General features: G+C 62.9%; 92 protein-coding genes (1 of these 92 running past the window's edge). 50 read left to right on the top strand and 42 right to left on the bottom strand.

The genetic code is table 11. From position 1 onward, the window contains the following. Positions 1-53 precede the first annotated feature (53 nt). Together ACHAC9_RS05905 and ACHAC9_RS05900 are read right to left on the bottom strand one after the other, a co-directional pair. Entirely contained in the window at positions 54-296 is a 243-nt protein-coding gene (locus ACHAC9_RS05905; protein ID WP_435758075.1) for a hypothetical protein, read from the bottom strand. A 47-nt stretch (positions 297-343) separates the two neighbouring features. Next, positions 344-1,066: a S24 family peptidase gene (locus ACHAC9_RS05900; protein ID WP_435758073.1), complete on the bottom strand. Its 723-nt coding sequence runs from the start codon at positions 1,064-1,066 to the stop codon at positions 344-346. A gap of 117 nt (positions 1,067-1,183) precedes the next feature. On the opposite strand from ACHAC9_RS05900, the gene ACHAC9_RS05895 reads away from it, so the two are divergent. The 3 genes from ACHAC9_RS05895 (at position 1,184) to ACHAC9_RS05885 (ending at position 3,082) form a co-directional block, all read left to right on the top strand. Next, positions 1,184-1,414, top strand: coding sequence for a hypothetical protein (locus ACHAC9_RS05895; protein ID WP_435758071.1), 231 nt, complete (start codon positions 1,184-1,186; stop codon positions 1,412-1,414). A 73-nt stretch (positions 1,415-1,487) separates the two neighbouring features. Next, complete coding sequence (locus ACHAC9_RS05890; protein WP_435758068.1) at positions 1,488-2,417, top strand: aldo/keto reductase; 930 nt, start codon at positions 1,488-1,490, stop codon at positions 2,415-2,417. Then, a complete protein-coding gene (locus ACHAC9_RS05885; protein ID WP_435758066.1) occupies positions 2,414-3,082 on the top strand; it encodes a DUF6064 family protein in 669 nt (222 codons plus the stop codon). Before ACHAC9_RS05890 ends, ACHAC9_RS05885 begins: the two co-directional genes overlap by 4 nt. 3 nt (positions 3,083-3,085) lie before the next feature. Here ACHAC9_RS05885 and ACHAC9_RS05880 read toward each other — a convergent pair whose 3' ends face one another. Then, positions 3,086-4,204, bottom strand: coding sequence for a succinylglutamate desuccinylase/aspartoacylase family protein (locus ACHAC9_RS05880; RefSeq protein ID WP_435758064.1), 1,119 nt, complete (start codon positions 4,202-4,204; stop codon positions 3,086-3,088). 196 nt (positions 4,205-4,400) lie between these two features. Between ACHAC9_RS05880 and trmB the strand changes: the two genes are divergently transcribed. Then, complete coding sequence (gene trmB, locus ACHAC9_RS05875) at positions 4,401-5,081, top strand: tRNA (guanosine(46)-N7)-methyltransferase TrmB (RefSeq protein ID WP_435758109.1); 681 nt, start codon at positions 4,401-4,403, stop codon at positions 5,079-5,081. A gap of 4 nt (positions 5,082-5,085) precedes the next feature. Here the strand turns inward: trmB and ACHAC9_RS05870 are convergent, their stop codons facing one another. The 3 genes from ACHAC9_RS05870 to ACHAC9_RS05860 all read right to left on the bottom strand — a co-directional run bounded on the left by ACHAC9_RS05870 (position 5,086) and on the right by ACHAC9_RS05860 (position 8,260). Further along, positions 5,086-5,379 (bottom strand): hypothetical protein, encoded by a 294-nt coding sequence (locus ACHAC9_RS05870; RefSeq protein ID WP_435758062.1) that lies wholly within the window; start codon positions 5,377-5,379, stop codon positions 5,086-5,088. Positions 5,380-5,565: 186 nt separating this feature from the next. Then, positions 5,566-7,386: a DNA helicase RecQ gene (gene recQ / locus ACHAC9_RS05865; protein ID WP_435758060.1), complete on the bottom strand. Its 1,821-nt coding sequence runs from the start codon at positions 7,384-7,386 to the stop codon at positions 5,566-5,568. Positions 7,387-7,414: 28 nt separating this feature from the next. Further along, positions 7,415-8,260: an undecaprenyl-diphosphate phosphatase gene (locus ACHAC9_RS05860; RefSeq protein ID WP_435758058.1), complete on the bottom strand. Its 846-nt coding sequence runs from the start codon at positions 8,258-8,260 to the stop codon at positions 7,415-7,417. Between the two features lie 245 nt (positions 8,261-8,505). Here ACHAC9_RS05860 and ACHAC9_RS05855 point away from each other — a divergent pair, with 245 nt between their 5' ends. Continuing rightward, positions 8,506-8,910, top strand: coding sequence for a hypothetical protein (locus ACHAC9_RS05855; protein ID WP_435758056.1), 405 nt, complete (start codon positions 8,506-8,508; stop codon positions 8,908-8,910). 8 nt (positions 8,911-8,918) lie between these two features. Here ACHAC9_RS05855 and ACHAC9_RS05850 read toward each other — a convergent pair whose 3' ends face one another. Further along, positions 8,919-9,176, bottom strand: coding sequence for a YkgJ family cysteine cluster protein (locus tag ACHAC9_RS05850; RefSeq protein ID WP_435758054.1), 258 nt, complete (start codon positions 9,174-9,176; stop codon positions 8,919-8,921). Positions 9,177-9,321: 145 nt separating this feature from the next. Here ACHAC9_RS05850 and ACHAC9_RS05845 point away from each other — a divergent pair, with 145 nt between their 5' ends. From ACHAC9_RS05845 to ACHAC9_RS05830, 4 genes are all read left to right on the top strand, one after another. Next, a complete protein-coding gene (locus ACHAC9_RS05845) occupies positions 9,322-9,984 on the top strand; it encodes a TetR/AcrR family transcriptional regulator (protein WP_435758052.1) in 663 nt (220 codons plus the stop codon). A 160-nt stretch (positions 9,985-10,144) separates the two neighbouring features. Next, positions 10,145-10,798: a protein-L-isoaspartate O-methyltransferase family protein gene (locus tag ACHAC9_RS05840; protein WP_435758050.1), complete on the top strand. Its 654-nt coding sequence runs from the start codon at positions 10,145-10,147 to the stop codon at positions 10,796-10,798. 11 nt (positions 10,799-10,809) lie between these two features. After that, positions 10,810-11,133, top strand: coding sequence for a rhodanese-like domain-containing protein (locus ACHAC9_RS05835; RefSeq protein WP_435758048.1), 324 nt, complete (start codon positions 10,810-10,812; stop codon positions 11,131-11,133). Between the two features lie 45 nt (positions 11,134-11,178). Further along, positions 11,179-12,510, top strand: a complete 1,332-nt coding sequence (locus ACHAC9_RS05830) for a TolC family outer membrane protein (RefSeq protein WP_435758046.1) — start codon at positions 11,179-11,181, stop codon at positions 12,508-12,510. A gap of 97 nt (positions 12,511-12,607) precedes the next feature. Here ACHAC9_RS05830 and gloA read toward each other — a convergent pair whose 3' ends face one another. The 3 genes from gloA to ACHAC9_RS05815 all read right to left on the bottom strand — a co-directional run bounded on the left by gloA (position 12,608) and on the right by ACHAC9_RS05815 (position 13,882). Next, positions 12,608-13,021, bottom strand: coding sequence for a lactoylglutathione lyase (gene gloA, locus ACHAC9_RS05825; protein ID WP_435758044.1), 414 nt, complete (start codon positions 13,019-13,021; stop codon positions 12,608-12,610). Between the two features lie 103 nt (positions 13,022-13,124). Then, positions 13,125-13,556: an OsmC family protein gene (locus ACHAC9_RS05820; RefSeq protein ID WP_435758042.1), complete on the bottom strand. Its 432-nt coding sequence runs from the start codon at positions 13,554-13,556 to the stop codon at positions 13,125-13,127. A gap of 14 nt (positions 13,557-13,570) precedes the next feature. Beyond that, positions 13,571-13,882, bottom strand: a complete 312-nt coding sequence (locus ACHAC9_RS05815) for a hypothetical protein (protein WP_435758040.1) — start codon at positions 13,880-13,882, stop codon at positions 13,571-13,573. 150 nt (positions 13,883-14,032) lie between these two features. Between ACHAC9_RS05815 and ACHAC9_RS05810 the strand changes: the two genes are divergently transcribed. The 10 genes from ACHAC9_RS05810 to ACHAC9_RS05765 all read left to right on the top strand — a co-directional run bounded on the left by ACHAC9_RS05810 (position 14,033) and on the right by ACHAC9_RS05765 (position 25,395). After that, entirely contained in the window at positions 14,033-14,911 is an 879-nt protein-coding gene (locus ACHAC9_RS05810; RefSeq protein WP_435758038.1) for a DUF3667 domain-containing protein, read from the top strand. A 128-nt stretch (positions 14,912-15,039) separates the two neighbouring features. Beyond that, entirely contained in the window at positions 15,040-15,942 is a 903-nt protein-coding gene (locus ACHAC9_RS05805; protein WP_435758036.1) for an NAD kinase, read from the top strand. 29 nt (positions 15,943-15,971) lie between these two features. Then, positions 15,972-17,636, top strand: coding sequence for a DNA repair protein RecN (recN, locus tag ACHAC9_RS05800; RefSeq protein ID WP_435758034.1), 1,665 nt, complete (start codon positions 15,972-15,974; stop codon positions 17,634-17,636). Between the two features lie 516 nt (positions 17,637-18,152). Next, positions 18,153-18,581: an organic hydroperoxide resistance protein gene (locus ACHAC9_RS05795; RefSeq protein ID WP_435758032.1), complete on the top strand. Its 429-nt coding sequence runs from the start codon at positions 18,153-18,155 to the stop codon at positions 18,579-18,581. A 182-nt stretch (positions 18,582-18,763) separates the two neighbouring features. Then, positions 18,764-19,867 (top strand): ferrochelatase, encoded by a 1,104-nt coding sequence (gene hemH / locus ACHAC9_RS05790; RefSeq protein ID WP_435758030.1) that lies wholly within the window; start codon positions 18,764-18,766, stop codon positions 19,865-19,867. A 450-nt stretch (positions 19,868-20,317) separates the two neighbouring features. Further along, positions 20,318-20,869, top strand: coding sequence for a nucleotide exchange factor GrpE (grpE, locus tag ACHAC9_RS05785; RefSeq protein ID WP_435758028.1), 552 nt, complete (start codon positions 20,318-20,320; stop codon positions 20,867-20,869). A gap of 115 nt (positions 20,870-20,984) precedes the next feature. Beyond that, entirely contained in the window at positions 20,985-22,928 is a 1,944-nt protein-coding gene (gene dnaK, locus ACHAC9_RS05780; protein WP_435758026.1) for a molecular chaperone DnaK, read from the top strand. A gap of 117 nt (positions 22,929-23,045) precedes the next feature. Further along, entirely contained in the window at positions 23,046-24,185 is a 1,140-nt protein-coding gene (gene dnaJ, locus ACHAC9_RS05775; RefSeq protein ID WP_435758024.1) for a molecular chaperone DnaJ, read from the top strand. A gap of 146 nt (positions 24,186-24,331) precedes the next feature. Continuing rightward, positions 24,332-25,009, top strand: a complete 678-nt coding sequence (can, locus tag ACHAC9_RS05770) for a carbonate dehydratase (protein WP_435758022.1) — start codon at positions 24,332-24,334, stop codon at positions 25,007-25,009. After that, positions 25,006-25,395 (top strand): nucleotide pyrophosphohydrolase, encoded by a 390-nt coding sequence (locus ACHAC9_RS05765; RefSeq protein WP_435758020.1) that lies wholly within the window; start codon positions 25,006-25,008, stop codon positions 25,393-25,395. Before can ends, ACHAC9_RS05765 begins: the two co-directional genes overlap by 4 nt. 61 nt (positions 25,396-25,456) lie before the next feature. Here the strand turns inward: ACHAC9_RS05765 and ACHAC9_RS05760 are convergent, their stop codons facing one another. From ACHAC9_RS05760 to ACHAC9_RS05740, 5 genes are all read right to left on the bottom strand, one after another. Continuing rightward, positions 25,457-27,145 (bottom strand): carboxylesterase/lipase family protein, encoded by a 1,689-nt coding sequence (locus ACHAC9_RS05760; RefSeq protein WP_435758018.1) that lies wholly within the window; start codon positions 27,143-27,145, stop codon positions 25,457-25,459. 164 nt (positions 27,146-27,309) lie between these two features. Continuing rightward, positions 27,310-27,621, bottom strand: a complete 312-nt coding sequence (locus tag ACHAC9_RS05755) for a DUF4844 domain-containing protein (RefSeq protein ID WP_435758016.1) — start codon at positions 27,619-27,621, stop codon at positions 27,310-27,312. A gap of 15 nt (positions 27,622-27,636) precedes the next feature. Further along, a complete protein-coding gene (gabD, locus tag ACHAC9_RS05750; protein WP_435758014.1) occupies positions 27,637-29,091 on the bottom strand; it encodes an NADP-dependent succinate-semialdehyde dehydrogenase in 1,455 nt (484 codons plus the stop codon). 62 nt (positions 29,092-29,153) lie between these two features. Further along, a complete protein-coding gene (gene uraH / locus ACHAC9_RS05745; protein WP_435758012.1) occupies positions 29,154-29,564 on the bottom strand; it encodes a hydroxyisourate hydrolase in 411 nt (136 codons plus the stop codon). Positions 29,565-29,588: 24 nt separating this feature from the next. Continuing rightward, positions 29,589-30,083, bottom strand: a complete 495-nt coding sequence (locus ACHAC9_RS05740; protein ID WP_435758010.1) for a GlcG/HbpS family heme-binding protein — start codon at positions 30,081-30,083, stop codon at positions 29,589-29,591. A 118-nt stretch (positions 30,084-30,201) separates the two neighbouring features. Between ACHAC9_RS05740 and ACHAC9_RS05735 the strand changes: the two genes are divergently transcribed. From ACHAC9_RS05735 to ACHAC9_RS05715, 5 genes are all read left to right on the top strand, one after another. Continuing rightward, a complete protein-coding gene (locus ACHAC9_RS05735; protein ID WP_435758008.1) occupies positions 30,202-30,894 on the top strand; it encodes a heavy metal response regulator transcription factor in 693 nt (230 codons plus the stop codon). Beyond that, positions 30,891-32,276 (top strand): heavy metal sensor histidine kinase, encoded by a 1,386-nt coding sequence (locus ACHAC9_RS05730; protein WP_435758006.1) that lies wholly within the window; start codon positions 30,891-30,893, stop codon positions 32,274-32,276. Before ACHAC9_RS05735 ends, ACHAC9_RS05730 begins: the two co-directional genes overlap by 4 nt. Before the next feature lie 198 nt (positions 32,277-32,474). Continuing rightward, positions 32,475-33,236, top strand: coding sequence for a gamma-glutamyl-gamma-aminobutyrate hydrolase family protein (locus ACHAC9_RS05725; protein WP_435758004.1), 762 nt, complete (start codon positions 32,475-32,477; stop codon positions 33,234-33,236). Between the two features lie 128 nt (positions 33,237-33,364). Continuing rightward, entirely contained in the window at positions 33,365-34,735 is a 1,371-nt protein-coding gene (locus ACHAC9_RS05720) for a glutamine synthetase family protein (protein ID WP_435758107.1), read from the top strand. Positions 34,736-34,806: 71 nt separating this feature from the next. Further along, the gene (locus ACHAC9_RS05715) at positions 34,807-36,219 is read left to right on the top strand and encodes an aspartate aminotransferase family protein (RefSeq protein WP_435758105.1); all 1,413 of its coding nucleotides are present in this window, start codon (positions 34,807-34,809) and stop codon (positions 36,217-36,219) included. Between the two features lie 4 nt (positions 36,220-36,223). Here ACHAC9_RS05715 and ACHAC9_RS05710 read toward each other — a convergent pair whose 3' ends face one another. After that, positions 36,224-37,684 (bottom strand): sodium:solute symporter family protein, encoded by a 1,461-nt coding sequence (locus ACHAC9_RS05710; protein WP_435758002.1) that lies wholly within the window; start codon positions 37,682-37,684, stop codon positions 36,224-36,226. A gap of 234 nt (positions 37,685-37,918) precedes the next feature. On the opposite strand from ACHAC9_RS05710, the gene ACHAC9_RS05705 reads away from it, so the two are divergent. Then, positions 37,919-39,406: an aldehyde dehydrogenase gene (locus ACHAC9_RS05705; RefSeq protein WP_435758000.1), complete on the top strand. Its 1,488-nt coding sequence runs from the start codon at positions 37,919-37,921 to the stop codon at positions 39,404-39,406. A gap of 126 nt (positions 39,407-39,532) precedes the next feature. Here ACHAC9_RS05705 and ACHAC9_RS05700 read toward each other — a convergent pair whose 3' ends face one another. The 7 genes from ACHAC9_RS05700 to hda form a co-directional block, all read right to left on the bottom strand. Further along, a complete protein-coding gene (locus ACHAC9_RS05700; protein WP_435757998.1) occupies positions 39,533-39,772 on the bottom strand; it encodes a hypothetical protein in 240 nt (79 codons plus the stop codon). 28 nt (positions 39,773-39,800) lie between these two features. Then, positions 39,801-40,313, bottom strand: a complete 513-nt coding sequence (thpR, locus tag ACHAC9_RS05695) for an RNA 2',3'-cyclic phosphodiesterase (RefSeq protein ID WP_435757996.1) — start codon at positions 40,311-40,313, stop codon at positions 39,801-39,803. Positions 40,314-40,316: 3 nt separating this feature from the next. After that, positions 40,317-41,174, bottom strand: coding sequence for a 3-methyl-2-oxobutanoate hydroxymethyltransferase (gene panB / locus ACHAC9_RS05690; RefSeq protein ID WP_435757994.1), 858 nt, complete (start codon positions 41,172-41,174; stop codon positions 40,317-40,319). Positions 41,175-41,310: 136 nt separating this feature from the next. Further along, positions 41,311-41,784, bottom strand: a complete 474-nt coding sequence (folK, locus tag ACHAC9_RS05685) for a 2-amino-4-hydroxy-6-hydroxymethyldihydropteridine diphosphokinase (protein ID WP_435757992.1) — start codon at positions 41,782-41,784, stop codon at positions 41,311-41,313. Further along, positions 41,781-43,172: a polynucleotide adenylyltransferase PcnB gene (gene pcnB / locus ACHAC9_RS05680; protein ID WP_435757990.1), complete on the bottom strand. Its 1,392-nt coding sequence runs from the start codon at positions 43,170-43,172 to the stop codon at positions 41,781-41,783. The genes folK and pcnB overlap by 4 nt, the downstream gene beginning before the upstream one ends. After that, positions 43,165-43,839, bottom strand: coding sequence for an HAD family hydrolase (locus tag ACHAC9_RS05675; protein ID WP_435757988.1), 675 nt, complete (start codon positions 43,837-43,839; stop codon positions 43,165-43,167). Before ACHAC9_RS05675 ends, pcnB begins: the two co-directional genes overlap by 8 nt. Beyond that, entirely contained in the window at positions 43,836-44,531 is a 696-nt protein-coding gene (gene hda, locus ACHAC9_RS05670; protein ID WP_435757986.1) for a DnaA regulatory inactivator Hda, read from the bottom strand. Before hda ends, ACHAC9_RS05675 begins: the two co-directional genes overlap by 4 nt. Positions 44,532-44,792: 261 nt before the next feature. Here hda and purM point away from each other — a divergent pair, with 261 nt between their 5' ends. Then, positions 44,793-45,836 (top strand): phosphoribosylformylglycinamidine cyclo-ligase, encoded by a 1,044-nt coding sequence (gene purM / locus ACHAC9_RS05665; protein ID WP_435757984.1) that lies wholly within the window; start codon positions 44,793-44,795, stop codon positions 45,834-45,836. A gap of 378 nt (positions 45,837-46,214) precedes the next feature. On the opposite strand, the gene ACHAC9_RS05660 is transcribed toward purM, so the two are convergent. The 8 genes from ACHAC9_RS05660 to ACHAC9_RS05625 form a co-directional block, all read right to left on the bottom strand. Beyond that, positions 46,215-48,242 (bottom strand): alpha/beta fold hydrolase, encoded by a 2,028-nt coding sequence (locus ACHAC9_RS05660; RefSeq protein ID WP_435757982.1) that lies wholly within the window; start codon positions 48,240-48,242, stop codon positions 46,215-46,217. Positions 48,243-48,331: 89 nt separating this feature from the next. Next, positions 48,332-48,682 carry an alpha/beta hydrolase family protein gene (locus ACHAC9_RS05655; RefSeq protein WP_435757980.1) on the bottom strand — a complete coding sequence of 117 codons (351 nt, stop codon included), beginning with the start codon at positions 48,680-48,682 and terminating at the stop codon, positions 48,332-48,334. Then, the gene (locus tag ACHAC9_RS05650; protein ID WP_435757978.1) at positions 48,637-48,924 is read right to left on the bottom strand and encodes an alpha/beta hydrolase family protein; all 288 of its coding nucleotides are present in this window, start codon (positions 48,922-48,924) and stop codon (positions 48,637-48,639) included. Before ACHAC9_RS05650 ends, ACHAC9_RS05655 begins: the two co-directional genes overlap by 46 nt. A 16-nt stretch (positions 48,925-48,940) precedes the next feature. Continuing rightward, complete coding sequence (locus ACHAC9_RS05645; RefSeq protein WP_435757976.1) at positions 48,941-50,164, bottom strand: 6-phosphofructokinase; 1,224 nt, start codon at positions 50,162-50,164, stop codon at positions 48,941-48,943. Positions 50,165-50,246: 82 nt separating this feature from the next. Next, positions 50,247-52,295 (bottom strand): sodium:solute symporter family protein, encoded by a 2,049-nt coding sequence (locus ACHAC9_RS05640; RefSeq protein WP_435757974.1) that lies wholly within the window; start codon positions 52,293-52,295, stop codon positions 50,247-50,249. Further along, on the bottom strand, positions 52,292-52,627 hold the full coding sequence (locus ACHAC9_RS05635) for a DUF4212 domain-containing protein (RefSeq protein WP_435757972.1): 336 nt from the start codon (positions 52,625-52,627) through the stop codon (positions 52,292-52,294). The genes ACHAC9_RS05640 and ACHAC9_RS05635 overlap by 4 nt, the downstream gene beginning before the upstream one ends. Beyond that, the gene (locus ACHAC9_RS05630) at positions 52,617-54,176 is read right to left on the bottom strand and encodes a sensor histidine kinase N-terminal domain-containing protein (protein WP_435757970.1); all 1,560 of its coding nucleotides are present in this window, start codon (positions 54,174-54,176) and stop codon (positions 52,617-52,619) included. Before ACHAC9_RS05630 ends, ACHAC9_RS05635 begins: the two co-directional genes overlap by 11 nt. Continuing rightward, positions 54,173-54,883 (bottom strand): response regulator transcription factor, encoded by a 711-nt coding sequence (locus ACHAC9_RS05625; protein WP_435757968.1) that lies wholly within the window; start codon positions 54,881-54,883, stop codon positions 54,173-54,175. Before ACHAC9_RS05625 ends, ACHAC9_RS05630 begins: the two co-directional genes overlap by 4 nt. A gap of 190 nt (positions 54,884-55,073) precedes the next feature. Between ACHAC9_RS05625 and recA the strand changes: the two genes are divergently transcribed. The 7 genes from recA to ACHAC9_RS05590 all read left to right on the top strand — a co-directional run bounded on the left by recA (position 55,074) and on the right by ACHAC9_RS05590 (position 60,962). Then, the gene (gene recA, locus ACHAC9_RS05620; RefSeq protein ID WP_435757967.1) at positions 55,074-56,156 is read left to right on the top strand and encodes a recombinase RecA; all 1,083 of its coding nucleotides are present in this window, start codon (positions 55,074-55,076) and stop codon (positions 56,154-56,156) included. A 45-nt stretch (positions 56,157-56,201) separates the two neighbouring features. Further along, entirely contained in the window at positions 56,202-56,660 is a 459-nt protein-coding gene (recX, locus tag ACHAC9_RS05615; RefSeq protein ID WP_435757965.1) for a recombination regulator RecX, read from the top strand. A gap of 297 nt (positions 56,661-56,957) precedes the next feature. Further along, on the top strand, positions 56,958-57,521 hold the full coding sequence (locus tag ACHAC9_RS05610) for a DUF2889 domain-containing protein (protein WP_435757963.1): 564 nt from the start codon (positions 56,958-56,960) through the stop codon (positions 57,519-57,521). A gap of 61 nt (positions 57,522-57,582) precedes the next feature. After that, complete coding sequence (sucC, locus tag ACHAC9_RS05605) at positions 57,583-58,752, top strand: ADP-forming succinate--CoA ligase subunit beta (protein WP_435757961.1); 1,170 nt, start codon at positions 57,583-57,585, stop codon at positions 58,750-58,752. Positions 58,753-58,769: 17 nt separating this feature from the next. After that, a complete protein-coding gene (gene sucD / locus ACHAC9_RS05600; RefSeq protein WP_435757959.1) occupies positions 58,770-59,651 on the top strand; it encodes a succinate--CoA ligase subunit alpha in 882 nt (293 codons plus the stop codon). Positions 59,652-59,954: 303 nt separating this feature from the next. Next, positions 59,955-60,383, top strand: a complete 429-nt coding sequence (locus ACHAC9_RS05595; RefSeq protein WP_435758103.1) for a pilin — start codon at positions 59,955-59,957, stop codon at positions 60,381-60,383. A gap of 126 nt (positions 60,384-60,509) precedes the next feature. After that, on the top strand, positions 60,510-60,962 hold the full coding sequence (locus tag ACHAC9_RS05590; protein WP_435757958.1) for a pilin: 453 nt from the start codon (positions 60,510-60,512) through the stop codon (positions 60,960-60,962). A gap of 75 nt (positions 60,963-61,037) precedes the next feature. Here the strand turns inward: ACHAC9_RS05590 and ACHAC9_RS05585 are convergent, their stop codons facing one another. Next, positions 61,038-63,089, bottom strand: coding sequence for a prolyl oligopeptidase family serine peptidase (locus ACHAC9_RS05585; RefSeq protein WP_435757956.1), 2,052 nt, complete (start codon positions 63,087-63,089; stop codon positions 61,038-61,040). 242 nt (positions 63,090-63,331) lie between these two features. Here ACHAC9_RS05585 and ACHAC9_RS05580 point away from each other — a divergent pair, with 242 nt between their 5' ends. From ACHAC9_RS05580 to ACHAC9_RS05565, 4 genes are all read left to right on the top strand, one after another. Then, positions 63,332-63,676 (top strand): hypothetical protein, encoded by a 345-nt coding sequence (locus ACHAC9_RS05580; RefSeq protein ID WP_435757954.1) that lies wholly within the window; start codon positions 63,332-63,334, stop codon positions 63,674-63,676. 183 nt (positions 63,677-63,859) lie between these two features. Then, positions 63,860-65,704 carry a hypothetical protein gene (locus tag ACHAC9_RS05575; RefSeq protein ID WP_435757952.1) on the top strand — a complete coding sequence of 615 codons (1,845 nt, stop codon included), beginning with the start codon at positions 63,860-63,862 and terminating at the stop codon, positions 65,702-65,704. Positions 65,705-65,875: 171 nt separating this feature from the next. After that, entirely contained in the window at positions 65,876-66,211 is a 336-nt protein-coding gene (locus tag ACHAC9_RS05570) for a hypothetical protein (RefSeq protein ID WP_435757950.1), read from the top strand. A 195-nt stretch (positions 66,212-66,406) separates the two neighbouring features. Next, on the top strand, positions 66,407-66,835 hold the full coding sequence (locus ACHAC9_RS05565) for a hypothetical protein (RefSeq protein WP_435757948.1): 429 nt from the start codon (positions 66,407-66,409) through the stop codon (positions 66,833-66,835). Positions 66,836-66,849: 14 nt separating this feature from the next. Here the strand turns inward: ACHAC9_RS05565 and moaC are convergent, their stop codons facing one another. Next, complete coding sequence (moaC, locus tag ACHAC9_RS05560) at positions 66,850-67,356, bottom strand: cyclic pyranopterin monophosphate synthase MoaC (protein ID WP_435757946.1); 507 nt, start codon at positions 67,354-67,356, stop codon at positions 66,850-66,852. 77 nt (positions 67,357-67,433) lie between these two features. Here moaC and ACHAC9_RS05555 point away from each other — a divergent pair, with 77 nt between their 5' ends. Next, a complete protein-coding gene (locus tag ACHAC9_RS05555) occupies positions 67,434-69,026 on the top strand; it encodes a M48 family metalloprotease (RefSeq protein WP_435757944.1) in 1,593 nt (530 codons plus the stop codon). 5 nt (positions 69,027-69,031) lie between these two features. Further along, complete coding sequence (locus ACHAC9_RS05550; RefSeq protein ID WP_435757942.1) at positions 69,032-69,811, top strand: alpha/beta fold hydrolase; 780 nt, start codon at positions 69,032-69,034, stop codon at positions 69,809-69,811. Between the two features lie 4 nt (positions 69,812-69,815). Here the strand turns inward: ACHAC9_RS05550 and ACHAC9_RS05545 are convergent, their stop codons facing one another. Genes ACHAC9_RS05545 through ACHAC9_RS05535 form a run of 3 tightly spaced genes read right to left on the bottom strand, consistent with a single transcriptional unit; the run spans position 69,816 to position 71,599 of the window. Next, positions 69,816-70,409, bottom strand: a complete 594-nt coding sequence (locus tag ACHAC9_RS05545; protein WP_435757940.1) for a DUF2946 family protein — start codon at positions 70,407-70,409, stop codon at positions 69,816-69,818. Beyond that, complete coding sequence (locus ACHAC9_RS05540) at positions 70,402-71,481, bottom strand: YheT family hydrolase (RefSeq protein ID WP_435757938.1); 1,080 nt, start codon at positions 71,479-71,481, stop codon at positions 70,402-70,404. Before ACHAC9_RS05540 ends, ACHAC9_RS05545 begins: the two co-directional genes overlap by 8 nt. Next, the gene (locus tag ACHAC9_RS05535) at positions 71,405-71,599 is read right to left on the bottom strand and encodes a zinc-finger domain-containing protein (protein WP_435757936.1); all 195 of its coding nucleotides are present in this window, start codon (positions 71,597-71,599) and stop codon (positions 71,405-71,407) included. Before ACHAC9_RS05535 ends, ACHAC9_RS05540 begins: the two co-directional genes overlap by 77 nt. Positions 71,600-71,772: 173 nt before the next feature. On the opposite strand from ACHAC9_RS05535, the gene ACHAC9_RS05530 reads away from it, so the two are divergent. The 10 genes from ACHAC9_RS05530 to ACHAC9_RS05485 all read left to right on the top strand — a co-directional run bounded on the left by ACHAC9_RS05530 (position 71,773) and on the right by ACHAC9_RS05485 (position 82,123). Next, positions 71,773-72,522, top strand: coding sequence for an AzlC family ABC transporter permease (locus ACHAC9_RS05530; RefSeq protein WP_435757934.1), 750 nt, complete (start codon positions 71,773-71,775; stop codon positions 72,520-72,522). Continuing rightward, a complete protein-coding gene (locus ACHAC9_RS05525) occupies positions 72,515-72,859 on the top strand; it encodes an AzlD domain-containing protein (protein WP_435757932.1) in 345 nt (114 codons plus the stop codon). Before ACHAC9_RS05530 ends, ACHAC9_RS05525 begins: the two co-directional genes overlap by 8 nt. A 49-nt stretch (positions 72,860-72,908) precedes the next feature. Then, a complete protein-coding gene (locus ACHAC9_RS05520; protein ID WP_435757931.1) occupies positions 72,909-74,114 on the top strand; it encodes a phosphoglycerate kinase in 1,206 nt (401 codons plus the stop codon). A 62-nt stretch (positions 74,115-74,176) separates the two neighbouring features. Continuing rightward, positions 74,177-75,634 carry a pyruvate kinase gene (pyk, locus tag ACHAC9_RS05515; protein WP_435757929.1) on the top strand — a complete coding sequence of 486 codons (1,458 nt, stop codon included), beginning with the start codon at positions 74,177-74,179 and terminating at the stop codon, positions 75,632-75,634. Positions 75,635-75,730: 96 nt separating this feature from the next. Further along, positions 75,731-76,795, top strand: a complete 1,065-nt coding sequence (fba, locus tag ACHAC9_RS05510; protein ID WP_435757927.1) for a class II fructose-bisphosphate aldolase — start codon at positions 75,731-75,733, stop codon at positions 76,793-76,795. Positions 76,796-76,902: 107 nt separating this feature from the next. Then, a complete protein-coding gene (locus ACHAC9_RS05505) occupies positions 76,903-77,799 on the top strand; it encodes a phosphoribosylaminoimidazolesuccinocarboxamide synthase (RefSeq protein ID WP_435757925.1) in 897 nt (298 codons plus the stop codon). A 1-nt stretch (position 77,800) separates the two neighbouring features. After that, positions 77,801-78,310, top strand: a complete 510-nt coding sequence (purE, locus tag ACHAC9_RS05500; RefSeq protein WP_435757923.1) for a 5-(carboxyamino)imidazole ribonucleotide mutase — start codon at positions 77,801-77,803, stop codon at positions 78,308-78,310. 19 nt (positions 78,311-78,329) lie between these two features. Further along, positions 78,330-79,529 (top strand): 5-(carboxyamino)imidazole ribonucleotide synthase, encoded by a 1,200-nt coding sequence (locus ACHAC9_RS05495; protein WP_435757921.1) that lies wholly within the window; start codon positions 78,330-78,332, stop codon positions 79,527-79,529. Continuing rightward, positions 79,526-80,557, top strand: a complete 1,032-nt coding sequence (locus ACHAC9_RS05490) for an L-threonylcarbamoyladenylate synthase (RefSeq protein WP_435757919.1) — start codon at positions 79,526-79,528, stop codon at positions 80,555-80,557. Before ACHAC9_RS05495 ends, ACHAC9_RS05490 begins: the two co-directional genes overlap by 4 nt. 258 nt (positions 80,558-80,815) lie before the next feature. Further along, on the top strand, positions 80,816-82,123 hold the full coding sequence (locus tag ACHAC9_RS05485) for an ATP-binding protein (RefSeq protein WP_435757917.1): 1,308 nt from the start codon (positions 80,816-80,818) through the stop codon (positions 82,121-82,123). Positions 82,124-82,131: 8 nt separating this feature from the next. On the opposite strand, the gene ACHAC9_RS05480 is transcribed toward ACHAC9_RS05485, so the two are convergent. From ACHAC9_RS05480 to ACHAC9_RS05455, 6 genes are read right to left on the bottom strand one after another with little or no spacing between them, the layout of a single operon-like run. Continuing rightward, positions 82,132-82,650 carry a response regulator gene (locus ACHAC9_RS05480; RefSeq protein WP_435757916.1) on the bottom strand — a complete coding sequence of 173 codons (519 nt, stop codon included), beginning with the start codon at positions 82,648-82,650 and terminating at the stop codon, positions 82,132-82,134. Further along, positions 82,647-83,978 carry an HD domain-containing phosphohydrolase gene (locus ACHAC9_RS05475; protein WP_435757914.1) on the bottom strand — a complete coding sequence of 444 codons (1,332 nt, stop codon included), beginning with the start codon at positions 83,976-83,978 and terminating at the stop codon, positions 82,647-82,649. The genes ACHAC9_RS05480 and ACHAC9_RS05475 overlap by 4 nt, the downstream gene beginning before the upstream one ends. Then, positions 83,975-85,432 (bottom strand): ATP-binding protein, encoded by a 1,458-nt coding sequence (locus tag ACHAC9_RS05470; protein ID WP_435757912.1) that lies wholly within the window; start codon positions 85,430-85,432, stop codon positions 83,975-83,977. Before ACHAC9_RS05470 ends, ACHAC9_RS05475 begins: the two co-directional genes overlap by 4 nt. Continuing rightward, entirely contained in the window at positions 85,429-86,274 is an 846-nt protein-coding gene (locus ACHAC9_RS05465) for an HDOD domain-containing protein (protein WP_435757910.1), read from the bottom strand. The genes ACHAC9_RS05470 and ACHAC9_RS05465 overlap by 4 nt, the downstream gene beginning before the upstream one ends. Continuing rightward, the gene (locus tag ACHAC9_RS05460; protein WP_435757908.1) at positions 86,271-86,594 is read right to left on the bottom strand and encodes a hypothetical protein; all 324 of its coding nucleotides are present in this window, start codon (positions 86,592-86,594) and stop codon (positions 86,271-86,273) included. The genes ACHAC9_RS05465 and ACHAC9_RS05460 overlap by 4 nt, the downstream gene beginning before the upstream one ends. Then, positions 86,591-88,216: an EAL domain-containing protein gene (locus ACHAC9_RS05455; RefSeq protein ID WP_435758101.1), complete on the bottom strand. Its 1,626-nt coding sequence runs from the start codon at positions 88,214-88,216 to the stop codon at positions 86,591-86,593. The genes ACHAC9_RS05460 and ACHAC9_RS05455 overlap by 4 nt, the downstream gene beginning before the upstream one ends. A 461-nt stretch (positions 88,217-88,677) precedes the next feature. On the opposite strand from ACHAC9_RS05455, the gene ACHAC9_RS05450 reads away from it, so the two are divergent. After that, a protein-coding gene (locus tag ACHAC9_RS05450; RefSeq protein ID WP_435757906.1) for an SGNH/GDSL hydrolase family protein crosses the window boundary here: on the top strand, positions 88,678-88,679 show a 2-nt sliver of it. It continues 1,354 nt past the right edge of the window; only 2 of the gene's 1,356 nt are visible here; its start codon straddles the right edge of the window (only 2 of its three bases are visible, at positions 88,678-88,679); its stop codon lies beyond the right edge, outside the window.

Here is an 88,679-nt window from a genome sequence, read left to right as displayed (position 1 = left end):
AGCTTCCCAAGCTTACGACGAGGGTTCGATTCCCTTCACCCGCTCCACTCCCCCTAAAACGGCAGCGGCTCGTCGCTTTCCGGCGCAGGCAGCGAGATGTCGATTTCCTGAAACTCCAGCGTCTCAAGCTGCAGCAATGCCAGCAACTCTGCCGTCTGGAAGGGCGCATAGGCGCGAAAGCCGTTCGGCTCGATCGACACCAGCATGATCGGCAGGGCAGGAAAATGCTCCGCGACTTTCTTCAATACCGGCTCCGCGGCACCCTTCACGGTCAGCCTTGAATCGACGATCGCCACGACGATGGGCGAACGGTGTGGGGCGAATTGGGTGACGTGTATCCGCATCAGATCCGGTCGCTTTCCTTGCGCACGACGCGGCCGATGACCAGGCAGCTGTCCCCTTCGCAGGCACGACGGTAATAGGTGCGTTGATCCGGATTGTCGGACGCCAGCCACCAGCGGCCACCGTCCTTCTGCATGCGCTTCACGACAGGCTCGCCGTTGAAGTTCACGGCAAATACTTCGCCGACCGCCGGCTTCCTGTCGGCGGTATTGATGACAACGATATCGTCTTCGTACAGCGTCGGCTCCATGCTCTCGCCCTTGACGAGGATCGCAATCAGGCTGGCCGGATTGAGCCGCTTGCGCTCGATCCAGTCGCGGCGCATGCCGACCGTGCCGCCATCGTGATGCTCCGGCTCGGTCTGGAAACCGGTGACCCCCGCGGACAGGCGCAGCTTGACCATCGGCACCTGCACAAAGGTGTCGTCATTGGTATCGGACACGACCACGCGCATGGCGCCGGGGAAGAGCACCACCGGATCCGATCCGCGCAAGCCGTCGATGATGGCGGGAGGCAGGCTCTTGCCGGTGACTTTGGCGATCGCGAGCAATTGCTGCAGGTTTGGGCTGTGTTTTTCAGTCTCCCAATGGGAAATATTCGCCTTGGTATGGCCGCGCGCCGTGCCGAGCTCGAAGGCGAGCTTCGTCCCAAGGGCTTCGCCCGACAGGCCGGCATCGCGCCGCGCCTCTTTGATCCAGTTGGCAATCATTGTCTTAGCTTCCATCGTGAAATTGTATAGGAAATCTACACGCGCAAGTATAGAAATTCTCAACCAAAAAGTATAGTATAACTATACCGACGTTGATTTATCTCAATGACACGATGACGATGGAGACAAGCAATGAAATTCAATATCCTGGAAATCTCGAGCATGGTGGGGGCGTTCGCATCGATCGGCACTGCCATCACGCTCGAACGGGTTGGTGTCGCGTTCGGCATCGTCACCGGTCTGACGACGTGCGCCCTGAACGTGTTTTATATGCTCAGGAAGGATGCGCGCGAACAGCGGCAGGCCGAGCTTGCCATTCGCGAGACCGAGGCGCGGCTGGCAGCGCTGGAAACGGCGGAGTGAGTATCTATTGAATCTTCAGCGGAACTGTGATGACATGGCGTGTCAGGTCAGCAGCCTTTTGGCGGAGCGCACAATGCAGGTATTTTCAGACGAACGCAGAACGCTGTTACGCGCCATGCTCGCAGGTGGTGGCTATGCCGCCATGGGGGGCGCGCTCGCAGCGGCGCCGGGCGCGCTCGTCACGCGCCCGATCCCATCCTCCGGCGAATTGCTGCCCGTCGTCGGCCTCGGCAGCTGGATCACCTTCAATGTCGGCAACGACCCGGCCGCGCGCGCCAATTGCACGAACGTCGTACGCGCTTTCCTCGATGGTGGCGGGCGCCTGATCGACTCCTCTCCGATGTATGGCTCGGCCCAGGCCGTCATCGGCAATGCACTCGCGCAATTGAAACAGCCGAAGACGGTGTTTTCGGCCGACAAGGTGTGGATCGGCTCCGGCACGAAAGGCCCAGCCCAGATCGAATCCTCCCGCGCGCTCTGGAGCGTGCCGCGTTTCGATTTGCTCCAGGTACATAATTTACTTGCCTGGGAAGACCACCTGCGCACGTTGCAGAGCATGAAAGCGGCCGGGCGCCTGCGCTATGTCGGCATCACCACGTCCGAAGGCCGGCGCCACGGCGAGCTCATCAAGATCATGGAAACCCAGCCGCTCGACTTCGTGCAGGTCAGCTACAACGTGCTGGACCGCGAAGTCGAAGCGCGGATCCTGCCGCTGGCACGCGAGCGGCGCATCGCCGTCATCGTCAACCGGCCGTTTCGCCAGGGAGACCTGACGCAGTCGCTGGCCGGAAAGCCATTGCCTGGCTGGGCGCGTGATATCGGCTGCACCAGCTGGGCCCAGGCCTTGTTGAAATTCATCGTGTCCGAGCCGGGCGTCACCTGCGCCATCCCCGCCACCTCGAAGCCGGCGCATGCGCTTGACAACATGCTGGCCGCGCGCGGGGCCATGCCGGACGGCGCGCTACGACGGCGCATCGCCGCCGACGTGATGCGGTTCACATGAGCGAGTGGTGGACGTATACGCTGGCGGACCTGCTGATGTTTTCAAAGGCGACGTATTTTCGCCTGTTCGAGTTGCACAACATGGCGCTGTGGCCAATCCAGTTGCTGGCGCTGGCCATCGGGATCGCGTTGTTCGTGTGCCTGTGGCATGGCGGTGCGAAAGCGGGGCGTGTGGCTGCGGCTATGCTGGCGCTGGCCTGGCTGCATGTGGCGTGGAGCTATTTCGCGCAGCGCTACGCGACCATCAACACCGGCGCGCCGTACTTTGCCATCGGCTATGCGCTGCAGGCCGTGCTGTTGCTCTGGCTCGCCTGCCGCAGACTTGCGCCGCGCCTGACGGAACCGGTCGGGTCGCTGGGCAAGCTGGCGCTCGGCATCGCGCTCGTGGCATTGATCGGGTATCCGCTGCTGGCGCCGCTAGGCGGGCGTCCCCTGATCGGGGGCGAGCTGTTCGGCATGGCCCCCGATCCGACGGTGGCCTTGACCTTCGGCGCCTTGCTGCTGTGGCGTGCGCGCTGGCCGCTGTGGGTAGTGCCGCTACTGTGGTGCGCGATCGGCAGCGCGACGCTGATGGAATTGGGTTCAAGCCAGGCTTGGGTGCTGCCGATCCTGGCTTTGCTGGCGGTCGGCGCGCGCCTGCTGTCCGCCAGGCGCGCCCGACGCTGAGGCTTACGAGCCCAGCAGATCGCCGGCGCGAAAAGCGGTCGCCCCCGCGATCTTGCACACGTGCATGCCGCGCAGCAGGTGGCGGTGCGCCGTGCTCGCGAAAAACACGCCCCCGTGTGTCGGGCGGACCGGCGTGACCTGGCCCGTCACCGGATTGACGATCTCGGCCACGGCTTCGTCGGCCTCGACCTTGTCGCCCAATTTTTTCAGGAACACCAGCACGCCGGAGTGGGGCGCGAACAGCGGCTCGACCGCCTCCAATGGTGTCGGCGCGCACAGCGGTGCGGGCAATGGGGTCAGCGGCATGTCGATGACGCCATTTCTCGCCAGGTATTGCAGCAGGGCCGCGGCGTCCGGCTGGGCGAGCTCGTAGCGCACGTCGCTCTCGCCGCGCAGCTCGACCGTGATGGCGACGCCAGCCGGCGGAATCGCCACTTCCGGGCCGAAATGCTCGGCCAGGTCCCACCACAGGCGGCTGCACGCTTCGTCGAAGGGCTCGCCGCCCGACTCGCGCGCCAGCAGCACCGCATGCGCGCCCATCAGGGCGGCCAGCGGCTGCACGGCCTCGGCCAGTGGTTCGCCCGCATACATGTGCAGCACCGATTCGTTATCGCAATGCAGGTCGAGCATGATGTCGGCGTCGATCGCCATCGACAGCAGGATTTTCTTGAGCAGCCCGCCGCTGGTGGGCGGCGTCCATTCGTCGAGTGACTTGCGCGCGTGCTCGCGGATCAGGGCGACGTTCGCATCGGCGTCCTTGCCAAGCTTTCCCTCGAGCGACTTCTTGAGGTCCGTGGCGACGTGTTTATAGGCGCGATTGAAATTCACGCCGGTCGACAGGTCGTAGCGTCCGAACGGCGTGCCGTGGATCGTCTGCGACAGGCCGATCGGATTGGCTGCCGGCACCAGGATGATCTCGCCTTTGATGCGTCCCTCGGCATCGAGCCGGTCCAGTTCCTGGCGCAGGAAATGGGCGACCAGCATCGCCGGCACCTCGTCGGCGTGCAGCGAGGCCTGGATATACACCTTCTTGCCCACGCCGGGGCTGCCGTAGTGGAAAGAAGTGAGCTGAAAAGTGGCGACGTTGTCTTCGATCGCGATCGGGTGTTTGGTCGAATGCACGGCAGGCCTCGGCAGGAGTGGCACGAAAGAATCGATTATGGCGCATATTGCCTTCTTGACACCACACCCGTGCGGCGACGCCACCAGCTCCTGTCAGTGAATCCGGTGTGCACCGTAGGCTATAATGTCCGCCGTTCTTTCCTCACTCTCATTTCCCATGTCCGCAGACACTCCCGACAACGGCCCGGCCCGTACGATGCTTTACGACCCCCTTGACCACCGCATCCGCAGTTTCGTCACCCGCGCCGGCCGCCTGTCGACGGGGCAGGCGCGCGGGCTCGAGGAATTCGGGCCGCAATTCCTGGTCCCCTACCAAAAAGAGATGCTCGATTACGCCGCTGCCTTCGGGCGCCAGGCGCCGACCATCCTCGAGATCGGTTTCGGCATGGGCGACACCACGGCCCACATCGCGCGCCAGATGCCGGAGAAAGACTTTATCGGTGTCGAGGTGCACACGCCAGGCGTGGGCAGCCTGCTCAAGCAGATCGGCGAGCAGGGCATCACCAATCTGCGCCTGATCCAGCACGATGCTTTCGAGGTGCTGCACCACATGATTCCGGACGGCTCGCTGGCCGGCGTGCATGTCTATTTCCCGGACCCATGGCACAAGGCGCGCCACAACAAGCGCCGCCTGATCCAGCCGGCGTTCGTGACACTGCTGTGCGAGAAGTTGGCGACTGGCGGCTATATCCACCTGGCGACCGACTGGGAAGATTACGCGGTGCAGATGCTCGAGGTGCTGGGCGCCGAGCCGGCATTGGCGAATACCGCCGAGGGCTATGCGCCGCAGCCGGCGTACCGGCCGCTGACCAAGTTCGAGAACCGTGGCCTGAAACTGGGCCACGGGGTGTGGGATCTGGTGTTTACGAAGAAGTAAGTATTTACGCCGCGCGTGGCCGCCGTGCAAACAATCCGAAGCACAGGATCACGGCATAGCACAGCGCCGGTACGATCAAGGCCAGCTTCAAGCCCACGGCATCGGCTGCGTGCCCCGTCAGCAGGGGCACGATGGCGCCACCGACGATGGCCATGCAGATCAGGCCCGAGCCTTCGGCTGCACGTTCGCCCAGTCCTTCGCAGGCCAGCGAGAAAATGGTCGGGAACATGATCGAATTGAACAGGCCGACTGCCAGCAGCGACCAGCCCGACAGCATGCCTGTCGTATTCGCCGACACCAGGTGAATAAATCCTTCAGCTTCGGGATGATGACGTCGTTCAGGCTGGTGATGCCGCCAAAAATGAAGAACAGGGCGAAGACGAAGGTTTGCAGGCTGGCGGCATTCGCCGGCACGCCCTGGGTGGCCGCGGCCGGTGGCGAATCGATATGCATGATGACGATAAAAACGTGCCGCGGCGGGGCGCTACAGCATCTCGTTAATGATACCGACGATGTCCTCGCCATACGACACCAGCTTCTTCTCGCCCACGCCCGTTACGCCGCGTAATTGATCGAGCGACGTCGGTTTCACTTTGGCGATTTCGCGCAGCGTCGCATCCTGGAACACGACGTACGCAGGCACGCCGTGCTCGCGCGCGCTGCCCATGCGCCAGGAGCGCAGGCGGTCGAAAATCGCCTGTTCGGATGTCGACAGTTCGGTTTCCTCGTAACCCTTCGAGGGGGTGAACGCGCGCTTCGGCTTGACCGGTTTCTGGTACTGGCGCAACTGCACCTTCTGTCCACCCTTCAGGACCGGACGCGCGGCATCGGTCAGCTTCAGCGAGCTATACGATTCGTGATCGACCGTGATCAGGCCGAGCGCAATGGTCTGGCGCACGATCGCGCGCCACTCCTGCTCGCTGCGGTCGTTGCCGACGCCGAACACGGACAGCGCATCGTGGCGCCACTGGCCGATGCGGTCGGTTTGCACGCCGCGCAGTACGTCGATCACGTGGCCGGCAGCGAAGCGCTGGTCGACCCGGTAGATGGTCGACAACAGCTTTTGCACCGGCACAGTCGCATCAAAACTGATTGGCGGAATCAAACACGTATCGCAATTGCCGCACGGACCGGACGGCTCGCCGAAATAGTCGAGCAGGCGCATGCGCCGGCAGCTGAGCGTTTCGCACAGCCCCAGCATGGCGTCGAGTTTTACGGACAGCACGCGTTTGAATGTTTCGTCGGCTTCGGACTCGTCGATCATCCGGCGCTGCAACACCACGTCCTGCAAGCCATACGCCATCCAGGCGCTGGCCGGTCCGCCGTCGCGTCCGGCGCGGCCTGTTTCCTGGTAATAGCCTTCGATACTTTTCGGCAGATCCAGGTGGCAGACGAAACGCACATCCGGCTTGTCGATGCCCATGCCGAATGCGATCGTCGCCACCATCACGATGTTTTCTTCGCGCAAAAAGCGCGCCTGGTGATCGGCACGCTTGGCGTACTCCATACCGGCGTGATAGGGCAGGGAACGGACGCCGTTTTCGTTCAGGAACTCGGCGGTCTCCTCGACTTTTTTACGCGACAGGCAGTAGACGATGCCGGATTCGCCCGCATGCTCGGTGGTAATAAAATCGAGCAACTGCTTGCGGCCGGTGGTCTTTTCGACGATCGAATAGCGGATGTTCGGACGGTCGAACGAGGAGACGAACTTGCGCGCGTCGTCCAGTTGCAGCCGGTGCGCGATCTCGTCGCGCGTCTGCTGGTCGGCGGTGGCGGTGAGGGCTATGCGCGGCACGTCGGGGAATTGCTCGTGCAGGATCGACAGGCGGATGTATTCGGGGCGGAAATCGTGACCCCATTGCGAGACGCAGTGCGCCTCGTCGATCGCGAACAGCGAGATGCGCGAATCGTGGAACAGGTCGAGGCAGCGCTGCGTCATCAGGCGCTCGGGCGCGACATAGACGAGGTCGATTTCGCCGGTGCGCACCAGGCGCTCAATGCGCAGCGTTTCCTCGAAGGTCTGGGTCGAATTCATGAAGGCGGCGCGCACGCCGACTTCCTCCAACGCGTCGACCTGGTCCTGCATCAGCGCGATCAGCGGCGAGACGACCACGCCCACTCCCTCGCGCAGCAGCGCAGGGATCTGGTAGCACAGCGACTTGCCGCCGCCGGTCGGCATCAGGACCAGGGCGTCGCCGCCGCTGGCGACGTGATTGACGATGTCGGCCTGCTGCCCGCGGAAGGCGGGATAACCGAAGACGGTCTCCAGCAGGTGAAGCGCGCGCGCTTCGAGTTCGGTGGTCATGGTAGTGGTTTCGGTGTTGCTCGCAGTCTCATTCCGCCCAGTGGACCAGGTCGTAATGCGCGGTGACGAGCACGATAATGCCGAACACAATACGGTACCAGGCGAAGATCGTGAAGTCGTGCGAACTGATGTAGCGCAGGAGCCAGCGCACGCACAGGAAAGCCGAGATGAAGGCGGACAGGCCGCCGAGGCCGAACATCGGCAGGTCGGCGATCGACAGCAGGGCGCGTTCCTTGTAGACCGAATAGACGGTTGCCCCGAGCAGGGTCGGAATGGCCAGGAAGAACGAGAACTCGGTGGCCGCCTTGCGCGACAAGCCGAACAGCATGCCGCCGATGATGGTGGCACCCGAGCGGCTGGTGCCCGGGATCAGGGCAAAGGCCTGGGCGCAGCCGATTTTCAGCGCGTCGAGCACGGTCATTTCATCGACCGTTTCGATGCGCGAAGCGTGCGGCAAGCCTTTGGGTACGCCCTTCGGCTTACGCTCGACCCACAGGATCACCAGCCCGCCGATGATAAAGGCGAGCGCGACCGGTACCGGTTTGAACAGTTCGGCCTGGATCGCATTCGCGAACGCCAGGCCGAGCATGGCGGCCGGCAGGAAGGCGACCACCAGGTTGGCGACGAACTTCTGCTGGCGCCGTTCGGTAAACAAGCCCGCCAGCACGCGTGCGATGCGTTCGCGGTATTCCCAGATCACGGCCAGCATGGCGCCGGCCTGGATCGCGATCTCGAAGACTTTGACTTTTTCGCCAGTGAAATTGAGCAGGCTGCCCGCCAGGATCAGGTGACCGGTGGAAGAGATCGGCAGGAACTCGGTAAAGCCCTCGACCAGGCCCATGATGATCGCTTTGACGGCGAGAAGAATGTCCATGAATCGCTTTATCTGTGAATAGTGGGAGTGCGGTGCGGCAGAATTGCGCGGGGTCGAAGCTTACCACGAGCAAGCCCTCAACCGCTGAGTCGGGCATCGTTGCCCGCCCAATTTTATGGCAGAAAGACTGCCGTCTTCCCGAGTGAGGGCGGCATTCCCGGGAACCCGCAGAATATCGCGCACACGTGCGCCACGGCACGGAGTGCGTGCTAGACTAAAGTCATGATTCACTCTGCCGTTCAACGATGAGTATTGTTGCAATCCTGGTCTTGCTGGCGGTTGCATGGTCCGCCCTTGCCGTAGGACAGATCCCCAATCCCTTCCGTGCACGACCTTCCCAGGCCCGCCTGTGGCGCCGCGCCTTTCCCTCGGCGTCCAAACGCCAGATCGGCGAATTCCTTGCCCTGTTCGCCGACGCATTTTCCTTGCGCGCTGCCGAAACCCAGAAGTTCCGTCCCGACGACCAGTTGCTGGGCGTGTATCGCACCATGCACCCGGCCAAGTGGATTCCGGAATCGAAGGAAGTCGAGCGCCTTGCCAAACAATTGCGCAGCCGCTACGGCGTGGCGCTGGCGGACATTTGGGACGAACGCATGACGCTGGGCGCGCTGTTTGCCCATGTGCAGCAAAAAAAGCGCAGCGCCCGCTAGATAAGCGCTCAGCCCGGCGCGGTAGCCCGTTCCAGTTCATCGAGCCAGGCAATCGCCTGCGCCCGATTCTCCCCGCACATCTCGATTGACGGCTGCAGGCCGCCGCAAAACGCGGGCCGCTCCGGCTTGCCGAACACGCGGCAACGGTTGTCGTCGTCCAGCTGCACGCAGCGCACGCCAGCCGGCTTGCCGTTGGGCATGCCAGGGAGCGGGCTGGTAATCGAGGGGGCGGTGCAGCAGGCACCACAGTGGTCGCGGCAGTTCATCGGGGGACGAGAAGAGAGGGACCGCGCAGTATAACGCCGGCGCCGCTTCGCTACCAGCCGGCCCGGACGCATCGATGCCTGCGGTGCTTGACTGCCCCTGAGCCCGGGTCTATATTCGACGACTACCAAGTTGTCGGATAGAAGCATGGAATGCCCCTTTGACACCAAGCCGCGCTGGGAGCGTCGCAAGGATGCTCGTCCGCAAGAGCTGCTGGCGGCCGCGATCGACCTCTTCGTCGAGCGCGGCTTTGCTGCGACCCGGCTCGAAGACGTCGCGCGTCGCGCCGGCGTCTCGAAAGGCACGCTGTACCTGTATTTCGAGAACAAGGAAGAGCTGTTCAAGGCCGTCGTGCGCAACAGCATCGTGCCGGTCATCGGCGAGGCCGAATCCTCGGTCGCCGAATTCGAGGGCCACAGCGCCGACCTGATGCACAAGGTGATGATGGCCTGGTGGGAACGGATCGGCGCCAACAAGGTGTCGGGCATCGTCAAACTCGTCACTGCCGAGGCGGATAATTTTCCCGAGCTGGCCAAGTTCTATCAGGACGAAGTCATCAACCGCGGCACGCGCATGATTTCCAGCATGCTCGAACGCGGCATCGCGCGCGGCGAGTTCCGCCCGGTCAATATCACCCAGATGACGCAAGTCCTGATCGCGCCGATGCTCATGCTCGTCACCTGGAAGCATTCGATTGGTCCCTGCGAACGGTGCGACCTCGAGCCCCAGGCTTTCCTGTCTACCTTCCTCGACATGGCCCTGCACGGCCTGCTGCCACGGGCCACGGCGGCTGCGTCGGCGGCGGCGTAACGGATGACATCGCTACGGCGCCGGATTCCCGGTGTTCACTCCCTTTAAACTGCAGACTGTCGCAATTTCACGCGATCTGGATGCCATCCCGATAAGATGTGCTTCCCGAGGCAGTTCAACGATAAAATATCGGATTATTTCTTTTCCACCGAGTATCAAGATGAATATCGAACAAGCCCGCTTTAACATGATCGAACAGCAGATCCGCCCCTGGAACGTGCTGGACCAGGACGTGCTCGACTTGCTGCATGTGGTCAAGCGCGAACAGTTCGTGCCGCAGGCCTACGAGAACCTGGCTTTTGCCGATGTGGAAATTCCGCTGCCCGGCGGCGAAACGATGTTCAATCCGAAAATCGAAGCGCGCATCCTGCAGGAAGTCAATATCAAGAGCCACGAGAATGTGCTGGAAATCGGCGCCGGCTCGGGCTACATGGCAGCCCTGATGGCGCACAAGGCGCGCCACGTGACCACCGTTGAAATTTCGCCGGAAATCAAGGCGCTGGCCGAGCAGAATATCGGACGCGCCGGTATCGGCAACGTCACCGTGGTCGAGGGTAACGGCACCAATGGTTGGGAAAAGGATGCTCCTTACGACGTGATCGTCATCTCGGGCGGCATGGAGAACATGCCGGAAACCTTCCTGCAACAGTTAAAGGTCGGTGGCCGCATCGCCGCCATCGTCGGCCAGTCGCCGGCAATGCAGTGTGTCGTCGTCACCCGCGTGTCCGAGGCAGCGTATGACACGATCACGGTGTTCGAGACCAACGTCAAGATGCTGTCGGGTGCGCCGGCCGTGTCGCGCTTCACGTTCTGACGGACAGAATCATGCAGCACATGACCGCGCCCGAGCTGGCCGAACGCCTGGCTGATCCAAGCGTTGCGCGTCCGCTCTTGCTCGACGTGCGCGAGAACTGGGAATTCGAGACCTGCCAGATCGGCGGCTCGACCCAGATCCCGATGCACCTGATCCCGATCCGCGCCGGCGAATTGCCGGACGATCAAGAAATTGTGTGCATCTGCCACCACGGTGTGCGCAGCATGCAGGTAGCCGCTTTCCTCGAACGTAACGGGTTCGAGAACGTAACGAATTTGACAGGCGGAATTCACGCCTGGGCCGTGCAGGTCGATCCGGCCATGCCGAAGTATTGACAGCATTTACAACTCACACTTTTGATGACTCCGACGGAGACCGCAATGCAGAAACCCCTCATCGCCGTGCTGCTGGCCAGCGCCTTCGTGTCGCTCAATGCGCACGCGATCGACCTGATCCAGGTGTACCAGCAGGCCCTGGCCAACGACGCCACCTTTGCCAGCGCACGCGCTTCGCTTGCGGCCGGGCGGGAGCGCGTACCCCAGGGGCGGGCAGGGTTGCTGCCGCAGGTAGGCCTGTCGGGCTCGTACGGCAAGAGCGATCAGGATTCTTCGCAGTTCAACCCGGGCCAGGGTGTCTTCGTCGGCGGCGGTTCGAACCAGCGCAGTAATCAATACACGCTGGCGCTGAGCCAGCCGCTGTTCCGCTGGGACCGCTGGCAGACGTATGAGCAGAGCAAACTGGCCCAGGCCATTGCCGAAGCCCAGTTCGCGCAGGCCCAGCAAGACCTGATCACGCGCGTTGCGCAAGCCTATTTCGACGTGTTGTCGGCCCAGGACACCCTGGAATCGACCCGCGCGCAAAAGAGCGCCGTGACCGAGCAGCTCGCCTCGGCCAAGCGCAATTTCGAGGTTGGTACCCAGACCATTACCGATACCCACGAGGCGCAGGCTGCCTATGACCTGGTGGTGGCGCAGGAGTTTGCCGCGGTCAACGAACTCGAAAACCGCCGCACGATGCTGCAGATGATTGTCGGCACCGATCCGGGCACGCTGGCACCGCTGCAAACGGGCGTCACGTTGGCGCCGCCGCAGCCGGCCAATGTCGACCCATGGGTGTCGTCGGCCGAGAACCAGAACTACGGCGTGACGGTGGCGCAGTTGACGGTCGAGTCTGCCAAGCGCGAAATCTCGAAGAGCCGCGCCGGCCACCTGCCGACGCTGGACCTGGTCGCCAGCTCCTCGCGCACCGACATCAGCGGCCGCAGCGCCGGTTCGGGCGACTCGCGCAGCAACGCCATCGGCGTGCAATGGACGGTGCCGATCTTCAGCGGCTTCGGTGTGACGAGCCGTGTGCGCGAGACGATCGCTTTGGAGGACCGCGCCCGCAACGAACTCGAGACGACGCGCCGCACCGCCGCCCTCCAGGCGCGCCAGGCATTTACCGGCGTGAACAGCGGCCTGGCCCAAGTCAAGGCGCTGCAGGCGGCGGAAGTGTCGAGCCAGTCGGCGCTGGAGTCGAACAAGCTCGGTTACCAGGTGGGCGTGCGCATCAATATCGACGTTCTGAATGCCCAGCGCCAGTTGTACTCGACCCGCACCGACCTGGCGCGCGCCCGCTACAACACGATCCTGAGCGGCCTGCGCCTGAAAGCAGCGTCAGGCTCGCTGCGCGAAGCCGATCTGTTGCCTGTGAATAATCTGCTGCAGAAATAACTGTGCACATAAAATTTGCCTTCTGACGCCGGGATGCAAATAAAAAACGGCGCCTGTTGATATCGAACAGGCGCCGTTTTTTTGTTACAACAGGGGCTTAGCTGCTGAGTCCGCCTGGAACGCCATCATCCTTGCGCTGGATGAACTCGATCTTGTAGCCATCCGGATCGGTCACGAAAGCAATGATGGTCGAACCGCCCTTGACCGGGCCCGGTTCGCGCGTGATGTTGCCGCCAGCGGCGCGCACGGCGTCGCAGGTGGCGTAGATGTCTTCGGCCGAGATCGCGATGTGGCCATAGGCGGTGCCCATGTCGTAGCTGTCGGTGCCGTAGTTATAGGTCAGCTCGAGTTCGGCGTGGTCGGGGTTGCTGCCATAGCCGAGGAAGGCGAGCTTGTATTTGTATTCGGGATTGTCGCTGGTGCGCAGCAGTTTCATGCCGAGCACGGTGGTGTAGAAGTCGATCGAGCGCTGCAGGTCGCCGACGCGGAGCATGGTGTGCAGGAAGCGCATAAGTGTGGTCTTTCTGGTGAAATCGGAAACGGCAATTTTATGCGCTCAAACGATTTCTTGCCGGACCCGGCCATGTTGGCCAGATCCGGCATGCAGCCTGGAATTAATTTTCCAGGCGCGAACTCAGCGTGATCTCGGCATTGAGCAGCTTCGACACCGGGCAGTTTTCCTTGGCGGTAGTGGCTGCCTTGTCGAATGCTTCCTGGCTGGCGCCCGGGATCTTCGCGACCAGATCCAGGTGGACCGCCGTGATCGAAAAGCCGCCTTCGACCTTTTCCATCGATACGGTCGCGGTGGTGCGCAGCTCCTGCGCCGTCAAGCCGGCCTGGCCCAGCTGGCCGGACAGGGCCATCGTGAAGCAGCCCGCGTGGGCGGCGCCGATCAGTTCTTCCGGGTTGGTGCCGGGGCCGTCTTCAAAACGGGTATTGAAGCCGTACTGCGAATCCTTCAGCACGCCGCTGGCGGTCGAGACCGCGCCCTTGCCGTCTTTTAGCCCGCCGCTCCAGACGGCGCTGCCGTTGCGTTTGATCGTCATGATTAGAATCCTTGTTAGTTGGTTTTGCGCGGAACAGGCCGGACCACATCATGATCGCGCATCGATTCATGGCGGTCCGGTTGCGGGTTGGCCTGGCCGGTGGCGCCGGGTGCCGGTTCGACGGCTTCGCTGATGCCGGGCGAGTTGCGGGCGTCGGTATCGACCAGACCTTGCGCCAGGTCTTCGGCTGCCTGCTTCATGATGCCGCGCGGCTCGGTATCCTGGCCGTCGGGCGACTCGTCGCGCTCGTGCGGCTGGCGCTTGACGCCGTCGTTTTCAATCTTCGCATCGGTGTTGACGAAGCGATCTTTGGTTTCGATAACCATGGGGGGTTTCTCCTCTGCTGACTCTTGCATGAATCCTAACGTGTCGTTCGCATGACAGTCGCGCAATTGGATGATGCTTTTTTGCAATTAAATCGTTACCATGTGATTTCGTCATCTTTGTCGGGAATCGCCGTGAAAAATGCGCTTCAGTTGGACCACCTTATCCAATGTCCGAACTGTGCCACTTCGATTGCCGGCAATTTCTGCCATGGATGCGGCCAGGCGGCGCACTTGCACGTGCCGAGCGCCCGCGAGTTCCTGCACGAATTCATCGCCCATTATGTCGCGCTGGAAGGAAAACTGTGGAAGTCGGTGGCGTTGCTGCTGTTTCGCCCCGGGCGCCTAACGCGCGATTACATCGAGGGAAAACGCGCACGCTATGTCGAGCCGCTGCGCCTGTACCTGACGTTCAGCATCATCTTCTTTGCGATTTTTAAACTTGGCGGCGTCAGCTTTGGCGACGGCGCGCCGGATGCACCCCCAGCACAGGTGCAAGCGGTGAAGGACGAGGTTCCCGACAAAGAGGTCAACTTCACCCTGATGGAACTCGAGGACGGCGACGGCGACCGGGCGCAAAAGTTCGCGGCGTCGATTCACCCGCTGCTGGGCAAGAAAGTCGGTCAGTTCACGGCATTGCCGAAAAAAGACCGCAACAACGCGCTGCTGCGCGCCCTGTCGAGTTATTCGCCTTACGCCATTTTCGCGCTGATGCCGGTCTTCGCAGCCCTGCTCAAGCTGCTCTACCTGGGCTCGGGACGGCGCTACGGGGAACACCTGCTGTTCGCGCTGCACACGAATGCGTTTGCCTTCCTGATGCTGGGTGTGCTGCTGATCCTGCCAAACGGACTCCCCCTGGTCGGGCCGGTGCTCATGCTGTGGCTGGTGTTCTACCTGCCGACCGCGATGCGCAAGGTGTATGGGGGCGCTCGCCTGGTGACCGCGCTGCGCTGGCTGGTCCTGTTGGCCATGCACCTCCTCTGTATCGTATTTGCGATTGCAGCCGCCGCCGCACTGGCCGTGATCGCCTGATCTTGCGGTTGGAGGCCCACCGCATCTATACTGTGCTTTTGTACAGTATTTGATGCGCGGCCGGGTGGCAGCGGCCGGGATTATCGGTTAATCTCAGCGTGTTCGCCCATCCATCGCCGAGAGACCTTATGCCCGCTACACCCGAATCGCAATCCATCATCGCGCTGGTGGTGCGGCAGAACACGGCCGGCATCGAAGAACCGGTCGCCAGCATCGTCGCCTTCCTGCAGGAAACCGGGCACCGCGTCGTGTTCGAGCTCGATACCGCCGCCCACCTCGGCATGCCGGACGTCGAGACGATGACGGTCGCCGAGATCGGCGCGCAGGTGCCGCTGGTCATCGTCATGGGCGGCGACGGCACGATGCTCGGCATCGCGCGCCAGCTCGCGAAATATGATATCGCGCTGATCGGCATTAACCTCGGCCGGCTCGGTTTTATTACCGATATTTCGGTCGACCGCATGCTGCCGGCGCTGGGCGAAATCCTGAAAGGCAAGGCCACCACCGAAAAACGCACCCTGCTCGAGGGGCGCGTCATACGCGCCGGCGAGATGATCCATTGCGGCGTGGCCGTCAACGACATCGTCGTGGCGCGCGGCAGCGGCGCCGGCATGGTCGAGCTGCGCGTGACGGTCGACGGCCATTTCATGTACAACCAGCGTTCGGACGGCCTGATCGTCTCGACGCCGACCGGTTCCACCGCCTACGCGCTGTCGGCGGGTGGGCCATTGCTGCACCCGAGCCTGCAAGGCATCGTGCTGGTGCCGATCGCCCCGCACGCGCTGTCGAACCGGCCGATCGCGATTCCCGACACCAGCGAGATCGTGGTCGAGATCGTCAGCGGACGCGACACCTCGGTGAATTTCGATATGCAGACCTTCGCCTCGCTGCAGCATGGCGACGAAATCGTCATCTCGCGCTCGCCGAACACCATCACCTTCCTGCACCCGGAAGGCTGGAGCTACTACCACACGCTGCGCGAGAAGCTGCACTGGCACGAATATCCGTCGAACGACGGCAAGCTCAAATAAAATTCCACCTCCGGGAGACCCCTCTTTTCATGCTGCGCACACTGACCATCCGCGACTTCGTCATCGTCGACGCCATCGAACTCGAATTCGCCCGTGGATTCTCGGTCCTCACCGGCGAGACCGGCGCGGGTAAATCGATCCTGATCGATGCGCTGCAGCTGGCCCTGGGCGGGCGCGGCGATGCCAGCATGGTGCGCGAAGGCGCGGCCAAGGCCGACATCAGCGCCGACTTCGCGCTGACCGAAGCGGCCACGGGCTGGCTCGAGCAGCACGAGTTTGCCGTTGATGAGGGCGGGGCGCTGCTGCGCCGCGTGATCGACAACGCCGGCCGCTCGAAGGCCTATATCAACGGCATCGCCGCCACCGCCGGCCAGCTGCGCGAGCTGGGCGAGCTGCTGGTCGACATCCACGGCCAGCACGCACACCAGTCTCTGTTGAAATCGGACGCCCAGCGCGCCCTGCTCGATAATCAAATTTCCGTGCGCGACCCGACGGCTGCCGCTGAAGCCCAGGAAGTCGCCATCGCCTGGCGCGCCTGGCGTGCGTTGTCGCGCCAGCGCGAAGAATACGAATCGAATGCGAAGAATGTGCTGATCGAGCGCGAGCGCCTCGAGTGGCAGGTCAGCGAGCTCGATAAGCTGGCGCCGAAAGCGGGCGAGTGGCTTGACATCACCAACGAGCACAGCCGACTGTCGCATGCCGCCAGCCTGATCGAAGGCGCGCAGGAAGCGCTGGCGGCGGTGTCCGAATCCGACCACCCGATCCTGTCGCAGCTGTCCTCACTCAATACCAAGCTCGGCAAACTGGTCGATGTCGACGCCGAACTGCAGACCGTGCTCGACTGCATGGAGCCGGCCCGCATCCAGCTGCAGGAAGCGGTCTATGCGCTGAACACCTACATCGACAAGATCGAGCTCGACCCGGACCGCCTGCGCGAAGTCGACGCCCGCATGGACGCCCTGCACAGCGCTGCCCGCAAATACCGCGTCACGCCGGAAGAGCTGCACGAAGAACACGCGGCACTGGCGACCAAGCTGAGACAGCTGGCCGACGCCACCGACATCGAAGGCTTGAAACGCCAGGAAGCGAAGGCGGAAGCGGCCTACCGCAAGGTGGCCGACCGTTTGTCGGCGCGGCGTATTGCTGCGGCTAAGTTGCTGAGCGAGCAGGTCACGAATGCGATGCAGGAGCTGAGCATGGGCGGCGGGCGTTTCGAAGTGGGGCTGAATCCTGGCGAGCCGGGCGCGCATGGGCTCGAGATCGTTGAATTCCTGGTTGCCGGCCATGCCGGCGTCGTACCGCGTCCGCTGGCAAAGGTCGCCTCGGGCGGCGAGCTGGCGCGTATCTCACTCGCCATCTCCGTGATTACCTCGAACGCCACCACCACGCCGACCCTGATTTTCGACGAGGTCGACAGCGGCATCGGCGGCGGCGTCGCCGAAGTGGTGGGGCGTTTGCTGAAGCGCCTGGGCCAGGAACGGCAGGTGCTGTGCGTGACCCACTTGCCGCAGGTGGCGAGCCAGGCGAACCAGCATTTCCAGGTGGCCAAGGGCACGACCGGCGAGGGCCGTACGGTCTCGCGTATCGAGGTGCTGAATAGCCGCGCGCGCGTGGAAGAGGTGGCGCGCATGCTGGGCGGGATCGAGATTACGGAGACGACGAGGAAGCATGCAAGGGAGCTACTGGCGTCTTGAACGTGGCGGCAGTAACCGGTTTTGCAGGGTGGGCACTCTGTGCCCACGCGGTTACGTACGCATCAAGAATCGTTGGCTCATCAACGTCGCTCGTTAGCGAGTGCTGGGCACAAAGCCAGTCTTTCCGAATCAGGTACCTGAGGAAGGTGAAACTGCAGGGCGCAGTTTCCTTGCGCGACAAGTTTCAGGCTCCAGCCGGAATTTCTCTGCCAAGGATATTGCATACCCAGGCGTCCTGCGAATCCGCGCAACCTCATCCGCATTGAGCCGAATGCTCACCTGGTATGGGCCAACACCCCCGGCCACGCAGGTCAGTACCCAATCGTCGCCGTATCTGAAAACGACGAAATTCCAAGCTTGTTCCGCCAGCACTTCAGCGCGCATCGAAGCTCCTCTTTACTGTTGGGCGTCACATAAATTTCCAGCTTATTCCGCTGGGTCGGGTTACCTCTACCGAGCGCTCCACTACTTCCGCATCTGCCACAATTCCCCTCCAACCCAACCACGGAGGTTCGCATGAGCATCGACAAAGTCCTGTACCGCGCCAAGGCCACTTCGCAGGGCGGCCGCGAAGGTAGTTCGCGCAGCGACAACGGCGTGCTGGACGTCACACTGACGACGCCGAAGGAACTTGGCGGCAATGGCGCCACCGGCACTAATCCCGAGCAACTGTTTGCTGCCGGCTATTCTGCCTGCTTTCTCGGCGCGCTGAAATTCGTCGCCGGCCAGGCGAAGGTGACGCTGCCGCAAGAGTTGACGGTGACCGGCGAAGTCGGCATCGGCCAGATCCCGACCGGTTTCGGCATCGAGGTCGATCTGGCGATTCACGGCCCCGGCATGGAGCAACAGCAGTTGCAGGGACTGGTCGACAAGGCCCACATAGTCTGCCCGTATTCGAATGCCACACGCAACAACATCGATGTGCGGTTGAAGGTAACAACGTAACAAGGCATCAGCACCGACCGCCGCCCCAGCGGCGTTCACGCAGCAAGCCGTGGCGGTTGCGATACGCTGCTACGGCAACAACGTTGCCAAACGGCTGACTTAGCACGCCATTCGTAAATATCCGCTCGACGGCCTAAGCAGCACACATATAATGGGGACCCCCTGCCGCCTCCTGTTTGCTCATGCCCTTCCGAAAAGAACCTGGTCACACGCACGGCATTCCTGCCCGTAGCGCCATCGTGTTAGTCAATCTCGGCACGCCCGATGCGCCCACCCGGTCTGCAGTGAAACGCTACCTGAAACAATTCCTGTCCGATCCGCGTGTGGTCGAGATTCCGCGCCTGGTGTGGTGGTTCATCCTGAACCTGATCATCCTGCCGTTCCGCTCCGGCGCCTCGGCCAAAAAGTATCAAATGATCTGGACCCGCGAGGGGTCGCCCCTGAAAGTGCACACGCAAAAGCAGGCGGACCTGCTGGCCGAAGCGCTCCAGGAGCGCGGCCATGAAGGCGTGCAGGTGCGCATGGCGATGCGCTACGGCTCGCCGTCGCTGGCGGACGTGCTCGATGAGCTGAAGGCGCAAAACTGCGACCGCATCGCGGTCTTGCCGGCTTATCCGCAATATTCCGGCACCACAACGGCCTCGATCTGGGATGCCGTGTTCGCCCACTACAAGGACGTGCGCAACGTGCCCGAGCTGCGCCTGATCAAGCACTATCACGACCATGACGGCTATATCGACGCGCTGCACGATACCGTGCTGGCGCACTGGGAAGCGCACGGCCGCGGCGGGAAGCTGGTGATGAGTTTCCACGGCGTGCCGAAGCGTACGCTGATGCTCGGTGACCCCTATTTTTGCGAATGCCAGAAGACGGCGCGCCTGCTGGCCACGCGCCTGCGCTTGTCGCAGGACGAGTACGTCGTCACTTTCCAGTCACGTTTCGGCAAGGCCGAGTGGCTGCAGCCGTACACGGCGCCGACCGTGCAGGAACTGGCGCGCCAAGGTGTCCAGCGCGTCGATGTGATCTGCCCCGGTTTCACCAGCGACTGCCTGGAAACCCTGGAAGAGATCTCGATGGAAGTGAAGCACGATTTCGAAAGCGCGGGCGGCAAGGAGTTTCACTATATTCCTTGCCTGAACGAGTCGCCGACCTGGATCGTGGGTCTTGCTGAAATCACTGAACAGCACCTGATCGGCTGGCCGACCATGATGAGCCCATCGCAGCGCGACGCCGAGCGGCGCGATGCGGATCTCGGACGCGAGAATGCGCTGCGCTTGGGTGCCTGAGGCTGCGCTGGTCTCGACTGCCGCAGGTAATAGCCCGACATGCGCTCAGAAACTGCCTACGGCTTGTCGCTCGACCCTACCCGCAGCTCAGCCTGCTAAAATGGCATGTTTTAACGGCATGCTCAATACCCCGCCGTAGCAAATGCACGCTACCGCAAGCGCGGTGTAGACCACGACGGCGCTGCTGATCAACTGCAATTTCATGGTGGCTCCCTTGGCCTGGTTCTGGTTCGAATGACGTCGTGTCGCGTCTTGAGAGCATGGTAGAACTTCGGGCCCAGTAAAGAATCAGCTCATCGGTAAATGGTGTAACAAACGTTGTCAGACTTTCTGCCGACATCTGTGCAATACCCCTTGAAAATGTAGGAGATCGCCCAATATGCGGCGCTGTACGACGAGGTGTGTCCGTCTCATTATTCAGCCAAGTATTTGATTTCAGGAGTCTTTTCGATGCACGATCAAGAAAATCCAGAGGTGATTCCCCAGCCAGAGGGCGACGCCGTAAACGCCGACCCGGCAGCTGCCGCCCAGGCAACCGGCGAACCCGGCCTCGAAGAACAGCTGAGCGCGACCGAAGCGAAGCTGGCTGAAATGCACGACGCGTTCATGCGTGCCAAGGCCGATGCCGAAAATATTCGCCGCCGCGCCCAGGAAGACGTCAGCAAGGCCCATAAATTTGCGATCGAAAGTTTTGCAGAAGCCATGGTGCCGGTGCGTGACAGCCTGGAAATGGCCTTGAAGGTCGAGACCCCGACGGTCGAATCGATCAAGGAAGGCGTCGAGATGACGCTCAGGCAGCTCACCGCCGCGTTCGAAAAGAACCGCCTGGTCGAAGTAATGCCGGCGCCGGGCGACAAGCTCGATCCGAACAAGCACCAGGCCGTCGCTGTCGTGCCGGCCGACCAGGAAGCCAACACCGTGGTCAATGTTTTGCAAAAGGGTTACATGATTGCCGACCGTCTGTTGCGTCCGGCTATCGTCACTGCGGCACAAGCAAAATAAGAAAAACATCCTGTGCTAAGGGGCAATGCCCCGGATGGCCGGCCCCTTGAAAGTGCACAGTTTTTCCCAATATTCAAATACATCCGAATCTTAGTAAATTAAAAGGAACAAAATCATGGGCAGAATCATCGGTATCGACCTGGGCACCACCAACTCGTGCGTTGCGATCATGGAGAACGGCCAGCCAAAGGTCATTGAAAACGCGGAAGGCGCGCGTACCACGCCGTCGATCATCGCTTACCAGGAAGATGGCGAGATCCTCGTCGGAGCACCTGCGAAACGCCAGGCTGTCACCAACCCGAAGAACACCCTGTTCGCCGTCAAGCGCCTCATCGGCCGCAAGTACGACGAGAAGGAAGTTCAAAAAGACATCTCGCTGATGCCGTATGCGATCGTCAAGGCCGACAATGGCGACGCCTGGATCGGCGTGCGCGACAAGAAGCTGGCGGCCCAGCAGGTCTCGGCTGAAATCCTGCGCAAGATGAAGAAGACCGCCGAAGACTACCTCGGCGAAGAAGTCACCGAAGCGGTCATCACCGTGCCGGCCTACTTCAACGACTCGCAGCGCCAGGCAACCAAGGACGCCGGCCGCATCGCGGGCCTGGACGTCAAGCGCATCATCAACGAGCCGACCGCGGCCGCGCTGGCTTTCGGCCTGGACAAGACCGACAAGGGCGACCGCAAGATCGCCGTGTATGACCTCGGCGGCGGCACCTTCGACGTGTCGATCATCGAAATCGCGGATGTCGATGGCGAGAAGCAGTTCGAAGTGCTGTCGACCAACGGCGACACCTTCCTCGGCGGCGAAGACTTCGACCAGCGCATCATCGATTACATCATCGACGAATTCAAGAAGATCAACGGCCTCGACCTGTCGAAAGACGCGATCGCCCTGCAGCGCATCAAGGCATCGGCCGAGCGCGCGAAGATCGAACTGTCGTCGTCGCAGCAGACCGAAATCAACGAGCCGTACATCGCCATGGCGAACGGCGCGCCGGTCCACCTGAACCTGAAAATGACCCGCGCCAAGCTCGAGTCGCTGGTTGAGGAACTGATCGCCCGCACCATCGAGCCATGCCGCATCGCGATCAAGGATGCAGGCGTGAAGGTCTCGGACATCGACGACATCATTCTGGTCGGCGGCATGACGCGCATGCCGAAGGTGCAGGAAAAAGTCAAAGAGTTCTTCGGCAAGGATGCACGCAAGGACGTGAACCCGGACGAAGCCGTCGCTGTCGGCGCCGCCATCCAGGGCTCGGTCCTGTCGGGCGAACGCAAGGACTTGCTGCTGCTGGACGTCACGCCTTTGTCGCTGGGTATCGAGACCCTGGGCGGCGTGATGACCAAGATGATTCACAAGAACACCACGATCCCGACCAAGTTCTCGCAGGTGTTCTCGACCGCCGACGACAACCAGCCAGCGGTCACCATCAAGGTGTATCAGGGCGAGCGTGAAATCGCGGCCGGCAACAAGGGCCTGGGCGAATTCAATCTCGAGGGTATCCCGCCAGCATCGCGCGGCACCCCACAGATCGAAGTGACCTTCGACATCGACGCCAACGGCATCCTGCACGTCGGCGCGAAAGACAAGGCCACCGGCAAGGAAAACAAGATCACCATCAAGGCGAACTCGGGTCTGACCGAAGCCGAGATCCAGAAGATGGTGAAGGACGCCGAGCTGAACGCCGAAGAAGACAAGAAGGTCAAGGAACTGGCCGAGTCGCGCAACCAGGCCGACGCGCTGGTGCACTCGACGCGCAAGTCGCTGACCGAATATGGCGACAAGCTGGAAGCGGGCGAGAAGGAAGCGATCGAAGCGGCCATCAATGATCTGGAAGGCTCGATCAAGTCCGGCGACAAGGCTGACATCGACAACAAGACGGCGGCCCTGACGACCGCTGCGCAAAAGCTGGGCGAGAAGATGTACGCCGACATGCAGGCGCAGCAGGCAGGCGGTCCGGGCGCTGAAGGTGGCGCACAGCAGGGCGGTGCTGAATCGGGCGCCCAGGCGGACGACGTCGTCGATGCCGACTTCAAGGAAGTGAAAGACGCGAAGTAATTTTTCGCGTACCGGAAGGTTTCGACCTTTTTGGAACGACCGGGCCGGTGCATTTTTTGCGCGGCTCGGTTTTTTTACTCAGACAGTTTGATTCAGTAGACAACAGCAAGGTGCCCAATGGCAAAGCGTGATTTTTACGAGATCCTTGGGGTCGCAAAGGGTGCTTCGGAAGAAGAGATCAAGAAGTCTTATCGCAAGCTGGCGATGAAGTACCACCCTGACCGCAACCCGGACAACAAGGAAGCGGAAGAGAAGTTCAAGGAGGTCAAAGAGGCCTACGAGATGCTGACCAATCCGGAGAAGCGCGAGGCCTATGACCGTTACGGTCACGCTGGCGTCGATCCGAACATGGGTGGCGGTGGCGGCTTCGGCGGTGCCGGCGCCGGTGGTTTCGGCGATGCCTTTGGCGATATCTTCGGCGACATCTTCGGCGGCGGCGCTCGAGGCGGACGCGGCGGCGGCGGACCGCAGGTCTACCGCGGCGCCGACCTGCGCTACAACCTCGAGATCACGCTCGAGCAGGCGGCCAACGGCTTCGACACGACGATTCGCGTGCCGAGCTGGGACAAGTGCGACACCTGTCACGGCAGCGGCGCCAAGCCGGGCACCCAGCCGGTCACCTGCACCACTTGCGCCGGTCACGGCCAGGTGCGCATGCAGCAGGGCTTCTTCAGCATCCAGCAGACCTGCCCGAAGTGCCACGGCAGCGGCAAGATGATTCCTGAGCCGTGCGCAGCCTGCAGCGGCGCCGGACGCATCAAGCGCAACAAGACGCTGGAAGTCAAGATTCCGGCCGGTATCGACAACGGCATGCGCATCCGCTCGACCGGCAACGGCGAACCGGGTACGAATGGCGGACCGTCGGGCGACTTGTACGTCGAGATCCACATCAAGCCGCACGCGGTGTTCCAGCGCGAAGGCGACGACCTGCATTGCGAAATGCCGATCTCGTTCACCAAGGCAGCCATCGGCGGCGAAATCGAAGTGCCTACGCTGACCGGCAAGGTCTCGTTCACGGTGCCGGAAGGCACGCAGACCGGTAAAACCTTCCGCCTGAAGGGCAAAGGCATCAAGGGCGTGCGTTCGGGCTATGCGGGAGATTTGTTCTGCCACATGATCGTCGAAACCCCGGTCAAGCTCACCGACAAGCAGAAAGACCTGCTGCGCGAGTTCGACCGCCTGACCACCGAAGGTGGTGGCAAGCACAGCCCGCAAAGCAAGGGCTGGATGGATAAAGTGAAAGACTTCTTCGAATAAGAACCTGCACCAGAACCGCCGGGTGGCGCGAGCCCTCGGCGGTTTTTTTTCGCCGGTACGATCTTGGTGTTGCGTTTACAATACGGGATTCTCACCAAACGTCACGGCATCTGGCGTGTCGTGGCACGCACCAATAGGGGAAAGCATTGGAAAACAAGACCACTGGCCTGACGGCTACCGATCTGTTCGAACGCAACCGCAAGTGGGCAGCGTCGATGATCGAGGAAGACCCGAATTTCTTCAAATCGCTGGCTGCCCAACAAGCTCCGGAATACCTGTGGATCGGCTGCTCGGACAGCCGCGTGCCGGCCAACGAGTTGCTCGGCATGGCGCCGGGCGAACTGTTCGTGCACCGGAATATCGCCAACGTCGTCGTCCATTCCGACCTGAACTGCCTCTCCGTGTTGCAGTTCGCGATCGACGTCTTGAAGGTCAAGCACATCATCATCTGCGGCCATTACGGCTGCTCGGGCGTGCATGCGGCCCTGACCAATACCCGGGTCGGGCTGGCCGACAATTGGCTGGGCCATGTGCGCGATGTGCGCGACAAGCATGGCAAATACCTGGGCAACGTGGCCGGCGTGTCGGCGACGAACCGGCTGGTCGAACTGAACGTGGCCGAACAGGTGATCAACGTGGCCCAGACCCCGATCCTGCGCGACGCGTGGGAGCGCGGCCAGCCGATCACCATCCACAGCTGGGTGTATGGCGTGCACGACGGCCTGCTGCGCGACCTCGGCATCACGGTCAGCAGCTTCGAGGAAATCGCGCCCAAGCTCGCGGTCGTGCTCGACGGCTACCGCGACCGTGGGGAAGACCTGTGAGCGATTCGGCCGGGCAGGGCGACTTGGCTCGCCTGCGCGAGCTGGTCCGCGTGTTCGTGAACGAGCGCGACTGGGACCAGTTCCACACGCCGAAGAACCTGTCGTCGGCGCTGTCGGTCGAGGCGGCCGAGCTGCTCGAACACTTCCAGTGGCTGCAGCATGGCCGCGTGGACGAACTCGGCGCCGACAAGCTGATTCAGGTGCGCCACGAGATGGCCGATGTGCTGGTGTATCTGGTGCGCCTGGCGGATAAACTCGATGTCGACCTGATGGCGGCGGTCGAAGACAAGATGGTCCTCAATCGCGCCAAGTACCCCGCCGACAAAGTGCGCGGGGACGCGCGCAAGTATGACGAGTACAAGGATCACGAGTACAAGGATGCTTGATCTGCTTGGCTGCCGCTCAAAAAAAAGCCCGCCGAAGCGGGCTGTTGACTTTAACGAGCCATCAGAAGCTCACGATGCTGCCCCAGGCACTCGAGCACTTGTGATCCGTGTCGAAGGTGCTCAAGGCTTTCACACCCCCGCCTGAGGCAACGTCCAGCCCCAGGACCGTGGATGGCCCCGTAAACGCCGGCCAGCTCGCCGGCACCTCGCCACCGCTGTTCGGATTCCCCGTCTTCGCAAAATTGGTCCAGTAGCGCGTCATCGCCGTCTGCAGCGCGCGCCGCTCGTCGTTGCCGAGGTCTCCCAGGTTGTACAGGTATTGCAGATCATACGAGTGCGCGGCGCCCTGCGGGAAGCTCAGGTAGTAGCGGCCGTTGGCCACGCCGACGGTCGGCAGGGCGGTCTGGTCGCGGAATTCGTACATCCAGACCGGCGAACCCTGGGTGGCGACGCGCTGTGAGGTGCGCAAGGCCGGGCAGGAGAAGCCGAGGTCGGTTGCCAGGCTGGAGGCGGCCAGACTCGGCTGCGTCGCCGGATTCGCGCCGTAGTTCGTCAATGGATAGAAGCGGGTGATCACGTCGTTGACGTTGACACCGGATCCCGCGGTCAAGCCGGCGATCGTCGGCGCATAGCCGGCGGCCGGCAGCGAGAAGCTCGTGTTGGCCGGATCGAAGTTCGATGCCGCTGCCCTGCGGGCGGCCTCGTTAATGGCGATGTACAACGAATATTCGTCTTCGTTGGTGCCGTTCACCACCGGTACCTTGATGTTCTCGCCTGCGAGGAAGGTCGCCTTGACCGACTTCGTCAGCACTTTTCCATCGACCGACGGCACCATGATCGGCAAGGCGGTGCTGATCGCGGTTGCAAGATGGGTGCGGATCACCGCATCGGGCAGGCTGCGCAGGCATGCGGCCGTGACCGCCGCGCCCGGGGCGCAATTAATCCCGGTGACGCCCGCGTTTCTCGCGGCATTGATCGCCGTGTCGACGATGGCGCCGCTGACGGCCCCCATCTGCGCCGCACTCAACTGGCGGTCATTGCCGTAATTGCCGCTCTGGATCATGGCCTTGTTGAACAGGCCCTTCGAACCAGGCGAGGCAAGATGGGTCATCACGCTGAAGCCACCGGCCGATTCGCCGAATACCGTGACGTTGTTCTTGTCGCCCGCGAACTGGACTATATTGTCCTGTACCCATTTCAAGGCCGCCTGCTGGTCCATGATGCCGTAATTGCCCGCAGCGCCATCCACGGCCAGGGTCGGGTGCGCGAGGAAGCCCATGGCGCCGAGGCGGTAGGCGACGTTCACCACGATTACGCCCTTGTTCACGAGTGGCGACGGGTCCGCATAGACCGAGGCGCCGCCCGTATTGAAGGCGCCGCCATGCAGGTTGACCATGACCGGGAAGGGGCCCAGTCCCGTTGGCGCGTGCACGTCCAGATACAGGCAGTCTTCGCTGTCGCCGCTCAAGCGGAACGGGCTGGCGCTGGTCTGCAGGCAGGGCGCCGCCGAGCGGGTGGCCGCCAGCGTCGTGGTCCATGGTTGCGCCGCCGCCGGTGCCGTCCAGCGCCGTTCGCCGGTTGGGGGCGCCGCGAACGGGATGGCGAAGTAGCTGCGCATGCCGAGGCGGTCGATGGCCCTGACCTCGCCGCCGGCAGTGCGCACGACATCCATGGCGCTGCTCGGGTCCGAGTAATCGCCGCCGCAGGCGGCAAGTACGGCAACGGCGCCCGCTGTGAGCACGGTTTTCATACGACGGGGGGAATTCGACGTTTTCTTTTTCACTGACTGTCTCCGTTTTTTGTTGGCGTCAAGCCGCCATTGGTGGGACACAATCGAATGGGAGGCAACAGGTCAACCCGATTTGATTATGATCAATTGATCATAGCGGGTTATTGAACGGCGGAGTAGATACACTAGCGGCGATGCAATCCGAGCACGCCGTCCGAGCTGTCGATCCCAAGCATGTCCATCAGCTTTTCGAGCTCTCCGCCAATCAGCTCGCGCACTGCGGCATCTTCATCCGCAACCTGCTCCAGCGTCTTCTGAAACTGCTTCATCACCCAGAATTTGGTCGGATGCGCTTCTATCCCCGCCAGCAAGGTGTCGACCAGCTGCTCCAGCTCGCGTGTCGGGCAGTGGGCCCGATACGCCCGCAAGCTGGCGAGCACCCGCGCTACGATGAACAGGGGCGCATCGACGACGTATGAAAGCGGGTTATCCACCATTTAACCCGGCGCCATCTACACGCCGCCCATGCAGATGTACTTGACGACCAGGTAATCGTCCATCCCGTAGATCGAGCCTTCACGTCCCAGGCCCGACTGCTTGACGCCGCCGAAGGGCGCCACTTCGGTCGAAATCAAGCCGGTATTCACGCCCACCATGCCGGTCTCGATCTGCTCGGCCACGCGCCAGACACGGCCGATGTCGCGCGAATAGAAATACGAGGCCAGGCCGAACTCGGTGTCGTTCGCCAGCGCGATCACTTCGTCTTCGCTTGTAAAGCGGAACAGCGGCGCCAGCGGGCCGAAGGTTTCTTCGCGTGCCACCGCCATGCTTGATGTCACGTCCGCCAGCACGGTCGGCTGGAAGAAGCTGTGGCCGAGTTCATGGCGCTTGCCTCCCAGCAGCAGGCGCGCGCCCTTGCCGAGCGCGTCGGCGATGTGCTGCTCGACTTTCACGACCGCCTTTTCTTCGATCAGCGGCCCCTGGTTCACGCCGGCCTCGACGCCATTTCCGACTTTTAATTGTCTGACCGCCGCGACCAGCTTCTCGGCAAATGCTTCGTAGACGCCATCCTGCACATAAATCCGGTTGGCGCAGACGCAGGTCTGGCCGGCATTGCGGTATTTCGAGGCGATCGCGCCTTCGACTGCGGCGTCGAGATCGGCGTCGTCGAACACGATGAAGGAGGCGTTGCCGCCCAGTTCCAGCGAGATCTTCTTGATCGTCGGCGCGCATTGCTCCATCAACAGGCGCCCGACTGCGGTCGAACCAGTAAAGCTGAGTTTGCGCACCAGCGGGTTGCCCGTCATTTCGCCGCCGATCGCCTTGGAGTCGCCGATTACGACGCTGAACACGCCTTTCGGGACGCCGGCGCGCTCGGCCAGCACGGCCAGGGCGAGGGCGGAATAGGGCGTCAATTCGGCCGGTTTCAGGACGATCGGGCAGCCGGCTGCCAGCGCCGGCGCCACCTTGCGGGTGATCATCGCGGCCGGGAAGTTCCAGGGCGTGATCGCCGCGCAGACGCCGATCGGCTCCTTGGTGACGACGATGCGGCGGTCCGGCCAGGGCGATTGCAGCGTTTCGCCGGCGACGCGTTTTGCTTCTTCGCCGAACCACTCGAAGAACGAGGCCGCGTACGCGACTTCGCCCTTGGCCTCAAGCAGGGGTTTGCCCTGTTCGGCCGTCATCAGGAGCGCCAGGTCGTCGGCGTTTTCCAGCATCAGGTCGTTCCACTTGCGCAGGACCAGGCTGCGCTCGCGCGCTGTTTTCTTGCGCCAGGCGGGCCAGGCGGCGGCCGCGGCGTCGATTGCGCGCCGGGTTTCCTGGGCGCCCATGTGGGGCACCGTGCCCAGCTTCTCGCCGGTCGCCGGGTTGATCACGTCGACCGTGGACGCATCGTTGGCATCGCACCACTCGCCGTCGATATAAGCTTGCTGGCGCAGTAGCGTGGGGTCTTTCAAAGTCAGCATGGGGGAATCCTCGTTGGCATTTATTGACGTTCGGTCCCCCATGGTAGACCTTTTTCGGGGCCTCAGTTGCCGCGGTAGGTCGAGTAGCCGTACGGGCTCAGCAGCAGCGGGATGTGGTAGTGCTGGGCCGTATTCTCGACCTTGAATTCGACCGGGATCTGATCGAAAAAGCTTGGCTGGCGCAGGCGCGCGTAGTGCTCGCCGGTTTTAAAAACGATGCGGTAGGCACCCGCCGTCAGTGGCTTGCCGGCCGGATAGAGGGCGCGCACGCGGCCCTGGGCGTCGGTCACCGCGCTGCCGAGCGCACGCCATTCCAGGCCGTCGCGCTGCTCGAGGGTGACGGCGACGCGTGATGCCGGCTGGCCGCTTTGCAGGTCGAGGATGTGGACGCTGAGCGGGTTGTCGGCCGCGGCGGCATGCAGGCAAGCGCTCATCAGGGTGGCGGCGAGGAAGGTGCGGGCGATGGTTTTCATGTTGACAGTCCTTGGGTGGATGGATCAGTTGCTGAGTGCGCGTTCGAAGGTGGGGTAAGCGGCGATGGCAGCGACTGCGCAGGCATGGTCGTTGAGCGCGCCGCCGCCGCCGGCCACCCCGATCGCGCCGACGACCTGGCCCTCGGCGCGCAAGGGCAGGCCGCCGCCGAGCAGCAGCAGTTCGGGCAGGCTCGCCAGGTTGCGTGCGTCCGGCTCTGCGGCGGCATTGCGTGCCAGCTCGAGCGTGCTGCTGCGGGTCGACAGCGCGGTATAGGCTTTTCTCCGGCTGGCCTCGGTGTTGTGGGGACCGACGCCGTCGGCGCGCTGCACGGCCACTAGGTTGCCGCCGCGGTCGACGACCGAGACGACGATGGCGCGGCCTTGCTTACGGCAGGCGTCGATGGCTGTATGGGCGAGACTGTTGGCGGCATCGAGCGACAGGTCGGCTGAGCGTGGCAGCGCGGCGCAGGCGGGCGGGGCCAGCAAGGCGGCGCACAGCGTCAGTGAAAATTTGGTCATGCTGCTCCTTCGATCAGGTGAAGCCGCTACTCTACGGAGCCAGTGGCGACGCCAGCCTGACGCGAAGATGACAATCCCGTCATGTTCGGCGCACCCCCGGCGCCTTAAAATGGGCGGTATGCACATCCTCATCATCGAAGACGAGCCGAAGACCGGCGACTACCTGCAGCGCGGCCTGCGCGAGTCCGGTTTTAGCGCCAGCCTCGCGCGCAACGGGCGCGACGGCCTGCATCTCGCGAGCGAGGAAGAGGTCGACCTGGTCGTGCTCGACGTGATGCTGCCACGCATGAACGGCTGGGAAGTGCTGGCGCAGTTGCGTGCGTGCGAAGCCACGGCGCAGTTGCCGGTGCTGTTCCTGACCGCGCGCGACGAGGTGCAGGACCGCGTCCGGGGTCTCGAGCTGGGGGCCGACGACTACCTGGTGAAACCGTTTGCGTTCGTCGAACTGGTGGCGCGCATCCGCAGCTTGCTGCGGCGCGCGCCGGTGCGCGAGGACGAACTCTTGTCCATCGGCGACATGGACATCGATGTCGTCAAGCGCACGGTCAGGCGCCAGGGCCGGCCGGTCGTGCTCACCGCCCAGGAATTCAAGCTGCTGCATTTGCTGGCGCGGCGCCAGGGCCAGGTGCTGTCGCGCGCGCTCATCGCATCGACGGTCTGGGACATGAACTTCGACAGCGATACGAACGTCATCGACGCGGCGATCCGGCGCCTGCGCCGCAAGCTCGACGACCCGTTTCCGCTCAAGCTGATCCATACCCGGCGCGGCATGGGCTATGTCTGCGAAGCGGCGCCGGAGCCAGGCGCATGAAAGGGTCGCTGACCCTGCGCGTCAGTCTTGCGTTCGTCCTGATCGTGGCGCTCAGCGCGGCCGGCCTCGGCCTGTATTTATATCGCGCGTTTGTCGGCGAGATCGTGCGCCGCGACGACATCGCCCTGCGCGGCAAACTGCGCCAGGTCCAGCAGCTGCTCGGCAGTCCGGACGCGCAGGACCTGGTGCGCGAGCGCCCGCAGTACTTCCGCGACACGATGAGCGGGCAGGAGAACTCGCTGGTGCGCATCACCGGCGCCAATGGGGAGGTGCTGCTCGACATTAATCCGCCGGGCGAACGCTATCCGGCGGCCGGCGATCCGGCGGCCGGCGCTCCGGCGTCGCGCACCGCGATCCTGGCGTGGACGGGCCGCGCCGGGGCGCCAGGCCAGGCCGTATCCGGGATGGCGCGCCTGGGAGGGCAACAGCCGGTGCACATTACCGTGGCGCGCGTGTATGCCGACCGCACGGCCATGTTCTCGCGCTACCGGCAACAGATCGTGCTGGCCTGCTCGCTGGCAGCCCTCCTGGCCGGCCTGCTGGCCGCGCTGATGCTGGCCCATGGATTGCGGCCCCTGCGCGCGATCGCCGCCCACGCCACCCTGGTGCGGCCGGGGCGGCTCGATAGCCAGCTCGACAGCGCAAACGCACCGAGCGAGCTGCGCCCGCTGATCCTTGCCCTGAATGCGATGCTGGTGCGCCTGCACGATGGCTATACGCGCCTGTCGGGTTTCTCCGCCGACCTTGCACACGAGTTCCGTACCCCGGTCAACAACCTGCTGGGCCAGACCCAGGTGGCGCTGGCGCAGCGGCGCAGCGCGGACGACTACGAGGATCTGCTGGCATCGAACGTGGAAGAACTGGAACGCCTGTCGCGCATGGTCGACAGCATGCTGTTCCTGGCGCGCGCCCAGCAGGAAGACGTGGCGCCGGTGCGCCAGCCGCTGGCCATCGAGGAGGAGTTTGCACGCATGCGCGAATTTTTCGAGGGCATGGCCGAGGAGCGCGGTGTGACCCTCTACTGCGACGGCAGCGGCGCCGTGCAGGCCGATGCCCAACTGCTGCGCCGGGCGCTGGCCAACCTGCTGTCGAATGCGATCCGCCATGCGCAGCCCGGCAGCGTGGTCACGCTGGCGGGAGCCGCGAACGGCGACTGGACCGAGCTGTCGGTGACGAATACGGGCGATCCGATCGACGCGCGCGACCTGCCGCACTTGTTCGAGCGCTTCTACCGCGCCGACGCAGCGCGCAGCGCGGGTGCCGGATCGACCGGACTGGGACTATCGATCGTGCGTGCCATCATGGGGCTGCACGGTGGCCGCGCCGAAGTGCGGCAGACACCCGGCGCGACCACTTTCGTGCTGCTGTTTCCGCTCGCGTAGCGGCGCTGGCCCGGTTCGTGTTGGCATCATTCTGCAATTGCCGTTAAACTTTTGCCATGAAAACGCGACTTTTTTAGCAGATCGGCACGGCGCTTGCGAGGTATCGGCGTCCTGTTTGATCTGGATTAAGGGCTACTCGCGCTCGGACCAGATAGCTCGTATGATGGTCTCAGTGCGCTCCATCACAAGGTAGAAACCATGCGCCCCATCGTCATTGTTCCAGCTTGCACGCGTGACTTCGGCGAACACCCGTATCACGCGGCCCAGCACAAGTATGTCGACGCCATCGTCCTCGGCGCCGACTGCGCGCCCATGATCCTGCCCTCGCTTGGCAAGGACCTCGATCTGGAGACCATGCTGCAGCTGTGCGACGGGATCATGCTCACCGGTTCTGCTTCGAATGTGCACCCCAGCTATTACTCGCAAGAGGTGCTCGACCCGTCCCTGCCGCAAGACCCTGCGCGCGACGAAACGACTTTGCCGCTGATCCGTGCGGCAGTCGGACGGGGCATTCCGATCATCGCGATCTGCCGCGGTTTCCAGGAGATGAACGTGGCGCTCGGTGGCTCGCTGCACCAGGCGGTGCAGCTGGTGGAAGGCAAGTTCGACCACCGCGAAAAAGCCGAACTCGGCATGGATGAGCAATATGGCGATGCCCACAAGATCACGCTGACCCCGGGCAGCATGCTGCACGGGATTATCAAAGCCGATGAAATTCCCGTCAATTCGCTGCACGGGCAGGGTGTCAACGAACTGGCGCCGGGACTGATCATCGAAGCGGTCGCCGAAGATGGCCTGGTCGAAGCGTTTTCGGTCGGCGCCGCGCCCGGCTTCACGCTGGCGGTGCAGTGGCACCCGGAGTGGCGCATCACGCACAATCCGTATTCCATGAAGATGTTCGGCGCCTTCGGCCAGGCCTGCCGCGACTACCGCGCCAAACGAAAACAGGGACGCTCATGACCGCCTGCACAAATCGGGTGGCGCGATGGGCGGCTGGCGCCGTTCCTTAGCTCTGCCTCGTTCTCTCCCTACCTACGTGCAGGTGCCGCGTTGCGCCCCTGCGACCCCGAACTGATCAAGAGGCAATGATGGCAATCCGCGAGAATTTTTCCTATACCGACATGGACGAGTGGCTCAATGCCAAGCGCGTCACCGAAATCGAATGCCTGGTCCCCGACCTGACCGGCGTTGCCCGCGGCAAGATCCTGCCGCGGACCAAATTCACCGAAGAGCGCGGCATGCGCCTGCCGGAAGCCGTGCTCGGCATGACCGTCACGGGCAACTCGCCGACGGATGACGAGGCCTACGACCGCGCCATTTCCGCCACCGACCGCGACATGATCCTGAAGGCCGACCCGACGACCATCACCATGGTGCCGTGGGCGGTCGACCAGACCGCGCAGGTGATTCACGACTGCTATTTCGCCAACGGAGAACTGGTCGATTTCGCACCGCGCACGGTGCTGCGCCGGGTCCTCAAATTGTACGAGGACAAAGGCTGGAAGCCGCTGGTCGCGCCCGAACTCGAGTTTTATCTGACGGCCAAGAACATCGACCCCGACCTGCCGCTGGCCGCACCGATCGGCCGCAGCGGGCGCGCCGAAACCAGCCGCCAGGTCTACAGCATCGATGCCGTCAACGAATTCGATCCACTGTTCGAGGACATCTACGATTACTGCGACCTGATGAACCTCGACGTCGACACCCTGATCCACGAGATCGGTGCCGGCCAGATGGAAATCAACTTCCAGCACGGCGATCCGCTCGGCCTGGCCGACAAGGTGTTCTATTTCAAGCGCACCCTGCGCGAGGCTGCGCTGAAACACGACATGTACGCCACCTTCATGGCCAAGCCGATGGCGGGCGAACCGGGTTCGGCGATGCACGTGCACCAGAGCGTGGTCGACGCCACGACCGGACGGAATATCTTCAGCGACGGGGACGGCAACGCATCGCCGCTGTTCCACCAGTACATCGGCGGCCTGCAGCGCTACATGCCGTCGGCCATGGCGATCATCGCGCCTTACGTCAACTCGTACCGCCGCATCGTGCGCCACACGGCCGCACCGATCAACCTGCAATGGGGCATCGACAACCGCACCGTGGGCTTCCGCGTGCCGGTATCGGGCGCCCAGGACCGCCGCATCGAGAACCGCATCATTGGCGCCGATGCCAATCCCTACCTGGCGCTGGCCGTGACCCTGGCCTGCGGTTATCTGGGCATGGTCGACGCGTTGGCACCAACCCCGATCGTCGAGGGCAGCGCCTACAAGATGCCGGTCGAACTGCCGCAAGGCTTGCCGGAAGCGCTCAATCTGTTGCGCAACGAGGCACGACTGCGTGAAGTGCTGGGCGACCGCTTTATTGATGTGTATTCTGCGATCAAGGAACTCGAGCACCAGGAGTTCATGACCGTCATCAGCCCATGGGAGCGCGAGCACCTGCTGTTGCACGTTTGACCAAGCTTTTTTAAACCAAAAAACGAGGTGCCATCATGGCAACCGACGATACGGCGGTCCTTGCCGCCAGCATGATCTGCGCGGGTGTACCGGACGTGGAAACGTTCGACACCCGCGCCATCCAGGAACTCGACGCGGCGCATTTCCTGCACCCCTTCACCGACCATGCCGCGCTGCGCGAGAAGGGCGTGCGCGTGATCGTGCGCGGGCAGGGCGTTCACTTGTGGGATTCCGAAGGCCGCCAGCTGATCGACGGCATGTCGGGGCTGTGGTGCGTGAACGTGGGCTACGGGCGCACCTCGATCTCGCAGGCGGTGTACCGGCAGATGGAAACGCTGCCCTTCTATAACAGCTTCTTCAACACCACCAACGTTCCGGCCGTGCAGCTCGCGGCCGAACTGGTGGCGCTCGCGCCGCCGCAGTTCAGCCACGTGTTCTTCACCGGCTCCGGTTCGGAAGCGAACGACACGATCGTGCGCATGGTGCGGCGTTACTGGGACATCCTCGGCCAACCCGAGCGCCAGGTCATCATCAGCCGCAAGAACGCCTACCACGGCAGTACGGTGGCAGGAGCGTCCCTGGGCGGCATGGAGGGCATGCATGCCCAGGGCGGCCTGCCGATCCCGGGCATCCGCCACATCGACCAGCCCAGCTATGCGCAGCACGGCGCAGGACTCGACGAAAACGCGTTCGGGCTGGTGGCGGCAGGCTGGCTGGAGGACGAGATCCTCGCGCTCGGCGCTGACAAAGTGGCCGCCTTCATCGGCGAACCGGTGCAGGGCGCCGGCGGCGTCATCATCCCGCCGCCGACCTACTGGCCGGAGGTGCAGCGCATCTGCGACAAGTACGGCATTTTGCTCGTGGCGGACGAAGTCATCTGCGGGTTCGGGCGGCTCGGCACCTGGTTCGGCTCGGAACTGATGGGGATGCGTCCCGACCTGATCAGTTTTGCCAAGGGCGTCACGTCCGGCTATATACCGCTCGGCGGCGTACTGGTCGGCAAACGCGTGGCGCACGCGCTGGTCGAACAAGGCGGCGATTTCAATCACGGGTTTACCTATTCGGGCCACCCCGTCGCCTGCGCCGCGGCGCTGGAAAACCTGCGCATCCTGAAGGGCGAGCGCCTGGTCGAAAAAGTGGCGCTCGAGACCGGGCCGCATTTGAAGGCGGCGTTCAACGAGCTGGCGACGCATCCGCTGGTGGGACACGCCGAGAGTTGCGGCATGGTGGCGGGACTGAACCTGGTGCGCGAGAAGGGGCCGACCGTGCACGCCTGCGTGCCGTTCGACCCCGCGTTGCAGGTCGGGATGCTGTGCCGCGGTCACATGTTCGACAACGGCGTCATCATGCGCGCCGTCGGCGACCGCATGATCGTGGCGCCGCCGCTGGTGATGACGAAAGCGGAGATCGACGAGATGGCGGCGCGGATCCGGACTTGCCTGGATTTGACGCTGGCCGATGTGAAGGCCCGCGGCTGGATCTAATCCGTCAAGCACCCACCCCAATCGTCTTCGACTTCTCCGTCCGGTTTTTCAGCACCTGCGGCGCCAGCGAGCCAATGAACATGCCCGCAAACGCCGCGATCAGCCCCGCCAGCTGGCCCGGGAACGCCTCTCCCAGCGAAGAGATCTGCGGGAAGAACAGGATCCACACGAACAAGCCCGCGCCGATCGACAGGATCGCGCCCTGGGTCGTCGCGCGCTTCCAGTACAGGCCCATCACCAGCGGCACGAACGCGGCCACCAGCGTCACCTGGTAGGCCGACGACACCAGTTCATAGATCGAGGTGCCTTCCATCGCGATCGCATACGCCAGCACCAGGGCGGCGAAGACGACGATGGTGACGCGCATCGCGAACAGTTGCTGCTTGTCGTTCATGCCCGGGCGCAGGTTCTTCAGGATGTTTTCCGTAAAACTGGTCGATGGCGCCAGCAGCGTGGCCGACGAGGTGCTCTTGATGGCCGAGAGCAGGGCGCCGAAGAACAGGATCTGCATGATGAGCGGCATCTTGGTCATCACGAAGGTCGGCAGCAGGCGCTGGTAGTCGTTCTTGGCGATGTCGAGCGCATTGTCGCCCATCACGACGACCGCGGCGGCGACGATGAACATCGGCACGAAGCCGAAGATGATGTAGCTGGCGCCGCCGATCACGGCGCCGGTGCGCGCGGTCGGCGCATCCTTGGCCGACATCACGCGCTGGAACACGTCCTGCTGCGGGATGCTGCCGAACATCATCGTAATCGCCGCGCCGATGAAGAACGCGATATCGGTGAAGGTCGGTTCCGGCCAGATGCGCCACAGGTCGGCGTGCGTGGCCATGTCGAGCACCCGGCCGGCGCCGCCGGCCAGGTCGGCGGCGAACAAGGCGATGATCGACATGCCGACCACCAGCACGATCATCTGGATGAAGTCGGTGAGCGCCACGGCGAGAAAACCGCCGACCACCACATAGATCAGCACGGCGAGCGTGCCGATCACCATGCCCACGGCGGGCGCCATCGCGCCGTTCGTCAGCACCGAGAACACGAGACCGAGCGCCGTGATCTGGGCCGCAACCCAGCCGAGGTAACTGAGGATGATGGCCACCGAGCAGAAAATCTCGATGCCCTTGCCGTAGCGCTCGCGGTAATAGTCGCCAATGGTCAGCAGATTGAGCTTGTATAACTTGGTCGCGAAGAACAGGCCGACCAGGATCAGGCAGGTGCCGGCGCCGAACGGGTCTTCGATCACGGCGTTCAGGCCGCCCTGTACGAACTTGGCGGGCACGCCCATCACGGTCTCGGCGCCGAACCAGGTGGCGAAGGTGGTGGTAATCACCATGATCAAGGGCAGGCTGCGTCCGGCAACGGCGAAGTCACTGGTATTCTTGATGCGCGTACCCGCCCAAACCCCCAGCGCCAGCGTGCCCAGCAAATAGATCGCGACACAGGTAATCAAGGTGTAGTTCATGGTGGTGACTGCTCCGGGGCTACGAGGGCCTGACAAAACTTCCATGGCAACGTTGCATCGTCTCTCCGTACCAGCGTACTGTCTTCGACGATGCGCCTTGCCCTGAAATTTTTGTCAGGCCCTCTAAATATTATCGGGCGGAAAAATGGGCGATTATAGCGGCAGAACTCCGGCGCCGGCTCACGTCGCCGCCGTTTTTCCGCGTGTTTTACTCACTTTGGAAGGAACACTGGCATGTCAACAACACCATGGCACGAACGTGCCGCCCAACTGGCGATCGACGGACGCGCTTTCATCCATGGCGCGCGGATTGAGGCCCGCTCGGGAGCGCGTTTCGATTGCCTGTCCCCGGTCGACGGCCGCAAGCTGGCAGAGGTTGCGCGCTGCGACGGCCTCGACGTTGACGCTGCCGTGGCTAGCGCCCGCGCGGCCTTCGAGGACCGGCGCTGGGCCGGCAAGGCGCCGGCCGAACGCAAGAAGATCCTGATCCGCTTCGCCGACCTGATGCTGGCCAACCGCGACGAGCTGGCGCTGCTGGAAACCCTCGACATGGGCAAACCGATCCGCTACAGCCGCAGCGTCGACGTACCGGCGGCGCAGAACTGCATCCGCTGGTATGGCGAAGCGATCGACAAGATTTACGACCAGGTCGCGCCCACCGGGGAGCAGAGCCTGGCCCTGATCACGCGCGAGCCGGTCGGCGTGGTGGCGGCCATCGTCCCCTGGAATTACCCGATGCTGATGGCATCATGGAAGATCGGCCCGGCGCTGGCCGCCGGCAACAGCCTGGTCCTGAAACCGTCGGAAAAGTCGCCTCTCTCCGCACTGCGCCTGGCCGAACTGGCGCTCGAGGCCGGCGTGCCGGCGGGCGTCTTCAATGTCGTGCCCGGCTTTGGCGAGGAGGCAGGGCGTGCGCTGGGGCTGCACATGGATGTCGACTGCATCGCGTTTACCGGTTCCACGCGCACCGGCAAGCAGATTCTGCAAATGGCGGGTCAGTCGAACCTGAAACGCGCCTGGACGGAGCTGGGCGGCAAGTCGGCGAATATTGTCTGCGCCGATTGCCCGGATCTTGATGCGGCCGTATCCGCCGCCATCGGCTCGATCTATTTCAACCAGGGAGAAAGCTGCAACGCACCTTCGCGCCTGTTCGTCGAAGCGTCGATCAAGGATGCCTTCCTGGACAAGGCTTTAACAATGATCCCGGACTTCGCCCCGGGCGACCCGCTCGATGAAGCGACGGTGATGGGCGCGATCGTCGACCCGATCCAGATGAAGACCGTGCTCGGCTATATCGAAGCCGGCCAGGCAGAGGGGGCACGTCTGCTGGCCGGCGGGCGCGCGGCCCGGGTGGACAGTGGCGGGCTGTACATCGAGCCGACGCTGTTCGACGGCGTCGACGCGTCGATGCGCATCGCGCGCGAGGAAATCTTCGGGCCGGTGCTGTCGGTGCTGTCGTTCACCGAGCTGGACGAGGCGGTACGCCAGGCCAACGCCACGCCCTATGGCCTGGCGGCAGGGATGTGGACGGCGGATATGAATAAGGCGATTCGCACGTCGCGCGCATTGCGGGCGGGTACGGTGCACGTGAACACGTACGACAACGACGACATCACGGTGCCCTTCGGCGGTTATAAACAGTCGGGCAACGGCCGCGACAAGTCGCTGCACGCGTTCGATAAGTACACCGAGTTGAAGACGACCTGGATCCAGGTGGGGTGAAAGAGGAAAAGCGAAAAAAGCGGGATCGCGTCGGCGATACCCGCGTCGGTGGGTGAAGTCAGCCGGTTATGGCTTGTAGTACTTGACGGTGCTCATCGCCGCGCCGGGGCCGGTCAGCGTGATCTTCTAGCCTTCGGGGAAATAAAAGGTGTTGGCCGAACCGGTGACGGTCGCGGTGGCAGGCGTCGCGCTCGGTTTGAAGACGAAGGTGTTCGAAGCACCCCCGACCGTAACCGTGCCGCCGGCTTGTGCAGCGCCGACCCAGAAATTGTTGAGGTTGCCACCAACGGTCAGGTCGGAATTGCAGCAGACATCCGGTGCGGCGTGAATGAAACGGTTTGTTTGAAGCCCACCAGTCCATCGCATAAATTGTGTTCGTAACGCAACTCTGCGATCAGTATTGCTGCAATACCGTATAGCCCCCGCCATCACCAGGCGTCGACTCCACCAGCGCATAGCCGCCGATCTTCCAGATCAGCGGTTCGGCCTCGGACGGTACGACCGCATTGCTGGCGCGCCGCGCCAGCGTCACGTGCGGTTTGTAGCTGCGCGCTTCGGGCTGCACGCCGAGCGCCCCCAGGGCAGAGGACAGGTTCGCGTGGAGTTCCAGCAGTTCGGGCGGTTCGGTATGGGGCTCGAGCACGGCGATCCCGTGCGGCCAGAGTTTTGGCGCCCTGATCGACAAGGTAAATGGCGTGAACGGCACGGCGAAGCCACGCCGCAGTGCCGGCACCCGTTCGCTCGGCACCGCGCCGAGAAAATGCAGCGTCAGGTGCAGCTTGTTGGTGTGGACCGGGCTGGCGCCGCGTGGCCAGTCCCAGGCGTCGCGCCGCTCGCGCAGTAGGTGGCGGATCGCGGGATCCGGCCACAGCGCCAGGAACAGCCGAGAGTTCGCAGCGCTGTCCATTTTTTAAAAACAGTGTTCCTGTGCCGGGAAGCTGCCATCCTTGACGCCGCCAACGTAGGCACGCACAGCCGCTTCGACGCTCGTTTGGCCTTCCATGAAGTTCTTCACGAAGCGCGCCTTGTGGCCTGGGAAAACGCCCAGCATGTCATGCATGACCAGCACCTGGCCCGAGCAGTCGGGACCGGCGCCGATGCCGATCGTCGGCACTTGCAGCAATTCGGTCGTTTCCTTGCCCAGCGCCGCAGGCACCGCCTCTAACAGCACGATCGCCGCGCCCGCTGCCTGCAGGGCCAGCGCATCGTTCTTCAGGCGCTCGGCACCTTCGTTGGTCTTGCCCTGCACCTTGAAGCCGCCCAGCTGGTGCACGAATTGCGGGGTCAGGCCGATGTGGGCGCAGACGGGAATGCCGCGCTCGGAGAGGAAGGACACGGTCTCGGCCAGCCAGGCGCCGCCTTCGATCTTGACCATCTGGGCGCCGGCGCGCATCAGCGCGGCGGCGCTCTCGAAGGCGATTTCCTTGGTGGCGTAACTGCCGAACGGTACGTCGGCCACCAGCAGCGCGTTCTTGTTGCCGCGTGCAACCGAGGCCGTGTGATAGGCCATGTCGGCCAGCGTGACCGGCAAGGTCGACGAGTGGCCGGCGCAGACCATGCCGAGCGAGTCGCCGACGAGCAGGATGTCGACGCCGCAGCGGTCCATCAGGGACGCGAAGCTGGCGTCGTAGCAGGTCAGCATGGCGATCTTGGTGCCGGCCGCACGCATCGCCTGCAGCGCTGGAATCGTCACCGCCTTGGCCACAGGTTTCACCGGCGCAGCTGCTTCGCTGCCCGTCATTTCCTTGCCCTGCAAATAAGCGCTCATGGTGATCCTTTTGAAAACAAATAATTCGACGAAACAGTGTAATGCGGTGGCGGAAATCGTGCCGAACTTACCACTTTTTAGCTCGGAAAAATAAATTCCATGGCGTTCCGGACAAATGGGCGCGCATCTCAACTACTTAGCCGAGGCGGACGATGGCCTGGTCGGCCACGCCTGCCAGAAAATCGGCGGCGCGGCCGCGCCCCGGGATCGCGATGTCCGGCGCAAGTTCGAGCAGCGGCGCCAGCACGAAGGCGCGCTCGTGCATGCGCGGGTGCGGCACGCTCAAGCCCGGGGTATCGATGACCTGGTCGCCGTACAACAACAGGTCGAGGTCGAGCGTGCGCGGGGCATTGCGGTAGGGCCGTTCGCGGCCGTGGGCCGTCTCGATCGCCTGCAGGCTTGCCAACAAGGCATGCGCCTCGAGTGTGGTATCGACCAGGGCGACCGCATTGATGTAGTCATCGCCAGAGGAATCGATCGGCGCAGTGCGCCACAGGCTGGAAGAGGCGACCAGGCGGCAGCCGGGCTGCGTCTCCAGGCGCGCAAGGGCATCGGCCACGTTGGCGCCTGCATCGCCCAGATTGGCGCCGATGCCCACGAGCGCGATCACTCTTCGGCTACCCCCGCGCCTGCGCCTGCGCCGGCCGGCGCGTTGGTAGCGTCGGCAGTGCGGCTGCGCGGCGCGCGGCGCGGTGCACGCTTCTTCTTTTCGCCGGCAACCGGCGCCGGACGGTTGGCCTCTGTGATCAGGCGTTCACGTTCGCCCGCTTCGGCTTCATAGAAGGCAGTCCACCATTCGCCCAATTCCATGTCCAGCTCGCCCGACTCGCAGCGCAGCAGCAGGAAATCGTAGCCGGCGCGGAAGCGTGGGTTTTCCAGCAATTTGTGGGGCGCCTTGCCGTTGCGGCGCTCGAAACGCGGCTGCATGGCCCAGATGTCGCGCATGTCGGTGGCGATGCGGCGCTGCAGGGCCAGGTTGTCGGTCTGGGTGTCGAGCACCGCGTCGGCGGCCAGGTGCAGGGCCGGGATCGGCGCTTCGCCGGCGGCGCGGTAGGCATTCCACTTTTCCAGCACCTGATGCCACAGCAAGGAGGCGAACAGGAAGCCCGGCGACACACCCTTGCCGGCTTTGACACGCGAATCCGTGGATTCGAGCGCCAGCGTCACGAACTTCATGCCGATCGGCTGCTCCAGCACGACGTCGAGCAGAGGCAGCAAGCCATGGTGCAGGCCGGCCGAACGCAGCTCTTTCAGACAAGCCAGTGCGTGGCCCGACAGCAGCAATTTCAGCATCTCGTCGAACACGCGCGCGGCCGGCACGTTGTCGATCAGCGGCGCCATCACGGGAATCGGCGCGCGCGTGGTCGGCTCGATGGTAAAGCCGAGCTTGGCGGCGAAGCGCACCACACGCAGCATGCGCACCGGGTCTTCGCGGTAGCGCGCTTCCGGCACGCCGATGATGCGCAGGATTTTTTCGCGGATGTCGGCGATGCCGCCGTGGTAGTCGAGCACGATCTGGTTGGCCGGATCGTAGTACATCGCGTTGATGGTGAAATCGCGGCGCGCGGCGTCTTCGTGCTGCGGACCGAAGTTATTGTCGCGCAGGACGCGGCCGTGTTCGTCTTTCGGTGCGTTGTTGCTGCCGTTGCCGCGGAAGGTCGTCACTTCCAGCAGCTCCTGGCCGAACATCACGTGCACGATCTGGAAGCGGCGCCCGATGATGAAAGCCCTACGGAACAATTTCTTGACTTGTTCCGGAGTCGCATCGGTGGCGATGTCGAAGTCTTTCGGTTTTACGCCCAGCAGCAGGTCGCGCACGGCGCCACCAACCACAAAGGCTTTGAAACCGGCTTCCTGCAGGGTTTGCGTGAGGCGGATCGCGTTCGGCGACACGAGTTTCAGGTCGATGCCGTGTGCCTCCGCGCCGAGGATGCTCGGCTGGGTAGGATCGCGCTCGTCTTTCACGCCAAGGATTTTACGAATGAATTTTTTAATCATTGAAGAGATGGAGTAAAGGCCAGCCTTGGGCGTTTGCGTGAGTGGCGAGCGCGGCGCTCGGGTTGGTCGCGACCGGGTGAGACACGCTGGAGAGCAGCGGAATGTCGTTGTGCGAATCGCTGTAGAAATGGCTGCTCTCGAAACTGTCGAACGGCCGACCGAGGGAGTCGAGCCAGGCGTGCATGTGCACGACCTTGCCCGGACCCGAAGTCGGGGTGCCGGCCAGCCGGCCGGTCAGCTTGCCGTCGGCATCGGTTTCCGGCATGGCCGCGATATGGTGTTCGACGCCGAACAGCTTCGCGATCGGCGCGGTGACGTAATGGTTGGTGGCGGTGATGATCGCCACCAAGTCGCCGGCGTCGAGGTGGCGCTGCACCAGTGCCAGCGCCGCCGGACGCACGGCCGGTTGAATGACTTCCGCCATGTAGTGCGCGTGCATCGCTTCGAGTTCGCGGCGCGGGAAACGCGCCAGCGTGCCGAGGGCAAATTCGAGGTACTCGACCGGGTCCAGCGTTCCGGCCTGGTACTGGGCGAAAAATCCGTCGTTGCGGCGCGCATATTCAAGCGCGTCGACCGCGCCGATGCGCACCAAAAACTGGCCCCACTCGTAATCCGAGTCGATCGGTAATAAGGTGTGGTCGAGGTCAAACAGGGCGAGCTTGTTCATTCTTTGGATTCCGACTGCGCGGCATCGGCCGGCGGTTGTGCCAGCAGCAGGTCGCGCAGCAGCGGCAGCGTGACCGGACGCTGGGTTTCAAGCGAGTACTGGTCGAGTGCGTCGAGCATCGTCGCCAGCGAGCGCATGTCGCGCTTGAAATGGGACAGCAAGTAGGGTAACACGCTGGCCGACAGGGTCAGGCCGCGCGCTTCGGCAGCCTGGGTGAGGGCAGCGATCTTCTGGTCGTCCGACAGGCCGTGGATCAGGTAAATCAGCCCCCATCCCATGCGCGTGCGCAGGTCTTCGCGCACCGGCAGCACGGCTGGCGGCACCGGACCCGTGGACACCATGTAGGCGCCGTGCTCGCGGATCTGGTTGAACAGGGCGAAGGCGTCGATCTGGGCGCCTGGTGCAAGGCGGTCGCAGTCGTCGAGCAGATACAGCGTGATATCCGGGGAAAAGACGAAGTCGGCGCCTGGGGCGTCGGCGGCGATGTAGCGCGAACGGGGCGTTGCGGCCAGCGCTTGCAGCAGGTGGGTCTTGCCGGCGCCCGTATCGCCCCACAGGTAGGCAAAATGCTCGCGCGATGCGCGCTGCGCGAACTGATGCATCAGGTGCGCCAGTTCGGCGTTTTCCCCGACCTGGAAGGTATCGAGGCTGTGCGCCGGATCGGCGCCTAAGTCGAGCACCAGCTGTTTCATGGCGATCGTGTCATCCTGGAAGTATGGTACGCATCCTGCATTATAGATGCGCTTGCGCCAGTGCCGCCGGAAGCGCCGGCGCGGTCGCCGGCAAGATGTGCTCCGGATGGCGGGAATGAGGGCATGTTTTTATTGTTATCTCGGTTTAGCGGGTTCGGGCCGGGCCGTTTTGTTAGAATAGCGAATTGACTGGAATCAGCGATTGAATCACGCTTGATCCAGTGCACGCCTTCTATTTTACCGCCTCCGCTGCCAAATACCATGAGCCAACCATCTAATGTTTCTCTCTCCTACCGCGACGCGGGTGTCGACATCGACGCCGGCGACGCCCTGGTCGAAGCAATCAAACCGTTTGCCAAGCGCACCATGCGGGAAGGCGTGCTCGGCGGGATCGGTGGTTTCGGCGGGCTGTTCGAGATCAGCAAGAAGTTCAAGGAGCCGGTGCTGGTGTCCGGTACCGACGGCGTCGGCACCAAACTGAAACTCGCCTTTGAGCTGAACCGCCACGACACGGTCGGCATCGACCTGGTCGCGATGAGCGTCAACGACATCCTGGTGCAGGGCGCCGAACCGCTGTTCTTCCTCGATTACTTTGCCTGCGGCAAGCTCGATGTGCCGACCGCCACCGCCGTGGTCAAGGGCATCGCCCAGGGTTGCGAACAGTCCGGCTGTGCCCTGCTCGGCGGCGAGACCGCCGAAATGCCGGGCATGTACCCGGATGGCGAATACGACCTGGCCGGCTTTGCGGTGGGCGCGGTGGAAAAATCGCAGATCATCGACGGCAGCAAGATCGCACCTGGCGACGTGGTGCTGGGCCTGGCCTCGTCGGGCATCCACTCGAACGGCTACTCGCTGGTGCGCAAGATCATCGACGTGGCGAAGCCCGACCTGGAAGCCGATTTTCATGGCCGCAAGCTGTCGGACGTGCTGATGGCGCCGACCCGCATCTATGTCAAGCCGCTGCTGGCCTTGATGGCATCGATGGAAGTCAAGGGCCTGGTGCACATCACCGGCGGCGGCCTGGTCGAAAACATCCCGCGCGTGCTGCAGGATCACCTGACGGCCGTGCTCGACGGTAAATCCTGGACGATGCCGCCGCTGTTCCAGTGGCTGCAGCAGCACGGCGGCGTGGCTGACGCCGAAATGCACCGCGTCTTTAACTGCGGCATCGGCATGACCGTGATCGTCTCGAAAGAGGACGCGGATACGGCCATGGCCCAGCTGCAGGCGGCCGGCGAGACCGTCTACCGCATCGGCGAGATCCGCGCCCGCGAAGAGGGACAGGCGCAGACCGTGGTGCTGTAAGGGCAGCGCGTCATGGCAATAAAAAGGCGCCCGCAGGCGCTAATGCCGTTCAGTTAAGACTGCGGCGGCTGTCTCTCTGCACTGGGCCGTGCAGCGCACAGTTCGATATTCGTAGGGCGGACTCTTGAGTCCACGCGGTACTAGTTCAGCATATCGAAATGAACCACGCAGCCCGACGCGCATATGCACACGCATAGACATAGCGTTGTCCCCAAGCGCTGCGGTATGCAGAGGTATGATAGCGTGGACTCAAGAGTCCACCCTACAGATCGAGAAACTCGCGCTGCGCGACATGGCTCGACACTAGTTTCAATGCGTCGCGTTACGCTTAACTGAACTGCATTAGCCCGCAGGCGCCTTTTTTATTGCCATGAGCGATTACTGCGTCTTCGCCTGCGCGCCGTTGCCGATATGCTTGTCAAGGAATCTCTCGACCCGGCTCCAAAAATCGACCCGGTTCTTCGGCAAGCCCCATCCGTGGCCTTCTTCCTGGTATGCGATCCATTCGACCTGTTTGTTGTGTGGCTTGATCGCCTCGCGGAAACTAAGGCCGTGCGCCATCGGTACGCGGCGGTCGGCGCCGCCGTAGGCCAGCAGCAGCGGCGCCTTGATCTGCGCCACCTGCTGAATTGGAGACGTGGCCTTCAGCTGGGCCGCGTCCTTGACCTGGTCGCCGATCAGTTCCGGCATGCCATATTGCTTCCACTGGTCCGACAGGTCCGAGGTGAAATTCCAGCTGTCGGTATAGAGAACGTTGATGTCGGTCACGCCGGCCCAGCTGACGCCGCATTTGTACAGGTCCGGATCCTTGGCCAGTCCCATCAGGGTGGCATAGCCCCCGTAGCTCGCGCCGGCGATGCAGATGCGCTTCGGGTCGGCGTAGCCCTGGGCAACGGCCCAGCGCGCGCCGTCGGCGATGTCGTCCTGCATCGCCAGTCCCCACTGCTTCCAGCCGGCGCGGAAATGCTTGTTGCCGTAACCTGTGCTGCCCCGATACTCGGGCTCGAGCACGGCGTAGCCACGCGACGCCAGGAACTGGGTAGCCGGATTCCAGCCCCACTGCGTGCCTCGCACATACGGGCCGCCATGCACCAATACCACCAGGGGCGCGTTTTTCGCGCCATTCGCAGGCAGCGTCAGCAGCGCCGGGATTTCCATGCCGTCGCGTGCCTTGTAGCGCACCAGGTCCTGGCGGCCCATGCGCGCCGGATCAATATTCGGAAAGGCGTCGCCGACTTTGTCGATCTCGCCGGTCTTCAGGTTGAACAGGTGGTAAGTGCGCGGCTTGACATCGGAGTAGGACAGCACGAGGGCCCAGTCAGACATGGCTTGCGATGGAAAGGACATCAGGTTGAGCATGCCCGGCAGGGCGGCATCGAGCTTCTTCTGGGCCGCCTGCATGGCGGGGTCGAACCAGGCGATGCCTTCGCCATCGGTGCGCAGGCGTACGCCCAGGATCCGCTCGCCGCTGCGCACCAGGGCGCCGTTGAAGTCGTAGCCCGGCGTCGAGACCACGGGCTCCGGATTGAGCGCGCCGGTGGCGAGGTTGACGGTGTAGAGCGCACTGGTGTCCTTGCCATTGTCGGCCGTAGCGTACAAGGTGCCGTCCTGGCCAAAACCGAGCGGCAGGTATTCGCCGGCGCCGCCCTTGTAGGTTGGGAAACTGGTCAGTACCCGCCACGCGGACGTAGCCGGGTCGCGGTAATGCAGCGTGGTCACACCTTTGTCGCTGAAGCTGGCCAGGCGCGGTTCGCCGTTCTGGTCCAGCATCCAGTCATCGACCCGCCCCGGCCGGGGCACGGTCTGGACCGCACCGCTGAGGGTGTTAAGTCGCAGCAAATTGACAGTGTCGAGTTTGCCGGAGCTATCGTCGAACTGGTAGCTGCTGACATGGATGGATCCGGACTTCTGGTCGCCATGCTGGCGGAGCATGAAGGTATGCCAGGGCTGGATCTTGCGGCTGATCCGGCTGTCGGCTTCGGTTATCAAGGCGGTGCCGCGGCGCTCGGCAAGCTGACGCAGGTTGCCGCCATCGCGGTTGACCGCATACAAGCCGGCGGCCATGAAGCGGCCACCCTGTGCAACTTGCTTGTCGGTGACGTTGAAGACCAGGCGTTCGTCGTTGACCCAGTCGAATTCGAGAATGTCGGCGTCTTCGTAGCCGGCGACCAGCTTGGCCGTCTTGCCCTGCAAATCGATGACGACCAGGTAGTCGCGGCGGCCGGCGGCACCGGAAATGGCGGCAAGATAACGCCCGGTGGGCGAGAGCTCGGCGTTGGCGATGACGGGATTGATGAAGAAGCGCTCAATGGGCAGCGCGGCCGCATCAGGCGCGGCATGCAGCGAAGTGGCGGCGCACAGCAACAGCAGCGCGGCGCCCCGGCGGGCAGCATTGTGTCGGAACATGGACTCTCTCTCGATAGGAACAGGGATGCAGCCACGCTGCGTCGCCTGTCGAGCATAGCAAACCCGGCGCCCTCAAATCTATTGAATTGTCACAACATATTGTCCGACACAAGGCAACCAGTGGGACTGGACTCCCGCTCAGTTCGTCGCGCCGCTGCCGATATGTTTATCCAGGAATTTCTCGACCTTGCCCAGAAATCGACCCGGTTTTGCGGCAGGCTCCAGCCGTGGCCCTCGTCCGCATACTCGATCCATTCGACCTGCCCGTTGTGCGGCTTGACTGCGTCGAGGAACTTGCGGCCGTAGTAGGTAGGCACGCGGCGGTCGCTGCCGCCGTAGGCCAGCAGCAGCGGCGCCTTGATGCGTGGCGCCTGCTGGATCGGGGAGGTGGCTTTCAGCTGGGCCGCGTCCTTGAGCTGGTCGCCGACCAAGTCCGGCATGCCAGGAACTGGGTTTGCCCATTCCAGCCCCATGCCTTGCCGCGCACGTAAGGGCCGCCGTGCACCAGCACCACCAGCGGCGCATTCTTCGCGCCGCCCTCCGGCAGCGTCAGCAGTGCTGGAATCTCCATGCCGTCGCGCGCCTGGTAGCGCACCGGATCCTGCTGGCCCATGCATGACGGATCGATACGCGGGTGCGATTCGCCCACCTTGTCGATCGCGCCCGTCGCGATGTTGTACACGCAGTAAGTGACCGCGTCAGGCTTTGTCCGGATGCAGCACCTTCGCCACCCGCGCCCCGCGCAGGCGGAAGGCATCCGGCATGCGTGATCCGAGCAGCGGGCGCAGGTAGAGGCGGAAGGCGTCGGTCACGTCGGTGCCGCTCTCGCTGATGAATTCGTCTTCCATGGTGCGCGTCTTGCCGGCGACCTGGTCAAGCGGCAGCAGTTCGTAGTCGACCGAATAAAAGCCTGTGCGCCGGATCACGACCGAGCCGTCACTGTCTCCCCACATGGCGAACTGTACCGCCTTTTCCCCGACTTCGCGCGCCTCGCGCTGGTCGACATCCGACACGCAACCGATGAAGGAGCGCTGCAGGTAGCCGAAGGTATCGCCGCGCACGCGCTTGATGCCGAGCCGTGCCTTGATCTCCTCGCACAGCAGGTCGGCAAGCGCGCCGGTGCCGGACAGCTGCACATTGCCGTGCGCATCCTTCTCGATTTCCTTCGCCAGCAAGGTCACGATCGGCTCGCCCGCGGCGTCGTGCACGCCCTCGGAGACGGCGATCACGCAGCGTCCGTAGCGCGCGTAGGTCGCCTTGACGTCGGCGAGAAAACGCTCCAGCTCGAAGACGCGCTCGGGCAAATAAATCAGGTGCGGGCCATCATCGGGAAATTTTTTACCCAAGGCCGAGGCAGCGGTGAGAAAGCCCGCATGCCGGCCCATCACCACGCCCACATACACGCCGGGCAAAGCCGCGTTATCCAGATTGGCGCCGGCGAAGGCCTGGGCGACAAAGCGCGCCGCCGATGGAAAACCCGGTGTGTGGTCGTTGCCGACCAGGTCGTTGTCGATGGTTTTCGGGATGTGGATGCAACGCAGCGGATAGCCGGCCGCGCGCGCTTCCTGGCTGACGATGCGCACCGTGTCGGCCGAGTCGTTGCCGCCGATGTAGAAGAAATGTTCGATCTCGTGCGCGCGCAGCACGTCGAAGATGCGGTGGCAATAGGCCATGTCCGGTTTGTCGCGGGTCGAGCCCAGGGCCGAGGAAGGCGTGGCGGCTACCAGCTCGAGGTTGTGGCTGGTTTCCTGGGTCAGGTCGAGGAAGTCTTCGTTGACGATGCCGCGTACGCCATGCAGGGCGCCGTAGATGCGCGTAACGTTCCGGAAGCGCCGCGCTTCGAGCGTCACGCCGACCATCGACTGGTTGATGACGGCGGTCGGGCCGCCTCCTTGTGCAACGAGGATTTTGCCGGACGACATAGAACCTCCTTCACGCGTGGGCCTTCAGGATAGCATCGGCATCCGGGCGCGGCCATGCGGGCCGGATAACGTCGCTTATCTGCTACTCCGGCGCCCGGATATAGTCGACCAGGCCATTGCTGCCGCGTGCCGGCGGGGCCGTCAGCAGGCTGGCGACGACGACCGCGATGATGCCGGCCGGGACCCCGAAGATACCGGCCGACATCGGCGCGATGGCGAACCAGGCGGCGTCCATCTGCCCGCCCAGCATCGGGTGCGCGCGGATCATGTAATACAGGCAGACCAGGAAGCCCACCGTCATGCCGGCGATCGCCCCGACGTGATTCGCCCGTTTCCAGAACACGCCCAGCACCAGCGGCGGGAACAGGGTCGATGCCGCCAGGGAGAAGGCGGCGCCGACGAGGGACAGGATGTCGGCCGGCTTTTGCGAGGCGGCATACGCCGCAATGAAGGCCACGGCCAGCAGCAGCAGTTTCGAGATCGTCACGCGCTTCTGGGTCGAGGCGCCCGGATCGACGATCTTGTAATACACATCGTGCGAGAGGGCGTTCGAGATCGCCAGCAGCAGGCCGTCCGCGGTAGACAGGGCTGCCGCCAGGCCGCCGGCCGCCACCAGTCCCGAAATCACGTAGGGCAGGCCGCCGATCTCGGGCGTGGCCAGCACCAGCACGTCGCCGTCGATCGCGATTTCCGCCAGCTGCACCAGGCCGTCGCCATTGATGTCGACGACTTGAATCAGGGGATTCACCTTGTCGATGTTGGCCCAGTACGAAATCCAGGTCGGCAGGGATGAAAAGTCGCTGCCGACCAGGCTCGTATAAATATCGTATTTCGCCAGCACGGCGAGCGCCGGAATGCTCAGGTAAATCAGCAGGATGAAGAACAGGGTCCAGAACACCGAGACGCGGGTTTCGTGCACCGAGGGCGTGGTGTAGGAACGCATCAGGATGTGGGGCAGGGCGGCGGTGCCGAACATCAAACAGAACACCAGTGCCAGGAAATTATTCCGGCGTGCATTCGACTCCGCCTCGGTCGCGCCCGGGAAGGGTGTCGCATGCGGCTGCGGCGGCTGGGCCCGTGCCAGCAGGCGCGCGCGCTGTTCGCGCCACAGGCTCTCGGCATCGTCCGCGGTCTTCGGATAGGCCGCCAGCGCGCGCTCGGCGCTGCGCACATCGGCCAGCGACAGGTTGCGCAGGCGCGCCGTGTCGAGGCCCCGCTGCGCGTCGAGCTTGCCCTGTTCCCATGACACAGGCAGGCGGGCGAGACGCTCGCCATAGGCATCGGCCTGCAGCTGGAAGGTGGCCCGCACCTCGCGCTCGCGCGGGTCTTGCGCCAGTTGCGCTTCGCGCTGGGCCAGCTTCGGCAGCACCGAGCCGTAGGCCACCTGGGGAAGGGGATTGTCGGCGTGCTTGACCGACAGCCACATGGTCGGGATCAGGAAGGCGACCAGGATGATGATGTACTGCGCAACTTGCGTCCAGGTGATGCCGCGCATGCCGCCCAGGAACGAGCAGACCAGGATGCTGGCCAGTCCCAGGAAAATGCCCACCGAGAAATCGACGCCGGTAAAGCGGGAAGCGATCAGGCCGACGGCATAGATCTGCGCCACCACGTAGACGAACGAGACGATGATCGTGGCTCCGACCGCTAATGCGCGCACCGGCCCACCGCGCCCACCCGCGCCGCCGCCGTAGCGTACGGCCAGAAAATCGGGAATTGTGTACTGGGCAAACTTGCGCAGGTAGGGCGCGATCAGCAGGGCGACCAGGCAATAGCCGCCGGTCCAGCCCATGATATAGGCGAGGGCATCGAAGCCGGACAGGTACAGGCCGCCTGCCAGGCTGATGAAGCTGGCCGCCGAAATCCAGTCGGCGGCGGTGGCCATGCCGTTGAACAGGGCCGGCACGCGGCGTCCGGCAACGTAGTATTCGGTCACGTTCGAGGTACGGCTGACGACGCCGATGGTGGCATACAGGACGATGGTGGCGAACATGAACAGGTGGCCGATCCACAGGCGCGGCATGCCTTCGTTTTCCAGGATCGTCAGGGCCAGCAGGAAGCCGGCGAAGCAGATGCAGAACCAGGCGTAGTAGCCGGACAGGCGCCGGAAATAGCGCTTCTGGCCGCTCATCCGGCAACCCCGCCGCCGCCCATCGTGCGCGCGTACATGCGGTCAAATTGGCGCATGCGCCAGGCATAGACCCCGATGATGGCCAGGCAGATCAATGCCGCGCCTTGCGCCGCCATGTAGAACGACAGCGGCCAGCCGAAGACGGTGATCTTCGCCAATTCGCGTGCGAAAAATACGGTGCCAAAGCCGGTGGCCAGCCACAGCGCCAGCAACACGAAGGTGAGCCGGCGCGTCCGTCGCCAGTGCGTGGCGCGCGCGGCGATCAGGAGACGCTGGCGCTGCAGCTCGGGGTCGAGCGGGGGCGCGGGAGGTGGAGCGGACTCAGGTGGCATCAAGGTCGTCGTTGACAGGTGGCGGGAAGGTCAGCCGGAACAGGCTGCCGGGGAATTTGGCCGAATCGCTGCGCGGATTGTTGAAAATGTCGACTTCGGCGCCGTGTTGCCCGGCGATCTCGCGCACGATCGCGAGGCCCAGGCCGCTGCCGGGCGTGTTCGAACCGAGGATGCGGTAGAAGCGTTCGAACACGTGGGCGCGCTCGTGCGGGGCGATGCCGGGACCGGTGTCCTCGACTTCGAGCAGCGCATACGCGCCGTCGCGCCGCACCCGCACCGTGACGCTGCCCCCGGCCGGGGTGTAGCGCAGCGCATTGTCGATCAGGTTCGACAGCAGTTCGCGCAGCATCAGGGCATTGCCGGCAATCGTCACGCCTTCGTCCTGGGCCTCGTACCCAAGGTCGATCTGGTGGGCGAACGAGGCCTGCACCCAGTCCTGCACCACGCCGCGCGCCATGAGCGCCAGGTCGATTTCTTCAAACGCCAGGCCGGCATGCGGCTGGTTTTCCGCGCGCGCCAGGGCAAGTAGCTGGTTCACCAGGCGCGTCGCCGATTCCGAACTCTTCGCCAATTGTTCAAGCGAACGGTGAATCTCGTCGGGATCGAGCTGGCGCAGGGCCAGCTCGGACTGCATGCGCATGCCGGCCAGCGGCGTTTTCATCTGGTGCGCGGCGTCGGCAATGAAACGCTTTTGCATGTCGATGGTCTGGGAGAGCCTGCCCAGCATGTCGTTGAGCGAACCGACGAGGGGCGAGATTTCCTCGGGTACCTGGCGCGAATCGATGGGAGACAGGTCGTCCGAGGAGCGCGCGCGAATCCGTTCCTGGAGTTCGGCCAGCGGCGACAGGCCGCGCGAGAGGGCGAACCAGACCAGGGCCAGGATGATCGGCAGGATGATAAACTGGGGCAGGATCACGCCTTTGATGATCTCGTTGGCGAGCAGTGCCCGCTTGTCGAGCGTTTCCGCCACCTGCACCAGGGCCTTGCGCGGGAAGGCGGGCGAGGTGCTGCCGGGTGGCGCCAGCGGGTCGAGGTTGATGTACAAATAGGCCACGCGCAGCGGATTGCCGTTCAGGGCGGCGTTGCGGAAGTGGACCGCGCCATCCTTGTCGGCCTCGTCGTCGTGCGGACGCGGCAGTTCGCTGTCGCCGTCGACATGGCGCCCGGCGGCGTCCAGCACCTGGAAATACACGCTGTCGATATCGTCGGCGCGCAGGATGTCGCGCGCGCTCCCGGGCAGGCGTGTATTGATCGCCCCGTTCTCTTCGCTTACCTGCTGGGCCAGCACCGTGACGCGGTCTTCCAGCGCATGGTCGAACGGTTGATTCGCAATCGATTTCGCGACCAGGTAGGTGATCGCAATGCTCATCGGCCACAGCAACAACAGGGGCGCGAGCATCCAGTCGAGGATCTCGCCGAACAGCGAATGCTGGATGTTTTCTTCGGGCTCGGGATTCGGCGGCACGTACAGCGGCTCGGGCAGCCCGGCCTCAAACCCGGCCAGGGTGCTGTCTTTCAGCCGCTCTTGCTCCTTCGCGCGCTCGGTCACTTCTGCTCGGCGGACTGCCCGGTGCCGGCGCGCGCGGCGTCGGAGTATTTTTCCAGGCAATAGCCCAGGCCGCGCACGGTGGCGATGCGCACCCCGCCGACCTCGATCTTCTTGCGCAGCCGGTGCACATAGACCTCGATCGCGTTGTTCGACACTTCCTCGCCCCATTCGCACAGGTGGTCGACCAGCTGTTCTTTCGAGACCAGGCGTCCGGTACGGGCCAGCAGGATTTCCAGCAGCCCGAGTTCGCGCGCCGACAGGTCGAGCATCTGTTCGTTGATATAGGCGCTGCGTCCGACCTGGTCGTAGACCAGCGGGCCGTGGCGGATCACGGTCGGGCCGCCGCCGGCGCCGCGCCGGGTGAGGGCGCGCACCCGCGCCTCGAGTTCCGACAGGGCGAACGGCTTGGCCATGTAGTCGTCGGCGCCCAGGTCGAGGCCCTCGACACGCTGCTCGACGGAATCGGCCGCGGTGAGGATGAGCACCGGCAGCAGCGAAGCGCGGGCACGCAGGCGGCGCAGCACTTCCAGGCCCGACATCTTCGGCAGGCCGAGGTCCAGGATCAGGAGGTCGAATTCCTGGGTGGACAGGGCCGTGTCGGCATCCTCTCCATTGCGCACGTCGTCGATCGCGTAACCCGACTGGCGCAGTGAGCGCGTCAGTCCATCCGCGAGTACGCTATCATCTTCAGCAAGCAAAATTCGCATAAGATCACCCTGTTATCAATTAGACCTCCCGGCTGTCCTCATTGTGTTTGATTTGGCGCAACAATGCGAGCGTTCCTTTAACAGATGGGCAAAATCACGCTTGCCAGAACCACTGTATTTCTATACAGTGTTACCCTTGTAAAGCGTGAGGGTGCCCACACCTTGGTACCTCCAAGACTGAGAGAAAATTATGGACGACAAGAAAGTAGTACACAACGCTGCTGAAAAAAGCAAAGCACTGGCTGCCGCCCTCGCGCAAATTGAAAAGCAGTTTGGCAAGGGTTCGGTCATGCGCATGGACGCGAACACCCCCGTCGAGGAGGTGCAGACCGTCTCCACCGGCTCGCTGGGCCTGGATATCGCACTCGGCGTCGGCGGCTTGCCGCGTGGCCGTATCGTGGAAATCTACGGTCCGGAATCGTCGGGTAAAACCACGCTGACGCTGCAGACCATCGCGCAAATGCAAAAAATCGGCGGCACCTGCGCCTTTATCGACGCCGAACACGCGCTCGACGTGGGTTACGCACAAAAGCTGGGTATCAATCTGTCGGAGCTGCTGATCTCGCAGCCGGACACCGGCGAGCAGGCGCTCGAAATCACCGACGCACTGGTGCGTTCGGGTTCGGTCGACCTGGTGGTCATCGACTCGGTGGCGGCACTGACGCCACGCGCCGAGATCGAAGGCGACATGGGCGATTCGCTGCCGGGTTTGCAGGCACGTCTGATGTCGCAGGCACTGCGCAAGCTGACCGCCTCGATCAACCGCACCAACACGCTGGTCATCTTCATTAACCAGATCCGCATGAAGATCGGTGTGATGTTCGGCAGCCCGGAAACCACGACCGGCGGTAATGCGCTGAAGTTCTACGCCTCCGTGCGCCTGGACATCCGCCGTACCGGTTCGATCAAGTCGGGCGACGAAGTGATCGGTAACGAAACCAAGGTCAAGGTCGTCAAGAACAAGATCGCGCCGCCGTTCCGCGAAGCGCACTTCGACATTCTTTATGGAGAAGGCACGTCCCGCGAAGGCGAAATCCTCGATCTTGGCGCCGACAACAAGATCGTGGAGAAGTCCGGTTCCTGGTACAGCTATAACGGCGAACGTATCGGCCAGGGCAAGGACAATGCCCGTCAGTTCTTGAGAGACCGCCCAGCATTGGCGCGCGAAATCGAGAATAAGGTACGTACGGCACTCGGCGTGCGCGAGCTGCCGCCGCCTGTCGGCGGTGATGCGGAAGACAAGGCGCCGAAGCTGAAGGCTGTTGCAGAGTAATTGGATGGGGCCGTCCTGCGGCCCCGTTCGATGCATTTCATCGCCATGCGTGGACCTCCGTTAAGCTTGAAAGGTCGGGCCCTGCGTTTCCTCTCCATGAGGGAGCACAGCAGGCTCGAGCTCAAGCGCAAGCTGGCCCGCCATGCGGAGGAGGGCGACGACATCGACGCTCTCCTCGATTTTTTAGAGAAGAACAACTGGCTGTCGCAGGAGCGCTTTGCCGAATCGCTGATCAACCGTAAGGCTGCGCGCTTCGGCAACAGCCGCGTTTTCGCCGAACTGCACAGCCATGGCGTCACCGGAGAAGCGCTGGCCGAACTCAAGCCGGGCCTGGCCGACAGCGAAGCCGCACGTGCGGTGGAGGTCTGGCAGCGCAAGTTCGGTAGCGTCGCGCAAGACGCGGCCGGGCGCAGCAAGCAGATGCGGTTTTTGATGGCGCGCGGCTTTTCCAGCGGCGCCGTGCGTACTGCCCTGAAGGGCGCGCCCGAAGAAGACGACTTTTGACGGTCGTTCCTCAGCCGCCTCAAGGCTGCTCCAATACTGTAACAACATTCCAGGCGCCAGCGCGGAGCGCCATCCGGCGATATGCGTTCGCATATTCCTCAACGACGGATGGCGCTGCACGCTGGCGCTTGTTGTTTCATCGACCCTCATGTTGCAGTGCACCCCAACCCCCGCGTGTGCTAAACTTTCACGGTTTAAGCAGCGCCGCATGAGCGGTTGTTGCCGCAGAAGCTGCGGTGACGTGCATCAGCACACCGGCTGCCCCCATTGATTGCCGCTCCATCGGCACCCGTTTTTATGCCTCTGTCCTCTCCCGCTCCGCGCTCGCTGCGGCACACGCGCGCCATTACCGTCGAAGCGTATGCGCGCGACGATGGCCTGTGGGATCTCGACGCGCGTATCCGCGACATCAAGGCACGCGACATCCTGCTCGCTTCCGGTAACCGTCCGGCCGGCGCGGCCGTGCACGACCTGAGCCTGCGCATTACCATCAACACGGATCTCGAGATCGTCGACGCCGAAGCCGCGTCCGACTCGGTGCCGTATCCTGGGTATTGCGATGTGATCGGGCCGGCATACAAGAAGTTGATCGGGCTGTCGCTCGCCAAGCATTTCCGGTTGCACCTGAAAGACCGCCTTTCGGGCGTGCTCGGCTGCACCCACCTGACCGAACTGGCGCAGGTTTTGCCCACCGCGGCAATCCAGGCCTTCGCCGATGACGCATTCGAGATACGCAACGCCGCCAATGACGTCGACGTTGTGCGTCCGTATGAAATCGACCGCTGCCATGCGCTGCGCGCCGACGGCCCCGCTGTGGCAAAGTATTATCCGCGCTGGGTAATCAAGGCCGTGCAGGGTTGAAACCGATGTCGAAGTACTTCAATAAACCATCTAAATCAGTAACATAAGAAGGGAAGCCAGCATGAAAATCCATGAGTATCAGGGCAAAGAAATCCTCCGAAAGTTCGGAGTGACGGTTCCGCGGGGCATTCCTTGCATGTCGGTCGAAGAGGCCGTCAAGGCAGCTGAAGAGCTGGGCGGTTCGGTCTGGGTGGTCAAGGCCCAGATCCATGCTGGCGGCCGTGGTAAAGGCGGCGGCGTGAAGGTTGCCAAGTCGCTGGAACAAGTGCGCGAATACGCGCAGCAGATCATGGGCATGCAGCTCATCACGCACCAGACTGGCCCTGAAGGCCAGAAAGTGCGCCGCCTGCTGGTCGAAGAAGGCGCCGACATCAAGAAGGAACTGTACGTCTCGATGGTCACCGACCGCATCTCGCAGCGCGTCGTGCTGATGGCCTCGTCGGAAGGCGGCATGGACATCGAAGAAGTCGCGCACAGCAACCCGGAAAAAATCCACTCGATCGCCATCGATCCGGCCGTCGGCCTGACCGACGCCGAAGCCGACGACATCTCGACCAAGATCGGCGTGCCTGCCGAATCGCTGGCCGACGCTCGCGTGCAACTCAAGGGCCTGTACAAGGCGTACTGGGAAACCGACTCGTCGCTGGCCGAAATCAACCCGCTGATCCTGACCGGTTCGGGCAAGGTCATCGCCCTCGACGCGAAGTTCAACTTCGACTCGAACGCGCTGTTCCGCCAGCCTGAAATCGTCGCCTACCGCGACCTGGACGAAGAAGATCCAGCCGAAGTCGAAGCATCGAAGTTCGACCTGGCTTACATCTCGCTCGATGGCAACATCGGCTGCTTGGTGAACGGCGCCGGTCTGGCCATGGCCACCATGGACACCATCAAGCTGTTCGGCGGCGAGCCGGCCAACTTCCTGGACGTGGGCGGCGGTGCAACGGCTGAGAAAGTCACCGAAGCATTCAAGATCATGCTGAAGAACCCTGGCCTGAAAGCCATCCTGGTCAACATCTTCGGCGGCATCATGCGTTGCGACGTCATCGCCGAAGGCGTGATCACCGCATCGAAAGCTGTCTCGCTGCAGGTTCCGCTGGTCGTGCGCATGAAGGGCACCAACGAAGACCTGGGCAAGAAGATGCTGGCCGATTCCGGTCTGCCGATCATCGCCGCCGATACGATGGAAGATGCAGCCAAGGCCGTCGTCGCCGCTGCAGCTGGTAACGCCTAATTCGAAGGAATAAACAAATGTCGATCCTGATCAACAAAGATACAAAAGTCATTACCCAGGGTATTACCGGCAAGACCGGTCAGTTCCATACCCGCATGTGCCGCGACTACGCGAACGGCAAAGCTGCCTTCGTCGCAGGCGTGAACCCGAAGAAGGCCGGTGAAGACTTCGAAGGCATCCCGATCTACGCCAACGTGTCGGAAGCGAAAGCTGCCACCGGCGCCACCGTGTCGGTCATCTACGTTCCGCCGGCAGGCGCAGCCGCTGCAATCTGGGAAGCTGTCGAAGCCGACCTGGATCTCGCGATCTGCATCACCGAAGGCATTCCAGTGCGCGACATGATGGCCCTGAAGGACCGCATGGCCAAAGCCGGCTCGAAGACCCTGCTGCTGGGCCCGAACTGCCCAGGCCTGATCACCCCGGACGAAATCAAGATCGGCATTATGCCGGGTCACATCCACCGCAAGGGCCGCATCGGCGTCGTCTCGCGCTCGGGCACCCTGACCTACGAAGCAGTCGGCCAGCTGACCGCACTGGGTCTAGGCCAATCGTCGGCAGTCGGCATCGGCGGCGATCCGATCAACGGCTTGAAGCACATCGACGTGATGCGCATGTTCAACGACGATCCTGATACCGACGCGGTCATCATGATCGGCGAAATCGGCGGTCCGGACGAAGGCAATGCCGCCTACTGGATCAAAGAGAACATGAAGAAGCCAGTGGTCTGCTTCATCGCTGGTGTGACCGCTCCTCCAGGCAAGCGCATGGGCCACGCCGGCGCGCTGATCTCGGGCGGTGCAGATACCGCGCAAGCCAAGCTGGACATCATGGAAGAGTGCGGCATCAAGGCCACCAAGAACCCGTCGGAAATGGCACGCCTGTTGAAAGACATGCTGTAATACTGGACAGTTCTTGTTCTTGTACTGAAGAGAGGAGCCCGCGGGCTCCTCTTTTTTTATCCGCCTCGGCTAATGTGACAAATTCTGTCCGCATAATTTATTTCCGGACGGAAATTGCACATCAGGTGACAAAAATTGTCATTACAAACCGCTGAGCTGACGCATTTCGTCGCTTTTGTTGTACTCCAACTATCGATTTCAGGGGTAAATGGCCTGGCACGGCGCTTGCAATATGTAGATCGTGGCACGAAGCAATACCCGAACAGATAACCCAACACCCCCTGGAGAACCACCATGAAATCGATGAAAATTGTTAAAAAAGCACAATCCGGCTTCACCCTGATCGAATTGATGATCGTCGTTGCGATCATCGGCATCCTGGCCGCCGTGGCAATCCCGAACTACCAGAATTACACCGCCAAGTCGAAGTTCGGCGCGGCGCTGGCTGAAGTGTCGGCAGGTAAGATTGGCTTCGATGCCAAGCTGAATGACGGCGAAACCGTTGCTGAGCCGGAAGATGCCGGTCTGGCGAAAACGGCTAACCCGACTGCCAACTGCGTTTTCGAGGCAAGCGCCACTAGCCTGACCTGTAAAATTGTCAACGGTCCATCGAGCGTGGCTGGTCAGGACATTATCTTGAGCCGTGAACCAACAACTGGCGCCTGGGCCTGCGCAGCTGCAACGGTCGATTCCAAGCTGATCGGCAAAGGCACCTGCGTCGGCAAGCCTTAAGTTCGGCTGATCTGATCTAAACAACCCCGCTTCGGCGGGGTTTTTGTTTTTGGCTGAGCTAGCGCAATCGCGCGTCGAAGGTCACGGTTATCGTTCCGGTCTGCTCAATCTCACCGGAGGATTACTATGTCAGTCAGGAAATTTTTCAAGAAAGCGGAAGCCGGCTTTACCCTCGTTGAATTGATGATCGTCGTTGCGATCATCGGTATCCTGGCAACGGTCGCCCTCCCGGCCTACCAGGACTACATGGCGAAATCGAAGTTTGGCGTCGCGCTGGCGGAAGTATCGGCAGGCAAAGTGGGGATGGACACCAGGCTGATCGACGGCGAGACCGTTACCAGGCCCGAAGACGTCGGCCTGGCTGCTGTCGACAAGCCGAGCGCCAACTGCAAGTTCGGTGCCAGCGCCGACGCTGACGCGGCCAGCCTGACGTGCGAGATCGTGGCCGGCCCGACCAGCGTCAAAGGCCAGACCATCACGCTAACGCGTGACGCCAGCGGCGCCTGGAGCTGCAGCGCCGCCACTGTTTTGCAGAAGCTGATCGGACCCGAAGGCGTTTGCAAAGGCAGGGCCGCATAACCGGTGCTCGTGAAAGGAGAAAACCCGCATCGGCGGGTTTTCTCATTCAAGCATCGACAGCGGTTCAGACGATTTTCAACGCTTCAGCTGCTGGTCGAGCCAGCCGATGACCGTGTGGTGCCACAGCAGGGAGTTGGCCGGCTTGAGCACCCAGTGATTCTCGTCCGGGAAGACCAGCAGCTTGCTCTCGACGCCGCGCCGCTGCAGGGCCGTGAAGGTCGACAGGGCCTGGGCGGTCGGGATCCGGAAATCGAGGTCGCCCTGGATCACGAGCATCGGCGTCTTCCATTTATTTACATGGTGCACCGGGTTGAAACGCTCATGCTGCTGGGGTACGGCAAAATAGGGTCCGCCATTTTCCCAGTCGGTGAACCACTGTTCTTCGGTCGAATACGCCATGCCGCGCGTATCGAACACCCCATCGTGGTTGACGAGGCATTTGAAACCGTCTGGCCAATTGCCTGCGATCCAGTTCATCATGTAGCCGCCGTAGGAGGCGCCCAGGGCGCAGCTGCGCTCGCGGTCCAGCCACGGGAATTTCTTGACGGCTGCCGCCAGGCCTTTCTGCAGGTCGACCAATGGTTTGCCGCCCCAGTCGCCGCTGATGGCATCGGTGAACTTCTGGCCGTAGCCGGTCGAGCCATGGAAATCGATGAAGACGGTTGCGTACCCGGCGCCGGCATACACCTGCGGATTCCAGCGGTAGCTCCAGGCATTGCCGAAGCTGCCTTGCGGGCCGCCATGCACCAGGAAGGCGATCGGGTACTTGGCGCCCGGGGTCGCGTTCCACGGCTTCATGACGTAACCGTGGACCGTGTCGCCATTCGCCCCGGCGAACGAGAATTGCTCGAACTCGCCGAAACGCACGTCGGCTAGTTTCTCGGCATTGTTGTCGGTCAGCTTTTTCGGTGAGGCGCCGGAGAGTAGCGTCGTGTACAGCTGGGCCGGCGAGGACAGGGTCGCTTGCGTGTAGGCGATCGTATCGCGGCGCATATCAAACCCGCCGATCGACCCCTTGTCGGTCAGCGCAGTAAGCTTACCGCTGGCGACATCGATCGAGAACAGGCGATGCTGGCCGACGTCTTCGGCATCGACGACGAGCGTCCTGCCGTCCGCGCTCCACTGCAGGGCGCCTGCGGAGCGGTCCCACTTTTCGGCCAGCTTGCGTTTCTTGCCGCTGGCAACATCCATCAACATGATCTGAAAGCGGTCGGCCTCGAAGCCGGGACGTGCCATCGCCAGATACGCCAGGGTCTGTCCGTCGGGCGAGAACACGCCCTTGGTGTCCCAGGCCGGATTGGCCGCCGTCAGGTTGCGCGGCGCGGCATTACCCACCGCCGGCACGCTGTACACATCGAAATTGGTCGACCAGGCCTCGGTCTTGCCTGCGATGCGTGCCGAGAAGACGATCGTCTTGCCGTCCGGGCTGAAGCGGTATTCCTCGCGGTCGCCGAACGGTTTCGAGGGCACATCGCCGTCGAGCGTGCCGGACAGGCTGACTGGAGCCGTACCGACGCGGCCGTTCGCATCGAGCGGCGCAGAGAACAGCACGGCATTGCGGCCATCGGCCCAGGTATCCCAGTGGCGCACGAACAGGCGGTCGTAGACGCGCCCGCTTGCCTTGTTTTTCGACTGCGCGTCCATGCGCTCCCTGGTGCAGGCGAGGTCAAGGCAATCGCGGAACACGGCCATGCTGAACGCGATGCGGTCACCGATCGGCGAGACGCGGAAGTTGTCGACGTCGAGCGGAAGATTCGTCACCTGTACCGGCTCGCCACCGCCGGCAGCCTGGCGCCAGACCTGGGAGCTGCCCGAGCGGCTCGAGAGGAAATAGACGGCGTCGCCCGAGGGCGACCATTCGGGGTCGGTGCTGCTGCTGTCGTGGTCCGTCAATGCTTTCGGCGCAGTGGCGCCTTTCACATCGGCGAGCCACAGGCTGGTATGGCCCCGGTTCTTGCCGAGATCGGTGCGGCGCACGGTGTACACAACGCGGCTGGCATCCGGCGACACGGCCGGGCTGCCGACGCGTTCCAGGTTGACCAGGTCTTCCACCGTAAAACCGCGCGGCGCGGCAACGGCGCTGGAGGCGGCCATGGCCGCGCCCAGCATCAGCAAACGTAATTTCATTGATTCCTCGTGAGGCGTGTCTCGGGATTGTCTTGTTTGGCGCAGCCAGGAGCATGCGCGAAGCCAGCAATTTAACACGGCGCCACAAGAGGGCGATGCCAGGAACGTGCCCGCAGCTTCAACGCCGGTCTTGCCGGTGACAATGCCGAAGTTGATAAATAGTTACTCTGAGTCCATACTCTCAGTCACGAGGTCAATACCGTCGTCGTCGTAAACAATCGCAAGGCTTCAGGAGTCCGTAAATGCATAGTGTTCTTCCGACAGTCGTCGTTCTGGCATCCTTGGCCGCTTGCGGCGGTGGAGAGCATGACGCCGGCAGCAAAGTCTTCAAATCGATGGGATCGCTGCAGTGCAGTGGAGGTGGCATGCCGCTGGCGGCCCTGCAAGCCCAGCTGGCAACGGCTAACGTGCAGGTGCAATCTGCAGCCTGTGGCACGAATGGCCTTGCCAGCGCGGCGGTATGCGGTGTTCCGGATGGCAAGATCGGCATCTTCGAGATTCCGTCCACCCAGGCCGCGGCAGCAGCAGCAGCAGGCTTTACCCCCTTGAATACCTTGCCAAGCGCCAGGACGATTTCTTGCACCTGAACGGCGTTCTACCGTGACACCACGCGCGCCTGCGCCAGCGGGCGGACGAATCGATACGCCAGCGCTCATGCGCACGGTTGATCTGACACAAATCGACCAGCGCCTGTATGCGGGTAGGGTGGAGCTTGCCATCGCCTGCCTGCATCAGGCCATTTTGCGTGGCGGGCGCACGTGGAGATTCCCATGAACGGATCAACTGAACCACCGGAAGACCGGTTTTGCGACCTGGTCATGAAGGGTGGTCTCACCAGCGGCATTGTGTATCCAAAAGCAATTGCGTTATTGGCGCAACGATACCGATTCAGGAGCATCGGTGGCACGTCGGCAGGGGCAATCGCGGCCGCCATCACGGCCGCTGCCGAGTTCAACCGAAGAAAGACCGGCACGCGCGACAGCTTTACTATTTTGTCCGGGTTACCGGAAGAACTTCAGGAAAAGGTACCTGGAACGAATAAAAGCAAACTGCTCAGCCTTTTCCAGGCGCAGCCAGGAACAAGGCGCCTGTTTACCACGCTGGTTTTCTCGCTCAACAGCCAGGGAACCTGGCGCCGTGTTGGTGCTGTCGTCCTTGGATTACTGCTGGCCTACTGGCCGGCGACGCTCATCAGTATGCTCGCCGCGGGCGTATTCCAGCTGCAGGCCGGTTGGCTTGCTGCCATGCTGTTACTGCCCATCGCACTGACACTGAGCATCGGCGCTTGGGTGTATCTCGACATCACCAGGCGAATACCGGATAACGGATTCGGCTTGTGCACTGGTCTGGCGAGTAAAGCGGGAAGCATCGCCGTGACCCCCTGGCTGCATGCGCTGATCCAGCGCGCCGCCGGATTGGCGCCTGATGATCCGCCCCTGACGTTCGGCATGTTGTGGAAGGCGCCCGGATTTCCTCCGCCATGGTTGGATTTGGCGGGGAAACCCAGACCGCGCTCGATCGACCTGCAAATGTTTGCCACGAACCTCGGGCATGGACGGCCCTATATTTTTCCGCTGCACGAAGAGGAGGACGGCGTTTCCCGCTTCCGCAACCGCGACCGGCTTTTCTTTCGTCCACACGAACTTGCACACTACCTTCCGGCCGATGTCCTCCGATGGATGACCTCGTGTGGGAAGCCCTACAAGCTCGAGCCTGGCCGTGAAGAAAAAGACCCGCCAGAAGCGGAAGCCAGCGCGCTCGGTTTGCTGGAACTGCCGGCGTCAAGCGAGCTTCCCGTCATTCTTGCCGCCAGGATGAGCCTGAGTTTTCCGCTCTTGTTATCGGCAGTGCCACTGTGGGCGATCAATCATGATGCCCCACAGTCAGCGCGCCACTTCCGGTGTTGCTGGTTCTCCGACGGTGGCATCAGCTCGAATTTCCCCATGCACTTGTTCGACGGCCTGGTGCCTCTTTGGCCAACCTTCGGCATCAACCTGGAGCCGAAGGTCGAAGGGCGGGACAATATGGTGTATTTGCCCAAAAAATATACAGAGGGGTATGGAGAGCGGTGGAATCATTTTGATGAAGGATCATCCGCGTCCAGATTCGGGGGTTTTATTGCAGCCATTGTACGAACGATGCAGAACTGGAACGACAATTCGCTGTCGCGAATGCCCGGTGTGCGAGACCGTATCGCCAGAGTCAGGCTGGAGAAAGACGAAGGCGGCATGAATCTGAATATGGACCGTAGCACCATCGATGAGATCAGCGGGCGCGGGGAGCTGGCCGCGAGACAGCTACTGGAGCGCTTCGACAGCGCGTCGCCTGCCGATTCCGCCGCCGCAGGTTGGGATGAGCAACGCTTTGTCAGATTGAGTGTCCTTCTCAAAATGATCGAGGCCAGGATTCCCGATATTGCAAATGCGCTCGATCCGGACTGTCCGTATGCCACGCCATTCAGCACCTTGATCGAGCGCGCAATGCGCCAGGCAGGCCCGGATGGGTCGACTCCGCAGCGCCGGGATACGAGCACGCGCTTACGCCGCAGCAGGCGGCGGCGCTGCGCCAGACCGTGGCGGTGTTGGAGAAGTTGGCGACGTATGGGGAGGGAATGAAAACCGGGTTCAAACCAGTGCCTGCGCCGGAACTCCGGGTCAGGCCTCCGTTGTAGCGCGATTACTACTGTTTGCATGCACAGATGGCGGCTTGCTCGAGCGGCGAGTAGACTTGATGGTGCGCCGCACAATTCGGCATCCTGCCGATCCGGCCATTCACCAGGAGGCATCATGTTGACGATAAGCGCATACCCGATCCCGGCATTCCCTACCGTAAGCATGGCCCCGCTGTTTGCTACCTGGTCCAATATTGCTGGCTTGTACAGAGACGCCACGCAAGCCAGCACGCAGCAATTGCTGCAGAGCTCAGCGAGCATCATCCAGGAACATACCTTGCGCGCATTCATATCTGCATCGAATTCCTGTGCCGACGCATTGGCGAAGAACGCGCTGTCCGTGCAGCAGCAATCGCTGGGACGCTTCGTCGATGCGAATCAGAAGGCGATGGGGGTCATGGGCCGGGCGTTCATGCAGCCGTGGATAGGGATGATGCAGCCGGCGAAATAAGGGGGGAAGGTCTTTTTGAGTCGCCCTCGGTAGCGAGAAACGTTTCCGTTTCAAGCACGGAAAACTGCAGTCTGTCGCAAACAGGCAGCGAGGACATGCCTGTTCGATAACATCCCCGCTACTGGCCTGTACTCAGCCGAGACCGAGGCCTGACTCTGGAGGAACCCTATGCACACCAGGAAAAACCTTTCCCTGATGCTGGCAGCGCTGGCCATGTTTGCTGCAGCGGCACTGCATGTCGTGGCCCTGCTCGCCGGACCCGAGATGATCGCGGCCTTGGGCGCGCCGGCAAGTATCGTGGAATCGGCGCGCCAAGGAAGCTTGCTTGCGCCGCTTGCGACCCTCGGCATTGCCCTGGCACTCGCCGTGATCGGCCTGTACGCGTGGTCGGCTGCAGCAACGCGCAGCCTGCCGTTCCAACGGTTTGTGCTCGGCGCCGCAGCTTGCGTCTTCATCCTGCGCGCCGCAGCCTTGCCGGCAGTATTATTCATTGCACCTGCAGCACGCGATCAGCTCTCGCTGTTCGAGGTTGCGACCTCATTACTTTGTTTCCTGATCGGAATAGCGTTCCTGCCCGCTGTGCGCAAGCGAGTGGAGCATTCGTCCAGGGTGAACGCTGCCTGAGGGGGCAGTGGGGGCTAGGTCGCGGCCGTCCAGTCCCCGCTCTTGCCCCCATGCTTTTCCAGCACCCGCACATTCGTTATCACCATCCCGCGGTCGACCGCCTTGCACATGTCGTAAATCGTCAGCAGCCCGATTTGCACGGCGGTCAGCGCTTCCATCTCGACCCCGGTCTTGCCGTGCAGCTCGACCTGGGCGCGGCAATGCACGCTGCTGGCGGGCGCGTCGATCTCGAAATCGACCGCCACGCGCGTGAGGGCCAGCGGATGGCACAGTGGGATCAGGTCGCTGGTGCGCTTGGCGGCCATGATGGCGGCGATGCGGGCGATGCCGAGCACGTCGCCCTTTTTGGCGTTGCCGGACTGGATGAGTTCGAGCGTTTCCGGCTTCATGCGGATGGTGCCGGCGGCGACTGCGACGCGGTGCGTCTCGTTCTTGGCGCCGACGTCGACCATGTGGGCTTGTCCAGTGGCGTCGAAATGGGTCAGTCCTTCAGGGCCGGACGAGGGATCGGATGGGGTCATGGTGGTGTCGGTATGGATGGGTAAGAAAGTGTTTCAGGCGTCAGCGAAGCGCCTGCGGATGGGGTTATCATAGCATCGTGAAACCGTTGACCCCTCCCGCATTGCCGCCCGCCCGCGCCCGCTGGCGCCGTTCGCTGGCCGTCCTGCTCGTGTCGGCCGCGACCGCTGCCACTCCGGCCGTGGCGCCCGCCCAGTCATTCAATGCGCTGCCCAATACGGCGCGCCTGCCGACGCTGGGCGACGCCTCGCGCGAGGACCTGTCGCCGATCGTCGAGCGTAAACTCGGCGAGGAAATCATGCGCGAGATCCGGCGCGACCGCGATTACCTCGACGACGATGCGATTGCCGAATACCTGAACAATTTCGGCGGGGCGCTGGTCGATGCCGTGCCGGGTGCGCGCGGCGAGACGAATGCCGACTTTACGTTTTTCCCGGTACGCGACGGCGCGATCAACGCCTTTGCGCTGCCGGGCGGTTTTATCGGCATTCATTCCGGCCTGCTGCTGGCGGCGCAAACCGAATCCGAACTGGCCTCGGTCGTCTCGCACGAGATCGGCCACGTCTCGCAGCGCCACATCGCGCGCATGCTCGGCCAGCAGCGCCAGGACGTATTGCTGCCCCTGGCCTCGCTCATCCTGGCGGCGCTGGCGGCCAAGGCCAGCCCGGACGTGGCCATGGGCGTGCTGATGGGCGGCCAGGGTCTGGCGGTGCAGCGCCAGCTCAATTTCAGCCGCGACGCCGAGCGTGAGGCGGACCGCGTGGGCTTCCAGATCATGGGCGCCGGCGGCTACGATACCTCGGGCATGGTGGCCTTCTTCAAGCGCCTGCAAAGCGCGAACAAGGTGTATGGCGAGATTCCGGCCTTCCTCAGCAGCCACCCGCTGACGAGCGAGCGCATCGTCGACATCCAGTCGCGCATCAAGGAAACGCCCTACCGCCAGCGGGTCGACACGATCGAGTTCCACCTCGCCAAGGCGCGCGCGCGGGTGCTGCAAAACATGGGCACGACGGCACGCCGCGATACCCGCATCACGTTCCAGACGCAGCTGGCCCAGCAGCACCGCCAGCAACAGGTGGCGGCGCAGTACGGCTTGTCCTTTCTGGCGCTCAAGGAAGGCGATCTGGCCGGGGCGCGCAGCTGGTTCGACAAGGCGCGCGCCACCGTGAAGCCGAAAGAGAGCGCATTCTCGGCCGCGCCGGCCAGCGACGGCGGCGCCATGTTCGCGGTGCTCGACCTGGAAATCAAGTTGGCGTCCGGCCAGCCGAAGGAAGTCGCCCAACAAGCATTGAAGGACGCGCAAGGGGCGACCAACCGCTATCCGCTGTCGCGCGCGCTGGCGCGCCAGTATGCCGATGCGATGATCAGCGCCGGCAAGCCTGAAGAGGCGACGCGCTACCTGCGCGAGCAGGTGCAGCTGTACCGCGAGGATGGGAAGCTGTACGACCTGCTGGCGAAGGCTTATTCGAACCAGGGCAAGATCGCGCTGCAGCACATGGCGCTGGCCGAATCGTATGTGCTGGCCGGGGCGCTGCCGGCGGCGGTCGCCCAGCTGAACTTCGCGCGCAAGGCGAGCGACGTGTCGTTCTACGAGCAATCCGTGATCGATGCCCGCGAGCGCGAGCTCACGGCGCGCCAGAAAGAAGAAAAAGAAGAAGAAAAGGGCAGGTAGGCGCGATGCGTCCGGTCCTGCTTCCCATCAAGCTGACGCGGCAAGTGGCCGGCGCGACGGTCGAATACATCCTGGCCGGCAGCGGCGCGCCCGCCGTGGTGCTGGTCAACGGCGCCGGCGGACCGGTGGAAGGCTGGTTCAAGGTGTTTGCCAGACTGGCCAGCAGCCGCTGCACGGTCGCCTGGAACCGGCCCGGCATCGATCAATCGAGTAAACCCGCGGTGCCGCAGACGGCGCTGGAGGTTGTCGAGTCGCTGCGCGAGCTCCTCGACGCGCTGGCCGTGCCGCCGCCGTATGTGCTGGTCGGGCATTCGCTGGGCGGCTTGGTCGTCAATCTGTTTGCGCGCCTGTATCCGGAAGAGGTCGCAGCCGTGGTGATGCTGGAAGCGACCGCGCCAGAGGATGTGCGCGTTCTGCCGCGTTTCGAAAACGGCGTGCAGCGCTGGCTGAAACGCGTCACCCGGCGCCTGCTGCCGCCCCATCCCTTCGACGAGACCGAGCAGCTCGACGCCAGCCTGGCCGAACTGGATGCGGCGCCGCCGTTTCCGGTCATCCCCCTGCTGGTGGTGACCGGTGCGCGTCCTGCGTTGCCATGGGCGACGCCTCGGGCGCTGCTCGATGCGCGGGCGCGTCATCAACAGGCAGTGGTGCGCTTGTCGCCGCTGGGCAGGCAAGTCATGGCGCTGAAAAGCGGACACTTCCCGCAATTTTCGGAGCCCGAACTCGTGTGCGCGAAGATCGAGGACGCCGTGCGCGAAGGCATGGCGCGCTTGCGCCACATTTAAGCTGCTACGCGTCTGGCGCCGGCGTACGCACGAAGCCGAAGCGCTGCGGCAATTCATCGCGCACGAGGCGTTCGGCGGGGATGGTGTTTCCGCGCCAGCGCAGGGTGAATGTGCCCGCGCCGCCATCGAGCCAGCGCATCAGGGCGGCGTCGCCGGCCGGTTTGCCGTCCAGCTCCAAGGCCTCGAACAAGGGTGCGACGTCGCGATCGTCGACCTGGGCGACGATGTCGCCGGCCTGCACGATCACGACCCCGACTTCCGTCAGGTAGAGGCGCTCGATGGTCTCCATGGGCGCGCCGGTCTGCAGCACCAGTCCCAGGGCGGGGTCGGTGCGTGCGATATACGGCGTCGCTTCCAGGTTCACGTACACGCGCTGCGGCCCGTTCTGGAAATACCAGCGGCCGGCGTCGTCATGCCCGTAGTTACGGTTGATGAAGCCGATCAGCGTGGCATTGTTCAGCTTGTCGCCGGGTGCGTCTGCCCGCTGGGCCTCCTCGTCGCGCATGCGCCAATTGCCGCGCGCATCGAGTGCGAGCCAGCCGTAGCAATGCGGCACGTTCGGCCATTTGGCCACTGCCTGTTTTACGATGTCATCCATGGGTGCCAGCTTCGCATAGTTCGGGTGCCTCCGGCGCGCGCGTGATGCCGTCGAAAAAGGAGAGGATGCGGCGCGGCAGCCAGTCGATCCGTCCCGGGAAGGGACCGGCGGGAAAGCCGACATGGCCACCCTCATCCGGATACTCGAGCGTCACCGCCTTCGATGCGCTGCCAGGCAGGTGCTGGCCCGGCAGGAAGGGATCGTTGCGCGCGTTCAGGACCAGGGTCGGCACCGTGATCTCGTGCAGCACGTGGCGGGCGCTGGCGCGGTGCCAGTAGTCGTCGGTGTCGCGGTAGCCGTGCAGCGGTGCGGTGACGACGTTGTCGAAGGCGTACAGGTCGCGCGCGGCGAGCAGGGCCTGGCGGTCGAACAGGTCGGGGAACTGTTCCAGCTTGGCCAGGCATTTCGGTTTCAGGGTCTGCAGGAACATGCGTGTGTAGAGCATGTTGAAACCCGAGGACAGGGCTTCGCCGCCGCGCGCCAGGTCGAGCGGGGCGGAAATCGCGGCGGCGGCCGTGACGAAACCGGCTTTGCTGCCCGATTCGCCGAGCCAGCGCAGCAGGGCGTTACCGCCCAGCGAGACGCCGGCCGCATACAGTGGGCCGGGGGTGCGTGCACGCAGGCGCGCCATGATCCAGTCGACTTCAAGCGAGTCGCCGGAATGGTAGAAGCGCGCTGTGCGGTTCGGTTCGCCCGAGCAGCCGCGAAAATGCGGCACCGCGCCCGACCAGCCGCGCTCGTGGAGCGCCGCCATCAAGCCACGGGCGTAGTGGCTGTTCGACGAACCTTCCAGTCCATGGAACAGCACCACCAGAGGTTGACCGGGCTGGCCGTCGACGAAATCGACGTCCACAAAATCCTCGCCGAGGGTGGGGTGCTGCACTTCCCAACGTTCGCGCCGGTACGCCACCGCTGGTTTTCTGACAACCGTGGCCGGATGGATCGTTTGCAGGTGGCCGCCCGGCAGCCACCATGGGGCGCGGTAGGTCTCCAGATTAGTGGTGCTTGAAGGCCACGCCAGGGGCCAGGCGGTAGCGGGTGCCGCAGTATGGGCACTTGGCTTCGCCGTCATGGTCGAAATCGAGGAAGACGCGCGGGTGCGACGACCAGAGTGTCATGGCCGGGTTCGGGCAGTGGGCCGGCAGATCCTTGGCCTCGAGTTCCACCGCAGGCATCGTCTTGTCAGTCATTCAAATTCTCCGTCACGCAAAGTTGGGCAAAGCAGGATTTTAACGGATAAGAGCGGCGCTTCGGAATGATCGGTAGAATGGCTCCGCCCTACAACACCAATTCCTCGTTTCATGTTGCTCAGCCTCCGCTTGACCTCTCTCGTTCTCTTTTTAGTCTGTTGCAGGAAGGCGACATGAACGCGCCTGATCCTGTCCAGCACACTTCCGCCATCATTGAGCGTCACGATCCGGCCCTCTGGCAGGAAGGACTGCGCACCGGCTTGCCGAGCCTGTTCGGGATCGCGGCCTGGGGCCTGGTGGTGGGCATTGCGATGGTCAAGACCGGGCTGACCCCCTTGCAGGCCTGCGGTATGACACTGCTCGTGTTCGCAGGTTCCGCGCAGCTGGCCTCGCTGCCCCTGATCCTGGCGCATGCCCCGATCTGGGTGATTTTTGCCACCGCCATGGTGGTGAACCTGCGCTTCGTGATTTTTTCTGCCTTGCTCGCGCCCCATTTCACGCACCTGCCATGGCGCCAGCGCCTAATGTACGGCTATATCTCCGGCGACATGACAATAGCGATGTTCCTGCAGCGCTTCCCGACCGCGGTACCGGTGCCGGGCAAGCTGTCCTATTTAAGAGGGCTGGTGCTGCCGAACTGGACGGCGTGGCAGGTCGGTTCGCTGACCGGCATTTTCGTCGGCAGTGCGATTCCGGCCGAATGGGGCCTGGGTTTTGCCGGCACGCTGGCGATCCTGTGCATCACGGTGCCGCTGGTAGCGAACAGTGCCGCCCTGTGCGGCGTGCTGGTCGCCGGTGCGGTCTCGGTGCTGGCCTACGGCTTTCCGTACAAGCTGGGCCTGCTGGCGGCCGTGTTGGCCGGCATGCTGGCGGCGATGGCGACCGAAGCGGTCATTGAAAAACGAAAGGCAGGCCATGGCTGATTGGGAAATCTGGGCCACCATCGTGGCGCTGGCGCTGTCGACGGCGATCACGCGCAGCGGTTTCTGGCTGATCGGGCACAAGGTCGCGATTCCGCCGCGCATCCAGGACATGCTGCGCTATGCGCCGGCCTGCGCGCTGGCGGCGATCATCGGGCCGGACTTGCTGCAGGGCGGCGACGGCCAGGTGCACCTCGAATTGGGTAATCCGAAGCTGCTGGCTGGGCTTGCCGCGCTCGGCTTCTACCTGTGGCGAAGAAACATGCTGCAGACCATCGTGTTTGGCATGCTTGTCTTCACACTGTTGCGGATCATGCACGTTTTTGGTGCTGCTCAATAAGAGGCGTGCGGTAGAATATCGTTTTTTCACTATTCACTGTTGAGCCGACATGGACGCCGTTCTCAGTTTCACCCGCTTGCAAGACCTGATCGATCGCGATGCCTTGAAAGACAAGCGCGTCTTCATTCGCGCCGACCTGAATGTGCCGCAGGATGACAACGGAAACATTACCGAAGACACGCGCATCCGCGCCTCGATCCCCGCGATTCAGGCTGTGTTGAAAGCCGGCGCCGCCGTCATGGTGACCTCGCATCTGGGCCGTCCGACCGAAGGCGCGTTCAAGCCGGAAGACACGCTCGCGCCGGTCGCGGCGCGCCTGTCCGAATTGCTCGGCCAGCCGGTGGAACTCAAGCAGGACTGGATCGATGGCGTCGATGTCGCCCCGGGTCAGGTTGTGCTGCTGGAAAACTGCCGCGTCAACAAGGGCGAAAAGAAGAACGCGGATGACTTGGCCCAGAAGATGGCGAAGCTGTGCGACGTGTACGTGAACGATGCCTTCGGCACTGCGCACCGCGCCGAAGCGACCACCCACGGCATCGCCAAGTTCGCACCAAGCGTCTGCGCCGGCCCCTTGCTGGCCGCGGAACTCGATGCACTGGGCAAAGCCCTCGGCCAGCCGGCGCGTCCGTTGCTGGCAATCGTCGCCGGCTCGAAAGTGTCGAGCAAGCTGTCGATCCTGCAAAGCCTGGCCGGTAAAGTGGACAACCTGATCGTCGGCGGCGGTATCGCCAACACCTTCATGAAGGCCGTCGGCCTGAACATCGGCAAGTCGCTGGTCGAAAACGACCTGGTCAACGAGGCGAAACGGATCATCGACATGATGAGCGCGCGCGGCGCTTCGGTGCCGATTCCTGTGGACGTCGTCTGCGCCAAGGAATTCAGCCCGACTGCAGCGGCCACCGTCAAGGATGTGGCCGATGTCAGCGACGACGACATGATCCTCGATATCGGCCCGAAGACGGCCGCCATGCTCGCCGCGCAGGTCGCCACGGCCGGCACCATCGTCTGGAACGGCCCGGTCGGCGTGTTCGAATTCGACCAGTTCGCCGAAGGCACGAAAACGCTGGCGCTGGCAATCGCCGATTCGAATGGATTCTCGATCGCCGGGGGTGGCGATACGCTGGCGGCAATCGCCAAGTACAACATCGGCGACCGAATTGGCTACATCTCGACCGGCGGCGGCGCCTTCCTCGAGTTCCTCGAAGGCAAAACCTTGCCGGCAGTCGAGATCCTGCTGCAGCGTAATGGCAAATAAGGCCAAGTAATATCCAGCGCAGCCTCCAGGCTGCGCTTCTCTTTTCAAGATCAAGGATTACTATGTATTGCGCCACCAAGATCGTTGCCACCATCGGCCCTGCCTCGAGCGACTTCGACATCCTCGTCAAGATGATCCGCGCCGGCGTCGATGTCGTGCGCTTGAACTTTTCGCATGGCAAGGCCCAGGACCACATCGACCGCGCCATGCTGGTGCGCCGCGCCGCCGAAGCCTGCGGCGTCGAAGTGGCGATCATGGCCGACATGCAGGGTCCGAAGATCCGCGTTGGCAAGTTCGAAGAGGGCAAGATTTCCCTGAACAATGGCGACAGCTTCATCCTCGACGCCAAGTGGGGCGATAACGGCGAGCTGGGTAACCAGGAACGCGTCGGCCTCGACTACAAGGCGCTGCCGCGCGACGTCAGGCCGGGCGACAAGCTGCTCTTGAATGACGGCCTGATCGTGCTGGTGGTCGACAAGGTGGCTGGCCACGAGATCTTCACCACCGTCAAGGTCGGCGGCGAGCTGTCGAACAACAAGGGCATCAACCGCCAGGGTGGCGGCCTGACCGCACCCGCGCTGACCGCGAAGGACATGGAAGACATCAAGACCGCGATGAGCTTCCAGGCCGACTATCTCGCCATTTCCTTCCCGAAAAGCGCGACCGACATGGAAATGGCACGCCAGTTGGCGAATATCGCCGGCGAGCCCTACCACCACAAGCCGCTGATGATCGCCAAGATCGAGCGCGCCGAAGCGATTCCCGTGCTGCAGGAAATCCTCGACGCCTCGGACGGCATCATGGTTGCGCGTGGCGACCTGGCTGTGGAAGTGGGCAACGCCGCCGTGCCGGCGCTGCAAAAGCGCATGATCCGCATGGCACGCGCCTCGAACAAACTGGCGATTACCGCGACCCAGATGATGGAGTCGATGATCGTCAACGCCGTGCCGACCCGCGCCGAAGTCTCGGACGTGGCGAACGCCGTGCTGGACGGCACCGACGCCGTGATGACCTCGGCCGAGACCGCATCGGGCAAGTACCCGATCGAAACCGTCGAGATGATGGCCGCGATTTGCCTGGAAGCGGAACAGTCCGAATACTACAACAAGCTCGATACCGACTTCCTGAACGTGCAGTTCACCCGCATCGACCAGTCGATTGCTTACGGCACGCTGTTCACCGCGCACCACCTGAAGGTGAAAGCCATTGTCGCGCTGACCGAGTCCGGATCGACGGCACTGTGGATGAGCCGTCACAGCATCGACACGCCGATTTTTGCGCTGACCCCGTCACGAACGACGCAGCGCAAGGCCTCTTTGTACCGGAACGTGCGAGCATTCCCTCTGCATCAGGAAGGCGGCAGCCACGCGGTGCTGCGCAAGGCCGAAGAGCTGTTGATCAAGGAGGGCATGGTCAGTCCGGGCGACACCATTGTCGTGACTTGGGGTTCGCCGATGGGCGAGGCCGGCGGCACGAATGCGCTCAAGATCGTGCGCGTCGGCGAGACCTATAAAGAATAAAAGGCTGCTTCGCGTTGTCGAAGTTCCTAAACAGGAGGCAACGGTTTGCGGCCCTCCTTAAACGGTTTTTTTATTTAATTTATCTGGAGTACTACCATGGCACTCGTATCACTGCGTCAATTGCTGGACCATGCTGCTGAAAACGGCTACGGCTTGCCGGCTTTCAACGTCAACAACCTGGAACAGGTGCAGGCCATCATGGCCGCGGCCGACGCCACCAACAGCCCGGTGATCATGCAAGCCTCGGCTGGCGCGCGCAAGTACGCCGGCGAAGCTTTTCTGCGCCACCTGATCGACGCCGCCGTCGAAGCCTATCCGCACATCCCGGTCGTCATGCACCAGGACCACGGCCAGTCGCCCGCCATCTGCATGGGCGCGATCCGTTCGGGTTTCAGCTCGGTCATGATGGACGGTTCGCTGGAAGCCGACGGCAAGTCGGTCGCTTCCTACGAGTACAACGTCGAAGTGTCGCGTGAAGTCGTCAAGTTCGCGCACTCGATCGGCGTGACCGTCGAAGCCGAACTGGGCGTGCTCGGTTCGCTCGAGACGATGATGGGCGACAAGGAAGACGGCCACGGCGCCGACGGCGCCATGACCCGCGAGCAGCTCTTGACCGACGTCGCGCAAGCCGCCGACTTCGTCGCCCGCACCCAGTGCGACGCGCTGGCCATTGCCATCGGCACTTCGCACGGCGCCTATAAATTCACGCGCAAGCCAACCGGGGACATCCTGGCGATCGACCGCATCAAGGAAATTCACCAGCGCATTCCGAACACCCACCTGGTGATGCACGGTTCGTCGTCGGTGCCGCAAGAGCTGCTGGCGATCATCCGCGAATTCGGCGGCGACATGAAGGAAACCTATGGTGTCCCGGTCGAAGAAATCCAGGAAGGCATCAAGCACGGCGTTCGCAAGATCAACATCGACACCGACATCCGCCTGGCGATGACCGCCGCGATCCGCAAGTACCTGTTCCAGAATCCAGGTAAATTCGATCCGCGCGATTACCTCAAGCCTGCGCGCGAAGCGGCGACCGAGATCTGCAAGGCGCGTTATATTTCCTTCGGCTGCGAAGGCATGGCGGCCAAGATCAAGCCGATCCCGCTGGAAAAGATGGCCGAGCGTTACAAGGCCGGCGAGCTGGCCCAGGTCGTCAAGTAAAATAGTGTTTGGAACGGGCTGCTGCGGCAGCCCGGTTTTCTTGTCGGCGGCGAATTGACTCATTTCCCGCCGAGTTCGCTTAGTCCGTTTCCTCTGATAGTCCTCCCATGAACAGCCTCTACACAACCACGATCAAGTCCCTGCCACTGCTGGGTCACGGCAAAGTGCGCGACAACTACGCCGTCGGCGACGACAAGATCCTGATCGTCACCACCGATCGCTTGTCCGCCTTCGACGTCGTCATGAACGAACCGATCCCGGGCAAGGGAATGGTGCTGAACCAGATGAGCGATTTCTGGTTCGAGAAGCTCGGCCACATCGTGCCGAACCATCTCACCGGCGTGGCGCCGGAAAGCGTGGTCGCACCCGATGAAGTCGAGCAGGTGCGCGGCCGCGCGGTCGTCGCCAAGCGCCTGAAACCGATCATGGTCGAAGCCGTCGTGCGCGGATACATTATTGGTTCGGGCTGGAAGGACTATCAGGCGAGCGGATCGATTTGCGGCATCGCGTTGCCGCCGGGCCTGCGTCAGGCCGAGAAGCTGCCGCAGCCGATCTTTACGCCGGCCGCCAAAGCCGACCTCGGCGAGCACGACGAGAACATCTCGTTCGCCGACATGGAGTCGCGCATCGGTCCTGAACTCGCGGCCAGGATGCGCGACATCTCGATCGCCCTGTACAGCGCCGCCTCCGAGTATGCGGCCACGAAGGGCATCATCATCGCCGACACCAAGTTCGAATTCGGGCTCGACGACGACGGCGTGATGCACCTGATGGACGAAGTGCTGACGGCTGACTCCTCGCGCTTCTGGCCTGCGGATTCGTACGCGCCGGGCATGTCGCCGCCCTCGTTCGACAAGCAATTCGTGCGCGACTACCTCGAAACCCTCTCCGACTGGAACAAGACCGCGCCGGCGCCAACGCTGCCGGAAGAGGTGATCACGAGGACCCAGGCCAAGTACTTCGAAGCCATCGAACGCCTGACCGGCGAAAAGCTGAAAGCGTAAGATGACCGATCAAGCAAATGCGGCAAATGCGCCGCTGGTCGGCGTGGTAATGGGTTCCTCGTCGGATTGGGACGTGATGAAGAACGCCGTCGACATCCTGAAGCAGTTCGGCGTGCCGTTCGAAGCGCAGGTCATTTCCGCGCACCGCATGCCGGACGAGATGTTCACGTATGCGGAAACTGCGCGCGCGCGCGGCCTGCGCGCGATCATCGCCGGCGCCGGGGGCGCTGCCCACCTGCCGGGCATGATTGCCGCGAAAACAATCGTGCCGGTGTTAGGGGTTCCGGTGCCGTCGAAATACCTGCGCGGCGAGGACTCGCTATTGTCGATCGTGCAGATGCCCAAGGGCGTGCCGGTCGCGACCTTCGCCATTGGCGAAGCGGGCGCCGCGAATGCCGCGCTCACCGCCGTTGCCATACTGGCCGCGAACGACGATGCCCTGGCCGCGCAACTGGAAGCGTTCCGCGCGGACCAGACCGCCGCCGCCAAGGCGATGATCCTGCCTGTTTGAAGGCGCAGTGAGTAAACCCATGAGTAACGACAGTCATTCGCAGCAAGCGGCATTCCTGCCGGCCGCCAATCCGCCGACCTGGCTCGGTGTGATGGGCGGCGGCCAGCTCGGCCGCATGTTCGCCCACGCCGCCCAGGCGATGGGTTACAAGGTCGCCGTGCTCGAGCCGGCGTCCCGGTGCCCGGCCGGCGAGGTCGCCGAACGCCTGATCAATGCCGACTATACCGACAGCCTTGCGCTGGGCCAGTTGTCCACCCTGTGCGCCGCCGTCACCACCGAATTCGAGAACGTGCCGGCCGACAGCATGAATCTGCTGGCGCAGGGCAGTTTCGTCGCGCCAAACGGCGCCTGCGTGTCGATCGCCCAGGACCGCGTGCTCGAAAAACGCTTCTTTGTCGATTGCGCACCGCGGTCCGGCGTGATGCCGGCGCCGCACAAGGTGATCGCATCAAGCGAGGACATCGACGCCATCGATGATGCGCTGCTGCCCGGCATCCTGAAAACGGTGCGCATGGGTTACGACGGCAAGGGCCAGGTGCGCGTGAAAAGCCGGGAAGACGTGCGCGCGGCTTTTGAGGCCATGAACGGCGTGACCTGCCTGCTCGAGAAAATGCTGCCGCTCGCTTATGAGGTGTCGGTGCTGACGGCCCGTGGCGCGGACGGTGCATCGGTGGTCTATCCGATCGCCGAGAACGTGCACCGCGACGGCATCCTGTTCACGACCACGGTGCCGGGGCCAAATTTCTCCGAAGAGTGCGCGCAGCGTGCCCAGGATGCGGCGCGCGCCATCGTCGCCCAGCTCGGTTATGTAGGTGTGCTGTGCATCGAATTCTTCGTGCTTGAAGATGGCACGCTGGTCGTCAACGAAATGGCGCCGCGTCCGCATAACAGCGGGCATTACACGATGGATGCCTGCGTCACCAGCCAGTTCGCCCAGCAAGTGCGGGCGATGGCGCGCTTGCCGCTGGGAGATTGTCGTCAGCATTCGCCGGCTGTGATGCTCAATATCCTGGGCGATGTCTGGTTCGATGGCGACACGGTGCGCGAGCCAAGCTGGGACCGCGTACTGGCGCTGCCGGGCGCTTTCCTGCACCTGTACGGCAAGGACGATGCGCGCCGTGGGCGCAAGATGGGTCACGTGACCTTCGTGGCGCCGACCTTGCAAGAGGCGCAGGAACAATTGCTGGCCGCCTGCGCCATCCTGGGGATCGCGCCGTGAGTGTGCAGGAACTTGACCAGGCCGCCATCGATGCGGCCGCGCGTGCATTGGAGGCGGGACAACTCGTCGCGTTTCCGACCGAAACCGTCTACGGCCTGGGTGCCGACGCCGAAAATCCGGCCGCAGTAAGCGCCATTTATGCCGCCAAGGGCCGTCCGCAAGACCATCCGGTGATCGTGCACCTGGCGCCGGACGCCGATATGGCGCATTGGGCCTGCGAGATTCCTCCCGAAGCGCATGCGCTGGCCGAGGCCTTCTGGCCCGGTCCGTTGACGATGATTTTAAAGCGCGCGCCGAACATTCCGGACGCGGTCAGCGGCGGCCAGGACACGGTCGGCCTGCGTTGTCCCTCGCATCCGGTCGCGATCGCCTTGCTGCGCGCCTTCAAAGGCGGGCAGGGCGGGGTGGCGGCGCCATCTGCCAACAAATTCGGTCACGTCAGCCCGACGCTGGCGCAGCACGTGCGCGACGAATTCGGCGCAGATGGCTCGGTTGCCACGGTGCTCGATGGCGGCGCTTCGCAGGTGGGCATCGAGTCGACGATTGTCGACCTGTCGCGCCTGGCCACCCATGGCCCGGTGCTGCTGCGGCCCGGTCACGTGAGCGCGCAAGCGATTGCGGCCGTGATCGACCGCTTACCCGCCGCGCCGGACGTGGCCGCGCCGCGCGCTTCGGGCACGCTCGAATCGCATTACGCGCCGCACACGCCGGTGGCGATGCAGGACACCGGGACGCTGGCGCAGACGCTGGCGCGGATGCGGGACGCCGGGCGCAAGGTGGCGCTGATTCATTATTCCGAGTTGCCGGCCGCGCATGCGGCCACCCGCCTGCCGGCCACGCCGGAAGGGTTTGCGCATGCGCTGTACGCAGCCTTGCGCGCGATGGACGGGTACGGTGCCGACGTGATCCTGGTCGAGGCGCCACCGCAAGAGGGCGCCTGGCTGGGCGTGAACGACCGCCTGCGCCGCGCCGCGCATGGCTCGACCGGGATCGTGCACGGATTGCTCAACCACGAGGCAGGCCTTTGAGCGATGTAAGCCGACGCCAGGACCGGCCTGCCGGAGCGCTCGGATGCCGAGCGTTGTCTCCAGCGATCCGCCTGCCGCGCTAATCGATTTCACTTACGCCATTATTTCCCTTCGAACTGGAAAATCATCGCGTTTATCTTATGTGGCTCGCAATCTGTCTTATGTGGCGCGCATCTTCGTGGACTCAGGCGCGGAGAGCGTTCATAATTGCTTGCAGCAAGGCAGGCATACGTTTCGCGACCACATGAGGTTCGCCCTATGCAATTTGAAGAGTTCGAATTTTTTTCTTCCGACGCGTCCGGCGGGGCGCCAGCACCGGCCCATGAGGCCTCGCCTTTGGTCAGACTGCAGTATCTGATTGACAATACGCCAGCCATCATCTATTGCACCGTTCCCAGCGGCGATTTCAAGATGACGTTTGTCAGCAACAACGCCCGCAATGTGCTTGGATACCGTCCCGAGGAGATGCTGGCCGACCCCAATTTCTGGTTCGACCACATTCACCCGGACGACGCGCCCACCATATTTTCCAGCCTGGCCAAGGTGTTTACCGAGGGCCAGCGGGCCTATGAATATCGCTTCCGCATCCATGACGGTACCTATCTCTGGATGCACGATTCGCTCAGGCTGATCCGCGATGAGCACGGCGCCCCGCTCGAAGTGATTGGCGCGCTGACCGACATTACCGAGCGCAAGCATATGGAGGAAACGCTCAAGGCGCGCGGCATCGAGCAGCGCCGGCTGATCGGCGAGCTGCGCAGCGCTCATGAGCAGCTGCAGCAATCCGAGAAAATGGCCTCGATCGGTCAACTCGCCGCTGGCATCGCGCACGAGATCAACAATCCGGTCGGCTTCGTCAATTCGAACATGGGTTCGCTCAAAAATTACGTCAGCACCCTGCTTGACGTGATTGACGGCTACGAACTTGCGGCCACTGCGCACCCGGTGCTGGCCACCCAGATGGCGTCACTGCATGCGCAGACCGACCTCGCGTTCATCAAAGAAGACATCAACGACCTGATACGCGAATCGATGGACGGTCTCAAACGTGTCAGGGATATTGTCCAGGCGCTCAAGGATTTTTCGCACGTTGGCGCGAGCGAGTGGCAAGTTGCTGACTTACACCATGGGCTCGACAGCACGCTCAATATCGTCGCCAATGAGATCAAGTACAAGGCGCGTGTCGAGAAACAGTACGGTGACCTGCCGCCCGTAATTTGCCTGGCCTCGCAGCTGAACCAGGTTTTCATGAATTTACTGGTCAACGCCGCTCATGCACTGGGCGAGCAAGGGGTGATCCGCCTGCGTACCGGTGCGGCCGACGGCTGGGTGTGGGTAGAGATCAGTGACAACGGCAGCGGCATCCCGGCGGAAAACCTCAAGCGGATCTTCGAGCCGTTTTTTACGACCAAGCCGGTTGGCAGCGGTACAGGCTTGGGGCTTTCCTTATCCTACGGCATCGTCAAGCGCCACGGTGGCCGCATCGACGTCGCGTCGGTGGTCGGCAAGGGCACCCGCTTCACCGTCCATCTTCCGCTCGAACCGCCGCTGCCGGCAAAAGGCTGAACCGGCGATCAGAGGATGATCGAGCCATTCGCATCGCGCCGTACTTTCAGCAGGCCTGGCTCTTCGGCTTCAAGCCGTTCGGCTTCGAGTTCCTGCGCCGTCGGCACGGAAGGCAAGGCTGCCTGACCTCTTGCCTCAAGCAGCGCAGTTCGCAGCTCAAGCCCCAGGCGCACGCTCTCGGCCAGCTCGTCGGCGCCCCATGGCTTGCGCAGAAAGCGAAACGCCTGGGCTTCATTAATCGCGCTAAGCACGGTGTCGAACGCCGATGAGCCGCTCAGCATGATGCGCACCGTGTCGGGTGCCACCTCCGAAAGCGCCTTGAGCAGCTCACCCCCGCTCAGCCGGGGCATCATATAGTCGCAAATAACGAGGTCAAAGTCGCACGTGCAAATGCGGCCAAGCGCATCGAACGGATCGGTAAAACTTTCAATCTGTGGCCGTGTGGTGCCGGACCATTGCTGCACCAGCTCGCGCTGCAAGGCGCTCAGAATATAGGGATCGTCGTCGATCAGTAATATTTTACTCACTTGGCCCCCTTTGGATTGCGTACCCGGACGGTAAGCCGCCGGCCGCTCTTTTCCTCGAAATCCCGCACTTGTTCGATGATGCGTGCGTCCAGCACATGGTCGGCCGACAGCAGCATGAGGCCGTCGCGGCTGACCAGGTCGCGTGCAAGCACCATGCCCGGCAACAGCTCACCCGATAGTAGCTCGACTCCGCCCTTATCGGTACCGTCGCCATTATCGACAATTTGTCGGAACGCCGTTACGACGTTCGGATCGTAACGGGTCCCGCTCGCGCCGACGATCAGCGACCTGGCCTCGTCAGCGCGCAGATGACGTTGTACCGTTACCCCTTGCTGCAGGTTGTAGTAGTCGGCCGCCAGCGCCAGAATGCGCGCGCCAATGGGAATTGCCAGCCCGGCAGCGCCATCCGGGAAGCCGGTGCCATCGAATCGCTCATTCTGGCCGCGCAGGATGGCCGCGCTGCCGCGCAGCTCCTCGAGCGGCATCAGTAATTCCGCGGCGCGCAGCGGATGCTTGCGAAACTGTCCCAGGGCATCGCCATGCAGCAGCGTTAGCGGCGTGCTCAAGAGGGTATCGCTGAAGCCGATCTTGCCGATATCGTGAAGCAGCGCTGCAATAAACACATCCTGGACATCACGGGCGGCCAAGTCGAGCTTGACGGCGATCTGGCGCGCCATGTTTGCCACCAGGCGCGCGTGGCCGGGCTGGTTGTGCGCGCGCAGTTCGATCATGCTGGAAAAAATCTTGATCGTGGTGATGAAGTTCTGCTTGAGTTTGTTGTTGGCCGCTACCGTTGCCTCATGCTCTGCCTTGAGCTGGGCCGTGCGTGCCTCGACTTTCGCCTCCAGGCTCTGGTTCAGTGCTTTCAGCTCGTCATTCTGGCGCGCCGTCAGCACCTCAAGGCGCCGCTTGTCCAGTTCAAGCTGGCGCCGTTCCAATCCGTCCCGCACCAGCAGAACGATGTCGTGATCGTCCCAGGGCTTGTTGACGTAGCGGTAAATCTCGCCACAATTAATGGCGTCCTGGATAGATTGGACGTCCGAGTAGCCTGTCAGCAGTATGCGCACGGTATCGGGCCAACGCGCGCGCACTTGTGCCAGAAAGCGGGCGCCGTCCATTTCCGGCATCCGCATGTCGGAAATGACCAGGTCGATCGCTTCGCGCTCGAGAATTTCCAGGCCGGATGCGCCGCTGGTCGCCGTGAGCACCCGGTAACCGTTGCCGTGGAACAGGCGCCGCAGTGACGACAGAATGTTGGGCTCGTCGTCGATCAACAGCAGCGTGGGAACCACGACTGCAGCCTGCGCCGAAATGAGCGCCGGGTTCACGATTGCACCTCGTTTACGGCCGTTTGCTGGTAGATCGGCAGGCGTACGCGGAAACAGCTGCCTTGGCCAGGTTCGGACTTGACGTCAATGCATCCGCCGTGTTTTTGTACGATGCCGTACGACACCGACAAGCCCAGGCCAGTACCCTTGCCGACCGCCTTGGTGGTGAAAAAAGGATCGAAAATGCGCGACAGGATGTCGGGTGCGATGCCGCAACCGTTGTCGGCGACTTCGATCCAGACGTGCTCGTCGTCGTCCTGGCCGGTTGTCACCGTAATACGTCCGCGCTCGGCACCGAGGGCGTGCGCCGCGTTGACGACCAGGTTCATCACGACCTGGTTGATCTGTACCGGCAGGCACTGGATGTCAGGAATGTCGGCGTACTGTTTGACCACATCCGCTTTGTACTTGACCTCGTTGGCCACGATGTTAAGCGTTGAATCGATGCCCTGCCGGATATTTGCCCAAACCCATCCCAGGTTGGCATCCACGCGCGAAAAATCTTTCAGGTCCTGAACAATGTGGCGCACGCGCACGATGCCTTCGCGCGACTCGGCCATCAGCGCGGGAATATCCTGGCGCAGGAAGTCCAGGTCCATCTGTTCGCGCAGGACGCGCAGCTTCTCTGGCGCGGGCATCTGCGCCTCGGCTTGCTGGTAAGCGTCGAACATCGTGAACAGCTGGTCAAAATAACTTTGCAATGTGGTGAAGTTGCTGAATATATAACCGATCGGATTGTTGATTTCATGCGCGACACCGGCCGCCAGTTGACCGATTGAAGCGAGTTTGTCGGCCTGCACCAGTTGTTGCTGAGCATGTGACAATTGCTGATTGAGTTCGGTAAGCTCCAGGTTGCTGCGACGCAGCTCGGCCTCGGTCGAATGACGCTGGCGGATGTCTTCCTGCAACCGTTCGTTCATCTCGGCCAGTTGCGCGGTACGCTGCTCGACAAGTGTGCCCAGGTTGTCATACGCGCGACGCAGTGCATTTTCAGCTAGCCTGCGCTCGGTAACGTCGCGCAGCGTCTCGATGGCACCCACCACGCGGCCCCCATGGTCACGCAGTGGAGCGGCAGTGAAGTGCAGCCAGTGGCCGCAGGCGCCAATGCTCGGAAAGAAATCCTCGGCCTCGTAGGCGCCAGGAATCTGTGCCGAGCGTTGCCACTTGCCCGGGTACTGGTGCTCGATCTGATCGGTCAGCCCGGCGACGATCAAATCGGCCAGCAATGGACGCTGTTGCTGGTAGAACGGACGCCAGTGCTGGTCGGTGCCGACCATATCCTCCTTGTTCCAACCCAAGAGATGTTCGCAGGCGCGGTTCCAGTGTGTAATAACGTGCTCGGTGTTAATGGCGAACGTCGGCACCGGATTGCCGTCAAAAAATTCCGATACGGCGATGTTGGCGTTTGTCGCTGTCGTCGGCAGCGGGGCGGGGGCGGGGGGGGAGACGGTCATGGGGTCAGGATCTGGCACAGATCACGGTGAAGGTGTTCGGTTTCGCTGAACAGGCTGTCCCAGTCCTTGTCGCCGCGGTCCAGGGCGCGCCACATGGCCAATGACAGCGGCGGCGCCTGGTCGTTTTGTTGACCACTCAAGTCGAGCGCATGGGCCAGCACATTGGCGGCCATGATCACCGTCGTCAGGTCGCTTGGCGCGCTACAGTCGTCTGCGAGTTGCTCATGATGGCCGGCTACCGCCACGCATATCTGCTGCGGAAACTTCCAGTGGGCGGCAAGGGCGGCGCCGACGGCGGCATGGCTAGTGCCGAACACGGCTTCCTCTGCAGGCGAGATCGTGCAGTCGTGCTGGCCCTGCCAGGCCATGACCTTTTCGTAATCAACCGAGAAATGGGTGACCAGCACGAGGGTGCCGAGGTCGTGCAACAGGCCGGCTGTGAACGCGGTCTCCGGATTGACCTCAAAGCGCGGTGCCAGAATCCGCGCGCACGCCGCGCTGGCAATCGCGTGGCGCCAGAACCGTTCGAAGTCGAACCCGGCTACGGAGCACGGCGCGAAGCTGGCCTTTACCGAGCAGGCTGTCACCAGCGTACGGATGCTGTGAAAGCCCAGCACCGCAATGGCTTGGGTGATGGACGTTACCTTCGACTGCAGTCCGTAGAAAGAGGAATTCGCCAAGCGCAGCGTCTTGGCCGTGAGTGCCTGGTCGAGGGCGATCTTGGCCGCCAGTGCGTGCGTGTCGAGGTCCTCCTGCTCCATTGTCATCAGTAGTTCAGCCACCACGGCCGGCAGCGAAGGCAGGTCGCGAACGCGCTTGATGACATCGTCAGCACTGGTCATGCGCTCTCCCGGCTGTAGTAGGCGCGCAACTGAGCCAGCAGCAACATGCAGCCGGCCTCGCTTCTATGGCGGAACAGCCATTCGAGCCGCTGCAGACGACACTCGCGCTCGCGCGCCAGCTCGGCGGGATCAGGGCCGTCGGCACTCCAGACCAGGCAGCGCTCCACACCGCGCCGGCGCAGGGAGGCGAGCATGCCCGTGGTCAGCGTGGCGTCCTGCGGTACCAGCACAGCGCCGTGGTCGTCGAGCAGGGCGGCAGCCAGGGCCATGCCGGCAATCGCCTGGTCGAGGCCAATTTCGCTGGATTTGGGCAAGCTCACGGCGGCCCTGCCATGCCAAGCGTAATAAGACTGCCACGCGAGGTCGAGTGCTCGCCCATGGGATATTCCACCACGGCATAACGCCTGCCGTCGATCTCGGCCAAATGCGTGTGGCTGGCGTGGTGCCCGCCGCCCATGGCCATCGCGCCGCAGCGAGCGTGGCTGCTTGACACAAACAACGCGGGCAACACGCTGGCAGCCTCGTTACCAAGCAGTTCGGCGCCGTGGCCGAACAGGCGTTCGGCCGCGCCGTTAATGAATACGATCACACCGGCATCGTCCAGCCCGATGACCGGCAGCGGCAGATGCTGCAGCAACTCACGCGCGATATTCAAGCTGATTTCGTCGCGGCTTATCTGGTGCTGCTTTTCGGTCAGGAGCTGCTCCATGCGACGGTTGGCCTCTGCCAGCTCCTGGTTGGCTGTGCGCACCTCGAGGTTCAGGCGCAGATTTTCGTCGGCGATCTCCTTGACCCGGAACGCCTCGGCGATATGGGCGCGCAGCTGCTCGTCGTCCCACGGCTTGGTCAGGAACTTGTAGATCGCACCTTCGTTGACGGCATCGGTGACCGATTGCAGCTCGGTATAGCCAGACAGCATGATGCGGATCGTTTCCGGATACTGCTGCCTGGCTTTGCGCAGAAAATCGGCGCCCACCATGCCCGGCATGCGCTGGTCCGAGACGATGACGTCTACCGGATGCTCCGCCAGCAAGGCCAGCCCTTCCTGGCCGTTACCGGCAGTGTAGATCTGATACTGCTCGCCGCGCAGCAGACGCTTGAGCGCAGCCAGGATATTCGGCTCGTCGTCGACCAACAGCAGCCGGCGCAGAGGCTTGCGCATGCGTAGCAGGTGCGGCGGTAGCGCGCGCCGCTCTGCCAGGAACCCATCGACCTGCTCCGGCGTGAGCGGCAGGGAGAAGAACGGACCCTGGATGTGGTCGCACATGTTTCGGCGCAGGAAATCACATTGAGCTTCCGTGCTGACGCCTTCGGCCACGACAAGCATGCCAAGATGGTGAGCAACCGCGATGATGCTGCGGCACATGGCTGCATCACTACTGTCGGTATCGACGTTGCGAACGACATGCGCGTCGATCTTGATGGCATCGAACGGATAGCGTTTCAGGTTGCTGAGCGAGGCATGGCCAGCGCCGAAGTCGTCGAGCGTCAGGTGCAGACCGCGTGCGCCAAAACCTGCCAGCAGCGCATCGCAGTCTGGACCGGCCCGGGTCAGCGCTGCCTCCGTGATCTCCAGCGACAGCATGGACGGCGCGATCCGGGATGCCTGCAGTTGCCCGGCGACGGCGATCCCGAAGCCGGGATCGCAGAATTGGCTTGGAGCCACATTGATCGCCACCTTCAGTCCCGCCCGTTCCTGGTCGCTCCAGCGCCGGGTATCCTGGCATGCGCGCTCAAGTACCCAGTGACCGACAGCACCGGTCCTCCCGACCGCATCAGCCAATGCGAAAATCTGCATTGCGTCCAGCATCCCATGGACAGGGTGAGGCCAGCACAGGACCGCTTCGAGGCTGCACACGGCCCCACTCTGCAGGTTGGCGAGCGGCTGATACAGCAAGGAAAGCGAATTCTCTGCAATGGCGGAATCGAGCGCAGCCCTGATGCCGTCAATGTCCCATGTGCGAAGCAGAGCCAGTGCGTGGCCGGCGTGATCGGGTGCAGGCGGGGGAGGAAGACTGTGCGATAAACGCTCGGCTGATATCATCGCGACCAGTCAAAAGGTTGAAAAATCTTAAAAAATCCGATTTTTTACCTCATTGATTGTACATCCCCTATGTTGGCGCAACATGCCTTGCCCAAATTTTTCCCGCGACTTGAACAGCGGCCACGCAGCGACCGATACCCTGGCGCCATGTCTTCGCCCCATTCGCTGTCGCGCGATTACATTCAGCCAAGCTTGTTATAGTTTGAAACTGTTGTTACCCTGAAACTGCCAGTCGTTTGAATGACATCGCGCCAGTAAAATTTCTAAAGAAACGAAAAAAACACTGGAATGTAAGTTCCGGGTCATGAATAGCACGGCCGCTTTTTCAAATAAGATATCCATTCCTATCAGGAGACACAAT

It is taken from the genome of Massilia sp. CMS3.1 (assembly GCF_051262535.1).
In the GTDB taxonomy this organism is placed as follows: Bacteria; Pseudomonadota; Gammaproteobacteria; order Burkholderiales; family Burkholderiaceae_D; genus Telluria.
This window is presented reverse-complemented; position numbering and strand designations above follow the sequence as displayed.

Coding starts and splice junctions, on each gene's coding strand:
- ACHAC9_RS05900 (WP_435758073.1), bottom strand. CDS start 1,066: ATGGAAGCTAAGACAATGATTGCCAACTGGATCAAAGAGGCGCGGCGC.
- ACHAC9_RS05895 (WP_435758071.1), top strand. CDS start 1,184: ATGAAATTCAATATCCTGGAAATCTCGAGCATGGTGGGGGCGTTCGCA.
- ACHAC9_RS05890 (WP_435758068.1), top strand. CDS start 1,488: ATGCAGGTATTTTCAGACGAACGCAGAACGCTGTTACGCGCCATGCTC.
- ACHAC9_RS05885 (WP_435758066.1), top strand. CDS start 2,414: ATGAGCGAGTGGTGGACGTATACGCTGGCGGACCTGCTGATGTTTTCA.
- trmB (WP_435758109.1), top strand. CDS start 4,401: ATGCTTTACGACCCCCTTGACCACCGCATCCGCAGTTTCGTCACCCGC.
- recQ (WP_435758060.1), bottom strand. CDS start 7,386: ATGACCACCGAACTCGAAGCGCGCGCGCTTCACCTGCTGGAGACCGTC.
- ACHAC9_RS05860 (WP_435758058.1), bottom strand. CDS start 8,260: ATGGACATTCTTCTCGCCGTCAAAGCGATCATCATGGGCCTGGTCGAG.
- ACHAC9_RS05855 (WP_435758056.1), top strand. CDS start 8,506: ATGAGTATTGTTGCAATCCTGGTCTTGCTGGCGGTTGCATGGTCCGCC.
- ACHAC9_RS05850 (WP_435758054.1), bottom strand. CDS start 9,176: ATGAACTGCCGCGACCACTGTGGTGCCTGCTGCACCGCCCCCTCGATT.
- ACHAC9_RS05845 (WP_435758052.1), top strand. CDS start 9,322: ATGGAATGCCCCTTTGACACCAAGCCGCGCTGGGAGCGTCGCAAGGAT.
- ACHAC9_RS05840 (WP_435758050.1), top strand. CDS start 10,145: ATGAATATCGAACAAGCCCGCTTTAACATGATCGAACAGCAGATCCGC.
- ACHAC9_RS05835 (WP_435758048.1), top strand. CDS start 10,810: ATGCAGCACATGACCGCGCCCGAGCTGGCCGAACGCCTGGCTGATCCA.
- ACHAC9_RS05830 (WP_435758046.1), top strand. CDS start 11,179: ATGCAGAAACCCCTCATCGCCGTGCTGCTGGCCAGCGCCTTCGTGTCG.
- gloA (WP_435758044.1), bottom strand. CDS start 13,021: ATGCGCTTCCTGCACACCATGCTCCGCGTCGGCGACCTGCAGCGCTCG.
- ACHAC9_RS05820 (WP_435758042.1), bottom strand. CDS start 13,556: ATGACGATCAAACGCAACGGCAGCGCCGTCTGGAGCGGCGGGCTAAAA.
- ACHAC9_RS05815 (WP_435758040.1), bottom strand. CDS start 13,882: ATGGTTATCGAAACCAAAGATCGCTTCGTCAACACCGATGCGAAGATT.
- ACHAC9_RS05805 (WP_435758036.1), top strand. CDS start 15,040: ATGCCCGCTACACCCGAATCGCAATCCATCATCGCGCTGGTGGTGCGG.
- recN (WP_435758034.1), top strand. CDS start 15,972: ATGCTGCGCACACTGACCATCCGCGACTTCGTCATCGTCGACGCCATC.
- ACHAC9_RS05795 (WP_435758032.1), top strand. CDS start 18,153: ATGAGCATCGACAAAGTCCTGTACCGCGCCAAGGCCACTTCGCAGGGC.
- hemH (WP_435758030.1), top strand. CDS start 18,764: ATGCCCTTCCGAAAAGAACCTGGTCACACGCACGGCATTCCTGCCCGT.
- grpE (WP_435758028.1), top strand. CDS start 20,318: ATGCACGATCAAGAAAATCCAGAGGTGATTCCCCAGCCAGAGGGCGAC.
- dnaK (WP_435758026.1), top strand. CDS start 20,985: ATGGGCAGAATCATCGGTATCGACCTGGGCACCACCAACTCGTGCGTT.
- dnaJ (WP_435758024.1), top strand. CDS start 23,046: ATGGCAAAGCGTGATTTTTACGAGATCCTTGGGGTCGCAAAGGGTGCT.
- ACHAC9_RS05760 (WP_435758018.1), bottom strand. CDS start 27,145: ATGAAAACCGTGCTCACAGCGGGCGCCGTTGCCGTACTTGCCGCCTGC.
- ACHAC9_RS05755 (WP_435758016.1), bottom strand. CDS start 27,621: ATGGTGGATAACCCGCTTTCATACGTCGTCGATGCGCCCCTGTTCATC.
- gabD (WP_435758014.1), bottom strand. CDS start 29,091: ATGCTGACTTTGAAAGACCCCACGCTACTGCGCCAGCAAGCTTATATC.
- uraH (WP_435758012.1), bottom strand. CDS start 29,564: ATGAAAACCATCGCCCGCACCTTCCTCGCCGCCACCCTGATGAGCGCT.
- ACHAC9_RS05740 (WP_435758010.1), bottom strand. CDS start 30,083: ATGACCAAATTTTCACTGACGCTGTGCGCCGCCTTGCTGGCCCCGCCC.
- ACHAC9_RS05735 (WP_435758008.1), top strand. CDS start 30,202: ATGCACATCCTCATCATCGAAGACGAGCCGAAGACCGGCGACTACCTG.
- ACHAC9_RS05730 (WP_435758006.1), top strand. CDS start 30,891: ATGAAAGGGTCGCTGACCCTGCGCGTCAGTCTTGCGTTCGTCCTGATC.
- ACHAC9_RS05725 (WP_435758004.1), top strand. CDS start 32,475: ATGCGCCCCATCGTCATTGTTCCAGCTTGCACGCGTGACTTCGGCGAA.
- ACHAC9_RS05720 (WP_435758107.1), top strand. CDS start 33,365: ATGGCAATCCGCGAGAATTTTTCCTATACCGACATGGACGAGTGGCTC.
- ACHAC9_RS05715 (WP_435758105.1), top strand. CDS start 34,807: ATGATCTGCGCGGGTGTACCGGACGTGGAAACGTTCGACACCCGCGCC.
- ACHAC9_RS05710 (WP_435758002.1), bottom strand. CDS start 37,684: ATGAACTACACCTTGATTACCTGTGTCGCGATCTATTTGCTGGGCACG.
- ACHAC9_RS05705 (WP_435758000.1), top strand. CDS start 37,919: ATGTCAACAACACCATGGCACGAACGTGCCGCCCAACTGGCGATCGAC.
- ACHAC9_RS05700 (WP_435757998.1), bottom strand. CDS start 39,772: ATGCGATGGACTGGTGGGCTTCAAACAAACCGTTTCATTCACGCCGCA.
- thpR (WP_435757996.1), bottom strand. CDS start 40,313: ATGGACAGCGCTGCGAACTCTCGGCTGTTCCTGGCGCTGTGGCCGGAT.
- panB (WP_435757994.1), bottom strand. CDS start 41,174: ATGAGCGCTTATTTGCAGGGCAAGGAAATGACGGGCAGCGAAGCAGCT.
- pcnB (WP_435757990.1), bottom strand. CDS start 43,172: ATGATTAAAAAATTCATTCGTAAAATCCTTGGCGTGAAAGACGAGCGC.
- ACHAC9_RS05675 (WP_435757988.1), bottom strand. CDS start 43,839: ATGAACAAGCTCGCCCTGTTTGACCTCGACCACACCTTATTACCGATC.
- hda (WP_435757986.1), bottom strand. CDS start 44,531: ATGAAACAGCTGGTGCTCGACTTAGGCGCCGATCCGGCGCACAGCCTC.
- purM (WP_435757984.1), top strand. CDS start 44,793: ATGAGCCAACCATCTAATGTTTCTCTCTCCTACCGCGACGCGGGTGTC.
- ACHAC9_RS05660 (WP_435757982.1), bottom strand. CDS start 48,242: ATGTTCCGACACAATGCTGCCCGCCGGGGCGCCGCGCTGCTGTTGCTG.
- ACHAC9_RS05655 (WP_435757980.1), bottom strand. CDS start 48,682: ATGCCGGACTTGGTCGGCGACCAGCTCAAGGACGCGGCCCAGCTGAAA.
- ACHAC9_RS05645 (WP_435757976.1), bottom strand. CDS start 50,164: ATGTCGTCCGGCAAAATCCTCGTTGCACAAGGAGGCGGCCCGACCGCC.
- ACHAC9_RS05640 (WP_435757974.1), bottom strand. CDS start 52,295: ATGAGCGGCCAGAAGCGCTATTTCCGGCGCCTGTCCGGCTACTACGCC.
- ACHAC9_RS05635 (WP_435757972.1), bottom strand. CDS start 52,627: ATGCCACCTGAGTCCGCTCCACCTCCCGCGCCCCCGCTCGACCCCGAG.
- ACHAC9_RS05625 (WP_435757968.1), bottom strand. CDS start 54,883: ATGCGAATTTTGCTTGCTGAAGATGATAGCGTACTCGCGGATGGACTG.
- recA (WP_435757967.1), top strand. CDS start 55,074: ATGGACGACAAGAAAGTAGTACACAACGCTGCTGAAAAAAGCAAAGCA.
- recX (WP_435757965.1), top strand. CDS start 56,202: ATGCGTGGACCTCCGTTAAGCTTGAAAGGTCGGGCCCTGCGTTTCCTC.
- ACHAC9_RS05610 (WP_435757963.1), top strand. CDS start 56,958: ATGCCTCTGTCCTCTCCCGCTCCGCGCTCGCTGCGGCACACGCGCGCC.
- sucC (WP_435757961.1), top strand. CDS start 57,583: ATGAAAATCCATGAGTATCAGGGCAAAGAAATCCTCCGAAAGTTCGGA.
- sucD (WP_435757959.1), top strand. CDS start 58,770: ATGTCGATCCTGATCAACAAAGATACAAAAGTCATTACCCAGGGTATT.
- ACHAC9_RS05595 (WP_435758103.1), top strand. CDS start 59,955: ATGAAAATTGTTAAAAAAGCACAATCCGGCTTCACCCTGATCGAATTG.
- ACHAC9_RS05590 (WP_435757958.1), top strand. CDS start 60,510: ATGTCAGTCAGGAAATTTTTCAAGAAAGCGGAAGCCGGCTTTACCCTC.
- ACHAC9_RS05585 (WP_435757956.1), bottom strand. CDS start 63,089: ATGAAATTACGTTTGCTGATGCTGGGCGCGGCCATGGCCGCCTCCAGC.
- ACHAC9_RS05580 (WP_435757954.1), top strand. CDS start 63,332: ATGCATAGTGTTCTTCCGACAGTCGTCGTTCTGGCATCCTTGGCCGCT.
- ACHAC9_RS05575 (WP_435757952.1), top strand. CDS start 63,860: ATGAACGGATCAACTGAACCACCGGAAGACCGGTTTTGCGACCTGGTC.
- ACHAC9_RS05570 (WP_435757950.1), top strand. CDS start 65,876: ATGTTGACGATAAGCGCATACCCGATCCCGGCATTCCCTACCGTAAGC.
- ACHAC9_RS05565 (WP_435757948.1), top strand. CDS start 66,407: ATGCTGGCAGCGCTGGCCATGTTTGCTGCAGCGGCACTGCATGTCGTG.
- moaC (WP_435757946.1), bottom strand. CDS start 67,356: ATGACCCCATCCGATCCCTCGTCCGGCCCTGAAGGACTGACCCATTTC.
- ACHAC9_RS05550 (WP_435757942.1), top strand. CDS start 69,032: ATGCGTCCGGTCCTGCTTCCCATCAAGCTGACGCGGCAAGTGGCCGGC.
- ACHAC9_RS05545 (WP_435757940.1), bottom strand. CDS start 70,409: ATGGATGACATCGTAAAACAGGCAGTGGCCAAATGGCCGAACGTGCCG.
- ACHAC9_RS05540 (WP_435757938.1), bottom strand. CDS start 71,481: ATGACGGCGAAGCCAAGTGCCCATACTGCGGCACCCGCTACCGCCTGG.
- ACHAC9_RS05535 (WP_435757936.1), bottom strand. CDS start 71,599: ATGACTGACAAGACGATGCCTGCGGTGGAACTCGAGGCCAAGGATCTG.
- ACHAC9_RS05530 (WP_435757934.1), top strand. CDS start 71,773: ATGAACGCGCCTGATCCTGTCCAGCACACTTCCGCCATCATTGAGCGT.
- ACHAC9_RS05525 (WP_435757932.1), top strand. CDS start 72,515: ATGGCTGATTGGGAAATCTGGGCCACCATCGTGGCGCTGGCGCTGTCG.
- ACHAC9_RS05520 (WP_435757931.1), top strand. CDS start 72,909: ATGGACGCCGTTCTCAGTTTCACCCGCTTGCAAGACCTGATCGATCGC.
- pyk (WP_435757929.1), top strand. CDS start 74,177: ATGTATTGCGCCACCAAGATCGTTGCCACCATCGGCCCTGCCTCGAGC.
- fba (WP_435757927.1), top strand. CDS start 75,731: ATGGCACTCGTATCACTGCGTCAATTGCTGGACCATGCTGCTGAAAAC.
- ACHAC9_RS05505 (WP_435757925.1), top strand. CDS start 76,903: ATGAACAGCCTCTACACAACCACGATCAAGTCCCTGCCACTGCTGGGT.
- purE (WP_435757923.1), top strand. CDS start 77,801: ATGACCGATCAAGCAAATGCGGCAAATGCGCCGCTGGTCGGCGTGGTA.
- ACHAC9_RS05495 (WP_435757921.1), top strand. CDS start 78,330: ATGAGTAACGACAGTCATTCGCAGCAAGCGGCATTCCTGCCGGCCGCC.
- ACHAC9_RS05485 (WP_435757917.1), top strand. CDS start 80,816: ATGCAATTTGAAGAGTTCGAATTTTTTTCTTCCGACGCGTCCGGCGGG.
- ACHAC9_RS05470 (WP_435757912.1), bottom strand. CDS start 85,432: ATGACCGTCTCCCCCCCCGCCCCCGCCCCGCTGCCGACGACAGCGACA.
- ACHAC9_RS05465 (WP_435757910.1), bottom strand. CDS start 86,274: ATGACCAGTGCTGACGATGTCATCAAGCGCGTTCGCGACCTGCCTTCG.